Raw genomic sequence first — 115,343 nt, forward strand, 5'->3', positions numbered from 1 at the left:
GCAGTTCACAACGCACGGAACACGGGATGGCCTACGTGCCGAGAGGCATATGGTCACAGAGCAACCGTAGTAGTCCGCAACAGGGAAAGCCTGATACATGGCGAAGGGTTAAGGTGGCCTAGATTGTCAAGACAGAAAATTGAGCATTCTTAAGGTAGGTTTTCTCCTTTTAGATTCTTTAACAATGAGTGGTGGCAACCGGGTCGACAGTGGGCGTGGATGCAGCCAGGTACAATGCCGCCGGTGTCCGGTAGCCTAGCGACTGGTGTAGTCGCTCATGATTGTAGAAGTGAAAGTAGGCGGTTAGCCCTTCACGGGCCTGTCTTGGGTTCTGATAATCCTGTAGATACACCTCCTCGTACTTGACCGAACGCCACAGCCGTTCGGTGAAAATATTGTCCAGCGCGCGACCACGACCATCCATGCTGATGCACGCCCCCGCATCCAGCAACCGCTGGAGGAAAGACGCATGAGTGAACTGACTGCCCTGGTCGCTGTTACAGATGACGGGGGTCGCTTGCGCCAACGCCTCGTCCATGGCGCGCAGGACGAAGGGCAAAGCCAGACTGTCATCCAACTGCCAGCTAATGACATAACGAGAGTACCAATCCATGATGGCTACCAGGTAGAGCCAGCTACCGGCCAGACGAATGTAGGTGATGTCAATGGTATGATCATAAATGACAAGTTCTGTTTGAGTCGCTCTGCTCAACTCCAATTGAGTTGGTCACGAATCGGACTGTATGAACGTCGCCAGCAGAACAAGGCAAAAACAGCGTATCCTTCCGATGATTCTATTCATTCAGGAGGAAACTGTGAAACGCCAATGGCAGATTCGACGCCAAACCAGTCCGAAAATGGATGGGCAACAGCGCTGGGATCGCGCTTATCAACTGCTGCTCCACTGGAGCCAAGCCGACCCGCTGCTGACCAATCCCGTCTCCAATCCAACTCAGGAGGTGCTTTATGACCATCAAGGTGGCTGTCTACGTCAGAGTCTCGACTGTGAACCAGGCTCAAACTCAAACCATTGACCAACAACTCCAGCGATTATGCACCCATATTGAGGCGCAGGGCTGGCCGTTGCCGGATGACCGCATCTTTCGGGATGACGGCCGCAGCGGGGCCAGCCTCAACCGCCCCGGCCTGGACAAATTGCGCGACGCTATCCGCTGGGGCGAGGTCGAACAGGTATTCATCACCGACCCAGATCGCCTGGCCCGCAAGTACGTCCATCAAATGATCCTCCTGGAGGAATTCGCCCGCTTTGGCTGCCAGGTTGAATTCCTCGACCGGCCGATGAGCCAGGACCCGCACGACCAGTTGTTGCTCCAAATCCGAGGGGCCGTCGCCGAATACGAACGCACCTTGATTACTGACCGAATGCGACGCGGTCGGCTGGCCAAGTACCAGGCTGGCACTCTGCTGCCCTGGACCCGTCCACCTTACGGTTACCGGCTCAACCCAGATTGCCCGCGTGACCCAGCTGGCGTGTGGGTTGAGGAGGGCGAAGCAGCCATCGTGCGCGAAATCTTTGCCCTTTATACCCAGGAGAACTACAGTTTGCAAGGCGTCGCTTCCTATCTACAAAAACAGGGCGTGCCAACGCCAAGCGGCAAGAAAATATGGAGCTTATGCACCTTACGTGCCATCCTTCGCCAACCAGCTTACTTGGGCCAGGTCTATGCCCGCCGCTACCGCTACCGGCCAGCCCGTGTACGCCGCTCTGCCACGCATCCCATCGGCCGGCCGCACCAGAGCCTGGCGGAATTGCCGCCGGAGGAGTGGGTCCTGGTGGGCAGCATCCCGGCCCTGGTTAGTCAGGAACAGTTTGACCTGGCTGAAGCGAAATTGGCGCAAAACCAGAGCTTCGCCAAGCGCAACAATAAATCCCATGCCTACTTGCTGCGCGCCCTGGTCAGTTGTGGGCAATGCCAATCCTCTTGCTTGGCCCGCAAACTGAAGGGCGGCCAGACCTACTACGTTTGTACGGCTAAAAGCAATCCCATTCACAGCCGGAAGGCGGAAAAGTGTCCATCCCGCTTCAGCCCGGCGCAACAACTTGATGACCTCGTCTGGCAAGACCTCTGCGAGGTAATAACCCACCCGGAGAGCATCGTCCATGCCCTGGAACGCGCTCACGGTGGACATTGGCTGCCTCAAGAACTACAAGCCCGCCGAGAAAATCTGCGTCGGGGTCGTGTTCAAGTTGAGCAGCAGCTAGAACGCCTGACGGAGGCCTACTTGAACGGTATTATTCCCCTGGCTGAATACCAGCGCCGGCGCGGCGACCTGCAACAGCGAGTGGACGCCTTTGACCGCCAGGAAAACCAGTTGAGTGCCCAGGTGAATCGCCAGCTTGAGGTGGGTGGTCTCGTCAACCATGTCGAAGATTTCTGCCAGCGCATCCAGACCAGTTTGGCGCAAGCCACCTTTGAACAAAGGCGCCAGTTGGTTGAGTTGTTAGTTGACCGGATCATAGTCAACGACGGTGACGTTGAAATCCATTACGTGATTCCAACTACAACGGAGAGCGAACACGTTCGTTTTTGTCATTTGCGTTCAGACTATTTCAATGCCCCAGATGTGGTTGGGGTAGCTGGCCGTGACGTTCCTTAACAGATAGGGATAGACCTTGTGCGCGGGACCCGGCTGGCTGAGCCTGGGTTTCGGGTAAATGGCCGCTAACCCCATCTCGCGCATGTATTGGCGCACCGTTTCCCGACACGTCTCATGTCCTTCCTGCCGCAGTTGCGCCGCTATCTTGCGCGCACCGTAAAAGGGACAGGCGGTATAGATTTCGTCAATCCGGTGTTTGAGCGCCACTTCTCGGACCGACGGCGGCGCGGGCTGGTAGTATAATCCACTGCGATGCAGACTCAACAAGCGTGCCTGTGCCACCAGGCTCAACGAGTTGTCTTCTCGTTCTACCAGCCCTCGCCGCTCGCTCATGCTCAACCCTTCGGCCACTTTTTTTCAGCCAGTTCAACTCCGTTGTCAACCGTCCAGCTTCGGCGTACAGGTCTTCAATGAGTTCGTCTCGCTGTTTCAACTCTGATTCGCCGACCTGCCGTTCACGACTGAACAGCAGGGGCAGTTCATCCAACACACGTTGTCGCCATTGGCGCAATTGATTGACGTGGATGCTTTGCTCGCCGGCCAATTGCGCCACGCTCTTTTCTTCTTTCAACAAGGCCAAAACCATCTGGGCTTTGAAGGTGGGTGGGTATTGTTTTCTCATGTCTCGTAGTCTACCTTAAAACCACCGTTTTTTCTGTCCTAATTTCTTAGGCCATTATAGTCCCCAATGCCAACACCAGACGGGGCAGCAATGGCTGGAAATGCAACAAGCCCTGCTCTTGCCTGTGCCCACTTTCTTGCTCACCTTCACCCTGCCCGCCGCACTGCGCCCGCTGGCCCGCGGTAACCAACGTTTGCTCTATGACCTTCTCTTTCGCAGTGCGGCGGCAGCCACCCAAATATTGGCGCAAGACCCGCGCTTTGTCGGCGGCAAAATCGGCATGGTTGGGGTTCTCCATACTTGGGGACGCAACTTAAGCTACCATCCCCACGTTCATTTTCTCGTTCCTTCTGGCGGCTGGGACAGTGCCAACCAGAGTTGGTTGCCGGGCAAGCACAACTTCTTTGTCCCCGTCAAGGCACTGTCCCCTATCTTTCGCGCCAGGTTCCGTGATGCGCTACGGGGAAGTGACTTATTTGGCGCTGTTCCCACTGAGACGTGGACAGACGATTGGGTTGTACACTGCAAACCGGTCGGCGATGGTCGCGCCGCCTTGCGCTATCTGGCCCCTTACATCTTTCGCGTTGCTATCAGCAACCGCCGCATCATCAAGTTGGTTGAGGGTCAGGTCACTTTTCGCTACCGGGAAACGGACACCGGTCGTTGGCAAACGTGCCAACTGTCAGCAGAGCAGTTCATCCACCGCTTTCTACAGCACGTTTTGCCCAAAGGCTTTGTCAAAGTACGCTATTATGGCCTGTTTGCGTCCTGCAACCGTCATTACTTGACGGCGATCAGACAACAGATGGATGAGGCCACAACGGACCCGCACCGGGCCACAGCCGCACCGGATACCGTCACATCAGAGCCGCCATACTGCCCTACTTGTGGACAGCAAATGCAGTTGCTCAAAAGAGTGCCCCCTCGTCCCTGGCAACCGCCCTAATCGGGTCATACTGGCTTCTGTTGACCTTGTTCTTAGATGTGCTAGCGAACAGCATCCGTTGCCCCCTGCCCATTCTGTGACAGGTAGCTGTCCAAAAGAGGATGATAATCTCCGAAACAGGACCACACATGTCTAATACACCCCCACTGCGTCGCTTTTTTGCCCCTGTCTCCCTTCCCCATTATACTTGTCGCAGTTCTTCAGGGTGAACCGGGTCGTTTCCTCACGGTTACCGTTTAAATCAAACGCCAAATAGACCACCGACTTGCTCTCCCCACCGGCTTAGTTCAACTGAGGCATTCGGAGAATGCCCATCATACGGCGGCTTACTGGCTGATTCTTGAAGGCTCCTTTTGGACGCGCCGTATGAATCCTTATTCGTTAGGGTAAATCGAGCCGTTTCATCGTTGCCACTGGCTAGCTCAAACGCCAAATAGATAATCGACTCGCTCCTCCAACCGGCTTAGTTCAACAGGATTCATATGGCGGCTTACTGGCTGGTTCTTACAGACTTCTTCTGGACGCGCCGTATGAATCCTTATTCGTTAGACGGCCTGATGCCACAGCGTAAGGCCACAATCAAAACATCATGGAGGAGTTCACAGTGAGCAAAATAGTAAAAAGGAATCATCGAGGTTACAGAGCCAGTGGGAAAATGTGCCAGAATCGGAGGACAAAAAAACACCTGTCAACTGAACAAGTATCGAACCGAATCCTGGCAGTCATTGGTATTCTTACACTCTTACTCGCTTTCGTTTCTGTGCGCTCAACGATGGGTGAAAACTCATCGAGTGCAGCAAACACAGAAGCATACCCTGCTCCACAAGCTGAAACAATCGCATACGCAAATGAAAGCATTGCTTCAGATGTTAATTCTCAGGCAAATATTAGCTACACCAGCAGCGCAGCAAATACCACCTCCTCTGGTGGTCAAATCACAGATCGGGGGTTCGGCGGACACCGGCATGATGCTGAGTTGGGGTTGATTTATATGAACGGCCGTTACTACGTGCCATCGGCAGGCCGCTTTGTCAGCCCTGACCCGGTTGTACCCAATCCTGCCAACCCGCAAGCCTGGAATCGTTACAGTTATGTCTATAACAATCCCGTCACACTGTCCGACCCAACAGGCCATATTCCCTGTTACATGTACTGTCCACAAGAAACCTATGACCCGGTACAGGGGCAGTTCATGGCCAATTACGCTGGGCCGTGGGATGTTGATCAGCAACGTGCCAATGCCGCCAGAGCGGAAGCATTTTTCCGAGGGACGGCAGAAACGGCCGCAGGTATGCTCTGGGAACCAGCCGACTGGGCAATTGCCGCAAGCGATGGCCTCCAATGGTATGACGGTTTGGGGATGCTGCCCTTAATTCCTGCTTCGTGGGGCGATAACTTGGGGCGCTTTGCCGCCAGATATGGCGATGAGTTCTTACAGTCCGTGCGACTGGTAGATAATCCCACCTTCCGCAACCTGACCTATGGCAATTTCCGAGAAAACCTATCTCGTTTCACGGGTTTCATGCCCACCAATGATTTTGAAGCGCATCATATCTTGCCCAACAAGTTCGCCAATAGATTTGAAAGAGCCGGGTTTATTGGTGAGAACAGTATTCATAACCCCATATTTGGCACGTGGGTGCAAAAAGGCGATCACCAAAGTTGGGCCCGTGCCTACCAAGATAGATGGGAAAAATTCTTTGTAGACCACACCAACCCGACGATGGAACAAGTGCTAAATTTTGCCAAAGACCTGTCTGAGGAATACGGATTTGATATCTACCTCCCTTAGTTTTGCCAGCAAATAAACCAGACGGTGTAATGATGAAACAAAATGATTCTAAAATAAGACACCTGTCCGTGGCGACTAACAAATTCTATGTGGCTACTGCTTTGTTTGAAAAGACAGTCGCTATTTGGGATATGCATACCGGACAACAGATTAAGATTTTTAACACGGTACTAGATTTTGGTGGACAGCGGCTTGCTCTTAGTAGAGAAGGGCATTTGTGTATAGTAGGAGCCTACCACCGTTATGGAGTACAAGCCTATAACACATATACAGGGCAAGTTACGTGGAAAAGAAAGGATCTTACAAAAGTCCAAAGAATACATGCTTCCCCCAATCATGATTATATCTATTGCTGTTTTGGAGATAAACCCTGTCATGTTGTAGACCTTCAGGATGGTCGGACGCTACAAAAATATCGAGGTGTAAGGAAAGCATTTGAAAGTTCTTACGGGCCGAAAGTCTTTCTTTACAAGCACCAATCTGAGATTCGTGATTTAGAGAATGAGGTCAGTATTGAACTTCAAAGTCTGGAATTGGGTGTTATTTGCGCTGCTTTCTCACCAGAACAACTCGTTGTTTCTGGAAAATATACGGATTGTTTCGACCTGCAAACAGGTAAGCGCCTATGGCGTTATGAGCCTCCTCCCGGAAGTCACGCGTTAGAAGCTGAATATCACCATGCAGATAGAGCTTTCTTTATTGTTCAATGGTCTTATGAAAAGGGTGGTTCTAAAATATTAGTTCGCCTCAACGAAAAAGATGGTAAGCCTGAAACAATTCTTGATTTGGGTGAACCAGCGGAAACTCTTTTCTGTATGCAGGGACAATGGTTAGTGTTATCGGATGGGAGAGTAGTCGAAGTAATCTCAGGGCAAGAAAAAAAGAGGCAAGATTTCGTATTAACTTTGATAGAACAACACATGACAGAACAAGCAGAAAACAATCAAACACAATAGGAGAACAGCAAACGGCCGTCTAGTTATGGTCGGCGGGGCAGTCACCTGCCCCACCGCCACTTCCGAACCCATCGTGCGCCTTTCAACGCAATAGGCTCTTCGACTATCAGGGCTGTTGTCATCAGCACTTCTTGCTGTGCATCTGGTCGTGACAATGACCATGTAGGAGTGCCAGGTTAGCATACCGGTTGTTGTTTCGGTTGCCATCTTGGTGATGCACTTCCATGATGTCATCATCCTTGAAGCGAAGACCGCAACAATCACATTTGCCCCGTTGACGTTTCAATAGTCTGGTGACTCGTTTGGGCTTCGTGGGGTCACGCCCCAACCGAGTACCCCAGTATAGCCAATCTCCATCGAACGGCGATTGGTCACCGCGTACCTTGACATGACGACGAATAGGGGTATCTCGATAAAACGCTAACGCGCCCGTTTCGTCGCCAAACACCACTCTGTCATTAACTCTGTGCCAGTATCGAAGGTAGCGCCATTGGGCGGGCTTGTCGTGATGCCGATGAGTTGCCCACCTGCGGAGCATGAAATAGACTTGAAAATCCATCCGGTCAAAGACCTTCTTGGCGGCACAAGGGCGGTAGTAATTCGTCCAACCCCGGATGATGGGATTGAGCTTGGCGATGAGTGCCACTTGTGGCGCGCCGCGATGTTGACGGATAATGTCCCGAACCTTATCCAGGTGCCGTTTCTGAGCCGATTGACTGGGTTTGATGAGTGTCCGAAAGCCGGACTTTCCCCGATAAGAGCGCGTGCGATACTTGCCAATCGGGTGTTGCCGGACGTGGAATCCCAAAAAGTCGAAGCCAATCTTCCCCTCATGTTGGTGCAATGTGTGGGTGACGCTGGTTTTGCCTGGTTTGAGATGCAGTCCCATCGGAGCTAACCACGCTTCCGCCCGTTCTCGCAACCTATTGAGAGTGTCCAAATCTTCATGCAAAATGACGAAATCATCCGCATAGCGAATGACGCCCGGTTTCTGCCTTTTGGGAAGGACATCAACCAGTTCGTTTTCCAGGCCATGCAGAGCGATGTTTGCCAGCAGCGGGGAGATAACCCCGCCTTGGGGTGTTCCGGCTTTGGGCAGCAAGAAGACATCTCCTTCCATAATGCCTGCTTTCAGCCATTGTCTTACCAATCGCGTGACTGGCGTTGACGCATTCAACTTCTGTAATAAAGCTGGATGGGAGATTTGGTCGAAGCATTTGGCAATATCGGCGTCGAGGACATACTTCTGACCAAGGGATTGTTTGCCAATCTTCAGTATACTTTGTATCTGTCATAAGACCTGACCTCTACTAAGTACCTCTATCTTCCCTGATACCGGGCTCACGTCAGCTTATCCTGCGCGTTACCGCAAGCATTTGCTACTTGAGCCATCCTGCCCACCTCGGTTTCTGGCTGGTAGCCTGCTCTCGATGAGGAGAGAACTGTCGGTGGGTTGCCCCGTTCCCCGTATCCATTTTGCGTGGCCGTAGGATGATGCTTTACGCCGGGTCTCGTGAGAATGGATGTCATAACCCAATGTACGGTCATGACCAGAGACCAATCCCTTTTGGGCTTGCCTGTCAGTCAGTTTGGCAAGTTCTCGCTGACGACGCTTCAACCACATCTTCACTTTCGTTATCCATAGCCGCCTGCTGATTCTGAGCCGCCTCTGACTGGCAGCGTGAACCGTTTCTTCCCGCTTTCCACGATTGATGACCAGTCGCACGCAGAGGGAAGGGCTGTCTATCCATCCATTGGGACGGGGGGAGTTGATATTCCCTACCCGCTAGGGTAATATCGCACCCACTTGGATACGGAGTTGTCAAAGTTCAGTAACTTTGCCGCTCATCCCCCGTGTCCGCAGGCACGGTTTCGAGCGAACGGGTCGCACACAGGGCTTGCAGCCGACGCGAAGCGCGGCTGAAGCGGGCGTTGAACCAAAACGTTGGTCGGACGCTGACGCCGCCGACCGAATGCCGCGCTCCCTCTGGCGCAGGCGGGCGGCTACCGCCGCCGAACAACGCCTGCACCCGACCCCGACCTATCGGAACGGGGCAAGATGAGCACGGCGTTAGGCAAACTTAACTAGAGACAAACAATCCCTGCAAATGAGGAAAGATGATGATATGAAAGTATCTATTAAGGTTTTATTGTTCTTCCTGGTATTTTGGCTAACCGTGATGCTTGTAAACATATTCGTTCACGAGTTAGGCCACGCTGTTTTTATGGCGGCGTTTGGAGGATGGAAGCACAATCTCAGCTACTTCGGGGGTACTATCGCAACTGATTCAGCATTGATGGTTGATACTTACCAATGGATTGATTCGCAGGGATTTTCCCCAAATGAATTTGGAACAGAACAGGCGTTACAGGTCATCGAATATTGGGGTGAAACGTTTCCTGCAATGCGCTGGGGGGTCATTGGTGGATGGCTGGGGCAATTGATCTTATCCGGGATTTTGCTATTTCTTACTCAGACAAATGCCTTCAAAGAGGGGGCGTCTGCATTTGGCAAGCTGTTCAGTTTAGGTTTCATTGTCATTAATTTAGGTTGGATGGGCGGCAATTGGTTGCTCCTGGGTATGGGAGAACCTGTATCCAGTGACCCTGTTCTCTTAATCAATGTACTTTTAGGTCGTGACCCTTTAAAAATTGGCCTTTTGTGGATATTTGCTGTCTTGATTGTGGCATTGAGTGCATGGCTAGGACAAACATTTGGGGCGGAAATGTTCGCTGGATTTGGTCTTTCCCCATCCCATAGCAAGCGTCTAGCCGCTATCTGGGCGTTAACGTCTGGGCTGGCAGGTCTCAGTTTGCGAATCCCTATTCTTGTTATCGCCGTAGGATTCATTCTTATATTGGTAATAGTTGTTCCGTCAGTTTATATCCATCGACTTCAAAGTAACGCTGATGATATTACTTTCACTATTCCCGGCATCGTCTGGCAAAACACCCTTGTATTACTGGTTCTTCTGTTTGCCATTATCTTTTCTAATTCTGGTTTTTTTATAAGTGGGAATTCGCAAGACCAAATTCAAGACAATGCAGTGTTTCAACATTACTGTATTGAAACCGATTGCATCCCCGATGAGTTGGAAAAGTGGTTTCAGGACGAATGACATTATCTTCTATATACCTTTTCTATTAGAGGTATTGCCTAACACGCGCTAGAGTCCGACGCTGCCGCGGGGACGCGCGGCACTCCGATTCGGTTGGCGCAGGCGGCTCGCCAGAAACTGTCCCAATCCAGCGGCAGCGCGGCTCAGCTATTCGTTCGGTCGGACGCTGACGCCGCCGACCGAACGCCGCGCTCCCTCCGGCACAGGCGGGCGGCTACCGCCGCCGAACAACGCCTGCACCCGACCCCGCCTTTTCGGGACGGGGCAAGGTGAGCGCGGCGTTATACGAAAGCAACCGCACGCCCCCTATTCCCGAACCGCCCCAGGGCCATTGCCTGCGCTGCGGCACGGACATCCCCCACAATCCCCAGGCTTCTTACTGCGCCTCCTGCTCCCGCGTCTGGAAGCGATACGAAAACCACGCCTTCGCCGAAAAATTCTGTCATAGCTGTGGCACATCCCACCAGACCAGCATGGTCCGCCCCCTCTGCCGCGCCTGTTATTTCGTAGAGAAAAACGGCCAGGACCCCGCCCAATTCTGAATAGTTTCCGGGGAGGTTTGGTGGATTACGATTACCTTCCCGGAAGCTGTTTTGATGTCCGGTTTGAATGATGTAAGCTTCCGGGGAGGTTTGGTGGATTACGCTACCTTCCCGGAAGCTGTTTTGATGTCCGGCTTGAATGCGCGAGCTTCCCGGAAGGTCTGTGAACAAAGGATAACAGATGACCCTTGTAATGAAATTCGGCGGCACTTCCGTGGGAAGCGCCGCGGCCTTGAAACAGACAGCGGAACTGGTGCGCATGGGAACGGCGGCGTGGGCGCGGGTCGTTGTCGTCGCCTCCGCCATGGGCACAAAGCCGGTGAAAGTGACCGACCTGCTCCTGAATGGCGCGCGCAGCGCCCTGGCCGGTGATAATCAGACCTACCTGCAAGTGGCGGAGGAATTGCGCCGCGTCCATTACGAAGTAATTGATGCGCTGTTGGAGCCGGAAGGGGAGCGGCAGGCCGTGCTTGTCGACAATGCCCGGTTTATTGACCGTTTTGCGGCGCTGTGCCAGTCGGTGCTGGTGTTGGGAGAGCTGACGCCGCGCGCGCTGGACGCCATCAGCGGCATGGGGGAGCAAATGAGCGTGCGTATCCTGGCTGCCTATTTGCGCCAGCTTGGTTTTGCGGCGGTGGCCGTGGATGCCACGGAACTGATCCGCACGGACAGTGTGTTTCAGTCGGCCACACCGAACATGGCGGAGACTACGCGCCTGACCCAGGCGCGCCTGGGCGCGATCCTGGCGCAAGGTGGATTGCCCGTGGTGACGGGTTTCATTGGGGCCAATGCCACTGGCGTGATGACCACGCTGGGGCGCGGAGGGTCTGATTTCAGCGCCGCTGTGTTGGGGCAGGCGTTGCCCGCCGGCGAAGTGTGGATTTGGACGGATGTGGACGGTGTGATGTCGGCGGACCCGCGCCTGGTGCCGGAGGCGCGTACCATCCCGGAGCTGACGAATCGGGAGGTGTCGGAACTGGCGTATTATGGCGCGAAGGTGCTGCATCCGAAGACGATTCGCCCGGTTGTGGAGAATGGCATCCCGCTGCGCATCAAGAATACGTTCAACCCGGACCACCCGGGTACGTTGATTGTGGCCGACCGGACCAATGGGCGCGGTCGGATCAAGGCGGTGACGGCCATCCCGGACCTTGCGCTGGTGACGTTGGAGGGGAAGGGGATGTTGGGCGTGCCCGGCATTGCCGCGCGCACGTTTGGGGCGGTGGCGCGCAGCCAGGCGAATGTGCTGCTGATCACGCAGGCATCGTCAGAGCAGTCTATTTGCTTTTCCGTGCCGCGAGCGGCCGCGGAAAGTGTGATTGCCAGCCTGGAGGCGGAGTTTGGGCGCGAATTGCAGCGGCGAGATATTGATCATATCTGGGCGCTGCAGCCGGTGGGGATTGTGACGGTAGTGGGGGCGGGGATGCGGGGGACGCCGGGAATTGCCGGCAGAATCTTCAGCGTCCTCGGCGATCATCACATCAACGTCATCGCCATCGCGCAGGGTTCTTCCGAATGCAGCATCAGCCTCGTCGTGGACGCGGCGGACGTCCCCCAGGCGGTGCGGCAATTGCACACCCTCACCCTGCCGTAACGCACGAGGAGCCGAGCCGTTCCCGAAACGGCTCGGCTCCCAAGATTGGTTCATTCTTGGAGAATGAACCAATCTTAAAACAAAGCGGACGCCAACTGCTGCCGATACGCCTGCACGGTGGCATCCTGCTCCCCCATGAGCGTAAACAGCGCCAACATAACGAATTTTGGCTCGCCCTGGCGATACTGCTTATCCTGACGCACGATAGCCAGCAGATTGTAGAGACCGGCGGCATAATCGCGGCGGCTGATCTGCCCCGCTGCCTGCCGGTAGAGAGTGGTCAACTCATCGCTGCCGTTTAGCTGGTTGCGTTCGGCGGCGCACAAGTAGTGAGCCAGAGGTAGTAGCCGCTCCGCCTCGCCAAATTCCGGGCCGTGGGGGAAATCGCGCAACTGTGTTTCCGCCGCGCATCCTTTTCCCTGGCGCAGCAAGGCTTGCGCCAGACCGAGGCGCGTCGACGCGTCGTCGTCATCTTTCAGCGCATCGCGGAAGGCGGCTTCCGCTTCCGCCCATTTTCCTTGCGCCAAAAGCTGTTGTCCGCTCCGGCGCACGCCATTGCTGGCGCTGGGCGCTACCTGTCGCAAAAAGGCGCGTACCTGGGTTTCCGGTTGCGCGCCGACGAAGCCGCCGACCATCTCGCCCCCGCGAAACGCCTTCACGGCGGGGATGCTGCGCACCATAAACTGCTGCGCCACGCGCGGATTGTGGTCCACGTTGATCTTCGCCAGCACAAATCCGCTGTCCGGTTCGTTTGCCAATCTTTCCAGCACTGGCCCCAGCATTCGGCAAGGTCCGCACCAAGGCGCCCAAAAATCGACGACCACCGTCGTCTCATGGGATCGTGCGATCACGTCCTGCTGAAATGTGGCGTCAGTGGCGTCTATCACGTTCTTGGTTTTTAGCATGGTAACTCCTTCGAAAATAGTGGTCAGTGGATAGTGGATAGTGGATAGTGGTCAGTGGTCGGAAAGCTGACTGGCACCTTTGTTTTTCGTTGACTGTTGACTGTTATTAAGGCATTTCCAGGCCGTGGGATTCGAGGAGGTTTTTATCGGCCATGAGCGTGGCGGTGGGGCCGTCGGCGACGATCTGGCCTTCGTCCATGATGATCATGCGCGGGAAAAGCTCGCGCACCATGAGCATGTCGTGCGTGGAGACGAGCATGGTGATGGGCAGATCGCGCAGGAGGTTGATGAGGGCGCGGCGGGCGCGAGGATCGAGGCCGGCGGAGGGTTCGTCGAGGACGAGGATTTCCGGGTCCATGGAGAGGACGGTGGCCATGGAGATGCGCTTCTTTTGCCCGATGCTCAGGTGATGGGAGAGTCGCTCGCCGAAGCCGTCCATGCCGACCTGGCTCAGCGCCCGTGCGACGCGGGCGCGCACGTCCGGTTCAGGGAGGCCCATGTGCAGCGGTCCAAAGGCCACGTCTTCGTACACGGTGGGGGAAAAGAGTTGATCGTCGGGGTTTTGGAACACGAGACCAACGCGGGCGCGGATGGTGGGGAGATTGGCTTTGTTGAGGGGGAGGCCGCCGACGGTGATGTGGCCGTTTTCGGGTTGACCGCGACCGTGGTCGCGCTGGCCGAGGATGCCGTTGAGGTGGAGCATGAGGGTGCTTTTGCCGGCACCGTTCGGACCCACCAACGCGACTTTTTCCCCGGCGCGAATGTCCAGGGAGACGGCGCGCAGGGCGACGTGACCATCGCCATAGGCAAATGAGAGGTCATGGATGGAGATGACGGTTTGCGTGCCGGTTGTGGGGATGGTGGGTGCTGCCGGCATTTCTGCTACATTCTCGCGTTGATGGAAAACAGGCATAATCTCTTCCCGTAGTGTTGATCAGGTGAGGAGGTGGCCTAGCAGTTGAATGCCGGCAATCAAAAACACAGCCAACACGCCCGCCGCCCAATCCTGCCGCCGCATTTCGTGCGGATTTAGCGTGAGCAGGCGGCCATCGTAGCCGCGTGCCAGCATGGCATTGTAGACGCGGTCGCTCCGTTCCAGGCTGCGCATGAAGAGTTGGCCGACCATGTGGCCGGCGACGCGGGCGCGCCAGGCGATGGTTCCGCCCGCTTTGCCGGCTCCGCCGCGGGCGCTGCGGGATTCGCGGGCGCGCAGGAGGCGCAACGCTTCGTCGGCAAGGACGAAGAGGTAGCGGTACATGAAGGCGATGATGGCGATGAGGACGCGCGGCAGGCGCAGGTGTTCCAGGGCGTGCAGCAGGTCGGGCAAGGCGGTGGTGGCGGTGAGGAGGATGGCGCACTGGATAGAAAGCCAGCTACGAATGACGATGCTGGCGAAACGGAGAATGCCGGCATCCGTCACCACCAAATCCCAGGTTCCCACATGCCACGACGCCAGCGTCCGCCCCGGCAGCGTGAACATCACCGTCACCGCCGCCAGCGTGAACGGCAGCACAATAAAGGCGCGTTTGACGGCGTAAGTGAGGGGCAGATCGGCAAGGCGGGTCAGCCAGAGCAGGAACAGCCAGCCCGCCAGGAATGCCCACCATGCGCCATCCGGTAGGAGGACGTTGGCGATGATAAAGAGCAGCGTGACCACGACCTTTACGCGGGGGTCCAGGTCGTGGATGAGGCTGTAGCGGTGTTCAAAGCGGTCGAACGTGTTGATGTGCATCGGTGTTTTAGTTGGCCTGGTGGGGGCGGCGTAGCAGGCGGAAGAGGAGGAACATAATGCCGGCAACCACCACCGCCCCAATCATGCCCGCCAGAATAGTCGAAACGTGCGTTTCTCCCAGAAACGGCAGCGTGTAATCGGGCAGCACCTGGAAAGGCGCGTTTTGCGCCGTGTCCAAAAAGCCGATTTGCCCTGCTACCCACTCCAGCCCATCCGGGGCGGCGGAAGCGAGCGGCGAGAGCAGCACGACGATCAACGTGGCGACCGCGCCGGCCAAAATCCACCGTTTTTGTCCCGTTTCTGCGCCGCTTTGCAGCAGGCCGGGTCGCGTTTGCATCACGTAGCTGAGGGCGGCCACCGTGATCAGGGCTTCGCCGATGCCGATGAGGGCGTGGATGCCCAGCATGGCGGGCACGGCCAGGCTGAGGCTGGTGGTGCCGCTGGCGCCCAGCAGCAGGGCGACCACGAAGGCGGCGATCATGATGGAGACCCAGGAGCCAATGCCGGCAGCGACCAACTGCGTGCCGCGCGCGCGACCCCGTCCCAACTGGTAGATACCATAACCGATGACGCCGGGGATGATGCCCATGCAGAGGATGTTGGCGCCCATGACGACGAGGCCGCCGTCCTGGAAGAAGAAGCCCTGCGCGGCGATGACGGCGGTCATGGCTAACATGCCCAGCCACGGTCCGAGGACGATGTAGGCCAGGGTGGCGCCGATGAGGTGGCCGGATGTGCCGAAGGTGACGGGGAAGTTGATCATTTGCGCGGCGAAGATGAAGGCGGCCATGATGCCGGCAAGTGGCGCCAGTCGTTCGTCGAAGGAATGGGTGGTGCGGCGCAAGGCCACGCCCAAGACGGTGAGGGTGATGAGCCAGCAGATGATGGAAATGAACAGGCTGAGGAATCCATCGGGGATGTGCATCAGGGTATTGACGGCGAAGATGGGCATGGCGTCGCCAGGAAAGAGAGAGGGCATCATGATTTTCTCCGGGTGAAGGTATGGGCGGTAATCAGGGGGGGGGGAGGGAGAGGCAATGCCGGCATTTTCCCGCCAACGCCATGTGCTGCAACGCAACGCGAAAACCGTGCTGCTCCCATAATTGCGCCGCCAGTTCATCGAAAAGCGTATCGGGCACAAACGCCACCTGACCGCACTCCGTGCAAACAATGTGATGATGTGGCTCTTCTCCCATCATCTCATACACCGTCCGACCCGCCAACTCCGTCTTTGCCACCAGATTCAGCGCACAAAAAAAATCTAGCGCCCGATACACCGTGGCCCGATTCACCGATGGCGCGGTCAGCCGCACCTGCTCATAAACCTCGCGCGCCGTCGCATGGCCGCCGCGCTCGCAAATCGTATCCAGCACAAGCTGCCGCTGCGGCGTCACGCGATGCCCCAGTTCACGGATGCGGTCGAGATAATTCAGACGATAGTGTGACATAATCGTTGGAGCAGCCCTCATCACATTCTGCGAAAATTCGTTATTGCAACTTGTCGCAACAACGAATCAAACGGAGTATAGCAGGTCAAACACACCAAAGCGAACGGTTGCGGCCATTCTCACACCGTCTTCAGATATTCACGGATCAGCAGCGCCGCCGTCGCGCCTTCACCCGCGGCACTGGCAACCTGCTTCGTACTCCCCGCGCGCACATCTCCCGCCGCGAACACACCCGGTGCACTTGTTTCCAAAAAGACGGGTTCACGCTGCGCCTGGCCCACAGGCCCCATCCCCGCGTGCCGCAAATCGTGCCCTGTTACCACAAATCCCCAACGATCCAGGTGTACATCACTGTCCGCCAGAAATTGCGTGTTCGGGTCCAGGCCGATAAAAATGAACGCCCCGTCTACGACCATCTCCTCCCGCGCCCCGCTCTCGTTGTTGCGCAGCTTCAACCGCCGCAATTTGGCATTGGCTCCCACGAACGCCTCCACTTCCGTGTGAAAACGCACGTCAATTTTGGGATCGCCCAGCACGGACTCCTGGATAATGGGGCTGGCCTTGAAGGCTGCGCCGCGCACCAGGATCGTCACCTGATCCGCATATTTCGTCAGCAGCAGGCTTTCCTCGGCGGCGCTGTTGCCGCCGCCCACCACAACCACGCGCTTGCCCCGATAAAACGGACCATCGCAAGTGGCGCAAAAATGGACGCCCGCGCCAATGTAATCCGCTTCGCCGGGCACACCCAGGCGGCGATACCGGCTGCCCGTGCTGATGAGCAGGGCGCTGGCGCTGTATTCGCTGCCATCCCCCGTGGTCACACAGTGATAATTGTCATGGTGGTGGATGTGCGTCACTTCCTGGGCTTGCAGAATCTCCACGCCGAACTGCTCTGCCTGTCGTCGCAGCCGCTGCGCGAAATCCATGCCGCCGATGCCATCGGGGAAGCCGGGCATGTTTTCCAGCTTTTCCGTGGCCGCCGCCTGGCCGCCAATGGCCGCCCGTTCAATCACCAACGTATCAATCGCCTCGCGCGCAGCGTAGAGCGCCGTGGTCAAGCCCGCCGGTCCGCCGCCGAGGACAATCAGATCATAATGGGTGCGACTGGCTACCGTTTTCAATCCTAACCTGGCCGCCAACGCCGCGTTGCTTGGCTCAACGAGGATGGAGCCATCCTCGAAGACAATGGTGGGAATAATGCGGCGGCCTTGATTGGCCGTGATCACGAACTGCTCCGCCGCCGGGTCTTGCTCAATGTCAATCCAGTGATATGGTATCTGGTGTTCGCCGAGGAACTGCTTGCTACGACGGCAATCCGGGCACCAATAAGCGCCATAGACGGTGATATTTGGTTCTGACATGAGGTTTCTCCTTCAAAGACACCTTTGTAGGACGAGTTTCTAACCCGTCCACGCTTTCCAAAATGGACGCGGATGAACACGGAAACACGCGGATGATGACCGCCGACTGTTTTCAGACGACGCGAGGGGGGGATCCCTTTCGTCTTCGCTGCGGTTTGTCGGGCGGGAGGCGGGTCTGGGAAGCCTATGGCTTTGCCGTAGTTCCCAATTTGGCGATTCGGATAGTCCAAAGGTAAGCTTGTTACCCGCCGCGGAGAATGGCGCCGCCTGGTTGCCTGATGGGTATGGCATGAGCCTGTTGCCTGGGTTTGTCGAAGGCCACAGGCGCGGCAACCGGCTCAGCCCACGAGAGGTTTGGTTGTTGCGTTATAGCCTCATTCTGGAGATAAGATGCTGTTTGAACGTTTTGCCCGAGGTCGTGCCGGCATTTTGCCCCTGCTCGCACTCATTTCCGGTATTTTCATGATGGCGCTGCTGGTTGGATGCCGGCATTCCCCCGCCACCTGGACGCGCATTCAAGAACAAGGCGTGCTGCGCATCGGCCTCGATCCCACCTACCCCCCCTTCGAAACCGCCGACGCCAACAGCGTATGGGGCTACGACGTAGACCTGATGCGCGCCATTGCCGACCACTACGGGCTGCAGGCGCAGTTCACCTATTTCGGCTACGATGGCCTCTACGACGCCCTGTCCACGGCGCAGGTAGACGTCCTCGCCTCCGCCCTGGTGACGCAGCCCGAACGGACACGCGACTTCGCCTACAGCCAACCCTATTTTGATGCCGGTCAGGTCCTCATCGTGCCCACCGCCTCCCCCATCACCGGCGTGGACGACCTGAACAACCGCGTGCTGGCGGTGGAATTGGGCGCGCAAGGACACGTCCTGGCCACCACCTGGGAGCGCCGCCTGCCTGGAATGACGATTGTCCCCTACAACAGCGTGGATGAGGCGCTGGCCGTCGTCACTGCCGGGACCGCGGACGCGGCGCTGGTGGACAGCATCGGCGGGCGCCTCTATTTGCGCCAGGCAGCCGGCCTGATGCGGCTCTCGCCGCCCGCGGAAAGCGAGCCATACGCGCTGGTGGTGCGCGCGGATGACGAAGTGCTGCTGCAAAAGCTGAACGAGGCGCTGGCGACTCTGGAGAGCCGCGGCGTGCTGGCGGAACTGGAGCGGCGCTGGTTGGATACCCCGGATAACTAAAATAATGCCGGCATCGATCCGGATGCTCGCTCCTGCTATGAAAACCGTCCCAAGGTGTGCTATACTGTCCCCATCTGGTTGTTTCGCGCTGCTGTAGCCGCGACGATCAGCCACGCGCAACGATATGGAGCGGGAATTAAATAAGACAACAAAGTTGTTTCCTTCCCGCTCCTTCAAACTGGCGCTGCGATTCGAGCTTTATTTCAGCGCCGGTCGATATCACACTGACCACAAGGAGCAATCCACATGAAAGATTCCCCTGTTCCCGATCTATTTGGGAAAATTAGTGACGAATCGACGGCTTTGGGCAAACTTGCCGGCAAAATCCCCGGATTCGACGGTTACATTGAGCGCAGCCGTCGTCGTGAGGCGGACCAATTGCTGCGCCAGACCATTGCCAGCCGTATTGAGGCGATCAGGGTGCAGTTGGGTGGCGTCCACCAGGAATTGAGCCGCGATATTCTGCTGGCGATGGAATATGCGGAGCCACTAGGCGAAGTAGATACGCGGCTGATGGGGCTGGCGGGCAAGGTCAAGGATGCGCCGCAAGGGTACGCCGGTTTCTTTGATGCGGTAAAGATCAAGGAGGAGGACCTGGCGCGCGTTTATGCGTTTGATGCCGGCATGATGGATTTCGTAGACCAACTCGCCGCCGAAGCCGACGCCCTCAACGCCGCCGTCATCGATGGCGGCGACATCGGCGCGGCCATTCGCACCATGAGCGGCACTGCCCGCGAAGCCAACGCCAACTTCAACACCCGCACCGAAGTCCTCATGGGCATTGGCTGACGGTAACGGCAAAAATCTGAAGGCAAAAGATTGGCAACCTTCCCAGAACTGGAGAGGAGAAAATAACTATGGCTCGAGTATTTGATCGCGTCGCCATCGAATCCTGGCTACGAGACGAAATCGTACAAAAGTTCCCGCGCGGCGGCCTGGGCGACATTCGCCTCGGCTCCCCCTGCATTGTCAACCCCGGCGAAACCGCCATTTTCGTGCGCAGCGGCGAATCGCTGGGCACACTCGACCCCGGAACCCACGTTCTCACCACCGCCAACGTCCCCTGGCTCACCGATTTGCTGGAAAAGGGGCTGTTTGGGGGCAAAAACGTCTTTACCGCTGACGTCTATTATGTCAAAACAACCGACATGACGCTCAAATGGGGCACGGCCAACCCCATCATCGTCGAACATCTCAACCGACCGCCGGGGGCCAGCGCCATGGTCGGTAACGGAACCTACGTCGTCAAGGTAAAAGACCCCTGGCGCTTCCTCAACGCCATGGACGCCTTCCGCGAAAGCGTGCGCCTGGCGCAGATCAAAGAGCGCCTCGATCCCATGTTGGGCGTCTTCATGCAGGACAAAATGTCCGAACTGGCGACCGCCAAGAGCCTGGGACCGGCGCAACTGCAATCCTTCTCTCAGGAACTGAACAACCTCCTCGCCGGACTCCTGCAAACGGAATTCGACGCCGTCGGCCTCACGCTGGTCGATTTCAACATCCGTCTCGGCCTCCATCCCGACTCTCTCAGCGTCGTCACCAAGATGGGGTATGGCACGGACTACACTCAGATGCAGATCGCGGACGCCGCCCGCGCCGCCGCCGAAAATCCGTCTGGCGGCAATCTGGGCGAATTGGGCCTGGGGATGATGGGGATTGGCGCGATGCAGCAGCAGCAAATGATGCAGCAGCAGATGCGCCAGCAGCAGCCTGTGTCGCCCCCCGCCGCTGAACCCGCCGCGGCTGTCGGCAACGACATGCCCGACGTGATGACGCCGGCTCAGGCCGCGACCTACCTGCAAGTCACGGAGGCGGACGTACTCGCCGCCATCGAAGCCGGCGACCTGAAGGCGCGCAAAATCGGCGCGGCCTATCGCATTTCCAAGAGCAGCCTGGAAGAATTTCTTGCCGGCTAGTTACCAGATTGGTCCAAACTTTCCGTTTGGACCAATCTTCTGATCATCCGTATGAAGATATTGATCCTGGGTGGAACGGTCTTTTTAGGGCGGCATTTGGTGATGGCGGCTCAGGCGCGCGGTCATGAGGTGACGCTATTTAATCGCGGCCAACACAATGCCGGCATCTTCCCAGACGTGGAGAAACTGCGCGGCGACCGCCAGGGAGACCTGACGGTGCTGCGCGGTCGCTCCTGGGATGCCGTCATCGACACCTGCGGCTACGTGCCCCGCGTGGTGCGGGCCAGCGCGGAACTGCTGGCGGATGCCGTGAACCACTACACGTTTATCTCTAGCATTTCCGTGTACGCCGACTTTCGTCAGGCGAATATGGACGAATCGTATCCGGTGGGCAAACTGGCGGACGAGAGCGTGGAAGAAGTCACCGGGGAAACCTACGGGCCGCTGAAGGCGCTGTGCGAGCAGGCGGTGGAGGCGGCGCTGCCGGGACGGACCCTGAACATTCGTCCGGGCCTCATCGTCGGGCCGCACGATCCGTCCGACCGCTTTACGTATTGGCCGCATCGCATTGCCGCCGGCGGCCCGGTGCTGGCTCCCGCCCCCGCCACGGAACCGGTGCAGATCATTGATGCGCGTGACCTGGCGGCGTGGAACATTCGCCTGGTGGAAGCGGGAAAAACGGGAGTCTACAACGCCACGGGACCGGCTTATCCGCTGACCATGGAAGACGTGCTGCAAACATGCGTGCGCGTGAGTGGCAGTGATGCCACGCTGCGGTGGGCCGATGCGGCGTTTCTGCTGGCGGAGGGAGTGACGCCGTGGACGGAGATGCCGCTGTGGGTCCCTAACGTGGATGGGTCGTATGATGGCTTTTCCACGACGGATGTGGGCAAGGCCATTAGGGATGGCCTCACGTTTTGCCCGCTGGCGCAGACGGTGCGGGATACGTTGGCGTGGTTGGGAGAGCGGGGAGAGGGGACGTGGCGTGCCGGCATTTCCCGTGAACGAGAAGCCGAACTGCTACGCAAACTCCCCGCCTGACACGCCGCCAACTAATCAGCTTTTGGCGGCTTAATGTCCAGCCCGCCAAACGCCACAAACCCCGTAATCCGCAAATCGGAAGGTTCCCCTTCCAGCATCTTCCGCTGTCGCCGCTTATCCGACACACCGCCGAAAATCGCCAACACATCCCGCTCAACCAGCCAGTCCGGCGAAACCTCCACCCCAACGCCGCCAAACATGGAAAACACATTCAGCACCGCCGGTTTTGCGGTCACATTGGCCTTATCCAGACGTAGCGTCGCCCCGCCAAACACCGCCGTCACCTCGCCCCCCTCAAACGCCTGCGACGTGACCACCCGCTCATCCCCACCAAACATCGTAAACACGTTCACCCGCGCCGCGCTGTCCATCACCGCGCCCTTGCGCATTCCACTCCAGGTCCCCGACCGCCCAAGCATGATCGACACGCCAATGATGATCAGCAACAGCGGCCAGAGCGACAGGATGGATTCCACTTCCACCACCTCCAGCGCGGCCAGTTGAAACGCCAACCCGCCCACAATCAAGATCAGGGGGCCTGTCCAGAAACGGAACCCATTGCTCAACAACTGCCACAAGCCCAACAGAATGAACAACGAAGGTATCCACTTGAATAGACTGGAGACATCCCCTGCCCCCAGATTTTGCAACAGCAGCGCCACTCCCACCAGAATAATCAGCACACCTAGAAATAACTGTGTAGAAATACGTCTTGTCGCCATCTTTCCTTCCATTCCTTTTTAGTGAGCATCCCAAATTTAAGATTAGTTCATTTTTGGAGAATGAACCAATCTGAAGCAAGCAACATTTAATCGCTTCCCGACCCCATGTTTCCCTATACGCAAGGATGAGTGAAAGGGTGCAACAAACACGATTTCGTCTTGTCATGTTTGGGCCAAGTTCTTATACTGTATCCAACTAAGGAACGGAAACTAAATAAGACAACGAAGTTGTTTTCTTGCCGTTCCTTCAAACTGACGATGCAATTCCGTACTTAATTTCATCGTCAGTCCTAAGGGTTCGCGCTTGGTGGATAGTCCAAAGTTGATTTGCACGAACCCTGACTGCTCGATATTGTGGGGCTGTATCTGTGTCTCACCCCACCCGCGGGACGGATTTTGATCAAGCAAGAGGAGTCTCACTATGAACATCGTTGAAGTCAATCATCTCACCAAGTATTATGGCAAATCCCGTGGCATCGAGGATGTGTCGTTTACCGTGGAGGAAGGCGAAATTTTCGGGTTCATTGGTCCGAACGGAGCGGGCAAATCTACCACGATCCGCCTGTTTTTGGCGCTGATTTTCCCGACCAGCGGCGAAGCAAGAATCTTCGGCAAGGATTGTATTACCGCCGGCCCGGAGATCCGCCAGGAGATTGGCTACTTGCCCTCGGAGGTGTTCTATTACGAGGGGATGAAAGTAATTGACTTGCTCAACTACTCGGCCAGTTTCTACAACAAAGATTGCACGCAGCGATTACATGAGCTGGCCGATTTGATGGAATTGGACCTGAAACGCCGCATTGACGACCTTTCCTATGGCAACAAGAAGAAAGTAGGGATCGTGCAGGGGTTGCTGCACCAGCCCAAACTGATAGTGCTGGACGAACCTACCAGTGGACTGGACCCGCTCATGCAGCAGAAATTCTTCAATCTGATCCGTGAGGAACATGCCCGCGGCGCTACAGTTTTCTTTTCATCGCATATCTTAGGGGAAGTGCAAAAGATGTGCAATCGGGTAGCAATTATCAAAGAGGGCAGCATCATCAACATCCAGGACATCAGAACCCTGCAACAGGATAACTACAAGAAAATCAGGGTGATGGCCGAAGGGTTGGAAGGCAAACGCTTTGAAATTCCGGGTGTCAGCAATCTGACGCGCGAAAATGGCGCAGTGAGTTTCTTCTTCAAGGGTGATATTAACGCCATGCTGCACATCATCAGCCAGAAAGAAATCCGTGATGTGACCATCGAGGAACCAACCCTGGAAGAGATCTTTATGCACTACTATGAATAAGGATCGGCAATGAACATTTACAAACAGGAAATCAAAATGAGTCTCCGGTCAGTCATTATCTGGTCGGTTTCGTTGGCGATCCTCATTTTTGTATTCATGGCTATCTTTTCGAGCATGGCCGGGGATGCGGCTTTGTTGAGTCAGGCTATGTCGAAATTCCCGAGGGAATTATTGATCGCCTTCGGCATGGAAAATATGGATATGTCCACCATCCTGGGATTTTTCGGGCTTGCCTTCCTCTTCTGCCAGATTTGTCTGGCTATCCAGGCAGCCAATTACGGGTTTTCACTGGTCTCGGTGGAGGAAAGAGAGTTTACGGCTGATTTCCTGCTGGCTAAACCCGTGAAGCGGTCGCGTATCATGAACAGCAAATTGCTGGCTGCCTTGACGGGCCTGACCATCACGAATTTGGTTGTCTGGGTCAGCAGTTTTGTCTTTATCAGCCTGTATGCCAACGGAAAAGAGTACGACACCAAAGCGCTGCTGGTCTTGCTGCTTAGTATCGTTATCTTCCAGTTGTACTTCCTCTCAGTTGGGATGGTGATCTCGCTGCTGACAAAACGGATTCGCAGTGTCACCTCCTTTTCGATGGCTCTGGTGTTTGGTTTGTATTTGGTGAATGCCTTCAGCGGGATGCTCGGCACTACCAGCGTAGAGATTATCTCTCCTTTCAAACAGTTCGAGCCGAACTACATCATCAAGAATGCCGCCCTCGATCTGCCCCTGGTGCTGTTGTGCGTGGGTGTGATCGTGGTATCTATTGTCGGGAGCTATTGGCTGTATGGTCGAAGAAACATTCCTTCGGCAGTGTAGGAGAAGAAAATGAACATCTTTCTTCGAGAATTGAGAGCGAATTTGAAATCTTTGATCATCTGGTGCGTGATCGTCGTCTTGTTTGTGCTGGTAGGGTTTTCCAAATTTACGGCGTATTACAATAATCCAGAACTGCTGGCAATCCTGGACAGTATGCCCCAGGCTGCGCTCGCCGCGTTCAACCTGAGCGCGTTCAACCTGACGACGTTGACGGGCTTTTTCGGCGTGATGTATACCTACTTCGCCCTGCTTTTATCGGTTGCCGCGGCGATGTGGGGCAGCGATATCATCTCAAAAGAGGAGCGGGACAAAACGGTGGAGTTTTCGCTCACGCTGCCGGTCACGCGCAGCCGGTTGATCACGGCGAAAACGGCCGCGGTCGTCTTGAACTGTGCGATTTTGTTGCTCGTGACCTGGGGCGCTACCGTCGTCGGCGCGCGGGATTTCCAACCGGACGGTAAATTCTATGGCTTCCTTTCGCTGGGGATGCCGGCAATTTTCATCATGCAGTTGATCTTTGTTGCCGTCGGAATTTTCCTGGGATGCACCATGAAACGACACAAACGCGCCGGGTCTCTGGCCGTCTCCGTCTTGCTCGTCACCTACATCCTTTCGATCATAGCCACACTGAGCAAGAATCTTGAATTTCTCAAATACTTCACACCTTTCAAGTATTTTGATCCGGCCACGCTGTTGCACGATGCCCGCATTGCGCCCCTCTATTTGCTCCTCTCCGCGGCTATTGTGGTGGTCGCCCTGGCAGGCGCCTACCTGGGCTACGGCAGGAGAGATTTGTACATCTAGTGTCATGTCAAGGGCGTTTGATGGGAAACCGTAGGTCAATTCGCTGAATTGACCGGACAAGACAGCGTCTTGTCCTACGGCGCGTATCCATCGTTTTCTGCGTGACGGCACACGAGTGTCCTGTCGAGGATGTTTGATGGGAAACCGTAGGTCAATTCGCTGAATTGACCGACAAGACAGCGTCTTGTCCTACGGCGGTATCCATCGTTTTCTGCGTGACGGCACACGAGTGTCCTGTCAAGGCGTTTGATGGGAAACCGTAGGTCAATTCGCTGATTGACCGGACAAGACAGCGTCTTGTCCTACGGCGCGTATCCATCGTTTTCGCGTGACGGCACGAGTGTTCTGTCGAGGATGTTTGATGGGAAACCGTAGGTCAATTCGCTGAATTGACCGGACAAGACAGCGTCTTGTCCTACGGCGCGTTTCCATCGTTTTATGCTTGACGGCACGAGTGTCCTGTCGAGGATGTTTGATGGAAACCGTAGGTCAATTCGCTGATTGACCGGACAAGACAGCGTCTTGTCCTACGGCGTGTATCCATCGTTTTATGTGACGGCACACGAGTGTCCTGTCGAGGATGTTTGATGGGAAACCGTAGGTCAATTCGCTGAATTGACCGGACAAGACAGCGTCTTGTCCTACGGCGTGTATCCATCGTTTTATGCGTGACGGCACACGAGTGTCCTGTCGAGGGCGTTTGATGGGAAACCGTAGGTCAATTCGCTGAATTGACCGGACAAGACAGCGTCTTGTCCTACGGCGCGTATCCATCGTTTTCTGCGTGACAGGACACTAGCGTCTTGTCAACCACAATGTGATGGATTGCCCGGAAGCTGTTTACGAGACAGCGCCGGCCTGCGCGTGAGCTTCCGGGAAGGTTCGTTGTAACTATTCACGTCTCCGAGAGATTGGACCAATTTTGTAGACATTAACAGGATTTAACCAGAGCATATTGGTCCAATCTGGGCAGATGACCTGTATAGTCGCGGTTCGTTTTTGTATGCAATCACGACGATTGACACATTCCGGAAGGAACCGGTTCTCCCGCGGATGAAGGTGACCGACGAAAGGAGATCACTAATGGGTAAAGAAGTAAGGTTGTTCAAAAGCGAAGAACGGATGAATCGTCCCGATGTGAGCGCGTTCTTGCATCAACTGGCTGACAAGCTGGCGGAAGGCCAGGTTGTGCTACGCCAGGGTAATGAAGAGATCACGCTGCAGCTTCCACACAGCCTAATTCTGGAAATTCAGGTGGAAGACGAAGATAAGAAGTCGAAAGGAATGCAGCACAGCCTTGAAGTGGAGATCAAGTGGTTTGACGACGATGGTCAGGGCGAGCCTTTGCAACTAGGATAGGCCTGGGACTTTCTATCAAACCTTCCCGGAAGCTCGACAACTTCCGGGAAGGTGACCAGGACCTGGCTCAGACCACTTCAATGATGGTCCAGAGGAATTGCCCGAAGGGGTTGCCCTGGGGATCGAGCAGCCGCCAGTCACTGCGATAGATACCGGGCGTTGTGGGGGCGATGAGTTCAAGCGAAAGCTCGACGAGTGCGCCGGGGGAGACAAGGGGGAGTGGGCGCTGGAGGATGGGGGTCAGGGGAATGCCGGCAGCAAAGCTAATCGCAAATCCCGGTTCCCACGTCGTATTACCGTTGTTGCGCACTGCCCACGTCTTCGTAAACGTCTCTCCCGGCTGCATCCGCTTCCCATCGGGAATCGTCACGTCGTTCATGAAAGTAATGTCATGCACGGCGGGCACAACCTGAATCAACACGAAAAAGAAGTCGCCAAACGGCTGTCCGGTGGGATCTGCCAGCATCCAATCGCCGCGGTAGATGCCCGGAATGCCCGGCGCGCGAAATGTAACGGACAAATCACCCTCGGCTCCTGGCGAAATTGCCGGCACGGGATGACCAATCCCATCCAGCAATTCATTAGCGTGATGCACCAGCGTACAACCCGCCTTCCACGTACGCTCCCCAATGTTGCGCGCGCGCCAGGTCTTCACGAATTGGGACCCGGCCACTATCACGCTGTTGTCGGGAATCGTCACGTCGTTCACGTAAATGCTGTCGAAGCTGCCCATCTCCTCCGGTTCCGGCACGGTGATCGCCACGGTGAATTTGTCGCCAAACGGCTCGCCATTCGGATCGTGTAATTGCCAGCGGGCGCTGTATGTGCCGGCATTCTGCGGCGCCCGCAGCAGCACGGTAATCTCGGATTCCTGGCCGGGCGACACATCAGGAACCGGCTGCGTCCGATCCTTCGTCATCGGTCGGCCATTGAGCAGCCGCACCGTGCAGTTCTGATCCCAGGTCAGATCGCCGCTGTTTTGCACCCGCCACGTCTTGCGGAAAAGCTGATTGCCTTCCACTTCCTCCCCTTCCGCCACAAGCCCGTGCGCCACAAATCGCGCCCCATACGTGCGCGGTGGACGTGGCTGCCGCTTTTGCACGCCGCGCGTCCCTTCGTTCGCCTCCTCGCCCGGCAGCACCACCAGGGCTGACTCATCCACCACCGTAAACGGGTGCGCCAGCGTAAAATCCCTCACCGGTTGGATCAGCTTTTGCGCCCGTTGGGCAATATCGCCATATCCACCACCCAGATACCAGATCGCCGCCCCCAGCACCTCGGGAAACTGCGCGTACATCTCCGCCACTTCCCGAATGTGCTGCATCGCCGGCGGCACATCGGGCACATTGTTATACTCCCAGCCCCATTCCGTAATCAACACGCGCGGGCGCGGGATACCGTGCTTATCCGCGGCGCGGAACAACCACTTGAATCCCCCCACCAGAAAACCAGGCTCACGCCAGATGTCGTTGATGCTGTAGCTGTATTCATGCAGCGCCACGCCGAACTGCCGGGGATGCTCCGCGCACAGTTCCAGATATTGCAGCATCCCATCCGTCTCCCACGCGCCCTGCGTCACGTCAGGCGTCCCCGCGGAAAAGCCAAAAGCGGCGAACTTATACCCATCCGCCAGCGCGCGCTGTGCCGTATGCCAGGCAAACTTGCCCAACCAGTCACACCAATTCACCTCCTTGCGCACCTCGTTGATGGTCTCCACCCAGGTAATGGCCGGGTCGAGGTTCGCAGGGAAGCGCGGCTTGTGCAACTGCCAATGCGCCGCCGCCGCCGCCTCCGGCTCCAGATCATACCGGGGAATATCAAAATGATTGTCGCCGTCCAACTGCCCGGAACGACGAAAGACGGATACATGGGGCACGTCAATGCCCTGCGCCTGATTCTGGCGCACGATGTCCTGCGCTTCATCCAGACCACGCATCGAATCCGCGGTTTTGATGAAAAATGGGATGCGCTGCTCATTCAACCGCTGCATCCAATCGCCAATACCGGTGGGGTCTCCCCCTTCCGCCAGGTGAAAGCCTATCTTGTTACGCGCGGTAGCCATGGGGTTCCTCCAAAAAGTGTTGTACGCTGACCAGCAAACGGGAAACGAGCGTCAGCGAGTTTTCTTTTGGTTATAAGGGGGTAGCTGCTAAGCCAGATCAGACCAATTCTCTCTGGTGAAAATGATCATTGAGCGCGTGAAATTGGTCCAATTTCCAGAGAGCGTTTACATAAGGGGAATGGGGGTTGACAGGACGGGTGGTTTTAGGCGCGCCCATCGGAGTCGGGATCGTCTGGATCGTAGAGGTCAAAATCGAAGGCGTCGAAATTGATATCCGTGAGGCGGATCATGTCTTCGGGGTATTCCAGGTCGCCGTAATCAATGACCAGATGGTCATCGTCGGCTGATTCCTCATTAAGAGCAGGCGCGCGTCGGTCAGCAAGTGAGCGAGCAATGAGCGCGCCCCCAATGAAGCCAAAGAGGTGCATTTGCCAGGAAACACCCATTATCAGGGGAAACACGCCCCAAATAAAGCTGCCATAAAGAAGGATGACAACCAGGGCGCTGCTCATGGCAACAAGACTGCGTTCATAGACGGCCCGCAGCAGCAGGAAGCCAAAATAACCGAAGACCACGCCACTGGCGCCAATGTGGATGGAGTTGGGCGCACCGAAAATCCAGGCGCCCAGGCCGCTGCTGACCATGACGACCAGCGTGACAATGAGGTAGTCACTCCAGCCACGCACCAGGATCAACCAGCCAAGAAAAGCAAACGGAACGCTGTTCGTTGCCAGGTGAGCGAAGTTGGCGTGCAAGAAGGGAGCAAAGAGGATGCCGCGTAATCCTAACAGATGGTGCGGCCAGACGCCAAATTGATCCAGCCCGCCACGGAAAAGGAAGGTGTCCGCTGCCTCGGTGAGCCACATGAACAGCAGAACACTGCCGATGAGGGCGACTTGTAATGTGAAGCTGCGGGCAATGCGGCGTTGCCAGGGTAGAGCGTCCATAAGTGTATTGTATGACTTGCGCCTGATCAGGCAACTACAAAATGGGCGGAAGGGTGCGCGGGGCTTTTGTGGGCACCGTCATTTTTGTGGGGCGAATACTATTCCGCGCCAGGGCGCTTCGCCCCCCGCCCTGGACTCGGGCGGAAACAACTTGTGTTGCCCGTATTTCTGTGAGCGGCAATGGGCTTATGGGTTATCAACAAAAGTTCCGCGCACCCGGACGGAAAGATTCGCGCCGGGGTGCTGCATTGCCCCCGCCTATTCCCTCTGGTAAGATTCGTGCAAGGGTTGAACCATCGTAATCATTCTCAACCGCCTGCCCGGAAGCTGTCTTGATGCCAAATGATTTGAATGATGAGGCGTTTTGGGCTTGAAATGGCGCTTCCGGGAAGAACATTGGGATCATAGAATCGTTACAAACCCGGTTTTTTGCAAAGCCCAGAGGCTGTTTTTTTCGGTGTTCTCAGCGACCCACCACCCTCTCACCCTCTTTTCAACGGAGACGCCAGATGAATCATTTGCAATCGTTTGCCAACCGCGTCATTGATAACGTCGAAAACGTGATTATCGGCAAGCGTGGCGCCATTGAAATGTTGATGGTGTCCATTCTGTGTGAAGGGCACGTCCTGTTGGAAGATGTGCCGGGCGTGGGCAAGACAATGCTGGCGCGAGCGTTGGCGGTTTCACTGGGGGTTCAGTTTAAGCGGTTGCAATGCACGCCGGATTTGCTGCCGAATGATGTCACGGGCGTGTCGATTTTCGATCAACAGACGCGCGCGTTTAATTTCATTCCGGGCCCGGCGTTTACGAATATCTTGCTGGCGGATGAGATCAATCGAGCGACGCCGCGCACGCAGTCGGCGCTGTTGGAAAGCATGGGCGAGCGGCAAATTACGGTAGACGGGGTGACACGCCCGCTGGAACGACCGTTTTTTGTGCTGGCAACGCAGAATCCGATTGAGTATGAGGGGACGTTTCCGCTGCCGGAAGCGCAGTTGGACCGCTTCTTTATGCGCCTGAGCCTGGGGTATCTGGATGAAGAGACGGAAGGCCAGATGCTGTTGAACCTGGGGCGTGAGCATCCGATTGAGCGGTTGCAGGCGGTGGTGGATGGGCGGGAATTGCCTGATCTGGCGCGCCAGGTCTGGGATGTGCATGTGGATGATACGGTCCGCCGCTACATTGTGCGCCTGACTGCCGGCACGCGGAAACACCGGGACCTGATTGTGGGGGCCAGCCCGCGCGGTTCTCATGCTTTGTATCGGGGAAGTCAGGCATATGCCGGCATTCACGGCCGCGATTACGTGCTCCCCGACGATGTTAAAAAACTTGTCCCCCTCATCCTCGCCCACCGCTGCCTCGTCCACCCCGAAAGCGCCCTCCGCGGCGTCCTCATCAACGACATTCTCAAACGCCTCATTAAAGAGACCCCCCTCGACCTCACCATCGACTGAAAACCATCAACGGAAAACCGTCAACGAGAAACCACCAACTTCCCTCCCATGCTCTACCTGATCTTCCTCTTCCTGGCAATCGCCATCCTCCTGCGGATCGACTTCGTTTATTACATCGTCTACGTCTGCCTCGGCGTCTATGCCTGGAGCCGCTGGTATCCCGGACATGCGCTGCGCCATCTGCGCGTCGCCCGCCAATACAACGACCACGCCTTTCTGGGGGAGGAAATTAACGTACGCCTGGAGATAGAAAACAGCAGCCGCCTGCCGCTCCCCTGGCTGCAACTGACCGACGCCATCCCCCTCGGCCTGCGCAAAGGCTCGCAAATTCACACGGCGATCGCCCTGCGTGGACGGGAAACCCGGCAACTAACCTACACCGCCCAGGCATACCGGCGCGGCTACTACCGGCTAGGCCCCACCTATATGCAGTTGGGCGATCTGTTTGGCTTCGCCCAACGAGAAGCGCATCTCAGAGCATCTTACCTGACCATCTACCCCAGAATCACGCCGCTGGCGCAGTTGGGCCTCCCTTCCCGCCTCCCATTTGGCACGCTGCCCAGCCGCCAGCGCCTCTTTGAAGACCCTGCCCGGCCCATGGGCGTGCGCCCCTTTCGCTCCGGCGATTCGCTGCGCCAGGTCAACTGGAAAGTGAGCGCCAGCAAGGAAGCGCTTCTGGTAAAGACGCTCGAGCCGGCTATCTCCCTGGAAGCGGCGCTGCTGCTCAACCTGAACGCGAACGATTATCATGACCGATATTATGGGCCAGAATGGACCGTGGAAATCGCCGCGTCGCTGGCCGCGCACCTGGTGGAGAAGCGGCAGGCGGTGGGCTTGATTAGCAATGGCGCGGACCCGCTGCGCGTAGAAGGCGGTGAACAGGATGACCCTGGCTTTGATCAGGAAAGCGGGCGGCTGCTGCTGCGCACGGAGACGCCCACGGAAACCGATTGGCACCTGGGGCATCCGCTGGGCCGCGCCGCGGGCCTGATGCCCACGCCCATCCACCCGCACGCGGGCCGCGCCCACCTGATGAAGTTATTGGAACTGCTGGCGCGGCTGGAGGCGGACGATACCGTCTATTTTCCGCTCTGGATTCCCCGTGCCTGTCTGGGCCTCAGTTGGGGCGTGACCATTCTCGTGCTCACGCCACGCGGCGACCTGGAAACGTGCCAGGCGCTGCACCGTCTCACCCGTAGCGGGTATAATCCTGTGTTAATCCTCGTAGAGCGGCAGCCCTCCTTCGGTCAGGTACAGGAGCGCGCCCGTCGCCTCGGCTTCACCGCCTACGAAGTCGCCAATCAGGAAGACTTTCACCGTTGGTGAGTGGCCGGTGTGCGAGTGGTGGGTGTGCGAACGGCGGGTTTGCAGGGATGCGGGTTTGCGGGCAGGCAAGCGGGTACATGCACTCGCCCCTCGTCCTTCTTAAGGGCGCATCCGTATTTTAGATTGGAAATAATGGATGCGCTGGAAGGGTTCTTGCTTATTGGATAGGCCAAAGTTAATTTTGCACGAACCCTAAGGGATCATAACGATGAAATGTCCTAAGATAGCACTGGTACTCGGTGGCGGAGGCAGCCGTGGGCTGGCTCATGTGGGCGTGTTGCAGGTATTGCAGCGCGAGCAGATTCCGATTGATATGATTGTGGGCACAAGTATGGGGGGGATAGTGGGCGCGGCGTACGCGCTGGGGATGTCGCCGGGAGAGATTGCGCGGGGATTGCAGGCGGCGATGTCTCTGAGTTATCCGAAAGTGCCGGCATTACGTGATCTCAAACTCTTCTCCGCGCGCGCCCGGCAGGACCGATTCGGGATGCAGTTGAAACTGGCTTTGGGGGACAAAAACTTCAGCGACCTGCGCATCCCCATCATTCTCATGGCCGTGGATATGCTCAGCGGCAAGGAAATACAGTTGAAAGAGGGGGCGTTAGTGCCGGCATTACTCGCAACCTCCGCCGTCCCTGGCCTCTTTCCCCCCGTCGTCATGGGGCGCCATCAACTCGCCGACGGCGGCGTCATCGACAGCCTCGCCACCCACGTCGCCCACGCCCACGGCGCACGCAAAATCATCGCCGTAGACGTACACCCTCCCCTGGCCTCCGAAGACCCATGGCACGACCCCGTCAGCGCCATCGTCGGTTTCCAACTACCTATCCCTTCCCTCACCAGCGGAGACGAATTCCTGCGCGGCCCCACGCTGATGCAAGCCATGTGGCGCTCCGTGCGCGTCATGACCTGGCATCTACACGAGGAACGGCTGATTAATCATCCCCCCACCATCCTCATGCGCCCAGACATCACGGGCGTCGGTTCGCTGGACTTCAAGGACCTGGATAACCCCATTGCCGCCGGCGTGGCCGAGGCGGAAAAACATCTGCCCGCGCTGCGCCAACTCCTGGCCGACGTGCCACAAAACGTTCCTTGACACCGCCCGCGCGGGGATCTCACCCCAACTGGTCTACATATTTCTGCAATTCCCGCTGCCGAATTTTCTCGTATTGGTCGGGAATAATCTCCGCCATTTCCGCATCCGTCAGGCGCACGCGCAGAATATCCAGAGCATCTTCGGGGTTCTGCCCATAGGCCAGTTTCCTCTTTCCATTCTTCATCAGGAAGAGATACATATAGTGTGGATTACTAAAACTGCTCACGTTGTCTCCACCATCCTGGAACTTTGCCGCTTTCAGGATGGTCCACGGCAGGACATTACGCCTTTGCCAGGGCGCTCATCAAGTCGCTGCTCAGGTTTTGCTCCTGCCACGCCAGTAAGCCTTGATTGACTTCGTCGTCGAAATTGCCGGCAAGTAACTCACGATAAAACTGATAATTTACCCCTTTCACCTTCTCATCATCCGGGAAACGGTGGTAATTCTCCTTTGACATCAGGCTCTTACCTTCGGCGATGAGCTGGTAGCCCAACGCCGACCCCGGATAAGGGGCGTAAAACGAAATAGAGGGATAGACGCGCCGCATTGACTTCAACATGCGCATCGTCTTGTACGCATCTTCGGGATGCTCCCCCGGAATGCCCAACATAATGTTTGCCCAAAACCACGGCGCTTTGCGCCCCGCCGCTTCCATCTCATCCCCAATGCGGTTCACCAGTTCAATGGCAAAATAGTTGTCCTCTTCCGTGCATTCCTTGTTCAACAAACGCAGGATACGGTCACTGCCCGATTCAAAACCGATGGAAATCGTGTCCCAATTCGTCTCCCACAGCAGCGCCTCAAACAGATCGGGCCACTGGCGCACCGTGTCGGAACGCCCCGCTGCCCAATAGGGCCACACCTTGTTCGCGCGGCGCGGATATTTCTCGATCCATTCTTTCAGCCAACCCGGATTCTGGAAAAACATGGAGTCGTGAATGACAATTGAGCCGATAGGACCATACGTTTCGTCCAGATAGTTCAACTCGTCAATCACCATATCCACGGGACGCCGCCCCATGTTGGGGATGTAGGAAGCCTCGTTGCAAAAAACGCACTGCCACGGGCACACGCGACTGGTGAGAATCGTGGCGACGGGCGCGGGACCCCAACCGCATTCTGGCTCCAGCGGCCAGTGGAATCCCTTGCGCAACTTGCGACTGGCCGGACGCGGCCATAACGTGCGATCAATCATCGGCCATTCGGCCATGGAGCGCGTGCCTTGCCCCAAAACCAGGCGCGGGAAGCGATCCGGATCGCGCACCAGGTCCAGGATAATGCCCTCCCCCGGACCCTGGCACACCTTATCAAACGCATCCACCGCCAGCATCTCATCGGGAGCAACGGTGGCGTGCATGCCGCCCGCGAAAATCCTGGCGTGGGGATTGAGTTCCTTAAAAATCCGCGCGGCTTTGCGCGCCACGGGGTACGTATAGCTGCGCACGTTCATGAGCATCATGTCGTACCCTTTGATTTGCCGCGCCAGTTGCTCCCAACTGGTGACGGCGCGGGTAGAGGCCAGGTCGGTCATGATGCCGTTCTGGTGCATGATGGTACGCAGAAGGCCGAGGCCGTGGTCTTGCCACTGCTCATGCGGGCCGGCGGGGTTGACGAGGTCGCCCAGATCCCCCAGGTCTAGCCAGAGGATGCCGGGTTTCTCGCCGGTGTCTTTGCGCCAGAGTCGTTGTAACACTTTTTTTCTCACTCGGGGGGAGGAATCGGCGGGGTTCAGCGGGGGATGCGCCGCCGTCCGCCAAATCCAGTGTGCAGGTCGTGGTAATAGGCTATCTCTTCCTCGCCAAAGCGCCAGCACAGGTACACTTCGCGCCCATCCATTTCCGCGAGGAAGTCAAGCAGACCCACGTTGAGGTCTTTTACTTCGCAGCCGTATTCGTGGATTTGGGCCAGCAGGCGGTCAATGGCCATGAAATCCTGAACCAGGGCGGAGGTGGCGGGGCTGCCGACGTTACTGGTTGTGTCTTGGAGAATGCCGGCAACTTCATGACGCATCTCAATGATTTTTGCCCGCCACGCCAGCAATTCCGCCATCAACGGCTTAATCTTGGGCAGCAGCCCATTCGCCTCTTCCAGCGTGAAAAAATGGGGCATTCTCCGCACCTCCTGGCCATGCGCCGCGCCCTCTTCCGCGGAAGAAGAGCGGCACGACCTTCCGCCTGCAAACAAGCAGAACGGGACCCCTGGCAACAACCAGACGCCCCGTTTTATCTCGTCAGCGTGTTGTCGTTTAGCTGCAGCCGCAGCCACTGCCACAGCCGCCCGCGGACGCCGCCGCGCCGGCGCTGTCTTTCGTCTTGAAAGAACTGCCACAACCACAGGCTGAAACAGCATTCGGATTGTCAATGCGGAAGCCGCCGCCCATCAGGCTGTCTTCGTAGTCCACCGTGGAACCAGCCAGATACATCATACTGGTGGGGTCCACAAAGACCTTCACGCCACTGCTCTCAAACACATGGTCATAGGGACGCGCTTCCGCTTCCAAAGCCATGCCATACTGCATACCGGAGCAACCGCCACCGGCCACAAACACGCGCAAACCATAATCAGGCACGTTTTTCTGCACCAGAAGGTTACGCACCATGTCGCGCGCCGTGTCGGTCAAAGTGATGGTTTCGGTCAATTCAACAGTATCAATACTCATGCTGCCACATCCTTTTCAAGAGAATAAATCACAATGAATAGAAACCTTCCCGGAAGCTCGCTTCCGCACCTACAGCGTCGCATCATTCAGGCCATTAAGCCTCAAAATAGCTTCCGGGAAGATGGTGGTGGATAATTGCTTTCATGGGTAACTACTAACGCTCTTTGGAGATTGGCCCAATTTCACGCGCTCAATGGCCATTTTCACCGGAGAAAATTGGTCCAATCTGGCCTAGCAGTTACATTCATTGTAACAAGGAAAAAACAGGGTGTCAATTTTTATGACTTTTTTCTTCTAAAGTCAGCACGCCGCGCCAGCCACGCCCGGCAATTATGCCACATTTTTGCCGAAAAGTACCATGTCTCCTTTCCTACGACTCACCAACGGGAAACCAGACAAGGTCAACGCATTCCGACATATGCGCGCACTTGAACACCCAGAGCAAAAACGGTAAAAGGGGGTTCAACCTTGCCACGTTTTATGATACAATGCCGCTCTCTTTGTGAAATATCGCGCAACGCAGGCAGGAGACGGGGGCAAATCTGATTACGGCTCCCGTCCGGGAAAAACGAAGTCAAAGGATAAAGAAGATGCTCAAAACGCATACTTGTGGCGAACTTCGCGTCGATCACATCGGACAAACAGTCACACTCGCCGGATGGGTCAACCGCCGTCGCGACATGGGCGGCATTATCTTCGTTGATCTGCGCGACCGTTGGGGCAAAACCCAGGTCGCCGTGGACAGCGGCGCATCGCAAGAGGCGTTCGACATCGCCAACCAGGTGCGTCCAGAATTTGTGCTGCAAATTACCGGGCAGGTCCAACCCCGCCCCGCCGGTCAGGAAAACCCCAACATGCCCACGGGCGACATTGAGATTTTGGCCCAACAGGTGACCATCCTCAATCCGGCCAAAGTCCCCCCCTTCCTCATTGATCGTGACGGGAATGTGGATGAGGCCCTGCGCCTTAAGTATCGTTATCTTGACCTGCGCCGCGAACGGTTGCAGCGCAACCTGGCGGTGCGCCACCGGGCCATCAAGTTTATCCGCGACTTCCTCGATGAGCGGGGCTTCCTGGAAATCGAAACCCCCATCCTCTTCAAAAGCACGCCGGAAGGCGCGCGCGACTATCTGGTTCCCAGCCGCGTGCATCCCGGCAAGTTTTACGCCCTGCCCCAAAGCCCGCAGCAACTCAAGCAGCTTCTCATGGTCGCCGGCTATGAGCGCTACTTCCAGATTGCCCGCTGCTTCCGCGACGAAGACCAGCGCGCCGACCGTCAGCCGGAATTTACGCAACTAGATATTGAGTTGAGCTTTGTGGAACGGGACGACATTCTGGACTTGATCGAAACCCTCATGGTGGGCATGGTCCAGACGGCCAGCCTCGTGCCGCTGCATAGCGAAACGTTCACGCGCATCAGCTACCGCGACGCCATGGAACGGTTCGGGACCGACCGCCCCGACCTGCGCTATGGCATGGAGCTGACGGACATCGCCGACCTGGTGGCGCACAGCGCCTTCCGCGTCTTTGCCGAAAACGTGGCCGAAGGCAAGCCGGTGAAGGCCATTTGCGTGCCGGGCTGCGGCAGCTACAGCCGCCGCGAGATGGGCGAATTGGAAGAAGTTGCGCGGGAGGCCGGCGCGAGAGGGCTGGCGTGGCTGGCGATTCACCCGGAAACGGAGGAGATTCGCGGCCCCATCGCCAAGTTCTTCACCGTAGACGAGTTGCTGCGCATCACGGAACGGATGGGGGCCAAACCGGGCGACCTGATCCTCATCTCCAGCGACGAGCGACTGAAGGTGTACGCCATTCTGCACGCCTTGCGCGAGGAAATGGGCTGGCGGCTGGGCTACAAGAGCCAGAAGATGCTGCACTTCTGTTGGGTGATTGACTTTCCGCTCTTTGAAGAGACGATGGAAGATGGGCACTATGCTCCCAGCCACCACATGTTCACCGCACCCAAGCGGGCGCACATCCCGCTGTTGGATACCGACCCACACGCCGTCCTCAGCGAACAGTACGACCTGGTATGCAATGGCTTCGAGGTTGCCGGGGGCAGCATCCGTATCCATGAGCGCCCCTTGCAGCGCAAAATCATGGCGTTGATCGGCTTCTCCATGGAGCAGGCGCAAGAGCAGTTTGGCCATATGCTGGAGGCGTTTGAGTACGGCGCGCCGCCGCACGGGGGCATTGCGCCGGGCATTGACCGCCTGGTGGCCCTGATGACGGGCGAGCCGAACATCCGCGAGGTGATGGCCTTCCCCAAGACGCAACAGGCGATGGACTTGATGGCGGACGCGCCTTCGGAAGTGGCGCAAAAGCAGCTAGACGAGTTGCATATCGCTCTGGCCGTGGAAGATAAAAAGACAGCGTAGCGCCGGCTCCCGCGCGCTCCGGCGCGCTCCCGGACGTTTGTGGTTCACTGTCACGCATTGGCTTTGTCCTGGTGGCGCAGCCAGAGGCTGGTTATCAGGGCCAGGGCGGCAATGCCGGCACTCACCACAAAAGTCTCCGCCAATACCTGCACCGTCGTGTTGGTCAACCCTTCCGCCAATGCCTGGGCAAAGGTGGGATCCGTCATGGGGGGCAGTGCCACCTGGACGCGCAGCACGTTGAAGCGGTGCAGGCCCCAACTGGTGAGCGCGGCCAGCCCCACGCTCATGCCCAGCAGGCGCAGGACGATGACGAGACTGGCGGCAATGCCCCGGCGGTCTTCGGGAGCGGCGTTGATGACGGCGGCTCCCACGGGGGCGGTGACGAAGCCGAAGCCGGCGCCGAGGAGGGCAAGCTGCCACGTCATCTGGCTGTAGGGGGTGGTGGCTTGCCAGTTTCGTCCCATGAGGAAGAAGGCGAGGATGCAGAGGGAAATGCCGGCACTCGCCACCCCCCGATACCCCCACCGCTCCGTCCCCAATCCACCCAGATACGCCGTCACCGCCATCGCCAGCGTCATGCTGCTCAACAAACGCCCACTGTCCAACGCCGCCTGCGCCAGGTCAACCTGCACCACATTCACGAACAGCGGCACGTTCACCATGGCGATAATCAGCACGCTCCCGACGAGGAAGTTGACGGAAATTGCCGGCACAAAATTCGGCAACCGAAACAGCGACCAATCCACCAACGACTCCCGCCGCCGCCGCTCCACCCAGCCGAACAGCAGCAGCGCCACCACCGCCGCCACCCACCACGGCGCGCTGCGCATCCCTGGCTCCGCCGCCAACTGCGTCAGGCTGCTTACGCTCTGAATACCGCTACGATTGAGCAAGGCCACGTTGAGGGCTACCAGCCCCGCCGTTAACAGGGCCACGCCGCGCCAATCGAGGCGACCGCGCGCCGCCGTAGGAGGCAGATCGCGCAGCGCCCACCATGCCGCCGCCATGCCCAACAGACTGAGCGGCACGTTCAGGTAGAACTGCCAGCGCCAGTGGAGATAACGCACCAGCAGCGCCCCGTACAGCGGTCCCCACACCCAACCCGCCGTGTCAATTGCCCCCAGCACGCCCAACGCCGTCGCCCGTCGTCGCGGCGCATAAATGTCCCCGATGATGGCCATGCCCACGGGAACCATGGCCCCGCCGCCCAGGGCCGTAAGGACACGCCCGACGAGGAAAAGGGGCAAGTTGGGAGCCAGCGGAACCCAGATGGAGCCGAGAAGGAACAGCCCCAGCGCGCCCACGTACACCTTGCGCCGCCCGATCAGGTCGCTTACGCGCCCCATGAAGGGCATGACGACGACGTAGGCGATCAGATAGGCGTTGACAATCCAGGCGGCCTGGTTCAGGCCGTCGGGCAGGGGAATGCGTAGATCGAAGATGATCTGCCGCAGCATGGTGGAAACGACGGTGAGGTCGTCGGCGGCGACAAAGACGCCGAAGGACACGACGGCCAGGATGAGACGCGGGGACGGAGAGCGGCGCATGGGCAAGGGAGGGGTCACGGCGCGGGCGCGGTGATGGTCACGTCCGCGTCGAACTGGCTAAAGGAGAGCTTCCACTGGCTTGGTTCGCCCGTGGGGCTGGTGCTGCTAAACTGAAGCTGCACGACGTGGTAGGTGGCGGGATCGATCCAGAGGGTGGCGTTGATGGCCGGGTCGCGGGCCAGGCCGCCGGTGAGGACGCGCACGCGGTCCCCCGTGACCGTGGCTTGCACCTGGTAGCGGGCTACGCCGCCAAATTCGCTCACGCCAACCAGACGCGCGTCGGACACGTCTTCACGCAGCAGCGGCTCCCAGCCCTGTTCCGCGTCAAACAAGATGGCGGGGTTGAAGCCCCATCCCGGCGGCAATTTTTCCCAGACCAGTGTGAGCGGATTGGTCACCCACTGGTTGTTGCCGATGGCGATGGTCTGGATTTCGAGCGTTATGCCTGGTCCCAATGCGGTGATGGTGGCGCGAATGGCGTCGGGAGCGGCGTAGTCGCCGTCGGCCTGGCTCAAGTCGAGGGTGTGGGCGTCGTCGAGGTAGGCGGGGCCGCCGGTGCGCTCAATTTCCCAGTGGGCGCTTTGCAGGGATTGCATGGCCGTGCCGGCATTTCGCAAAATAGCGACGGGATCGGGCGTGGCGGTGGGGGCAAGGGTGAGCGTTGGGGTTGCGGGGGGAGAGGGGACGCGACATGCCGGCATGAACCCCAACACCCCGCCACACAATAGCAAGACCCTCATCAATCGGGTAATCCTTTTCATCCCGCTGCCCTCCGTAAATTTCCGCTACAAGAAAAAATCCTTCAATATAGCGGAAACATCCGCCGCGATGAAGTACCATTCCACCCCCGGCTCGCGCGTGATGGTCAATTCCTGCCCGTCAATATACAGTTGCGCGATACCCGCGACCAGGGCCAATGCCTGCGCCACGGGTGAGCCTTCTTCCATGGCAGCCAGGGAGTCGTAAGACTCCGGTTCTCCCTCGTCCAGGCGCAAGTTGGTGTAAAAAAACATCACGTCAGGGTCATCGGTTGGTTTGGTGGTGATTTCGATATATTCGGACATAGTTTTTTTTCGGGTTCACGTCAGATTGGCGCTGAATGCCGGCATCAGCACTTGCTGCCGACAGCAACATACGGCCCCATTTATACCTCCCAAACGTAACGGACGCACAAAAACGGGCGCGTTGCTTCAGGATTGGCGAGGCGCGCCGGGAAATGTATACTTCGGATAGATTTCAGATGCCAGGAGGCACACCCATGAACAAGTTTTGGAGTTTTGCGGCGGGCGCGCTCTGCGGCGCGCTCGTGGGAAGCGCGACCGTTGTTTTGCTCACACCCGCGTCCGGCAAAGATCTGATCGCTGCGGCGCGGCAGCGTTGGGAAGACGCCATCAGCGAAGGATTAAAAGCGATGGACGCGCGGCAAAAGGAACTGGAAGCGGAATTCGAGCGCATGAAGCGGTAGCTATTCCACCTCCCAAAAACCTTCCCGGAAGGTCACTGCTAAGCCAGGTTGGTCCAATCTCCAGAGAGCGTTAGTCGTTACCCTCAAACCAGCTGCCGGGAAGATGGTGGTGAATAGTTGCCTGTCGTCTTCAATTATCCGTTACTTCCAGCCAGTAGGAAGCGGGCTGGTTGATGAAGGGAGTTTGGGGCATGATAACGAGGACGCCGCCGCGCCGGCCCAGGTCAAATGTGGCCTGACCCTGGTTGAAGGCGTTTAAGGGGAGGGAATAAACCTGGGTAGGATTGCCGTTGTCGATCAGTTGCACGGACCAGGTCTGCGGAAGCTGCACGCCGGTGCGGACAAAACCCGCCGCCTGCCATCCCCCATCATCCGTTTCCGCGTCGGCAACGTAGTTGAGTTCGGGAATAGCGATCTCATCCAGAGCGAAAGCGCCATTCGTGAGGGCGGAGTCGGTCAACAGCTCAAAACGCAGCCAGATTTCTCGACCGACGTAGGCGTCGAGGGAAATGGATTCCGTTATCCAGCCGTCCGTGCTATCCCGTTCGTCGCGGCTGCGCCCGCCAAAAGCGGGTCCATACTGTCCGGTTGTCGCATGGTCAGGGCGGAGCAGTTGCCAGGTGTCGCCTTCGTCGGTGGAGATGGTCACATAGGCGAAATCCCAGTCCGGTTCCAGGTTGTACCAGGCGGCGAACGTGAGCGTTGCCGTAGAAAGGCCGGTGAGGTCGAAGGCGCGCGTGAGTTGGGCGGAAAGGTTGTCTAGCGGCGGCGCCACCCACATGCGGTTGCCGGCAAAAGCGGCGGAATCCACCAAAGATACCCATGTATCCCCTACAAACGTTACTGTGACCGGCCCGGACACATTTAACTCAACATAATCCACCCCATATTGCGGCAATTCGCCGACCGTGTCTAGCGGCAACCGCTTCACCCTTGTCGCCGCCCGTGGCTGCCCCAAGTCCAGCGCATTGTAGCCGTACAGTGGCGAATCCGACTCGCCATCAAGCCAATTCGCCGCCGCCCAATCCGCCAGAAACTGCTCCAGGCTCAGGTCTGGTCGGTAAGCGTGCAGAACATTGCTCACCGCCTGCAAGCCGTTGGCTGGATCGCGAGACAGATCAACCACGGCATCACTCCCCAACTGCTCCCAGATGTACAAAGAGAGCAAATAGGCCGCGCCATAATGGGCGTAAACGTCATCGCTATCGTCATAACTCCAACTGTTCAGTTGAATGTCTGGCTGCGAAAGCCAATCGAGATACGTATCCACGGAGTCAAGCCCATTGATGGTTTCCGCCAGCTGCGCCAGCCCTTCATCCAACCAGGTCGTCTCGTTGCCGTCCATATGCCATTGAATGAGATGTTCTAGCTCGTGTACGAGCGTGCCCATGTACGCCTCGTCGCCCACGTCCAGGAAAGCCATATTCATGTAGATGATTTCCTGCTCATTGGAGGCGCTGTTGATGCTCAACGGGTATTCGTCACCGCTGTCGAAGAAGCCAATTTCGTCGTCGGTGGAGAACTCGGACAAATGCAGCACACTGAGATGGGGATCATTGTCCATCCCCGGCTGCCAGTAATCGCCGAACGTGGCTTGTAGGCGGGGCAGGTAATCATTTTCCAACTGCCGCGCGACTTTTGTCAGCGCCTGCTCATCCAATTCCAACCCGGACTCCACCCACATATACACATGGTTGGTGACGACCACGAGCGTGGCATTGATCCGGCCCGTATCGGCGATAAAACGGCGGCTGTCGCCGGGCGCGTATTTGGTGAAGGGAACGGTGCGTGCGCCAACGTCCGTGGAGCCAAGCCGCCGCGCCGTCTCGTAATAATCGTTGACCGGGTAGTTGCTCTGGCGGAGTGCATTCAGGTCAGCAAAGACAAGGGGAGGCAGCTCATCCTGCCGGATTTGCGCGGGAACGTTCAAGGCAAAGGGGGCAGGGGTGGGGGGAGATGGAGAGGGAGAAGGGGAGGGGGCAGTGGGGGAAAGCGTAAGCGGCGGGTTGGGCGTGTGTGTTGGGGGGGCGGGCAACCTGGGGGTGGGCGTGATGGCGCTGATGGCCTGGGCCGTTTCCGTGGCGTGGACGATGGTTAGTGCGCGCTGCCCGATGAGCAGGGTTGCGCCGAGGAGTCCCGCGCCGCAAACGAGGCAAGCCATCATGATCAGGCAGCCTCCCAGAATGATAAAGGGGGCACGCGAACGAGAAGGGGGTGTTGGTATCGGGTTAGCGGAGTTCATAGGCGTATGAAGACGGCATCGTGGTTACGGGTGTACTACCGGAGACGACGAGGACGGCGTGATGGAATTGGGCATCCAGCGGCAGTGTCCAGGTTCCCTGCTGCCGGTCGTCCAGAGCGAGCGGCTGTACGCGCACTGCATCATCGCTGAGCAAAATGAGTTGCAGCAAGAATGATTGTGGCAGCACGTCGCTGTGACGCGCAAAACCGGCCGCCTGCCACCCGCCAGCATCGCTTTCGGCGTCATCGAAAAAGCCCAATTCGGAGATGCTGATGTCGTCCAGGGCCAGGCCGGCCAGATGCACGGCCTGGTCCGTCACGTATTCAAAACGGAGGAGGATGGACTGCCCGACGTAGGGGGTGAGGTCGGCGGATTGCTCCACCCAGGTGGGGGTGCTGCCTGTGCCGCTGATGCCGGTGAGCGCGGGGCCATAGCTGTTGCCTTGTGGGTTGGCCTCGGTGGTGTAGATGGTGGAGAGGGGCTGCCACGTTTGCCCGTCGTCGCGGGAGACGACCACGTAAGCATAGTCCCACCCTGATTCGATGTCGTACCAGCTCCAGAAGTTGAGGGTGGCCTGGGAAAGGCCGCTGAGGTCAAAGGCTTGGGTGAGGGTCATGTCTCCGTTGTCGGCGGGGTAGCTGGTCCAGTAGGCGCTGCCGCTGTGTGCGGGGACGTTGAGCAGGCGGACTTGCTGCGTGCCGGTAAAGACGAGGGTGACGGGTTGGTCGTTGGTGATGGCGATGTAGTCGGCGGCGTATTGGTGGACTGTGCCTTCGACATGGGTGGGGAAGTGTTGGTGGTTGCCGGCAAAATCCAGTCTGGGAACAGTTAGATTGTGGTAGGCGTAGCTGCCCGTGCCCCGGTTGATGCTTTGCAGGTAGGTGGCGATGGTCCAGTCGGCGAAGAGGGTGTTGAAGTCGGGGATGTGGGCGGCGGAGAGGATGGGGGAAATGCCGGCAATCCCATTCTCCTCATGCCCAATCCACGCCCGCAGCGCCTCATCCCCCAGACGGTCCAAAACATACGCCGCGAACAAAAACGAAGCCCCATAATGCGCCGCGCTCATGTCGTCAAACTGACTAAAATCATTCAACTGCACATCCGTTTGTTCCGCATACGCCTGGTCATACCGCGTCTCATTGTGTCCGTTCAAATACGCCGCCAACACCGCCAGCCCCTCCTCCACCCAGGCTGCTTCATTTTGGTCTTGATGCCAGTGAATCATGTGCGCCATCTCATGCGCCACCACATCGTAGTACGCCGCGCTGCCAATGGGCGCGTTACGCAAATTGATATACAGCATCTCCATTTCATTGGAATACGGATTGACCGCGCGCACAAACTCATCGGCGGCGGAAAAATACCCCACCACACCGCTGCCCAGGTCAGTGCTGTGCAAGATATTCACCCGATTGTCGCCGTCAATCCCTGGCTGCCATTCCATCCCCAAAATCGCCCGGTCCGTGGGCAAAATCTCGGTCTCCAACGTCCGCACCGCCTCCTCCAGCGCCCGTTGGCGCACATCCTGCCCCACTTGCAGCCACATATTTAGTGCATCTGAACGGTAAATCAAGCGTGCCTCAATCTCTTCGCTTACCTCGTCATCATGGTTTTTGATCCAGAAAGTGAGCGTATCTCCCACCGCATAGGCCGGTGCGGTGGTGCGGGCCACGACGGGCAAATCACCCACCCCATGAAAGCGGCGCGTTAGATCCGACAGGTCGCGTGCCGGCACTTCCACACCGGTCAGAGCTGCCAAATTGGCATAGGCCGCGGCGGCGGGCGGCGTAGTGACGATCTCCGGCGTCACCGAAGGCGCGGCAGGAGCCTGGCGGAGCAGACCACACCCAACCAGGGCAACAGAAATGGCGGACAAAAGGGAGAGGAAGAACTTTCGCATGGATGGATTCGACGTTGGCGCGGACAAGAGAAGGACGGACGATGACATAAAGTACGGAATTGCATCGTCCGTTTGCAGGAACGGTAAGGAAACAACTTCGTTGTCTTACTTAATTTCCGTTCCTAAGTCACTACGGTCTGTCAACCGGATTATACGGGCGCAAAATGGCAGCGCAACAGAACCCGCGGCGCGGGGTTATGATAATCAGTAATTGTTTAGAAACCGCCACGCCGCCGCGAAACCGACACGGTTTGCGGTTGCTCGCGGTAGGCGGTCCGCCGTGCAGGCCAACAAACAATCCCCTCATTCTCGCAGATCTTCCGGGAATCGACGTTGGCGGTTTGAGTGCGATCTGCCCCATTCCCCCTTCTCCCATGGAGAAACAGGGATCATTCCAGAGAGAGGCAGGGAAGCAATCACCCGATCATTCTCTCAAAGTGCAAACGCACGCAGAAACAGCATTTTCGTCATGCGGCGCAGATGGAAAACTGCATCGCGTCTGTTCATACAGCCTGGTGGTGAGAAATGAGATACGCGCACATAGTCGGCTGGGGCAGTTACTGGCCGGAAAACATCCTCACGAACACGGAAATCGCCCGCAAAGTGGACACCTCAGACGAGTGGATTTTCACACGCACGGGCATCAAAGAGCGGCGCATCGCCAACGCACGCGAGACGACGCCACACATGGCTTTCCGCGCCGCGGTACGCGCGCTGGAATCCGCCAATATCTCCCCATTGCAAGTTGATCTGGTCATTGTCGCCACCTCCACGCCCGAATATGTGTTTCCGGCTACGGCTTGCCAGGTGCAGGACATGCTGGGGGCGTCGCGGGCGGGCGCTTTCGACATCAGCGTCGCCTGTTCCGGCTTTGTTTATGGCCTGAGCATGGCGTCCAGCGCCATTGCCTGCGGTTCGATCAACACAGCAGTGGTGATTGGCGCGGAGGCGTTGTCGCGCATTGTGGATTGGACAGACCGGGGGACGTGCATTTTGTTTGGCGATGGCGCGGGCGCGGTGGTGCTGAAGGGGTCAAATGTACCGGGCGGCATCCTCTCCACAACCTTGCGCTCAGATGGATCAGGCGGGCAATCCTTGTATATGACGTCCGTGGGCGCGCGCCCCATGCCCATGTTGGGTGTCGGTTTCTCGCCAAACGGCCACCAAATGGACTTTATCAGGATGAATGGGCGGGAGGTGTTCCGTTTTGCCACCCGCGTTATGGCGGAATCAGTGGAGGAGGTCCTGGAAAAAGCGAATCTGACACTGGCGGATGTCTCTCTGATTGTGCCGCACCAGGCGAACGTGCGCATCATCGAGGCGGCGGCGAAACGTTTGAAGGTGTCGCCCGATCTCTTTTTCTTGAATGTGGACCGGGCGGGCAATACGTCGGCAGCCTCTATCCCGCTGGCGTTGTGCGATGCGATAGAAGCCGGACGGTTGAAACCGGATGACAATGTTGTTTTTGTGGGATTTGGCGGGGGATTGAGCTGGGGCGCGGCGTTGATCAAGTGGGACGTGACGCCGCCAGAACCACGGGAGGAACGTTGGTGGCGACGGTCGCCGTGGTATTTGTGGGCGCGCGGGCGCTCGATGCTGCGCCGGCTGGCGCGCAAATGGCTGGCAAAAGTGGCCGGATCGCCCACGCCGGAAGCGCGTTTGAAGGATGCGGACAAGGGGAAATGAGGGGTTTCAGTTCAGATGGGTTCAGATTCACTGAAAAAACCGGGTTTTTTGATTGTCTGTTCATGGTAAAAACCCGGTTTTGGCCTTTTTTCAAGTGGTTTTTAGGGGGTGATTGGCGGTTTGAGGGCGAGGGCGAGGTGGCGCAGGAACTGGGCTTCGTCCAACACGCCTTCGATATGCACTTTGTCGTTGATGATGGTGTGCGGCAGGTAGTGGACGTTGAAGCGTTGTAGGGCCACGGGGAAGCTGTCGGACATGATGGCGAAGGCGCGAATGAGCGGGCTGCACACGGCGAGGGCAAAGCACATGGTGGCCATTTGCGGACCGGCTTCGTCTTCGTTGTCGGTGATAATCTCGATTTCTGCTGCTGCCGGCATACGGCTGATCTGAATGCGCGTTTTCGGCTCTACTTGCTGCCCGCGAAAGGTGACAGCCTGGATTGCGCCCAACAGTGTCGTCATCTGATAGCCTGCCGGCAATCCAATAATCCGCACGCCATAATCTATCTCCTCTTCCCCTTCGACGCCCATCACGCCCAGGACCGGATAAAAGGCGTAATTCTCGCGGCGGGGGCGCAGGTCAAACGACACGTTGGCGAAACGTTCGCTCAACGCTTGTCCCAGGCGGATCGCTTCTCGCTCCTGCCAGCGGCCTTCCTCATACGCCCACACGACCAGGCGCACGGGGCGGGGGATGTTTTCCAGAAACGGGGCCACGTCGGCCCATTCATCGGTGGGGGTCGGTTCTTCGGTCATAGGTCTGGGAGTATGGGTCAATTCCCGTCCAGGTCAATCGCATACAGGTTCCACAATTCGGACTGCTGCGTGGTGTCCAGGACCAGATTTTGCACGGTGGGGCGGGCGATGGTGACTTTGACGCGGGTGAGGATGGGAATTGCCGGCACATTCCCGGCAAAAATCCGCAGCGCCTCCTGATGTTGAGCGACATATTCCGGCGTCCCCGGCCACGCGGCGGCGGCCGCCGCGCACGCCGCGTCAAACGCGGTATCGCTCCAACCGGTCACGTTCAGGCCGGCCCAGCCGGCGGCAAACGTCGCCGGCGGTCCGGGAACCGCCCCGCTCAGATAAAGGTTGCAGGGGGGGCGCACCGGCGTGAGCCAGCTAAACAGGGCCAGGTCAAATTGCCGCCCAAACACGGGACCAACGGGGCCATCGGCGAAGAATTCGCCCGCCGGAACCGTCTTCAATAACACGTCGATGCCACAAGCGCGCATCTGTTCCTGGAACAACCCCCCGATTTGCGGTCGCAGTTCGCCGCCGGCGGTGGTCAGCAACGTTATCTGGAAAGGCTCGCCGGTTTGCGGGTCTTCGCGCACGCCGTCCCCGTCGCCGTCCAGGTAGCCAACTTCGTCCAGCAGGGCGTTGCCGGCATTTACGTCAAACGGCCAGACAGCCAAGTCAGCCGGATAAAGGGGATGCCGCGCGGACACATAAGCGTTCATCACCTCCCCTTTGCCGTACTGCGTTTCGTCAATAATCTGCTGACGGTTGGTACATTGCGTCATGGCCTGACGCACGCGGACATCGCTGAACCAATCGGGGCGTTTGTTGGCGTAGGTTGACGCGGACACCACGCCAAAATCAATATGCTCAAAAACCGGTCCCTCGGCAAAATAGGCCCGCAGCAAACCCTGCGCCTCGCTCTGCAAAAACAACGGCGTGTCCGCGAAATTCAGGCTCTCCTGCGTCGCCACGTCACACGTCCCCGCCAACACCCGCGCCAGCGCGTCCTCCGCGTTGGGCGTAAAGAGGAACGTCAGGCCATCCAGGCGGGGCAACCCTTCGTCGGCGCGGTAGTAATTCGGATTCCGGACCAGCGTCATGTGGTCGCCGGGCAGCCATTCCGTGAGCATAAAGGGGCCATTCGCCAGCGGCAGGCGGGCCGCGGCCTCACTCTCCGCCACCTGCGCGAAGGGGATGTCCCCCAACTGGTGGCGCGGCAGCGGCGGAACCAGGCGCGCCAGGAAATCGGCGTCCGCGCCGCCGGGGAGGGAGGTGTAGCGGATGGTGTGCGCGTCCAACGCTTCGTAGGCGGCAATGCGTGCCTCCGCCGCGTTCAGGTCCACGTTGGGGCCATACTTGAGTTCAAAGCTGAAGCGGACGTCATCGGCGGTGACGGGCACGCCATCCGACCAGATGAGGGGGCGCAGGGTGAAGTCTACGACGAGTTGGGACATGGTGAGGGGCGTGCCGGCATAGGTGACCACACCGCCATCCCCATCATTCACCGTCACCCCCGCCCCCAGCCGCACGACAAAACCGTGGACATCCACCACCATATCCCCCGCGTCCACGGCCACCGCCTGCAGACGTGCATCCCCATCTTCCAGGCTGGGCAGCTTCGCCAACCCCACCGCCTGATAGCCGAAGTCCAGGTTGGTGTAGAGGTTCTCATAAATTGCCTGCCAGACGTGGGTCGCGCTCAGGGAAAAACCGGCGTGCGGGTAAAGCGAAACCGGTTCCTGCCCCAGGCAAATTGTCAGCGTCCGGGGACCGGTTGGTTGGGCCGCGGCGGCATCTGTGGATGGGGCGACGGGTGTGGTTGTGGCGATGGTCGTGACTTCCAATGGCGGGCCAGGTGTGGCCGTGACGGGAACGTTCTCTACGACCAGGCGGGTGATTTCGATGGGTGTGGGAGGGGGATTATGCCGGCATCCAACCAACACCCCCGCCAACACCACCAACACCCAAATCAAAAATCTGGAATACCACTGCATAAATCGCTCGCTTACTTCATTCAGGATGGGCGGGAGTAACTGGCCAGCCTTGGGGGATATAGTCCCAAATATCTTCCCGGAAGCTCGATTTCAAGCCGAAAATGCCGCATTATTCAGCTCGCTTCGCATCAAAACAGCTTCCGGGAAGGTGGTCGTGAATAGGTACGGGCGGGAATTATAAAGCAATCGCCCATCGCGGCCAAAACGCACCCGAATAAGGAGTGACAGGCCCTCCCCGAATCCCAAAGAGCCAAAAATCGGCCTCACTCAGTCTACCCATGGGGGTGCGCGGAACTTTTGTTGATAACCCATAAGCCCATTGCCTCTCACAGAAATATGGGGAACACAAGTTGTTTCCGCCCGAGTCGAGGGCGTCGCCGCGGCGCTGCGCGCCTGGCGACGCCAGGGAAAGTGGGGTTTTTCAGTTTTTGGGGTCAAAAAGACCCCGAAAACTGAAAAACCCCGAAAATTTCCCCGTGCGGGGCGCGAAGCGCCCTGGCGCGGAACAGTATGCGCCCGACAAAATGACGGTGTCAACAAGAACCCCGCGCACTCGACCAACGGAAGTTACTCGCTTGTCATCGCCATTTGTTGTATAATTTTGATGTCTGGGGATGACAGGCTTCGACGGGGAAGGCTGGTCCTGGACTGCAAGCCGAGCACGCTTTACACCTCGTAAAACTGGAAGCACACAAGAAGTGCCAACCGCACTCCTAACTACAGCGCTCTTCCGTTGGCTGCGTAAGCTAACCTAAAGCGCCGGTCGCCAAGAAGGTGACCACGTCCACCTCAACTGCTCGTTGGCCGGAAGAGATGTGGGCGTCATAATAGCCAACGTGCGCCTCCGCGACACCGATAGCGGCGGCTAAGCGACTCTTTCGGGAGTCATCGGTTAGCTGAGGTCCGACCCTGTTCGCCGGGGCCGCTTCAGTGAAAATCAAGTAGGCGGACTAAGCTTGTAGACGTGCAGCAGATCGAATTTTTCGGACGTGGGTTCGATTCCCACCATCTCCACTCAAGGCGCGCCCCGCGGCGCGCCTTTTTTTGTCTGACTGATGCCGGCAAAACAACAGGCAGGATATGTTGCGATTGGATGAGAACATGAACGGGTACCTTCTTCTGGCAGGCGGCGCGGAGTTTGGCGGCGATATGGCCGTCGCCGACCGGCGAGCGATCACGCTGGCGGGCGGACCAGACGCCCCCATCGCCATCATCCCCACGGCAGCGGCCCCGGACAACAACCACGCGCGGGCGGGCGAGAACGGGAGACGCTGGTTTGCGGGCCTGGGCGTGCGGGCGGTCAGCGTGGTTCCGCTGCTGGACGCCACTTCCGCCAATGCCACCGATGTGGTGGACGCCGTGCGCCGCGCTCGCCTGATCTACTTGCTGGGGGGTTTTCCTCATTACCTGGAGCGGACGCTGGCGGGCAGCCAGGCGTGGCAGGCGATGGTGATGGTATACCGGGCGGGGGGCGTGATTGCCGGCAGCAGCGCGGGCGCGATGGTCCTCTGCGAACATTACTACGACCCGGGGCGCGGCCAGGTCGAAACCGGCCTGGGGCTGGTCCCCGCCGCCTGCGTCCTGCCGCACCACAACACCTTTGGTCGGCGTTGGGCCGCCGACCTGGCGCGGCAACTGCCCGGCGTCACGCTCATGGGCATCGACGAGCGCGTGGGCATGATCAACGATGGGCCGGCAGGCTCCTGGCAGGTGTATGGTCCCGGCGCGGTCACGCGCTACCACCACGGGCAGCCCGTTTCGTTCCGCGGCGGGCAGACATTCCAACTGGCCGGGACGTAAACCAGGTCGGTCTGTGAGCTATCAATTGGGTTGCGGGGCCAGTTCCGTGCCGGCAGGCGTATCCATCACCTGCCACCCCAAAGCCAGAATCTCATCGCGCAGTTCGTCGGCCCGCCGCCAATGGCGCTGTTTGCGGGCTGTGTTGCGCTCCGCCAGCAGCGCCAGCACACGCGGCGGAGGTTGCGGCGTTTGCTGCGCGGCGGCCTCTATCTCCGCCTGCGCCGCCAGTGCCTGCGCCCACACGGACGCGGGCACGCCGGCGCCCGCTTGCGGCTCACGCACGTCCCCCAGCAGGTGCAGCGGGAATTCCGCCCCGGAGCGGAACACGGCGGCGGATTCGTCGGCTTCGTCGCTGCGCAAAATGATCGCCCGCCCCGCGCCCATCACCAGCCCCTTGCCGGCCTTCAAGTCCATGATCAGCGACGTGTGTTCGTCCAGGCCGAGGATGGTAAGCCCCGGCGGGAGCATGTCGCGCAGTTGCTGGAAACGTGCCCGCCCCATGTAGCAGCGGCTTGTGTCCAGTTCTTCGCCGCCGTCGCTGTTGTCCCAATGGGGGATGATGATCAGGGGCCAACCAAACTGGCGGAAGTAATCCAGTCCTGGCTTCCAGTGTAAATCCTCGCCGACTTTGTAGATTTCGTAGACGGGCATGGTGAGGGTGCTGAAGGCCAGGGTGGCGGAACTGGAGAGCATCAGGGTAGCGCCCAGGTGGTGGCGGGCCTGGATCATGTGCAGCGCGAGGGTGTCGCGGAGTTGGCGGGCGGCGTAGGAGGGGCTGCCCGGTCCCAGGAGGAGCCAATTGGCGTGCAGGATGGGGGCGACGATGTTTGGCGTGTCGGGGCTGAAGGGTGTGCCGCGCTTGCGGGCGGGCAGCACCTGGATGTCGGGGCGGTAGTTTTGCAGTCGTCGCGCCAGGAATTCCGCGATTTTGCCGGCAACGCGGTCTGAATTCGGCTCAAATCCCGCGGGGGTCTCCAAAATGGCAATGCGCGGCGACGCCGGTAACTGTCGGGCGGTGTATTCATGTGTTTTGCCGCTGGATGGCAGCGTCTCGCCAGAGCCAAACAAGACAATTTGGCCGGGATGATGGGGGGAAGCGATGCTCATGATGGTTTATCCAATCAAGATAGTGTCCTGTCACGCATGAAATGATGGATTTTGTTATCCCACAAACCTTCCGGGAAGCTCGCTCTCAGGCCAAAGTTGTTGCAAAAACGTAACTACTGACGCTCTCTGGTGAAATTGGTCTAATCTGGCTTAGCAGTTACTCATAAACAGCTTTCAGGAGGATGTGGAAATCCATCACATGGTGGTTGACAAGACAATAGGCGGCGAAAGGGGAAATGCCGGCAACAACAAAACAAGCAAGCCCAGACGCATCCAACCCGTTGCCAGATCCGCGCGAAACGCTAACTACGCATTCTAGCAGGCGCGCAAACGAAAACAAAGTTGCCGGCAATTCCCAATATGAATGGCTTCTGGGGCCAATTCCTTAGGGTTCGCCCAAAATCGACTTTGGACTATCCATCTTCGTCACCTTTATGCGTCCGAACAGGAATTGCCACCAACTGAATGGCCGCGCTCTCTTTCGTGTAGGCGGGGGGTGTTGTCGAAAAATGCCGGCACATTCCCCCCCATCATCATACACAAAGGCAATCACCTGATCATCATCGCCCTCCAGCCGCTCTCCCGTTATAATCACTCCCCGTTATGACCCATCGTCCCCCTCTGACACAGATCATACAACAACTAACCGGCATATCCCTCTTTGCCGAACTGGATCAGCCGACCTTGCGGGAACTGGCGCAAGCCTCGCGCTGGCGCGAGTATGAAGCAGGCGAGGTGGTCGTATTCGAAGGGGACACCCATTCCGGCCTTTACTATCTGCAATATGGCTGGCTCAAAGTTGTGAAAACGTCCGCCAGCGGGCGTGAACAAATCCTGCGTTTCCTGGAGCCGGGGGAGACATTCAACGAGATTGGCGTATTTGCCAATCAGATGAATCCGGCGACGGCGATTGCCCTGGAACCGGCGGGTATCTGGCTCATACAACGGGCGGTTTTGACCCGTTTGTTCGCGGAAAGACCGGAATTCGCGCAGCACGTGATCACGAAGATGGCCGAGAGAATGCTCTATCTCGTGTCGCTGATTACGGACCTTTCCTTGCGCCCGGTCGTTGGTCGTCTGGCGCGGCTGCTGCTGGAAGACGCCGTGGGCGACGTGCTGGACCGCCCCCGCTGGTATACGCAGGCGGAACTGGCGGCCCGGCTGGGCACCGTGCCGGATGTGGTGCAGCGGGCGCTGCGGACGCTGGAAAGTGATGGCCTCATTGCCGCGGATCGTCATCAGATTCGCGTGCTGGATCGAGCCTCTTTGGCGGACATCGCCAGTTGAGGGCGCATCCAAATGTGAATTGCGGGTAACCGCCAGGCCCGATTGGACCAATTTTCTCTCGCGTGAAATGGGTCCAATCTGGCTTAGTAACCGGCGGAAATAACGTCACACTTTTTGCGGACGGTTACTGACAAGCTATTCATGAAAGCCACTATCTATGATAGCCACTATCCATGATAGCCACTGTCCGGGACAGCCATTTAGGACTGGCGATGAAATAAGTTACGAAACTACATTGCCCGTTTGAAGGCGCGGTAAGGAAACAACTTCGTTGTCTTGTTTAATTTCCCCTCCTTAGCCGTTACATTTCAACACAGAATCCGACAAAAGTCGGCGATTATCCGCAGCCGACCTGCTATGCTCTCTCCGTCAGACGAGTGGTCTGCTCCCTGCCGTGCTGGTGGGCGTACCCAAAGCAATCGCATAATAATGACATAGAGGAGTGTCGGTAATGAATTTGTATTTCTTGATGACGGCTTTGTTTGTGGCGCTGGCGGCCCTGATGGCGGCGGATGCCGCATTCGCCAGTTATACGCTTTTGCCCTGGTTCAATGGACTGCGCTGGCTGCGAGTCCACTTGATTACGCTGGGAGCTATTACGGAGACGGTGTATGGTTTGCTGCCGGCATTGGTAGCGATGCGTGCCGGACTACCGCGCCCGAAGTTCCGCTGGGATGTGTGGCTTTTCCTGAATACGGGGTTGTTGACGCTGCTGGTGGCGATTCCCATCATCAATCAGGGATTGATTTTGGTCGGGGGAACGCTTGTATTTATTGCTACGGTGCTGATGATCGTTCATCTGCGAGCGCTACGTTCGTTGAAAACTGATGAGATGCCGGCAAATGCCGGCAACCCTTCCCCCATCGCGCGCAAATTCTATATCGCCGGGCTGAGCTACTTCCTCGTCGGCATCATCGTCGGCACCGGTTTGTGGCTGGGCTGGAGCGATTGGCTAAAAATCAAGACGCCGGTCGAGGTACATATTCACGCCAACAACTGGGGCTTCCTCACACTGGTGTTTGCCGGACTGTTGATAGACATGTACACGACATGGTTTAAGCGCCCGTTGGCATGGCCTCGTTCCGTCACGCCCATCTTCTGGCTGTTGACCGTTGGCGCCTTGGGACTGATCATTGGCCCCTGGGTCAAGTCCAATCTGTTTTCCGCGCCGGGCATCATCATGTTCCTGACGGGGACGATCTGGCTGCTGCTGAACGTGATCAAGCCCCTTTGGGGGGACAGAGCGGTTTGGTCTCGGCCGGGGGTCTGGCATCTGGTCGTGGCCTATGTCTGGATTTTGGTTCCCGTCCTGACGGCTCCCCTGATTATCCTGGGCGTGCCCGGTTTCCCCGGCGCGGGCATTGAGCAGAATGCGCCGCAGGCCCTCATCTACGGCTGGGTGTTGCAATTTGGTTATGCTTTCATGCCTTACTTTTTCTCGCGCATGTTTTTGCCGCAACAGCCGGCCAAACTGGGCGGCAGTTGGTTCAGCCTGATCATGACAAACCTGGGTGGCTTGTTCCTATGGGCCAGCATTTTTCTCAGCGATTACCAGGGTGTGCTGCACGGGACGGCTTACGTGCTGTGGACGGCCTCTCTTGTGCCTGTTGTGTTGGCGTTGTGGCGGATTGTGCGTGAGGGGTTGGCGGGGGCGGAAAATGCCGGCATTCTCCGCGAAATCCCCTCACCCACCGACTAATACCCGTCCCAGGCATCCATGCCGAGAACGGAAGTGCGTCGCGCCTGCGTGGGCGCGACGCACTTTTTCTTTTCAGTTGCCCGTAAACGACTTTAGCTCGTTGTAGATGGGTCTGGGCACGAACGCCGGCGTAACCAGGGTGAAGTAGTCGGGGTAGCTTTTGGTAGGAGCCGGGTAGCGGAAAGCCCAGAGCGCCAGCAGCCGTACATAGGGCCAGTTGGCTTCAGCGTAACGGATGGCGTCCAGCGTATAAGCAATGCGCTGACCGGGACGGACCGCCAGCGTCCAGCGGGGATGGTCGTTCCAGCCGCTTTCGGTGATGTAGATGCCCGTTTCGTCGTCGCCATACTGCTCCATGATGGCGCGAACCAGTTCCACGCGGCGGAAGTTGAGGATGTCCGGCGCCGGTTCCGCTTCCGCGGGAAAAGTGAGGCCATAGCTGTGGACGGCCAGGCCGTCGAAATAGGCGGCGGCACCCGCTTCGTAGATGGCGGCCAGATACACCAGGTCGTTTGTGCCCCAGGGGGAGCCGGCTGGCTCTAGCGTGGGGGCCAGCGCGCCCGCCAGGATGGTCATGTCTGGGTTGGCCGCCTTGACCGCCGGATAAACGACGCGCAAAAGATCGACATAATCTTGGGGCGTGGTTGGGCGATACCCCCACTCGTAATTCAAGTTCGGTTCGTTGCCCACGATGAGGTAATCCACCTGGCCGCGATAGCGGGCGGCAAAAGCGGCGGCGAAGGCGGCGAAGTCGTCGTAGGCGTCTGGCTCCAGGTATGTCAGGGGCGTGTCCGGCGGCCTGGCCCAATCGGGGACCAGCCCCAGGCGGGCGACGATGGTCAGCCCCTGGGCGACGGCGTGATTAACGACGAGATCGGGATGCTCCCAGGCGATTCGGCCATCCTGCCCCTGGTAATAGGCCCAGGGAAAGAATTCGACGATCCAACCCGCGCCCATCTGGCGCGCCATTTGCAGACTGCGCTGGATTTTCCACGGTTCCACTTCGTCGGTGAGGCGGGTGTGGACGCCGAGGATGGGGTGGGTGGTGTGGACGGTTTGGGGCGGGCCGGGGGTGACGAGGAGGGGGGGGGGCGTGAGCCAGGTGAGGAGTAGGCTGAGCAGGAGCCAGCGCGCGGCCAGTGCGTAGTGAGCGGCGGCGAGGGTGCGTCGCCAGCTTTGCGTCCAGGCGGTCATGCGGCGGGTTCGTGGCGCATGAGGTCGGTGTAGAAGTTGGCCCAGAAGTTGAGGTGTTGGAAAATGCCGGCAATTCGCCGGGCAGCCGACTCCGTGCGTGGGGGTAAAGGAGGTGGGGGCGTGATCTGGCGCACCATCTTCATGCGCAGCAGCAGTTCGTGGCGGAGTTGCACGTTCAGTAACTTATTTTGGAAGTCGTGGATCACCCGCGACAATTCGTCGTCCGTGGCGGAGAGGTAGCTCTGCGGCAGCTCGACGGTCTCCAACAGGGAGGGCAGGCGTGCCGCGTCCTGCCACAAGCGCCGCCGCGTGATGGAGAGACCCGCCAGCAGATCTCGCCCCCAGATGTGGCGGTAGCTGCGCAGCGTGTAATGTACGGGGTATTGATGGCTGACGACCAGGCGCAACTGGGCGGGGGTGGCAAGCTGCAAGCCGGCGCATTGGCCGGCGATGGTGTCGGCGACGGCGTGCCAGTTGATGCTTTCCCAGCGTGATGCCGGCATTTCCGGCAGCACAAAAATCAGGCGGTCCGCCTTTTCGTAGATCGCTTGCAGTTCGGGCAGCAGGGAGGGCGCATCCGGCAGCAGGGGGCGCGACGTGGTCTCCGGCTTAAGCGGCAGCAGGGGGGAGAGGGTGGTTTGGATGGCGGCGAAGAGTTGTGCCGGCATTGCCCCATCCGGCGAATGGCCAAGAAAACGAGCGACCCCGCGCAGCCGACGGACCGCTTCCTGCGCTTCCGTGGACGACAAAACCGCCGCCGTCAGCGCCTCGGATGCTTGCATGGCCACATCCGCGGCAAAAGCCGCCTGGGAACGCGCGGAAGCGGATCCGTTCCGGTATGGTTCCGCCGTACCCCATAGCAAGCGACCGTATTGGGCCAGACGATGGCCCAGCAGCGGGTCGAGTTCCAGGTGCCGCTGCCATGACGCCGGCGTCGCCGCCGCTAATGGCTGCTGTAGACGATGCCCTACCTGCTGCCACAACGGCAGGAAAGCCGCGCGCAGCGGCGTGATGCTGCTGCTGTCCCGCACCAACGCCAACAATTCCAGGTTGGCAAGGCCGGGTACAACATTATCGCGCTCACCATCGCCAAAACGGTAGAGGGCGTGCATATGCGTGGCGGCGCTGTTGACCAGCCCGGCCCGCACGACTTCGCTGGGCGGGGGGTCCGTTTCTGGTTCCATATAGTCACTCTTGTTCGACGCTTTGCTGTCCCTGACAATAGGCAGATGCGCGCACCCGTACGCAGTCTTTGGGTCAATGACGACAACTGTCGCCAACTGCATTATAAACGTAAATTGGCGGCAGGCGAGGGGGAAATATGTGTGAGCCGGACGAGTGCGGGTATGGATTGCCTCCGTGGAAATGGCTGTTTGGGGCATTTGGCAACTGTCAAGTCGGGGCAGCGCAGGTATAATGTGGCAACGAAACAGGAGGGTTTATGCGAGTTTTTGTGACGGGTGGTACGGGTTTTGCGGGATCCCATCTGGTAGATGCGCTGTTGGCGGCGGATCATGAGGTCTATGCGCTGATGCACGCGGCTTCGAGTTTGCACGAATTGCCGGCACATCCCCGGTTGACGGTGATAACGGGGGATTTGATGGAATTGCCGGCATTGCAAGAACAGATGGCCGCCATCAAACCAGACATCATCTACCATCTGGCGGGTCAGGCCTCGCCGGCGCTGAGCTGGCGCGACCCCGCGCGCACTCTGGCGATCAACGCCGGCGGCACGGCCAACATTTTGGAAGCGGCGCTGGCCGGCGGACGTCCGCGCGTGTTGGTTGTCAGCAGCGCCGACGTATACGGCCCGGTGGCGGCGGCGGATTTGCCCTTGACCGAGTTGACGCCCATCGCGCCGCGCCATCCCTACGGCGTGAGCAAGTGGGCCGCGGGGCAGTTGACACGGCTTTATTGGGAACGGTATCAACTGCCGGCTATCGAGGCGCGCCCCTTCAACCATATTGGGCCGCGGCAGGCGCCGGGCTTTGTCGCCCCGGATTTTGCCAGCCAGTTGGCGGCGATTAAGTTGGGCCGGCAGCCGGCGACGTTGGCTGTGGGCAATCTGGCGGCGGAGCGGGACTTTACGGATGTGCGGGATGTGGTGGGGGCGTATGAGGCGTTGATGGCGCGGGGGCGACCCGGAGAATGTTATCTGATTTGCTCTGGGCGGGCGGTGTCGATTGATTGGCTGCTGCGGACATTGGTGGAAATTGCCGGCATTCCCGTCACCATCACCCACGATCCCGCCCGAATGCGCCCCTCCGACACCCCCCGACTCTACGGCGACTACACCAAAATACGGCAAGACACCGGCTGGCAACCACAAATTCCCCTGCGCCAATCCCTGGCCGACACCTTCGCCGACTGGTTGCAGCGGCTGCGAGAATAAGAGGCAAACGCGAGGGGCGTATCCGTTAATGGACGGAAGGTGTCCGCACAATTCCGTCGATTGATCCGCGGACAGCCACTGAACTGTAGCAAACAAAAGAACCGTTGGTTTTTCGTGCGAGGGCAAGGTAATGGCTGCTAAGAAAATAGCATTTGGTTGGTACGGCGGTAAATACAGCCATCTCGATTGGCTGCTCCCTTTGTTGCCGGAGACGACGCATTATTGTGAGCCATTTGGGGGATCAGCGGCAGTCTTGATTAACAGAAAACCCGCGCCTGTTGAAACCTACAACGATATTGATGGGGAGGTCGTAAACTTTTTCCGCGTCCTGCGTGAACAAAAGGAGGAATTACTAGAGGCGATTGGTTTAACCCCGTTTTCCCGCGAAGAGTTAAGATTTGCCATCAAAGGGGACGTGGCAAATATCACGGATTTGGAGCGGGCGAGGCGGTTTTTCGTGCGCGCCCGGCAGGTCAGAACCGGTCTGGCGCAAACAGCAAGCGAAGGACGCTGGGCTCACTGCAAATTAACAACTCGTGCCGGCATGGCTGGCGCCGTGTCTCGATGGTTGGGTAGTGTTGATGGCCTGGCGGAAATAGCGCAACGTCTGCTCAGAGTCCAAATAGAAAATGCGCCGGCCATTGAAGTGATACGCAGATTTGATAGTCCTGAGACCCTGTTTTATTGCGACCCGCCCTATGTTCATGAATCACGCTCAGATAAAAATGCATATGCCTATGAAATGACCGACGGCGAGCATCGTGAGTTGTCAGAAGTATTGCATGACGTTGCAGGGAAAGTCGCCTTATCAGGCTATCATAGTCGTTTAATGAACGAACTATATGGTGATTGGAAGTATGTCGAAGCACCCACGAAAAAAGCACATTCGACGAATACAGGCGCAAATGCCAATAAACAAAGCAGAACAGAAGTACTCTGGGTGAACTATGAAATTAATACCGAAATGAAATACCAGGAAAAAGACCAATGGCAACACCAGACAAGATACTTGAGAACGCTCTTCACCGAGCTAGAGCATCCATCAACCAGCCGCTTGTCCTGAACTCGGAAATCCGTGACAGAATCTCGTATGTGGTGCGTTGTCTGAGTAATCGGGCGGGAGTGCGGATGTTGATGACGTGTGCGTTGGCGAAAATTCATCGGCCAGAAGTCGATATTCGCAAACCCTATACGGAGGTTGGTGATACGGACGCTTTTTCGGGTCGGGCTGAGTATGATGAGAAATATGTCGGGCCTTTTGCCGCAGCGCATGCCTTGCCAGTGAATTCGACGACGGCTTTCCTTACTCCGGGCTTTCGCACAATCAATGTCGCACTCGCGCCGCCGTTGGTCATTAAATGTACGAAGATACAATTCAACTCCTTGATGATGTTTGTCAGGGAAGGGTAACTGAGGCCGATTTGCTGGCGGAGACAATTCGTCAGCTGCTGTTGCTGAAGGAAGAACAAGATGGGGGGATCGAGTTTGTCATTTTGGATTGCCTGGGATTTTTACGTCACTTTCTGCATTTGTTTCATAGACGCCGCCTGATATTTCTGGAATCGTATCAAAAACTCGTTTTGTCTGAACCAGATAGTGCCGTCAGTCAACCGCTAAAAGAGTTGTTTCTGGCTTTAAGACGAGCCGCGGAGTTTGATAGTGAGGCTTGAAACGGGCACGTCGGCCACGTTTCCTGGTGGTTGATAGGCCACAGGCCGTGGCATTTTGGTTTTGAGAACAATCATGTCCAAGGGCAAGGAACGACTGGATAAGCTGCTGGTGCGGCGAGGGCTGGCGGAGACGCGCAGCAAGGCGCAGGCCATCATTATGGCGGGCGAAGTGCGCGTCAATGGGGAACCGGCGGATAAGCCGGGCATGGCCGTGCGCGAAGATGCGGTGATCGAGGTGGCGGCGGCGCTGCCTTACGTCAGCCGCGGCGGATATAAGTTGGCGGAGGCGCTGCCGGCATTTGGCCTGACGGTGACGGGGCGGGTGTGTGCGGATGTGGGGGCGTGTACGGGGGGTTTTACGGATGTGCTGCTGCAGGCGGGGGCGGCGCGGGTGTATGCGCTGGACGTGGGGTATGGGCAGTTGGATTGGAAGCTGCGCCAGGACGAGCGGGTGGTGGTGATGGAACGCACGAATGCCCGGTATGTGCCGGCATTGCCGGAGCCGGTCAGCCTGGTGGTGATTGATGTGTCGTTTATTTCGCTGCGGTTGATTTTGCCGGCAGTGCGGCAGTGGTTAACGCCGCAAGCCGATGTCGTGGCCTTGATCAAGCCGCAGTTCGAGGCGGGGCGGGAGCAGGTGGGCAAAGGGGGAATTGTGCGGGACGTGGCGGTGCATCGGCAGGTGCTGCGGGACATGCTGGCCTGGGCGGAGGAACATGGCTGGTCGCCCGCCGGCCTGGTACGTTCACCGGTGACGGGCGCGGATGGGAATGTGGAGTTTTTGTTGTGGCTGCGTTGGGGGGGGGCGGAAGGGGAGCCGTTGGATGCGGCGACGGCGATAGCGGGCGTGATGGATTATTGATGATCAAACGTGCCGGCATTTTGGAAGAAAATGCCGGCACGCCATTCACATAATCAGTCAATCAACCCGCAGCTATTGCCCGTCGAGGAAACGCGCAAACCACTGCTGATAAGTCGCCACTTCCGCCTGATCCGGTAGCAGCGCCGCCACCAACGAGGCATCCAGCGGCTGCTGGTTGGCGCGGTAGATAGTGATCGCAAACGCCGCCACCGCTTCGCCCGGCGTAAAGTTGCAATGCTCATACCGGTTAATGGGCATATTGAACCGCTGGTCACGATTGCCGGCCACGCCCAATTTGCGCCCGTAGAGCGGTTCATGCCAGTACGGCACCTGCTGGTCTTGCAGCGTGTGCAGCGTCGTCAACGGAATCTGCAAATCCCCCGTCGTTTGATAATTCTCCAACTCTATCAAGGCCGCCTCGTCTGCCGCCACCCGCTGTACGGACAGATTCATCAACAGGTCATTATCTGATCCGCGATAAAGGCGCGTGGTGTTATCAAACGGGTTGCCGCCCAACTTCTCGTTCGCATCGTTGGTAGCGAAAACGTTGTACCACAGCCCATCATGCACGGACGTGTGCAGCGAACCCAGGTAATCATTGGGATCGTTTGGCATGTTGGTCACATTCACCCATTGATCCAGCTTGTCCGCATTCTCTGGCGCAAAAATAACCGGTTCCATTTGCGCCCAAATGTTATCCCAGTCCGCGATCACTTCTGGCGGAATGTTCGTAGGATCATCGCCCAACATCGCTCCCAGGTCCGGGAAGAAGTAGTTGAAAATGACGCGCACATCGCCGAAGAAATTGATCTGCCGCCCAAAGTCACCAATAGGGCCGCACATTGCCAGACCCGCGTTGAAAATATCCGGGTGTTGTTCGGAAAGCAATGTCGTGATAATTCCCCCTTCGGACGCGCCAATGAGGAAAACACGCTCAGGTGCGCCATACTGGTCCGTATAAATGTTGACCAGGTCTAGAATGTCCGCCATGCCTTGCAGCACAGCCAGGCCATTGACGCTGTAGCTGGTGGTGGCAAAGCCATAGCCCAGCAGATTCGCCACGGTGGGGATGCACAGCCCGTCAATGCACAACTGGTCTTCGGGGATTTCCACGGGATTGGTAAAGTCCACATAACCGTGCGCCCAGACGACGAGCTGACCATTGTAGTGCCATGCGGGTGGCATACAAATACGGTAGATGGCGCCACTGTTTTGCGTGCCGTCAGGATCACATTGGCTGATTCCCCCGCCGCCCAAGGCGACAGGTTTTGCCAGTTTGACGTTGGCGGCAACGCCATGGAAAGCGCCGCCCGCCGCCGCCGCCGGACGCGCGACCATGCCGCCCGCCAGAACTAAGAGGAAAGCCAGAACCAGGAAAGAGAAACGTTTCATCTGCATTCACCTCGCTGAAATGTTATGAAGTTGTCGCCAACTCAATCGGGAAACAAACTGAAAGAACAGCCACGAACAGGTTAATTATCCGCAGCCTGTTCGTGGCGTCAATTGAATCAAGCGATCTGGCCGGACTAACGCAGGTGGAGTTGATACTGCTCGGCCAACCGATGCCAATCAGCCTGAGCCGCCTGATTGGGCAACAACGTCATCAACTCCGCCATCGTTGGTGCGTCTCCATTTGCCATGATGATCATTTTAGCGAAGGCCAGCAACGCTTCCTCCGGCGTAAAATTGCAATGTTCGTACCGGTCCACGGCAATGTGGAAGTAGTGATCGTTGCTGCCGGCGGCGTCAATTTTCGCCTGATACAATGTCTCATGCCAGTAAGGAACCTGTTGATCGAGCGTGGTATGGAGTGTTACCAGGGGGATTTGCAGCTCGCCGGAGGTCTGGTAGTACGCCTCGATTTCCGCCACTGCCTCCGGGTCCGCGGCCACGCGGGCGATCTCCGCATTGAGTGTGGCGTCGTCCAGTGAACCGGAATAGACGCGGTCCATGTTGTCAAATGGCTGGGCGGGGTTGGCAAAGCTGCCCAGCGTGTACGCGGCGTCGTTAGCTGCGTAGACATTGTAGCGGAACAAGTCGTGGATGGATTGTTCGATGGAGGTGTCAAAGTCCATCGGATCATAGGGGATCTGGGCTGTCTGAATCAACTCCCACATTTTGGAGGGGCCGCCTTCCATGATGGACGGCCACCATTTGGCCTCGTAGTATTCGTCGAAGTGGTTCATGCCATAGACGTAAAGGGGGAAGGGGACGACAGGCATCACCGGGAAGTTGCCGGGATAGAAGTAGGTGTAGAGGGCGCGGAAATCGCCGAAATAGTTGACTTGCTGGAAGAAGTCCCCGATAGGGCCGCACATGGACAGCCCGCCTGCCAGGATGTCCGGGTAGTTTTCCGTCATCAACGCCGTAATGATGCCGCCTTCGGACGCGCCTATGAGGAAGATGCGGTCAGGTGTGCCTTCTTGCGCGGCGTAAAGATCAATCAGTTCCAGGATGTCTTGGATGCCTTCTTTAATTGCCAGGCCGTTTTTGCGGTAGCTGGTGGTGGCGAAGCCGAAGCCGAGGACGTTGGCGATGTCGTTGATGCAAGGGCCGTCTTCAAAGGGACAAAGCTGGTCTTCGGGAATGTGCAGCGGTTCGTCAGGATTGACGTAGCCGTGCGCCCAAATGATGAGCTGCCCATTGTAGCGATTGGGCAGGGGCATACAGATGCGGTAGATGGCGCCGCTGGGCTGGATGCCGTTTTGGGGGTCGCACGGGAGGGCCGTGGGATTGGCGGGGGTGGGGGCGGCGGCGGTGGTGGGGGGAGTGGAAATGCCGGCAATCAGCAATCCACCCAGCAGCGCGATCAGCGAAATGGTCAAACGTTTCATCCTGAACCTCCTCGGACGAATATGAAATTGTGCGGCTTTTTTATGTATACCAGACAACACGAGAGTAGGGTAATTATCCGCGACCATTGGCGTAAGTCAAACGAGCCAGTCAGGGACGAACGACCACGCGCGCTATCCATTTTACCTGACGCAGCGCGTCGTCGGTCTCGCCGGGGACGATGAGGCGCACCAGGCCGTTTTGCCGCGACATGGGCGCGCCGTCAATGGTGTCGCTGAGGAGGATGGGACGGTGGATGCCAGGGGCGATCACTTCTGCCGCCAGGATGCGTGTGCCGAAGCTGTCGCCGCTGATGATGTCTACTTGTGACCAGGTTTTGCCAGGGGGGAGGTAGTGGGTGAGGAGGTTGTATAGGGTTGTGCCGGCAAAAACGAAAGGTCCAGACGTACCATGACCGGTGCTGACGATGTAGCAATCCGGCAATGTTGTGCGCGGTAGGGTCTGGAGGTCGGCGGGCGTCAGGCGAATTGGCGGAGCATCCGGCAGCACGAACCAGAATGCGGCATCCGCGCCGGGTGGGTGGGGATTGGGGTCGTGGCTGTGTGGTTGCAGCGGATCGTGCGTGAGCATGGGCAGATTTGCGGTATGAGGGTTGAGGTTTGAGGTGCACGGTTTGTGAGCCTTCTGTTTGCGTGGACCGGGGGGAATGTTACCAGAGTAACGGGTGGTTGGCGAATGGGGCGCGGGAGTGGCGGCGGGCGCATTTGTTCATATATCCCTTATCTCATGCAACTTCACTTGTAACTGCCAGGCAGATTGGACCAATCTTCTCTGGCGAAAATGGCCATTGAGCGCGTGAAATGGGTCCAATCTCCGAAGAGCATCCGTAGTTACCTTCACTTTTGTTTCTGGCGGGACTATACTAGGGCATGACTGTGATTGACGTTGACATTCCCGTTTCACACAGGCCAGGTCACTTGTCATTCGGTCCATGCGGAGCGACCCAGACGGGACGGGTATTGATTGGTGGACCACCCTTTATCGGAGGGATAACATGGGCCATACCATGCACCGTTATCGTTATCTGTTCTTGTTGCCAGGCTTGCTGCTTTTGGCGGCAATGGCCTGCAATTTGCAGTCCCCATCCGCCGCGCCGGCGACGGCTGTGGTTGTCACCGTGGTGGCGCAGGAGGTGGGTTCGCCCGGACCTACGCAAACGCCTTATGTCATCGTTGCCACGCCAACGCCGCTTTCGGAGCAGGATTTGCAGGCGCTGGATGTGGAGGAACAGTTGATCACGAATCTGTATCAGCGCGTGAGTCCCTCGGTGGTGCATATTACCAGCCAGGTCGTGCAAATGTCCTTCTTTTTCGGCCCGATGCCCAGTGAAGGCACGGGGTCGGGGTTTGTCATGGACAAGGAAGGGCACATTGTGACCAACAATCATGTGGTGGAGGGGGCCAGTTCCATCGAAGTCACGCTGTCTGATCAGACGAAAGTGCCGGCACAAGTCGTGGGAACCGATCCCGCGAATGACCTGGCCGTTATCAAAATTGACGTGTCCCCGGATGAGTTGATCCCCCTGGAATTGGGCGAGGCGGCTGATTTGCGCGTGGGGCAACGGGCGATTGCTATTGGCAACCCGTTTGGCCTGGACCGCACCCTCACCGTGGGCATCATCAGCGCTCTCGGTCGCCCCCTTCAGTCGGACAATACCACCCTGTTCAATGTGATTCAGACGGACGCGGCGATCAATCCGGGCAATTCCGGCGGGCCGCTGCTGGATTCGCGTGGTCGCCTTATTGGCGTGAACACGGCGGTGCAGCAAAATGCCGAGGGGATTGGTTTTGCCGTGCCCGTGAGTACGGTAAAGCGGGTGATTCCTGTTCTGCTGGAGAAGGGGTATTATCCGCATCCGTGGCTGGGGTTGTTGGGGTATTCGATTGACGCGGAACTGGCGCAGGCGTTGAATTTGCCGGTGTCGCGCGGGGTTTTGGTGGCGCAGTTGTATGAGCAGGGGCCGGCGAGAGATGCCGGCATCCACGGCGCCCAACAACAAGTCATCATCGGCAACCGGCGCGTCCTCGTCGGTGGCGACATCATCACCGCCATCGACAACCAGCCCGTCACCGACTGGGACGCCCTTGCCCAATACCTGGAAGAACAAACCCAGGTCGGCCAGACCGTCACCCTCACCCTCTACCGCGACCAGGCCGAAATACAGCTCGATCTCATCCTCGGCGAACAACCTACCCAATAACCACGCGCCACATCGCCCCAAAAAACCCAGGTTGTCACTATCCTCCTCCCAGAGCCACTCGCCACTCGCCACTCGCCACTTACAAACCCCCTCTGGTATAATCACACCCATGGACCAATCAAGAATTCGCAATTTCTGTATCGTTGCTCACATCGATCATGGCAAGTCAACCCTGGCGGACCGCCTGCTCCAGCTAACCGGAACCGTATCCGACCGCGAAATGCAGGCGCAAATGCTGGATACCATGGACATCGAACGGGAAAAGGGCGTCACCATCAAAGCGTCCGCCGTGCGCATGGTCTACGACGCCCACGATGGCAAACAATACGTCATGAACCTGATCGACACCCCCGGCCACGTAGATTTCGGCTACGAGGTCAGCCGCGCTCTTCAGGCGTGCGAGGGGGCTATTCTGGTCGTCGATGCCACTCAGGGTATCGAGGCGCAAACGCTGGCGAATCTGTACCTGGCGGTGGAAGCTGACCTGGAGTTGGTTCCCGTCGTCAATAAAATTGATTTGCCGGCAGCCCTCCCCGACGACGTCGCCGAAGAAGTCGAAAACCTCACCGGCATTCCCGCCGAAGACGTGATCCCCGTCAGCGCCAAAACGGGCACAAACGTGGAGCGTGTGCTGGAGGCCATCGTGCGGCGCGTTCCCCCGCCCAAAGGCAGCCCCAACACCCCCTTCCGCGCCCTCATTTTTGACTCCCACTACGATTCCTACAAAGGCGTCATCGCCTACATCCGCGTCGTCGAAGGCGTCATCTGCGACCGCGACTGGATATTGATGATGGCCAACGGCGTCACCGCCGAACCGTTGGAAATCGGCATCTTTGGCCCCGACATGCGCCCCGTGACCGAGCTAACCGCGGGCGAAGTGGGCTACATCGCCACCGGCCTCAAGTCGGTGCGTGAATGCCGCGTTGGCGACACCATCACCTTGCGCGACAACCCCGCCGCCGCCCCACTCCCCGGCTACCGCATGGTCAAGCCCATGGTTTTCGCCGGCTTCTACCCCGCCGACAACGAAGATTATCAGGACTTGAAGGAAGCCCTGGAAAAGTTACAGCTCAACGATGCCTCCCTCGTCTACGAGTTGGAAACCTCCAACGCCCTCAATTTCGGCTTCCGCTGCGGTTTCCTCGGCCTCTTCCATATGGAAATCATTCAGGAGCGGCTGGAGCGGGAATACGACCTGGACATCGTGGCCACCGCTCCCAGCGTACGCTACGAGGTGGTTATGGCCGGCACGGGCGACGTGAAAGTAGTAGAAAGCCCCGCCGATCTTCCCGAGGAAGGTTTGTTTGAGGAAATCCGCGAGCCGTGGGTAGATTTGCAAATTTTCATCCCCGACGAATACTACGGCGTCGTCACGGAACTGGTGATGAAGCGGCGCGGCGAGTTTGTGGGGCAGGAGCATCCCGCTCCGAACCGCGTTATTCTCAAATTCCGCGCCCCCCTGGCGGAAATCATCGTGGACTTCTACGACAAACTGAAGAGCAGCACGCGCGGCTACGCCTCCATGGACTATGAGTTTACCGGCTACCGCGCCGCCGATCTGGTCAAGCTGGACGTCCTCGTTAACCAGCAGCCCGTGGACGCGCTGGCGATGATCGTCCACCGCGACAGCGCCTATCACCGGGGGCAGCGCCTGGTCTCCAAGCTGAAGGAACTCATTCCGCGCCAGTTGTTTGAAGTGCCCATCCAGGCGGCTACCGGCAAGCGCGTCATCAGCCGCGCCAACGTGAAGGCGCTGCGTAAGGACGTGCTGGCAAAATGCTACGGCGGTGACATCACCCGCAAGCGCAAACTGCTGGAGAAGCAAAAGAAAGGCAAGAAGCGCATGAAGATGATCGGCAACGTAGAAGTGCCACAAGAGGCGTTCATGGCCGTGCTGCAATTGGGTGATGATTGAGGTCGCTAAGAACTGGCGATGAAATAAGATGCGAATGGCATCGCCAGTTTGAAGGAGTGGTTTGGATGCGCGCGAGGAAGGACTTTGTCCCAGACAAGGTTGATGCATGAATCCCCGTTTCACAATTACTGATGGAATGATCCAGGGATTGGCTCACGTCGAACGCGCGCGCGGTTTTCTTGAAGCGGCCCAGTTATCCCCGAAGTGGGTGCGCCAAATGAGTAAGCGGGCGCTGCTGCTGGAAGCGCATCATACAACGCACATTGAAGGCACTCGTTTGACCCTGTCGCAAGCCGAACAACTGCTGGCCGGGTACCCGGTTCTCCAGGCGGACCCCGAGGATGCGCGGGAGTTGCTGAACTATCGGGATGCGTTCAATCTGGTTTCGGACTACCTGGACTCAGGCGCGCCCATTACTGAAAGTCTCATCCGCGAGATTCATAAACGCCTGGTTGCTGGCGTGCGCGGTGAACGCGCGCAACCAGGGAAATATCGCCTGGTGCAGAACTATGTGGTGAATTCGCTTACCGGGACCGTTATTTACACGCCGCCCCCGCCGGGTGATGTGCCGGCATTGATGCGCGATCTGGTTGCGTGGTTAAACAATCCTGGTCAAATGCACCCGGTCCTGGCTAGTGGCATTGCCCAATTCCAATTAGTGCATATCCATCCTTTTATAGATGGTAATGGACGTACCTCTCGATTGCTTTCCACGCTCTATCTCTACCGTGCTGGCTACGATTTCAAGCGTCTGTTTACTATCAGCGAATACTACGACCGTGACCGCGACGCATTTTATGCTGCCCTGCAGAGTGTACGTGAAGCCAATTTGGACTTGACGCAATGGCTAGAGTATTTCGTCGCCGGGCTAGTCACTCAATTAACCGAAGTGAAGGAAAGAGGCAGGCAAGCCATTAAACTAGACCTGATAGCCCGTGAGCGCCAACTCAACAGGCGACAAGTGGAGGCGCTGCGCTACTTGTTAGCCAGAGAGACAATGAATGTGCAAGAGTTTGAACAAATCTGCCCCACCGTTACGCGACGCACCTTGCAGCGGGACCTGAAAGACTTGCTTGCACAGCAACTGATTGTAGAAGTCGGTGGGGCGTCAACGGATCCAAACCGTCGTTACCGGCTTGGGGTTCTCTTGTAATGAGCTGTGACATGCTGTGACATGAGCTGTGACATGCTGTGACATGAAACGGCCGTTTTGTGATGAAAGAACAAGCAAGCGCAAGCTGCTAGAGAAGTAAAAGAAGGGTAAGAAGCGCATGAAGATGAGCGGCAACGTGGAAGTGCCACAAGAGGCGTTCATGGCCGTGCTGCAATTGGGTGATGATTGAGGTCGCCACGGTCCCATCCGCTGGTATGTAGTGAATTCGCTTACCGGAGCCGTTATTGACACGCCGCCCCCGCCGGGTGATGTGCCGGCATTGATGCGCGATCTGGTTGCGTGGTTAAACAAGAGTTTGAACAAATCTGCTCCACCGTCAGGCGACGCACCGGGCAGCGGGACCTGAGAGATTTGCCTGCACGGCAAGCGAGCTTCCGGGAAGGTCTCTTGGTACACATACCCCTGAAGTTGAATAGCACAATATGATGGAAGTGGAGCGATTGCAAGGGTATTTGCGACATAGCGCGGCGCGGCAGTATGAGGCTGTGGCGCTGCCGGCATTCACATTCTTCTACCACGCGCCGGATTCCCTTCCCCATTTCAACTACGCCATTCCTGATAGAAACGTGACCGAAGATGCGGCAGGGGCGCTGGCGGCGCTGCGGGCAACCTGCGCGGCGCGGGGGCGCGTGCCTCGTTTGGAGTATGTGGAGGCGTTTGCGCCCCGACTGGGGGCGCGGCTTGCCGCCGCCGGTTATGCGCAGGAGGGGCGTTATCCATTGATGGTGTGTACTCCGGAGACATTGCGGGCTGCGCCACCAGTGGCGGACCTGGCGATAGTGCCAATTGGACCGGACGCGCCGCTGCCGTTGGTGCGCGGCGTGGTGACGGTGCAGCGGCGTGGCTTTGGCGCGGGAGATGAGGCGGTGAGCGATGAGGATGCGGAGCGATTTCGCCCACTGTTGACGCACAACGCGACGTTTTTGGGGCGATGGGCGGAGGAGGCGGTGTGCGTGGCTTCTTATTCGGAGCCATATGATGGGTTGGTGGAAATTGCCGGCATTGCCACCATCCCCCCCTATCGCCGCCGTGGCCTGGCCTCTGCCCTCACCGGCGCCGTCGTCACGGCGGCTTTTGCCCGCGGCGTCGTCGCCGCCTTCCTCAGCGCCGCCGACGAGCGCGCCGGGCGCATCTATCAACGGCTGGGCTTTCAGCCCTTCGCGCACTTGTTGGCCTATCGGTTGCCTGATTTACCCCCCGATGCCACGTAGATAGAGCAGGTACATGCCGGCAAGATAACACACAATAATCACCAACGCATCCACCTCGACTATCAGCAGCTTGCGCTCCAGGCGCGCCAGATTGCCGACCACCGCCAGACAAGTGAGCAGCACCCCCAACAGCGCCACCATCACAAAACTGGGGTCAATGGCCCCCAATAACCGTCCGGGCGTGTAAAAGAAATCCGCCACCCCCATCCCCAGCATATTGAAGACGGAAGAACCGAACAGATTGCCCACGGCCAACTCTGGCGCGCCGAGGCGCACCGCCGCCCAGGCCGCCAGCAGTTCCGGCAGCGACGTGACCAGGCTGAGCAGCGCCGTGCCCACAAAGGTGGCTCCCACGCCCGTTTCCGTGGCGATGGTCGTGCTGGCCTGCACCAGTTGCGGCACGACCAGCACCAACACCCCCGCCGCCGCCGTGAATCCTAGCAAGCCCCGGCGCAGCGAAGGAAAGCTGGGGGAGATGATGATCTCCGGTGGCTCACCAGCCGCGATGATCAACTGCCCTTCCTTTTGCACCAGCCAGACGCCGCCGAAATAGACGGCCACGATAATCAAACTGTCTACGCCCACCCAGCCGATGGTTAATGGCAGGTTGCCCATCATGAAAATGGCCACCAGCGTCATCAGCAGGATACCCATGACGGCGGTGAGGGTTTGGGTGAGGGCAACGGAGCGCAACAGGGGAACCTGGTGGTTGAGCAGGTCAACGAGGGCCAGGAGAACGATGTTGACCATGTTGCTGCCCAGGAAATTGCCGGCAGCCAGGTCGGGGACGCCCTGCTGAAACGCGCTGATGGAGGCGATGAACTCGGGCAAGGAGGTGGCCCCGGCGAGCAGGATTGTGCCCACGAGCAGGCCGCCAAAGCGGGTGCGCACGGCGATGATGTCCGCGTATTGGGCCAGTTTGTACGCGGCGGCGACGATGATGGCGGATGTAAGGAGGAAGGTTAGAATGGGAGCAAGCATAGCAGGGTTCAAGAGGGAAGGGGGGGGTGTTAGTGGCTGTCGGCAATTTCGTCGGGCATTCCCCAGACGCGGGAGATGGGTAGGGCGAACATTAGCCCGGTGTGCGGCTTATTCAGGCTGCCGAGGACGTTTTCCGTGGCGGCTACGGCGGCTTCCGCCAGTTCGAGTGAGTTAATGACGGCAAACAGGGTATGATGTCCGGTCTGGGGCGCGCCGAGGAATTGGCTGAACCTGGCCATCATGGGTTGGGCCTGGGTGCGCATGAGGATGCGGTTGACGCCGGTGCTTTCCAGGATGGTGATGCCTAGAATGCCGGCATTCCGCCACGCCGCCAACACCTCATTCAACTTCCCGCTGTCATCCAAAACCATCATTAGTAAATACATCATCAACCTCGCTCAAATCCATCCGTCGGCTCTTGATCGAGAAACGGACTTGCCTTTGCCTGTTGGTAACTTTGGTGCGCTACCTGCGCCTGAACCAGCCACGCGCGTAACGCGGCCTCGTCGCCGCGCCGCAGCAGGTCTTCCAATTGGACGAGCCTGGCCTGGAACCCGCGCAGTTGTTGCAGCACGGCGGCGCGGTTGGTAAGCAGAATATCGAGCATCACGTCGGGATTTGTGCCGGCAATTCTCGTTGTATCCCGCAGCCCCGACGCACTCACCGGCCACACCCGCCGCTCCACCATCGCCGCCGCCGCCGCCTGTCGCATCAACGCCGCCGCCGCCAGATACGGAAGATGGCTGGTGACGGCCACAACGCCATCATGCGCAGCCGCCGCCATGGGCAGCGCCCGTGCCCCAATCCAAGTCACCACCTGCGCCGCGGTTTCCGCCATTGCCCCCGTCGTCCGCGCCGTCTCGCAAAGCACAAACGTCTGCCCCCGGAACAGGTCCGGCGTGGCCGCGGCAAAGCCCGCCGTCTCCTTGCCGCACATCGGATGCCCACCTATCGCCGCGAACGCGGGGGGCAATTCATCCATCGCCGCGCAAATGGTCCCCTTCGTGCTACCCAGGTCTAGCGCCTGGCAGCCCTCAGGTCGCGCCCGCGGCAGATCCGCCAGCAGGTGCAGAATCGCCCGCACCGGCGTCGCCAAAACCACCAGGTCCGCCGACTGCACCCCGGCCGCAAAATCCGTCGTCCCCGCGTCAATCACCCCCGCCGCCAGCGCCGCCGCCACCGTCTCCTCATCCCGGTCCACCCCCACCAACGCGGACACATGCGGCCGCAGCGCCCACGCCAGCGAACCGCCCATCAGTCCCAACCCGACAATACAAATGCGTGACACAATCCGTGTTCCTTCTGTTAGCTCGTGCGGCACGTTATTCGTGGTTGGGCAGAAACTGAGCCAAGGGCACTGAATTGACCACCTGAGTCAGATATGCCCCAACTTCAGCGCGTGGCATTTTGACTAATGGATGCTCAAACCCCATCCTTTCGTTAAGAATTCTGGCCACCTCTTGCGGCCAGTACGCCATGCTCATCTGCACAATATCCCCGTCAGCCCGACGCGCCAGGGTTTGTATTTTGCTGCCGCGAGCTATCCTATCAACGATGATGATCGTAGCCATGTACCACGTTGATCTGCCAAGCTCAATTTCTCTGGCAAAACGTGTCACCTTGTCCAGTGAGATTTCTGGATTTCCTCTGCCAATAAAGCCAATATCAAAACGCGCCCCTTTTCCCGCTTCCCATAGCGCTGTCGCATCGCTTTCTCGGCGTTCTCCTTGTGAAGATAGCCAGAACTCTCGTTGGAAACTGATGGCGCCGTCTGTTCCTGTATAGGTAAAACCCAAAATATGTAGCAAAGAGCCAAGAACCAGACGCTCAAACAATTTGCCATAAACTGACTTTTCAGATCCGCGTATCGTCAACGTTTGCGCGCCAACCATTCCCAGAAGATAGAGGATAAACTTCCAATTCAAGTCAGCAACCGCCCTCTGATTCAGGACTATTTTGCCGTCAAGGATACCGTGTTGGGAGATTATCTCGCTAATGACATCATCATAGACCAATTCGTACTGCTTGCGATACTGAGCGAGCTGATTAGTATCGTCACGCAATACGTTCTGTGAAGCTTTGTCGGTCAGACCCAAGACCCACTGAGCCAGCCATCGCTCCCCTTTTGACAACTTTCCTTACGCCAGGATTCTTGCCGCGATTTCCGGAAGCCTTTCAATGAAGTCGGCTTGAATGGAAATCCCTTTAACCATCATGCGCACCGTGGCCGCATTCAATAAAGCCAGTCGGCGGCGGGTGAGCATTTCAGTGGAATCTCTCAGGTTATGACCAGACAGCACATCAAGAACAACAGAGCGCGCAACCTCGATACCTATTTTCTTGATTAGCTCCGAGCCACTTGTGACCAGCAGGGTTTGTGTTTCCTCATCCAGGAGTTCAACGAAACTAGTGACATAATTGTTGTCAGTCATATGGCTTTCTTCTACACCAAAATATCATCAACGGATATGGGGGAGCAATTAACGCAAAGGACATCCGCGGCATCTTCCCCCAGCCATTTTTTGGCACGTTCCCGCATGATGTTAATGTACTCAGGCTCTTTTTCTACCAGAACGAATCGCCTTTTCAATTTGGTAGCAGCCAACCCCACGGTCCCGGAACCGGCGAATGGGTCCAGAACGACGTCATCTATGAATGAATAGTAGGTGATCACTCTTGCCGCCAACGCTTCTGGGAATACGGCGGGATGTTCCGTGTCATAGGTCGGGGTTATTTCCCATATGTTTGTTTTCTCGTAATCATCGGAGATTTTGGATGCCTTTACAGTCTCCTGATCAGGGTGGGAACGGATATTCCAGTCAATCAACCGTCGTGTATGCTTGCGATAGACGAGGACATATTCCGTTACCGGTACGGGTTTATATTGCAAAGGGTTCCTATCGGCGGCAAACCGCCGACCCCGTCCTGTTGCCCACCCCGCTCCTTCTGGCTTTACCCAGATGATGTCGTCTATGAAGTCAAAACCTTCTTCTATAAACAGCCTGTGCATATCAAATGGCACGGCAAGCCTTTTTGAGGATTCGCTTCGATTGGCACGTCGGACAAGAACGGGGGATATATTGATGACAAAAAACCGTCCTTCATTTAGTACTCTGTGGCACGCCTGGATAACTTGTTTCATTTTTAGCAGATATTCTTCGTAGGAAATGTAATCCTCGTATTCCGGGCGGGCATTGAAGTAAGGGGGGGAAGTAAAGATGAGGTCAACGGATTCCGCGGGGAAATCCTGCAAAATCTGTTCGGCGGCGCCACAGGCAATGGTATTACGCAGATTGGATGGGCGGTACGTTTTTTTCTTAGGCGATTGTTTCTTCTTTTTTGTCTTACGCTTGAGCAATCGCGTCTCCAGAACATCTGGAGAGGTGGATTTTTCTCTTAGTAGCAACGAGGTATAAGCGTCAATGACAACCTCCCCGACTCTTTCGTGCGTGTCCTGACTTAAGAGTGGCACTCGCCAGAAGTGGTAGCGGTCATCAATTTCGGGCAAGCCTAAACTGATTGCCTGGCTCAGGTCTATGCTTTCGAGCCAGGTTCTGGTGACTTTTCGGGCATCCTGCACATTGAGGACGTTATATTTGCGTTTTTCGGCAACGCTATCTTTCAAATCCAATGCTTCTATGTTGGACGATTTGTCGTTCATGGTTCAATGATGCCTGATTTCGCAACTGTTTGCGAAAGGTTTGAATGGAGGGTGTGTTTATGACAGTAAATCATACGACACCAGCGGTTTTTGGCGGGGCGTGAATTGCGCGGCGGCGTGGGCCAGGCGCAGCAGCAGCCGTTCTTGCCAGGGATGCCCCATGGCCTGGCAGCCAATGGGCATGCCATGCCGGTCGTATCCGGCGGGGAAGGTGATGGCGGGCAGCCCGGTGAGGTTGCCGATGAAGGCGTAGCGCATCAGTTCCGTGAGCAGATTCAGGTCGGATTCCCCATCGGGGAGGGCGTCGGCGGGGATGGGCGGCGCGGGCATGGCCGTGGTGGGCGTGATGATGGCGTCTACCTGCGCCAGGGCGGCGCGCATATGGCCGATGGCACGGGTGCGCATTTGTTGCGCTTGCACGTAATCCCGGTTGGTGAAGAGGCGGGTGAGGGCCAGATTGATACGAACGTCCAGGCCAAAATCGCGGCGGTGTTGGTCGTAGTAGGGCTGCATGCCGGTGAGCATTTCGGAAGCGATGGTGATGACGTGGGCGATGCGGGCCAGGTTGAGTTCGGGGATGGTGATTTCGCGTATGGTCGCGCCCTGGGTACGGAAGCCGTCTAGCGTTTGCCGGCATGTGGCGACCGTCTCCGGCGTAGCATGTTCAAACCAGGGCGGAAAAATGCCCAGCGTGACAGCGTGCAGGTCGGTGTTGTCCCAACCGGCGATGTCTGGCTGCGGTTGGGCCAGAGAGTGCGGATCGCGGCTGTCGGCTCCGGCAATGAGGGCGTAGCAGAGGGCGGCGTCTTCGGCGGTGGCCGCCAGCGGTCCCAAATGGGCTACCGTCCAATCCAGCGGCGCCGCCCCATACTCGCTGACGCGGCCAAACGTGGACTTGAGACCGACGAGGCCGCAAAGGGCCGCGGGAATGCGAATGGAACCACCGCCATCCGCGCCGATGGCCACGGGGCAGAGTCCGGCGGCCACGGCGGCGGCGGAGCCGCTGGAGCTCCCGCCGGTATAATGCGCCGGGTTGTATGGGTTGCGGGCGAAGCCGTGATGCGGGTTGAGGCCGGTGGGCACGATGCCGATTTCGTGCATGTTGGCTTTGCCGATGAGGAGTGCGCCGGCGGCGCGCAGGCGGGCGACAACGGTGCTGTCTTCTGTGGCCGGGCGCTGGCCGAGGAAGCGCGTGCCCACGGTGGTAGGGTAGGGAACCATGTCCACTTCGTCCTTGACGGCCACGGGCACGCCATCAAAGAGGCTGAGAGGTTGCCCTTGCGCCCAGCGGCGGGTGGCGGCTTCCGCCTGCGCCATGAGGTCCGCTTCGTTGGTGGCGATGAAGATGTGCAGCGGGGGGTGCTGCTGCTCGCTGGCGGCGATGGCCTGCCAGAGGCGGGCGGCGACGGCGGTGGGGGTTGTCTCGCCTGCGCGGTACGCCTTCGCGTAGTCACGAACTGAAGAGAAGGGGGAAGCGGTGGGGACGTGGGCAAGGTGGGGGGCGAGGGGCGGCGGCGGGGCGTCGGGTGGCGCAGAGGGGGCGGCGAAGGGATGGTGGGGGTAGTAGGTGGGGGGTTCGTTGATGGGGGTGGCGCGGAAGTGGGTGATGCCGGCATCCCGCAACAACCGTCCTCCCAACACCCAGCGCGTGCGCGGATTCTCCAGCATTTCCGCCAGCAGGCGCAAAGCCCTACCCGTCATGCGGGGAAGATTAACGGATTCCAGATCATACACAGCATTCTGCGACATGAGAAACTCCTGCAAAAATAGGATGCGGATAAACGCGGATTAAAAAAATCTGCGTCATCTGCGCAATCTGTGATGATGTTTTCACTGATAAACGGTGACTCTACTGAAAAAAGGCCAAAAACCGGGTTTTTACACATGAACCACTCTGGTAATTTCGGCCGGACACTCGAAAAACCCGGTTTTTTCAGTGACAAGCAAGTGAGTTGTTCGTTGATGTCGGTCGTCGTTTATGGATTTGTGTCAAGATTGTTGCCCGCGCGCGTTTTTCGATTCGCCGCCGACACATTATAATCCCGCCGTCATGGAAAGTACCACCCGTTCGCAGTCCATTCGCGCCTGGATTGGCATTCTCATCAGTCTGCTGTGCCTGGCGGCGATATTTCTATTCATCAACCCCGCGCAAATCTGGCAGGCGCTGCTGACGGCGGATTATGGCTACTTGCTGCTCAGCGGCGTGGCCTTCATCGTTTTTATGCTGTTGCGGGCGGTGCGCTGGCGTTTTATGCTGGCGCGACAGGTAAGCTATGGACAGGTTTTTCACATCCAGAATATTGGCTACATGCTGACCAATTTGCTGCCGCTGCGCATCGGTGACGTGGCGCGCGCGGTGTTGATTGGCGGTGTGCCGCCGGTGACGATCCCCCAGGGGGTGAGTACGATGGTGGTGGAGCGGGTGCTGGACCTGCTGTTTATGGTGACGCTGCTCCCGTTGACGCTGTCCCAGGTGGGGACGGTTTCCGCGGAGGTACGGGCGATTGGGTTGAGTGCCGGCATTCTGGCCATCACCGCTACCTTCATCCTCATCCTCGCCGCCAACCAACGCCGGCGCGTCACCCGCCTCACGGACGCCATCTTGTTGCGCATTCCCTTCCTCCGCGCCGACACCTGGAATCGCCGCATCGACGACCTGCTCATCGGTCTCAACAGCCTCAGCCGCTGGCGCGACGCCCTCATCCTCCTCAGCCTCAGCATCCTCGTCTGGCTGCCCGTCATCTTCGCCTACTACTGCGGGCTGCTTGCCGTCCACTTGCAACCAACCTGGGCCATGGCCGGTTTTGTCGTCTGCGCCGCCGCCCTCAGCATAGCTGCCCCCTCCTCGCCAGGGCAAGTCGGCGTCTACCACGCCGGCGTCATCGCCGCCCTGACGCAAGTGCTGGTGCAGCCGGAAGCACAATCCGCCAGTTTTGCTTTTCTCTACCACGCCATGACGTTCGTCCTCAACGTCCTTCTGGGCATCATCGGCCTGCGCTTTGTCGGCGCAACACTGGATAACGTGGTACACATGACGCGCCGACTGCGAAACAAGCGTGTATAAAACGTAGATGGATGAACACTGCGCCAACATAGGCGCATCGACCCACCGCAAATGGTCGCTTTCGCGGCGGGAACTGCCTGGCAAATCTGCATGAAGATTCTACAAGTATTGACTTACTATCGCCCGCACATGAGCGGGCTGACGATTTATGTTGAACGCCTCAGCCGCGCTTTGGTGCGGCAGGGGCATGATGTGACCGTGCTGACCTCCCAGTATGATCCCGCGCTGCCGCGCCGCGAAATCGTCGATGGCGTCAAAATTCATCGCGTCCCGGTGCTGTTTCGCATCAGCAAGGGTGTGATTATGCCCACCTTTGGTCACTGGGCGACGCTGGAAACGTGGAAAGCGGATGTGGTGCATCTGCATCTGCCCCAATTCGATGCCCCCGGCCTGGCGCTGCGTGGTCGCCTTTTCCGCAAACCGGTTGTTCTCACGTATCATTGCGACTTGCAACTGCCGCAGGGAGCTTTCAATCGTTTTGTGGATGGCGTGGTGGGGGGGATGAATAGAATTGCCGGCACACTCGCCAACGCCGTCGTCACCTATACCCGCGATTACGGCGAAAACTCCCCCTTCCTGTCCCCCTACCTCAACCGCAAGCTCGTCGTCATCCCTCCCCCCGTGGAACTGGCCGCCTGCCCGCTTGATCAGGCCGCCGCCTTTCGCGCCGCCCACCACCTGGACGGCTCCCTGGTGATCGGCATTGCTGCTCGCCTGGCCGCGGAAAAGGGCGTCGAGATACTGCTGCAGGCGCTGCCCAAAGTGCTGGCCGCTTACCCCAACGTGCGCGTGCTGCACGCCGGTCCGTACCAAAACGTACTGGGCGAGGAAGCCTACTACGCCCACCTCGCGCCCCTTTTTGACCGTTACAAAGGGGTCTATTCCCTCCTGGGGCCGCTGCATGGCGCGGAATTCACCGCCTTCTACCAGAATCTCGACTGCCTGGTGATTCCCAGTCTGAACAGCACGGAGAGCTTCGGGCTGGTGCAAATTGAGGCGATGATGAACGGCGCGCCCGTGATCGCCAGCAATCTGCCGGGCGTGCGCCAGCCTGTCACCATGACGGGCATGGGCGAAGTGACCCCCATTGGCGACGCGGACGCCCTGGCGGATGCCTTGATTCGTGTGCTGGGGCAAAAAGCGGCCTATGTACGGCAGCCGCGGCTGATTGGCGACAGCTTCAGCCCAGACCAGACGGCGCAGGAGTACATGCGCCTGTATGAACGATTGCGCCGGGGCGAAAGACCCACGCACACCGCCGAGCCGCCCGCCTATGACCGGCTGCGCCAGATGAAGGCGGCAAGCAGTGATAAGCATTAAGGGCGCTCAAGAGCAAATTAATAGGCTGTTGCTTTGTTGCATTGGGCAACCATCCAGGATAGTATCTCCGCAAACGGAGGTGATATCCATGCCAGCTTTACACGTTCGTTGCGTCTCCGAATCCATTTATGACCGCATACAACAGCGCGCCCAAATGCATAATCGATCCCTCAGTGCTGAAGTCATTGCATTGCTGGATGACGCCCTGGTCAGCGTGAACGGATTGTTGAGTTGATTACGATCTGAGGCATGGGCGTAACGACGAGATAGTCAAGAAGCGGGTCAGTTCATTTTTCACCTGCTGATCCTGCTCGGATAACCGGGCGGACGGAATGAGTACGCCTCGTTTTTTACTTGACGCACATGTATGGGGTGGCCTGATCAAGGTAGGCGAAGAAGTCGGCGCTGACACTGTTTTGGTGCAAACGCAATTGCCGGCAGGAACAGACGATGAGGTGGTTTTGGCAATAGCAGCAAAGCAAAATCGTATTTTGCTGACAAGCAACGCGCAGGATTTTGCGCCAGTGGTGGTTGAATGGTTCCTGAGTGGTCGTGAACATGGGGGGTATCATCGTGCCAGGTCAAACACATAGGAGCCTATTGAGCCATGCTTTGGTCAATATCGTCAGCAACTACACGGCTGAATCTTTGAAGAACACCTATCGTTTTGCCAGGACTTTGCCTAACCTTGGTGCTGGGGTGCATTTGCGGTCACTTCCTAACCTTATGCTTACCGGCGATCTGGTGGCATCTTGCTGACGAAACGATTCATTATCAAAAGGTTGCAACCTGGATCAGGTCATGATATTTGAGCAAAATTTGATGGGACGAGATGTGCCGGCAGCGGAGGAGGATTTGCTGTGGCGGCATTTGAAGAGCGTGCCGGCATTTCGTGCCCTCCTCCGCGCCATTGAAGCCAGATTCTACCAACAATACACCCTCGAAGGCCCCGTCCTCGACATGGGCTGCGGCGATGGACACTTCGCCCAGATGACCTTCTCCCACCCCCTGGACGTGGGAATCGACCCCTGGTGGGGACCCTTGCAAAAAGCGCGCCGCGGCCAGATGTACAACGACGTGCTGCAAGGATTCGGCGACCAGATGCCCTTCCCCGACCACACCTTCAGCACCGTCATCAGTAACTCCGTCCTGGAGCACATCCCCGACGTGCAAAGCGTCCTCAACGACATCAGCCGCGTCACCCAACCCGGCGGACGCCTGCTGATCACCATGCCCAGCCACCTGTTCACCGAATACCTGGGCGGGGCCGCCATGTTGGAAAGGATGCGACTGGATGGGCTGGCGGACAACTATCGCACCTTCTTCAACCGCATTTCCCGCCACGCCCATACCGATTCCGCCGAGGTCTGGGCGGAACGGCTGGCGCGCGCCGGCTTTGTCGTCGAACGATGGCAGTATTACTTCTCGCGGGAGGCGCTGCAGGCGCTGGAATGGGGACACGTACAGGGAATGCCGGCAGCCATCAGCCACGCCCTCACCGGGCACTGGATTTTGGGACCGTGGGAGAGCAATCTGCGCCGCACGGAGCGATGGGTACGTCCATTTTACGAGGAGGAGGCCCCGGCGGAAGGGGCCTACATCTTCATGGTAGCCCGCAAACGCGCCGATGGTCCCATTGCCGTACAGCTTCCCCCCGCGCAACCATTCACGCCGGCGGAACTTGCCGGCGGGCAACCGTTGCCGGATGCTTTTGTGCCGTCCGCGCCGCCGCCAATGATCGAACCACTGGCTCCGTCGCAGGTTCCGGCCACGTTGCCCGCTGTGTCCCCTCCCCCGCGCCCCCGGCGACGGCGGGGCGACTTGCTCACGCCCGCGTTGGTGCTGTTGAGTTTGTTGCTGGCCCTGTTAGGGCAATCGGCGGTCAGCAGCCAGCCGGACGCGCCGGGCGGCGGTTTGCGCCTGTTTGGGTTTGCGTTGGTGGCGCTGGCGCTGGCGTTGTGGCAGGGGTGGGCGGCGCGGCGCGGTGAGGGAGGGCTGCCCACGCTGGCGGATTTGCGCCGGATACCGCGCCAACGATGGCTGATTTTGCCGGCACTCCTTCTCGTTTTATTAGCGCCCCGTCCGGTAGCGGATCGCCCCCCGGACATGCAGCAACCGTTGCTGGCGCTTTTGCTGTGGATTGCCGGCATGGGCCTGGGATTCTACGCGCTGCATCACACGGGGGAGGGGCTGCATCTGTGGCCGCGACTGAAACGGACACCCCGCTGGGAACTGGGCCTCATGTTTGTCCTGTTCTATTCTGCCTTCACCGTTCGCGGCTTCCAGTTGACGCAGCACCCGTTCATCATGAACGGCACGGAGGCCAACATCGGCCTGGAGGCGTGGCGCATCGCCAGTGGGCAGGCGCGCAATCCGTTTGCCACGGGTTGGCTCACCAATCCCACGCTGTCGCTGGCGCTGCTGGCGCTGCCGATCAAGCTCTTTGGGCGTTCAGTGCTGGCGGTGCGCATGTGGTCGCCCATCGTGGGCGCGCTGACGGTGCTGGCGACGTATCTGGTGGGGCGGCGGCTGTGGGGGCGCGAGGTGGGGCTGGTGTCCGCCATTTTGCTGGCGGGCGCGCACGCCCACATCCACTACGCCCGCCTGGGCATGACGAACATCTGGGATCCGCTGTGGGTCCTGGTGGCGGTGGGGATGTTGATCGTGGCGCGGGAGCGGGGGAATCGTTTTGGCTGGCTACTGGCGGGTTTGTGCGTGGGGCTGACGCCGTACTGGTTTACGAGCGCGCATCTGTTCCCGTTGTTGATGCCGGCAGGCGCGCTCATCTGGGCGGTGGCGGATGGGGACAATCTGTGGGCGCAACGGCGGCATATTTTCGCCGGGGCGGCGTTGGCGCTGCTGGTGGCGCTGCCGCAGCTTCTTTTCTACCGCCAAAACCTGCCCATTTTCCTGGATCGGGTCAATGCGTTAGGGATTTTGCAGAACGGGTGGTTGCAGCAGGAAGCGGCGAATCAGGGGGTGTCGCTGTGGGCGATTTTGGGTCAGCAGTGGCGGCAGGCGGCGCTGGCGTTTAATGGGAGCGTGGATACGAGTTTGTCGTATAATGCCGGCATTCCCCTCCTCTCCACCTACCCTGCCCTCTTCTTCGTCCTCGGCCTGGGGCTGGCCCTCTGGCAGATTCGCCGCCCGCGTCACTTTTGGCTCCTCATCTGGCTGCTCATCACCATCATCGGTGGCGGCATGTTACTGCTCACCCCCCCCGCCAGCCATCGCCTGCTCATTGCCCTGCCCGCGGCCTGTTTGCTGGCCGGCTCCGCCCTCGTCTGGATCGGAGAGCGGTTGGGCGAGAGCTTCAAACTGAGCCGCCGCGGTTGGACCATCGCCGTGGCCGGGCTGGCCCTGATCTTTGCCGTCAGCGACGTGACGTTTTATTTCGGGCAATATCGCGCCGAACACCGTTTTGGCGACCGCAACAGCGAAATCGCCGCGCGCATGTCCGACTATTTGAACACCATAGAGGGAGATGACTGGACCGCCTACTTCTACGGCGCGCCGGCCATGTACGTGGACTTCCCCACTATCCCTTTCCTCTCTACAGAGTTCCAGCCGGACGTGAACCTGTTTGATGTCGACGAGCCAGGGGTGCCGGATACATCCCTCACGGCGCAGAACCTGGTATTTATCTTCGTCCCTGAACGGTCGTTGGAAGTGCAGGAGGTGGAGGCCGCATTTCCCAACGGCGAATTGACCACGTTCGAAGGCGTCTACGCCAATCCGCTCTTTTACGCTTACAAAGTTCATCGCTGACCGTTGGGTGCAACCGCACACCTGCAGACAACCAACTGCGGCAACAAGGAGGGAGGAGAGCCACCAGACAGCGCACTGTTGTCCTCGTAGCTTTGCCTGGTTCTCCAACAAAGACAGAGTCAAGCACCGTCTGCTGACGCTCCGCCGCCTAATTCCAGCGTCCACAGCTGGTTCACGAGGTGATTAACTCCCTTGCGCAGGTGGTGGCGGTAGGTGCTGAACGGCAGATCCAGCAGTTCTGCCGCTCTTTCCTGCGTCGGCGTGGGCTGGAAGTAAGTGTGGTAGAGGGCGCGATAGCTCTTTGCCTCGCGCGGCGACGCCTGCAAAGCCGCCGCCGTTTTTCGCAGTAAATCCTGCAGCGCCCTCGCGCGCGCCGCTGGGCTTTCCTCGTCGGGCTTGCCCTCGATGATCAGGCGGCAGCGCAGCAGGGGATTCTCCTGCAAGGCCGGACTGGTGAAATCGCGCAGCGCATGGCGTACCGCTACCGCGAAATCCTCCTGGCTCAGTACCAGCAACGCCCGCTCCCCGGCAGGCGTGGCAGCGGGAGCGGGAGCGCTGCCGGCAGGGACGCCAGGACTGAGTTCCCGTTCGGCCATCATGGAGAGCCACATCAGTGGCGGGGTAGCACGCCAATCATGCCCATAAACGCCAAACGTGTGGTCGTCCACGGTGAAATTTGCCCTGGTGACGGGATGAATGTCCACGTAGTGGAAAATCTCCGCCCAGAATGCGGGCTGCGCACAGGGGATCATGGTGTAGGCCAGTCCAGGCACGGTGAGATAATGCTGCACCATATTTAGGAAAATGCGACTTTGCACGGGGGATACATTTTGATATTCGTCACGGGCCATCCAGAAACGAAAGAGGGTGGCTGTCTCTCCGTGGCGCAGCGGCGCGTGCTGTTGCAGATAGGTCCAGGCAGCGGCAGTTCCGGGATCGACGGCGCGGTCTTCGGCGTCCGTTTTCTCCAGGGCGACCATGAATAACACGCCTCCTACCGAGCCATCTGCTCGCCGCATGACAATGACGCCCTGGGGTTGACGCCCTATCCAGTGGGCGGCAATGGCCGCGGCCTGCGGGCCTTCATGCGCCCGGATGATTCGCAGCACCGCAACCTGATCCGTTTCTTGGAACTGATCGGTGAATACCGTGCCTGTAGACTGCCACTCAAAAAAGGGGCGGATGACGGGATTGTCTCGATGGAGGAAAATGTAATCAGAGAGGACCTGTCGCTGTTCTCGCTGGTTGCTCTCGCGGAAGCGGGCCATGTAGTGGCCGCGGGCGCGGGCATGCAGTTCCGCCTGCCAATCCGGGTTGCGCCAGCGTAGATCGACAGCCAGCGCCTCGCGCGCCAGGTCGTGCGGAAAGAGGCCGCGCCGCTCAACATCCATGAAAGAGAGCCCGCGCAGCCAATCGAAGACGGGATGAGGGTCAGCCAGTTGCAGCATGGCTCCCAGGAGGGGCTCGTTCATCAGACGCACCTGGGAACACGCTTCCAGGGCAGCGCGGTGGTTGGCGGTAGGGGCTTCCTGCAAAAACTGTTCCAGCAGCACCTTGATAATGTTGGGCACATCTTCGGGCAAAAACCGCGCCTCAGGTTGCTGCAGCAGCACATCGGCGACAAGTGAGAGGGCCAGGGGATGCCCGTGGGTGAATTGGAGAATGCTGAGGTGCTCTCGTGCCGGCACTTGCCGCCGCATGAGCAAGGCGCGGCTCTCCTCCTGTGACAGGTTTTGGAGGGGGATGATACGCATTAACTGCTGCCAGCCGGGATCCGTGCGCCAATGCAGCGACGGGGGATGGCGCCCGGCCATGATCACGACCACATTGGCGGGAAGCAGCGGCAGAAAATTGTCCTGCAGCCAGCCATCTAATGGCGTGAGCAGTTCTGCCGTATCTATTGACAGGAGGACGCGCGTGTCCTTTGCCGCCAGCGCCGTGAAGACGTCCTCGCCAGAGGAGACGGTTAGCAACTGCTGCAAAGTGCCAAGAAAAGAAGCGGGGGAGGGCTCCAGGTTGCGTCCGTCGAGAGATAGGATGGTGGCTCCTGTTCGCCCGGCCAGGTGAGTGGCTTCACGCAACAGGCTCGTCTTACCCACGCCACCCGGACCGCAAATGTACAGGACTGCATAGGGGCAGTTGGCAGAGGTGAGCGCCTCCCGAATCAGTTCGCGTTCGTGGGTGCGGCCCACAAACTGCTGCCGCCGTGCCTGCTCTAGTCGTTCCGCCAGTGAGAGAGCCATCACAATCTCCCAGCCAATAGTAATTGATTTTGGCTCCACCCTGCGCATGTCCAATATGGGCGCAGAAAAGTGGTCAGAAAATGAGCAGTTATTAGTCTGTCAGCCGGTCAGAGGCATGATCTATACTACCACCATCCAATTAAGTGGCAAGAAGTATCTAACATGGAGAAAGTAGAAAATGAATGAAGTAAATAATGTACAGGTGGTCCAGGATTTGTATGCGGCTTTTGGGCGGGGCGATATTGCCGGCATCTTTAGTACGCTGGATGAACATGTGGACTGGCACTTCAACGGGCGCCCCGAAGACATTCCCTACGCTGGCTATTGGCAGGGGCACGCGGGCATGGGGGAGTTTTTCACGATTGTAGGCCAGACGTGTGCCGTGCAGGAGTTTGGCCCGCACGAGATCATTTCTATGGGGGAGCATGTCCTTTCCCTCGGACACGAACGGGTTCTTGTCAAGGCCACTGGTCGTGAGTTTGAGAGCGACTGGGCGCACGTCTTTACGATCCGCAACGGCAAGATCATCCGCCTGCGTGAATATTATGATACAGCGGCACTGGCTGAGGCTTTTGCCGGCAGTTGAATGCCGCGTTAACGTTTTATGGAACTGCGCGCTTTGCTAGCCGCCGAGATTGAGCGTTTGCAGCGTAGTCTTGTATGGGGCTAGCGGGCTGGAGAGCCAGGACGCGGAAAGACACGAATTCAGGTTGTCTTGGCCATGTGAATCTGCGGAATCTGCGTTCCACTTTCTTAATTCGACAAGCTCCTAGCGGACGATTGCCGGCAAATAGTCCCAATGGTCCGGCGTAAACATAGGGGTGGGTGTCATCGTGGGCGTGACCGTAGGCGCAAGTGTGGGCGTGGGCGTCATTTCGGGAATAACAGGACACCACTGATTGCGAGTGGCAAAGGTAGCGATCACGGGATACGCCTCGTCTGATACAGGTGTGTCGGTTACCAGACTAAAGGAGGCTGTGTCTATTCCTTCATCATTGGTCACAATACTGATACCGTCCTCAACTTCAACAATCTCAGCGCAATCGCTAACGTCCCCCGTGGCAGATGCTTTTGTGACCAACCAGCCATAGAGATCCCAGTCCACGTTGATAGATGGACCCGCCATAATAATCCCGCCATCATCCGTTGGCTGCAGATCCCCAATACCACCGGGAAAATCAAAAAACTTCTGCCACATGATATTCCCATTGGTGTCTACTGCAAAAGTCCAGCTTTCAGCCGTATCGGTCCGTGTACTTATGACATAGCTGTCAGTGGCGGCCATGTAACCAATAACCGGCTCACCAGCGCCCGGGCTTATTCGGTACGTCTTTTGCCAGGTGATGGCCCCGTCTGTATCAAGTTTTATGAGCCAGACATGCCCGTAATCCGGGTAAATGACGTATGATGCTGTCACTCCAGCTAACAGGTACCCGCCTTCACTAGCCGGCAGGATGTGGTAACCTTTTTCAAATCGCTCGCCACCGAACTTTTTCTGCCAGATGATTTCCCCATCGCGGTCCAATTTGAGGAGCCAGGCGTCTCCCCAAAGGTTGCTGCTGAAAGACACGCTACTCCCCGTGATCAGGTACTCTCCAGTTGCCGTTTCCAGGAGATCACTCGGGTATTCAACATCACCCCCCCCGTAGATGCGTTCCCATAGAATCTGCCCATCCCCATCTAATTTGGCCAGCCAGAAATCAGCCCAGGCTACGCCGACAACAATTCTTTCGGCCAATACGGCAATACTTCCGTCGTTGGTGACAATCATGCTTGCTGGCGAAAAATACAACGAGTTGTCACCAATTCGCTTTTGCCAGAGCATCTCTCCGTCGCTCGAAATCCGTCCCAACCAGAGATTCAGGCGCCAGGTTGGGCCATCAGGAAACTGCGAGCTACCCAGAAGAGCGAAGTCGCCATCAGGCAATTCACGAACGACAAATCCCTCATCATATAGTTGTGATAAACCACGGCCGATTTGTCGCTGCCAGATGATTTCTCCCGCGCTGTCCAATTTGACCACCCAGATGTAAACAATTTGCTCCTCGCCGTTTGGGCTAATGTAGCCCACCCCAATGTAACCCCCATCGCTGGTCTGCTGTATGCTACTCAGGCTCACATAATGATTGGCAAAGCTGTAGGCGCTGGCCCACGTCATATCCACATTATTCGCGGATGAATGGGCCATCATGCGTTGCACGGCGCCAAAGGAGATGATAAAGAAGACCAATTGCAGTGCCGCCATGATTTTGAAGTTAAGGACAGTTTTCTTCATGCCCGACCTCGCGTGTCGTGAATAGTGCGAATTCCAGGCTCCCTGAATTGGGGATTATAGCCATTCGCTTCCGCAAGGTCTACAATAAAGGGAGGCGAGGACCAAACGAGGTTGAGTCTGAAGAGTGCCCTCGCCTCCCTTCCTTTCCACGGAATTCCAGCCGGATGTCAACTTGTTTGACGTGACGGAAGCGGGTTCGCCGGACGCGACCACTGCCACCGCCAACATGGTTTTTGTTTTTGTACCGGAGCGTTCATTGGAAATCCAGGAAGTGGAAGCCCGTTTTCCGGGGGGAACGCTCCGCACCTTTGAGGGCGTCTACGCCAATCCCCTGTTTTACGCCTACGAAGCGCACCCCTGAGTTTGAGCGGTGCGGTTTATGCCGAAAACGATGCGGCCAGGGCACGGATGAACAGTGTGCCCTGGCCGCTGTGTTTTGCCTGCGCACCGCAAGCGCCGGGTGGCGCTTATTCGTAGGCCAGCGCGCGCACGATGTCCAACTTCGCCGCCTGTCGCGCCGGGATTATGGCGCCGATGATGCCAAAGCCGATGCCCACAGCAATCGCCAGCAGCAGCCCCGCGTAGGAGAAGGCAAAGGGGAAGACCAGCCCGACGAAGTTCATGGCCCCGACGAGAATGTAGCTGAGCCATAGTCCGGCCAGAAGGCCAAACAGCGTCCCCGTGGCCGCCAGCAGCAGGCTCTCCGCGGTGATCATGCGGCGCACCTGGCGGCGGGTGGCCCCCACGGCGCGCAGCGTGCCGATCTCGCGCGTCCGCTCCAGGACGTTAATCGCCAGGGTGTTGATCAGGGCGATCAACGAGGGAATAGCCAGCACGATCAGCAGCACGTACATGGCGTTGAAGACTTCGAGCATCGTGCCGATTTCCGTCTTCCACTCGGTCAGCGAATAGAAGCCGAAAGCGGGATAGTCGCGGGCGAGGGTTCGCAGCGCCCCGTCTACCTGGGCTGTGTTGGCGTTGTCTTGCTGGTTGACCATGAGGAGCAGGTCGGTGGTGGCGTGGAAGTCGCGCGCCATGTTTTCCTGGGAGACGTAGCCGGTGGCAATTTTGTAGTTCATGAAGTCGCCGCCAATGCCGGCAACGTGATATTCCAACACGCCTTCCGGTGATTGCAGCGGCAGTGTGTCGCCCAACTTCACGCCCGCTTGCGCCGCGAATATTCCATTGACCACAATCTCTCGCCCCGATGCCAGCCGGTCGTAGATGGTGGCCTCATCCCCGGCGCTGAAAATTAGGCCGGACACCTGGGGATAGGTAACGGGATCGATGCCCACGATCTGCAGGTCCGTGCCATCAATGCGGGCCGTTGTCTGCCGCAGCGTCGTCACCTCGGAGACGCCGGGAATCGTCTTGATCTCTTCCACCAACCGCGGCCCCGCGCCGATGTTGCCGCCGCCCAGCACCAACGACTGCGGCATGTACAGGTAGTCGCTGCCCAGTGTCTTGTCAATCCAGCCGTTCAGGCCGCCCATGAGGGAGGTGATCAGGCCACCCATGGCCACCAGGAGCGAAAGCCCGATGGTGATGGCGGAAGCGGTGATGGCCGCGCGTCCGGGCTGCCGCGTCAGGTTCCCCTGCGCAATCTGGCCTTCGCGCGCAAAGATGAGGCGGAGCAGGCTGCCGAAGGTGCGGGCAATGGGGTAGATCAGGGCGGGGCCAATCAGGACCAGGCCGATCATGAACAGGAGGATGCCCAACGAGGCCAGGCCGACGTTGCCGCCAATGAGGGTGAGAAAGGCGATGATGACGACAACAATGCCGGCAATCGCGCTGCGACCGGCGCTGCGGCGCTCTACTTCCGCCAACGAGGGGCGCAAGGCATCCAGCGGCGATACGCGAGTGGCGGCCAGTGCCGGCACCAATCCCGCCAGCACGGTCAGTCCCAGTCCTAAAACGACGGCGACGACGTATACCCAGGGGGCGAAGGCGGGTGTGCCCAGGCGGGCGTGCATCATGTTTTCCATGATGGGTTGCATCCCAACCAGCAGTCCGTAGGCCATGAAGAAGCCAAGCAGAATTCCGAGAACTGTTCCGATACTGCCCAGCAGCAGGCATTCCGCCAGGATCATGCCCAGGATGGTGCGACGGGATGCGCCGATGATGCGCAACATGCCGATGTCGCGCCGACGTTCCACGACGACTGTGCGGAAGGTAATGAAGATGATAAAACCGCCCATGGCCGCGGCAATGACGCCGAACAGGTTCATGACGTATTTGGCGGAGTTGAGGGCGGCGGCGAATTCGGAGCCGGTTTCGTTGCCGCCAACTTTGTAGCCGCTGCCCAGGCGGGCGAGGATATCCTGGCGCACGGTTTCGGGGTTGATGCCGGCATCGAACCTGGCCTCAATCGTGTTAGCCAGTCCGGGAAGATTGAATACCGTTTGCGCCGCTGCCAGGGGCACAATCAACTCCTCGCTGCCCATGGGCGGACGCCCCATCGTGATGCCCACGATCTCAAAAGTCATTAAGCCCGTAGCCGAGGGCAGCTTGAGCGTGTCGCCTACGCGCAGGCCCGTTTCCTGAGCCAGGTTATTGGAGATGAGGACGCTGTTCTCGTCTGCCGCGATCAGCGGACGACCGGCGGCCAGGGAGACGGGGTTGAGGTCGGTCAACTGCTCTGGCAGCACGCCGCGTAAGATAAACGAAGTGATGGCCGTGCCATCCGCGGCGGTGATGGCCTCCGCCGTGGGGACCAGCAGCGGTCGCGCCAGGGAAGGAGCGGCCAGAGCCACGCCGGGGGTCTGGCGTACCTGCTCCGTAACGTTGGCGTCAAAAGCGCCGCGCGCCTGACTGGTGATGGTCAGGTCTACCTGGTCCACGGCGGCGGATAGATTGGTTTGTAGGGCTTGCTGCATTGCCGGCAAAATCCCGTTGAAACCAAACACAATCGTGACGCCAAAAGTGATAGCGATTAGCGTTAAAGTCGTGCGCAGCTTGCGCCCGCGCAGATAGCGCAGGGCCAATTTCAGTTGAAACGTCATCTCGCCACCTCCAGTTTTTGCCGCAAGGCCACCTCTCCCTGGCGATCGTTGCCAGAAAGCCGCGTTTCATCCACCATGGTGCCATCCTTGAGGAAAATGATGCGGTTGGCATGAGCGGCAATACGCGGGTCGTGCGTCACCATCAGCACCGTACGCTGCCATTCTTCGCTGATCTGGCGCAGCAGCACGGCGATTTCGTCCGCGGAACGCGAATCCAGGTTGCCCGTTGGTTCATCCGCCAGGATGAGCATCGGTTCGGCCACCAGCGCGCGCGCAATCGCCACCCGCTGCTGCTCGCCGCCGGAAAGCTGGTCTGGTCGATGGGCGAGGCGGTCACCCAGCCCCATCCGCTTCAGCCACGTTTCCGCCTTCTGTCGCGCCTCACCCTCCTTGGCCCCATCCAGGATCAGGGGCAGCGCCGCGTTTTCCACCGCTTCCAAAACGGGGATCAGGTTGAAGAACTGGAAGATAAAGCCAATATGCCGGCGGCGGAGTTGCGTCATTTGGTCGTCGTTGAAGCGGGAAATGTCTTGACCATTGAGCATGACGCGCCCGGATGAAGGTTTGTCCAGGCCGCCCACCAGGTGCAGGAGCGTGGATTTGCCGCAGCCGCTGGGACCCATTACGGCCACGAATTCGCCCGGCTGAATATCGACGTTAAGCCGGTTCAAGGCGGTGACGGCGGTCGCGCCCGTGCCATAGACCCTTGTTAGCTGCTCGGTTTTTACAATGCTCATACCCTTTCTCCAGGTTGATTGGGCAGCGGCGGGCTGCCCTACGGTGCGGCTTGCTACGATTCGTCGCTTCTGGGAGGCCGTCCGCGTGGCCGCTCCACAGGCTCAGGAATGGGTTGGCGGCTGATTTCGTCGAGCCGCGCTTCCACCATTTCTAGCCAGCGCAGGTCTGCTTCCAGGTGCATCACGGCCTGGTCTAACAACAAGACGTAGGCCAGCTCCGACCTGGGATCGACGCGGCTGCGCTGCGCCGTGATCGCGTGCAGTTCTTTGTACAGGCTGGCCCGCTGCACGTAGATCAGGCGTCGCGGATCGCCTTCGGTGATGGCCACGCTGAGCATCAGCTTCAGAAAAAACTCATCTCGCCGCCGGTCGCTGGTTACCGGTTCGGAAAACCAGGCGCGGAGTTCGGCCATGCCGGCATCCGTGACGGTGTAGATGTGCTTTTCTGGCCCGCCGGCTTGCTCAACGCTGTCTTCCACGACCAGCCCCTTCTTTTCCAGGCGGGCGAGCGTGGTGTAGACCTGCGCGGGCTTGAGGTCCCAATTTTCCACGCCGCCGACCATGGCCTCGAATGCGTCATGCAATTCGTAGCCGTGGCGGGGGCGATGGGCCAGTAATCCAAGAATGGCGTTCCGTACAGACATAATTTCAAATTAGTAAACGAGTTACTAGTTTCCAGACGTGGAAATTATTAACCAGGTTTCTAGTTTTGTCAAGAGGTTTTCGGGGCAATGTTGGGCAGTTGTGGAACGCGGCCCAAGATTGATTCACTCTTCAGGAATGAACCAATCTGAAAAACGGAAACCTATACACCTGTCAACCAAACAGGCAGGCGCTCACGGTGGGAAAAGCAGAGTGGCCGGCGCGCCAAAGCGAACCAGGTAGCCCTTTCCCGGCTGCAAGAGGGAAACAGGGGACCAACCGCCATTGACCAGTTGAAGGAACGAGGATTGGCGTGCCCCAGGTGGATTGGTCGTCAGCGCCATGATTGATACGGGCGTGTCAAAGGCGCCGACGAAGTTCCACCCGGCGGTAACGGCAATCACTTGCGGCGTAACGGGGGCGCCACAGAGGGCGTACTGGTAAGGGCGGTCGAATATGACCACATACCCTTGTCCCGTGTGCAATGTCTCTGTGACGGGACCTCCTGGCATCAAGAGTGCAAGGGCATCGGGGAAGAGGGTGGCGAGGCGCATGTCGTTGGTTTCAAAGGGGATGGAGATGAGGTTACTGCCGGCATTCACGCGCACGGCCACGCATTGATAATCGCCTACCTGCGGAACAGGGGACCGATACTGTGCGCGCTGATGCTGTTGTGCCGGCAGATTGTGCCACAACAAGGAATCGTCGGCTGGCGCGGGGGCATGGGCGCGGATGGTGTATTGCGTTCCGGAGACCTGCCCTTCAACCCGCAACTGGTAATCGCCGGCGCGTGTGGGGGAGATGACGAGGGTTTGCGTTATGCCGGCATTCACGTTTACCCGACGCGCTGCCCAAAAGTTGTGTGGTTCCCACACGAACAGGCTCGCTTCACCGACCAGAACACTTAAAGTGAGTGTGATCGCCTGGCCGCCATCAGCGTGATAACGGTATGTGTCATCGTTTGTGTCCAGCACATGGCTATCGGGCGCGTAATTCAGGTGCAGCACGGATGGTTCGGGCGTGGGGCGACCATTGCTTCTGCTCCACACGTGCAGCGTAAGCAAACCCGCCCGGATGGTGTCTGGCAGCGTGAATGTGTAGTCGTCGCCGTTGAAGATAGGGGCATCGTCATGATGATCGTCAAGCAGAACAGGCGCCTGCGTCTGTGCGTCAGTGCCTGGCGCATACTGGTACACCTGGATGTCCAACGCATGAATAGGGAGGGTGCTGCTCATCGTCAGCGTTACGTCTCGATGTGTGAGCCATTGCCCGCCCTCCGGCATGGTGACCGTTACTATCAGTATCTCGTTCTCAAAAACCTCGTCATGGAGGACGGCGATGTTGTCCAGTTCGTTCGTTTCCCAAAAGCGGTTGTCAGGGTCAACGGTCGCTGACAGCGTCAAGCTGCCGGCTACAGTAGGCGTGAACGGATAGGATGCTTCAATCCCGTGCGTGCCCGTGAGGAGGTAGCCTGCCGCGATGCTGTTGGTGTAAACCCGTGATCCATCAATGCTTATTTCAAAGGTAACAACGGGGTTGATGACGGCGCGATCCGTGTTGATTTCTACCGTGGGCAGGATGGGCACGCCGACGGTGATGGTTCCGGAAATAGGAGAGGTGATGCTTTCGGCGGATAGTTCGGCTTCTTGTTGCGATGCCGGCAATCTCGTCAAGCAGGGTTGTGTGATGAGCGTCACGCCATCCTGCGCCTGCCTGACTTCCCAATATCGCTGCAAAACGTCGCTTCAGGTGATGCCGGCAGCACCGTCCCGCACGAACGCATAAGGGTAATCGTTGGCGACTTCCCAGGTGAAACTGAGGGCGTTAGTCACCGTGATCACGGAGGCGTCGGTGTAAAGGGGAACCCAGGGAAGGGTCACGGTATCGCCGGAGTTATCTGGTTGACCTTGCACGTCGGCGTAGAGCGCCAGACCGATCCGCTCCGTATTGGTCAGGGTCCAGGTTGGGGCCACGGGAGGGGCAAACCAGGGGGTGCCACTGTGGGCGCTGCGCGTAATGACCGCGCTGCTTACCAGATTGTACGCCGCCGTCGCATGTGTGCCGATGTCCGTTGATGCGCCGAATGTGCCGGCAACGGACTGCAAAAATGCACCCACATCCACCAGGGCATCGGGTGTGGCTAACGTCCAGTCGGGGGCGCAAAACGTGGTATCGTAGTAGCTGCCCGCGCCGAGGTAGGCGGCCAGCAGGGCATCTTTCGTACCCGCGGGATCGTTGTCAAACGCGGACAGCATCGCCAATGACATGCCATCCATTTCGTCCTTAAAGGCCGCCAACTGGCTGCTGTCTACGGCCACGATCAGACGCGGATGTTCCACATCATCGTCCCCATCAGACAAATCAGCCTGGTTCAATACGGCATCATAGGCAGCGATGATCACGTTGGCTATCGTGGCGGCATCGGCGTCCGGATCAAGATTCATCAGCGACTGCGCGGCCATATCGGGAGATGAGTAGGTGTAATTGGGAGAGCCAATGATGATGTCTGCGTAGGGGGATGCGCCGCCGGCATTGGCCGTTTCGTAAAATTCCTCTACCGAGGCGGCAAAACAATGCGTCAAGTCCAGAATGTCAATCGGGTTAGTTCCATCTTGCGTCCCCATGCTCAAGGCTTCCCCAACTGTGTGGGGGGTGATGAATCCCACGGGATGCACGTCGGTAAAGCCGGGGTCTACCTCAATGGTATAAGGTCTGCGGGGTGCAAAATAGTCGGGGAACAGGTGGATAATGTCGTCATTGTCCACATTGGGGACCAAAAACGAACCGTGGCCGATGAAGGAGAACAGGGTTTTGTGGGCGGGGTAATTGTTTTGCGCCCAAAGCAGAAACGCGCCCAGGTCGGCGCCGCTGGCCATGTTGTATTCATCTCGATCCAGGTTGAGGATGCCGGCATCATCAGGCAGCCCATCAATCGGTGTGTCAAGGCCATCCTGAATGACGTGAATGACCGTATCTCCTTGCCCGTCCAGGTCCGCCAGGAAAATGACCACCAGGCCCGGCTTGCCCGCCGTTGCGCTGATGAAGTTGTCCATCATGGGTTGGAAGTAGTCGGCAAGATTCGTGAGGTTAGACGGATCATTGTCGCCCGCCAGGGCATAGATGGTAGTGAGGGACCAGACGCGACAGAGGGAAATGCCGGCAGCCTCTGTCGCCTGCACCACTGCGGTGGCCAGGGACACGTTGGCGGAAGGAGTCTGCGCGACGCCATTCGTGTTCACAGCCGCTACCGCCGTATCGTAAACAACCGCGTTGCTTTCTACGCCGATAGCGCAAGCGGCAATGACGCCCTGACCGTCCAGTTTGAGCAGCCAGTAGTCACTGCCGCCCGCCCCGAGGGAGCGGGTGTCACCTGCCGCGAGAATTCCTCCATCGTCCGTCAGCGCCAGCGCCTGTCCCCTTTCCTCTGCTCCCTGCCCATACGCCTTTTGCCAGACGCTGCCGCCGCTGCCATCAAAGTCCAGCAGCCAGAGATCGTTCCCGCCCCCGCCAAAGGAAGCGGTCCAGCCGCCGATCAGATAGTGGCCGCTTGCCGTCTCTTGCACGGCCTGAAAGCCGTCACTGCTGCCGCCGCCGACGCCTTTTTGCCAGACCACGGCGCCACTGTTGTCGAGTTTAACGATCCAACCTTCAGAATCCTCCGTTTCCAGCGAAGGGAAAATAGCTCCAACCAGCACGTAGCCGCCGTCGCCGGTTGCCTGGATGTCATTGGCGAATTCAAAACCCGCGTCGCCGTAACTTTTCTGCCAGATGACGATGCCATTACTGTCCAACTTCAGCACCCAGGCATCCGCCTCCCCGCTGCCAAAGGAGTACGTGTAGCCTGCCGCGAGGTAGCCGCCATCGCTCGTCTGGCGCACGGCGTTGGCGTAATCATCCGCTGCGCCGCCCACGGTGCTTTCCCAGGCGACTGTGCCATCACTGTTGAGTTTAAGCAGCCACAAATCGGCATCTCCCGCGCCAAAGGAAGAGGTCCAGCCGGCAACGATAGCGCCGCCGTCGCTCGTTTCCTGAATCGCGGTGGGATTGTCCACGCCAGAACCGCTGAAGCGATACTGCCAGGCTATGTTGCCGTCGTCGTTGAGTTTCACCGCCCAGGCGTCCCAATCAATGATCTGGTTGCTGTAGGCATAGCCGGCTACCAGATAGCTGCCATCACTTGTGGCGACGATAGTCGTCGCTACTGTGTGGTCGTTGAGGCTGAGGGTTTCCTGCCAGAGGGCAGTACCCCAGGCATCTCGCTTGATGATCCAGGCGTCCGTGTTGCCCGGCGTGAAGGAATCGCTGCTGCCGGCAACGACGGACCCGCCATCTATTGTCTTATCCAGGGCGTACAACTGCTCATTCCCGGCGCCTCCGAAAGCCAGCGTCCATTCGCCACTGCTGCCGTTCAGGAGTGGGTTCGTTTGTGGGGGTGTGGGGGGAATGCCGGCATTCACCGGCCACGAGACCATCCAAACGGTCTCTAGCAACAAACTGATCACGACGAACCAGGTAAGAAATCCTTTATCCTTCATTGTCTGTTCTCTCAAGAATCAGTTCACAATTGCTTGCCGCCAACAAAAGGGGCATAGGGAAGACGCCCAGCGTCTTCCCTAGGTGTTCGTGACCAGCCGCGGTGGGTGGCGAGGAGGCGAGTGCCTTATCACCTCCCCGGCAGGTTTCCTTGATGGTCAGTTACTTATCCGCTGGTAACTGTAGCAGCTCTGGAGATACCGTCTGGATGCGCGGCACTCCCCCATTAGCGGCCGCTGCGCCTGTGTTCACCAACGCATAATCAGCGCAGATAATCCCATCTTGCGGCGTCACCAGTTCCGTGAAGACAGCGACATTGCCAAAGTTGGGGAACGGGAAGGAGATAGTGTTCTGATAAGGCGTGTCCGCGGGCAGTGATGACGCCCACAAGCGGAACCAGTTTCCCATCACGTTGACGGAGTTTACCCATGTTACAACTTCTGGCCCCGTATAAAGACCATAGGTCAGCGACATCTGCCCACCATTGTAATTAGCCACCAGGCCCAGCGCGCACCCCCCCGCGGAGCACGTTGTCTCGCTGATGATGGTCGTATTGAGGGCTATGTCATTGGTAGGCAAAGGCGTGTCTGAGAGAGATTGGGGAGATGCGCTCGTGTTTGTAATCTGCGCATTAGAGGGCAAAACAGAGGCATTGCCAGACCCCATGGCCGCACAGCCATCAATCTGACCCAGATTGTTGAGCTTCAGTACCCAGGCGTCGTGATTGCCAGCGCCATAGGAAAGAGTTCGCGCGGCCACGACGAATCCGCCATCGCTTGTTTCTTCGATGTGGATTGCTTCTTCTTCGTTTACGCCGCCAAAAGTATGCTCCCACGTAACTGCACCGCTGACTGTCAGCTTAAGTACCCAGGCATCCCAGTCCCCTGCGCCAAAAGACCCATTGTTTCCCGCCACAACAAATCCGCCATCGCTGGTTTCCTGGATCGATAGGGCCGTATCTGTACCAGTTCCGCCATAAGTCTTCTCCCACATGACATTGCCATTGGCATCCAGTTTGAGTACCCAGGCATCCCAGGAACCGGCGCCAAAAGATGCGGTGTGCCCGGTGACAATGTATCCGCCATCACTCGTTTGCCGTACGGCCTCTGCCTGATCTTCGCCAGGTCCACCATAAGCTTTCTGCCAGACCACTGCGCCGCTACTGGTGAGTTTTAATACCCAGAAATCGCTGCTTCCCGCGCCAAAAGAATGCGTATGGCCGGCGACAATGAATCCGCCATCAGCCGTTTGTTGAATGGCGGCGTTCGTGCCCGTATATTCGTTATTGTTGCCTCCATAGGTATTCTGCCAGATAATCGACCCGTCATTGCCAAGCCGTAACACCCAAAAGTCACTGCTTCTTTCGCCGGCAACAATAAAGCCATTACCCGTTCTCTGGATGGATCGAAGTTCACCGCCTCCATAGCTTTTTTGCCAAACGATATTTCCCACGGCGTTTAGCTGAACGATCCAGGCACCACCGGCAACATCTGATCGGCCAACAAAAACAAATCCAGTGCCGTTTTCGACTGCCGAGAAAATCCGGCTGGTGACGGCAAATCTTCTCTCCCACACGACCATACCGTCTGAAGCTATTTTGAAGATCCAGGCTGATTCGCCGCCGGCACCAAAGGAATGTGTTTTACCGATAGCGACGTATCCTCCGTCGCTGGTTTGTTGCACATAGTCAATGGCGTCAGTTTCAGATCCCCCGTAGGTAGTGGCCCATTGCGCAGCCTGTTCCGTCATGCCGCCATTCCCGATCTTCTTGATAGCTCCCGACTCAATAGCTCCATATCTGTTGTGCTGCCAGGTTTCTTGCCCCGACGCAAAATCTGTTTGCATCAGACTCGTAAACAAAATCATTGTAATAACAAATAAACCGATGGTTCGATGGCCTTTCATGTTCAGTCCTCCTGGATTTGATTTGTTCTGTACAAGCGGTTTTCTCTGTTATACTCTACTAACCCTCTCTGGAGATTGGACCAATTTCACGCGCTCAATGGCCATTTTCACCAGAGAAAATTGGTCCAATCTGGCTTAGCAGTTACACTTCTCCTTATTCATCCTCCTTTTGAACCAACACGCGATTTTTGAGTCCACAGTGGCTCAGAATTCAAGCTTCATCGCCTAAATCACGACCAGGTGTTGTTCTCATCAGCAGAACTTTTTGCCAACTATACCGCGTGCGAGAATCTGCTATCCCTCTATAGTATAGGGGGGCCTGACCTATCTAAATAATGGGAAGCATCTATTAAGTTTTCAGGCGAGACTTGTGCGATTTGATCCACAAATGGCGCGATTACAGGAAACGTGACCAATGGATGACGCGAATTGGCTGGTTATGGGCGATAGAGAGTATGAGGAACTTATCCGACGGCTCTTCTTAAATTATCGATCTTGTTCGCGGCTGATGCGTTCCCCGTTGATTACCAGCGCGCTTGTGGCGACATGTTTGCTAGAGGGAGATGAGACATATCCTGATGCCAGGTGTTACGCCATGCGCGCCGTCCTGCAATGGACGTTGGAGAGGTTGCGGGCCAGAGGAACGGCGTGGTCGCACCAAAGCGCTGACCTTCTCGTTCAACGATATGTGAAGGGGATGTCGGCGAAGAAATATGCTGATGAAATGTTGGTGAGTGATGCTACGGCCCAGTCACGGCGGCGGGCGGCGATCAGGCGGGTTGCCGGCATTCTCCGTCAACAACTTCAAACACCCACGGAAATCGTACAACTTAGGGAGTGGATGATTGGATTACGTTACGGTGGTCGTCCCCAGGAGCAGCAAAAAACTTTACGTTTCTTGGCAGTTTTTCGCGCTCCGATACCGCTAAGCGTTCGTTCTCCCTTTGCCGTGGAAATCTTCCATGCGTGTATCACACAACTCTGCCGCGTTAACTTGTTGCAAAGCAACCAGACAGCCACGCAAGTGACCGTTCACCCTGAAATCCGCCCCTATCTCTTGACCTTGTTGCCTCCTGACGAGCGGAGCGAATGGGAGCAACAGGCGGCGACCCATTATGAGCAGCATGGTGATTTGCTGGAAGCGGTGTACCATTGGCAAATGGCGGACCATGCGCAGAAAGCTGCGCTGCTGCTGATCGCACGACCACGAGAACGGAGCAAACTGCCTAATGCATTATTGCGAGAGCGATTAACTGCGTTTAAACCGGGCGACTTGCCTTTAGACCTATGGGCAAAGCTGCAAATCTTACGTGGTGAAGTCGAAGAACAGATAAGCGAGTTAAAGAACGCTCAGCAGGCATATCAAGAGGCATTGGGCGCGACCGACAAAGGTGTTAAAGCTGAAGCCTATTATCGGTTAGGCCGTATCCATCGCCAGATCGACCCTGATGCTGCGCTTATCCATTTTGGTCATTGTGAGCGTTTGCTCACAGACACCACTCGCCCGGACCATTCCGAACTGTTGGCCAAAGTTTGCATTAGCGAGGCATGGGTGTTTATCGACCATCGTCCAGATGCCGGGCAAATAGAACAGAACCTGGCGCGGGCGGAAAAGGCAATCCCACGTGCCACAACAGAAAGGCAAGTTACCCTGCTTTCCGATTTAAACAACGCCCGCGCGGCTGCTCTCTATGTGCTGCGCGACCAGCAGCCTACACAATACCAGGAGGAATACATCGAGTGTCGCTGGCAGGCGTGGCATTACGCGCAAGAAGCGCGGGATGCCGTGCGTATCATGAATACAGGACACAATCTGGGCATGGCGTATATGCGGCAGGGACAATATCAGGCAGCTTTCCCCTTATTCCAGGAGAGCCATGAGTTGGCACAGCAGTTGGGCAATCGGCGTATGGTGGCTGTCAACAATAAGGCTTTGGGCAACTGGTACGTGTTAAACGGGGCCGATTATGAGCAGGCAATTCCTTATTTGATGCGGGCGTATGACTACCTGCGTGAGATGGACAACCAATTCCATCTGGCTACTGTTTGTTACGATCTGGCCGAGGCTTACGCACTGTCAGGTCAGGGGACGGCAGGGAAATTTTACTATAATCAGGGCATGAGCATTGCCAGTGCGTTGGGCAATGAGCCGCTGCACGCCGCGCTGACCAAGCTGGCGCAGAAGTATCCCGAATTGACCTTGCCCCTAAACGCCAGGCAGCAACAGGGTATTGGCTTTATGCGGGTTCATGGCGCGGTCACCAATCAGGAATACCGCGATTTAACGGACGTTAGCCCGCGGACAGCCGCCCGCGATCTAAACGATCTGGTGGACATAGGGATTTGTAAGAAAGTGGGGCGGGGGCGAGCAACGCGCTACCAGATTGCGTTGACCGTCGCTGTAGGATAAGACGCCGTCTTGTCCGGTCAATTCGGCGAATTAACCTACCGTGTTTTCCCGCACGATACACTTGACGGCAGACTAACCAGGATAGCGACTTGTGCTGCAGGTTTCCCTGATGCAGGGTTACTCACCTACCGGCAACCGCAGCAACTCAGGAGTCACCGTTTCGATTCGCGGCATTTCCCGATTCGCGCAGCCATCCTGTGTTCACTAACTCTAGGTCTGGCGCAAATAATGCCATCCTCGGCGTTACCAGTTCCGTGAAGACGGACAACGAGATTGGGGAATGGAAAGAGACGTTGTTTTGATAGGGCGTGTTTGCGGGAATGGCCGTTTGCCAGAGCGAAACCAGTTCCATGACGTTAACGGAGTTCTTCCACGTTACGGCTTCGGCCCTGCATGTAAATCGAAGTCCAATACCAATTCAGCGCATACATTATGGCTCGCTTGATAAGTTAGAACGCATCCCTCGTGGATCCAAATACCTCGATCTCGTTCGCCCAACCATGAATGCCATTAAAAAGCGTGTAATCGTTGACCGTAACGCACTGAGACGCTTGCAGCCACTGGGAAAGACAGCCCGATGACTACAAGTAGAGACGCTTCATTCAACCGCCAATTCCTCGGCGGTTGTGTACGGCACTAAGGTTCATTGCCGGCAAGACTTCAACCTCCACCCATCGCGGCTTCTGACCTTCCACTCCAGGAACATTGCCCGAATTGTGTGTCCACCAATCCAGACGTGCAACCGTCTTTCGCTTCCAGGTCAATGTGGCTTTCCACCCCGGACCGCAACCGCCATAATAATCAGTGCCGCCGCACTTCGGCCAAAACCGTAGTCCCAATCCTGGGTCTTGAATAATTCCTTACCACCTTTCCGTGCGGATCAGAACAACAGCCTCCAGCCCGGATTTGCCCAATTGGCTTCTCTAAGTGCGGTTTTCCAATCTCTGTAGGTGATTGGGCCTAACTGGTGTGGGTTAGGACCATTGACGCCATCCGGATCGCTGGTTGTGACGCGAATCAGTAATCCACCCCAGGCGTCAGACTATGCAGACAGCAAAGTTTAGGCTGACCCCGTGGCGTATGGGCCGCATTTCTGTGTCCACGGCCCTATTTTCGTTCGTGGCTATCTCCACCGGCTAACTGACTGTTTGTGTTCGCATCATCGTCGCTGATCGGCACTTCTACCAGGATGTGGGTATCCTGGACGGTAGCCGTGGCTGAGTAAACTGTCGTGGCGTCAACTACTGTGGCCAGGTGTGGATGTCCCAAACCAGCGGATTGAGCGCCGTGACACCGTCATCATCGTAAAACGTGATCTGAGCGTAATAATCGGTGTCGGCGTCAGATCACGGAACAAATAGCGTGACAAAGGCTATTACTGCCGAATTCTGACGCACGCCTCTGTCCACGGCCCATCGGGAGGTACTATGGGCGTAATGGGTTACTGTTGCCATTTGCGTCTCGCCAAAAGGCGCATGGACGCTGAACCAGGTGCTGCTGAGGACGTGATTTGTGGGGATACAGGGATGACGTTGTTTTCGGTCGCCGGTACAAAACATAACTCATCAAAATAGTACGTGGCATTAGGTCGCCACGAAAGGGCCAAACGTCACCAGATCGAATTTTGAAACCCGTAATCACCTGTAAACGCAAGCACCTCGTTACCGTCAAGTAAATGGTCCTCTGTTTCGCCTATCCTGATTTCAAAATGATAGCCAGCCCAAAGTTCGCGGGATATTGCTACCTGGTCTCCTATTGCATCTGGACCAATGCGAGAAACATCGGAATCAATCTTCCACGCCAACGCTAAATAAGAATCCAGTTCGCCAAAGGAATGTGGAGTTCCATAAGTCAGATGCGGAGTAAAGCGTCTGTTGGCCTGGAGCAGTATCGTAAACCAGACAGAAACCGTTCCTTTCACAATCTGGCCTAACCCGTGTGTTAGTGAGAGTGACCTATTGCCGCCTTATCGAACTGAATTTGACTGATTGGGTCCCATCGTGGCTTTGTTCTGTGCTTAAGGTAACGGATCCAAACTGCGCTTCAAGCTCCCAGAAGGGATCGAAATCGGCGGCTTCAAAACTGTCGCAAAACGTCTGTGGTAGCGCAAGCCCAAAACCCCAGTTGGTTCCATTACTGTAGAGACTCGTTGCCGGAGTTAGGGAGGAGTCAGAGGGATCAATCACAATCGGATAACCTACTCCGCTTGCGGTTTCCGATTCTGTTCCCATTATGGCGTTGTCCTGCATATAGCCCGTGGGCAATCCGACGAACAATAGCAGGCCAAGCACCATGAAAACTAACAGGCCAATTGAAAGATGCGACGACTTCATGTTAAAGTTCTCCTTGTAAAATATGTAACTCGAGTCTGGCGAAATCCACATATGGTGATCGGAGTCGAGGCTTTAGCCGGGTCAACCCCCATACGTGGACCGGCTGAAGCCTCCACTCCAGAAACGCCAGAGTCCAGTATGTAATAAGGGGTGGCTAACGCCAGAGGCACGACGCACCTCTGTTATGATCACATTATGCTTTTTTGGACTTAGATTTCTCCCTGGTTGCCAATGGTAACTGGCAGGTGTGGCGCACTTGCTCAGGACGTTGCGCATATTAGCCGCTCTTGCAACTTTATGTATAGCTGCCAGAGTTAGGAACTGTTTTTTAGTGATGGCGGGGCGCTATGGTTAGTGAGGTTGTCGTTTGTGACGGTTGCGGGCGGCTTCTTCCCCGTGCGTATCTTGCCGCAGGTCGCGCCAGCGGAAACGCTTTCCAAAAGGGTGCGCCTTTCTTTCCACTACGTCAGCCGTGAGACCGCCCAGCAATGGCGCGAATTTGAAGGCGTGCCCGCTGCCGCCGGCGGAGACGGTGATGCCGGCATAACCCGGATGCCGGTCAATCCAAAAATGCTCATCCAGCGTGTCGCAGTAAAGACAGAGTCGTGTGTACACGATGGGCGCTTCCGCCAGGATAGGCAGCGACTCCGTGAGGAAAGAGCGCAGAAACTGGACATCTTCGTCGCTCACCTGGCGCGGATCCCGGGCGGGATCGACGCGGCGGCCAACGCCGTGGTTGGCGATCTTCACGATTTGGGCTTGTGGGTGGTAGGGGAAGCCATACCAGCCTGTCTGGCTGATGTCGGCGGCGAAAACGGTAAAGTGGGGCGGCTGGAAAAGGTCGGGGTCGGAAACCTGCAAATGGAAAACGGGCTGACCAACGGCGAACATAATGGGGGCCAGGTCGGGCACGAGGAGCGGGGTCCACGCGCCCAGGGCAACGACGACGTGATCGGCGGCGAATGTTTCTCCCTGGCCGGTGCGCACGCCGGTGACGCGGCTGCCCGTCATCAATAGCTTCTGGACGGAGACGTGCGGGTGCAGGGTCACGCCGTTTGTAATGGCGGTGTGCAGCAGCGATTCCACGACGGCCCCGCTTTCGACGTAGCCGGCTTGTCGGTTGAGGTAGCCATCGACGAAGACGCCTTCGCGCCAGGCGGGGTATTGGGCGGCGATGTCGCTCGCGTTCAGCCGTTCAGGGTGATGCCCCCGCTTTTGCAACATCTGGTAGCTTTCGTATTCGTAGCTGTGGGGCGACATGGGCGTGCTGTTCAGAAACAACATGCCCACTTCATGGTAGAGGGGGCGGGAGAAGAGGGTTTTGTTCCAAGTCAGCCAGCCCTGGCGGGCGGCTTCTCCCATGCGCATATACGCTTCGTCTGCGCCGTAGTCCATGCGCACGGCTTTGCTGATGTCGGTGGAGGCGGCGAGGGGATGCGGGAGGGGACCAGGGTCGAACAACGCCACGCGATGGCCGCGTCGGCGCAGTTCGATGGCTGTGGTGACGCCGAAAATGCCGGCGCCAACCACAATCACATCGTACCCTGTTGCCGTCATGCTTCTCCTCTGAAAATGATCTTCCCGGAAGCTTCATCACAGAGGATGGTTCTGGGTAACAGCTTCCGGGAAGATGATCTCATTGATGGTGGTGCGCCGCAGCACATGAAGTCTCCTTCGAGAATAGTTGACAGTCGGTAGAAGACTATCAACAGGGCACTATTATGACGCACGGTTAAGAAAAGACAAACGTTTATGCCGCGCCGGGATTGGACATGGGTGGTCGGCGGGCGGCGACGATTTCGGCCATGATGGAGAGGGCGATTTCTTCGGGTGTTTGGGCGTTGATGTCCAGGCCAATGGGGCCGTGGATGCGCTGGATGAGGTGGGGGGGAATGCCGGCATTCTCCAACCTCCTCCGCCTCTTTTCCTGTGTCCCCCGGCTGCCCAACGCCCCCACGTAAAAAGCCGCGCTCGGCAGCACAATCTTCAACGCCGGATCGTCAATCTTCGGATCATGCGTCAGCATCGCCACCGCCGTCCCCTGGTTCAACTTCACCTGCGGGAAAGCCTTATCCGGCCACGCCTGAATCACCTGGTCCGCATGGGGGAAACGCGCCGTGTTGCCAAAAGCGCGGCGCGGGTCAATCACAACCGTGCGATAACCCAACGTCCTCGCCATGTGCGTCAGGGCCACGGCAATATGCACCCCGCCCACCATGATCAGGTTGGGTAGCGGCAAGATGGCCTCCACGAAGAGGGTGCACGGCTGTGGCTCGTTTACGGTTACGGACTGGGAACGTCCGTGGGTCAGTGCTTCTTTTGCCGCCGCCAACGCTTTGGTTTGGAGAGATGCCGGCATCTCCGCAAAAACCACGCCACCAGGTCCCACCACCGCCTTCGTCCCCAACCAATTGTCCGGCCCGGCAATCACCGTCGTCACCGCCAGCCCCTCATCCGCCAACACCCCTTCGCGCAAAACGGCATACACAGCCGCGGGCAGCGGCTCCACAAACACCTTGATGCTGCCGCCGCACGCCAACCCCACATCCCAGGCAGTCTCGTCGGCCACGCCAAAAGTGAGCAACTGCGGCCGACCGCTTTCCAGCGTCTCCACGCCGGCGGCGAACACGGCCCCCTCCACGCAGCCGCCACTGACGGAGCCGGCCATCCCCCCCGCCGGCGTCAGCGCCAGTTTCGCCCCCACCTTGCGCGGCGCGGACCCCCACGTCTCAATAACCGTCGCCAACGCCACGGGGTGTCCATCTGCTTGCCAACGATCAATATCCGCGATTACCTCTTGCATGGTTAAACTCCTCAAAAACCGGGTTTTTTGGAAAACTCCTCAAAAACCGGGTTTTTTGGAAAAACCCGGTTTTTGCCATGAACGAAGGCCGCGCCGCTGGTTTTGATGGGCTGGCGGCGGGAACTGCGTTTCTCATCAAGTTGCGCCAGGTGCAGCGCCAGGTCTTCCAGGCTGACAAGATTGTGTACGGGCAGGAAGTCGTCGATATAGGGCAGGGCGGCGCGGATGCCGCGCGTCAATGGTTCGTAGCGGGGCGACCCCAGCAGTGGATTGAGCCAGACGAGCCGATGACTGGTGCGCTGCAAGCGGGCCATCTCCCGGCGCAGCAACTCCGGGTCGCCACGATCCCAGCCATCGCTGATCAGCAGCACCAGCGCGCCGCCGCGCAGCACGCGCCGCCCCCACGCAAAATTGAACGCCTTCAGGGCGTCGCCGATGCGTGTGCCGCCTGACCAATCGGGCACGGTCTGGGCCACCTCCTGTAGCGCCCGATCCACGTCCCGGCTGCGCAGTTGGCGCGTGATGCGCGTCAGGCGGGTGCTGAAGACGAACACCTCCACCCGCTGATCCAACCCTTCCGCCAGACTGTAGAGGAAGTGCAGTAGCAGGCGCGTGTACCGTTCCATGGAACCGCTGATGTCGGCGATGATCACCAGCGGGCGCGGCTTGATACGTGGCGTCAGGCGCAGCCATTGCAGTTGCTCGCCGCCGTAGCGAAAATTGCGGCGCAAACTGCGGCGCAAATCGAGCCGCCAGCCGCGTCCCGGCTGCTGGCGACGGGTGCGCCGCTCCCCCAGACGCCATATCAGCCGGGCCATCATGCGCCGGATAGCCGCCAGTTCCTCCCCGCTCAGGTCGCCAAAATCCTTTTGCCGCAGCACCTCGCGCGTGCTAAAGGTGCGCGTCACTTCGATGATTTCCTGCGTCTCCTCGTCCCCTTCCTGTTGCTTGGGGGACGCGGGCGCGGCGGATTCTTCTTCCAGCGGCGGCGGCATCACCAGCGTCGGCGGCTGGTCGCGCTTTTGCAGCAGGTCGCCCAGGTTTAGTTCGATGCTGCCATCGGTTGGCCTGCGCCAAAACAGGTTAAACGCCTGGTCAAACACAGCCAGGTCGTCGCGGCGGTTGACGAGCAGCGTCCGCAGCGTGTGGTAGAAATCGTCGCGGCGGCCAATTTCTACGTATTGCAGCGCATGAACCACGTCAATCATGCGGCCGGGGTTGACATCCATGCCCAGGTCGCGCAGCAGACGGCCAAAGAGAATCAGGTTGTTGAGGAGTTGTCCGTTTACATCGGTCATGACAGCATCGTGTTTGACGGTAATACCGTCCAACGGTATTATTGATTTATGATCAGGTCCTTCAAGTCAAAAGAGGCGGAACGAGTGTTTCAACGCTCGTTTTCACGCAAACGTCCACACGACATTCAGACGGCCGCGTATCGGAAATTGGCTTTATTGCACTCAGCCCGTGCGTTGAAGGACCTGCTGCTTCCACCATCCAACAAATTGGAAAAATTGCAAGGGGAGCGACAAGGACCATATAGCATTCGCATTAACGACCAATGGCGAATCTGCTTCATATGGCAGGATGGTGATGCCTATGACGTGGAGATTGTAGATTACCATTAGCGGAAGGCAAATGATGAGCGAAGAACGAATTCCACCCGTGCATCCGGGCGAGGTGCTGTTAGAGGATTTCCTGAAGCCGCTGGGCATCAGTCAATACCGGTTGGCGAAGGAAATGCATGTTTATCCGCGTAAGATCAATGAGATTGTGCATGGTAAACGGGCTATTACAGCCGATACAGCCTTGCGTTTGAGCCGCTTTTTGGGTACGTCGGCGGAATTGTGGATGAATTTGCAGGCCTTGTACGACCTGGAAGTGGCGCGAGACGAGATAGAAGATCAGTTGTTAAGGGACGTGACGCCACTTGCGCGGGAAGACCTGCCCATGATGTCTTGAAATGGGGAGCAGGTGGCTCAGGCGCGGGTGAGGGCGCGGGTGAGCAGTTGGCGCAGGGTTTCGCCGCGCAGGAGTTCCACGTCGTCCTGGTATTTGAGGATGACGCCGAGCGTGTCTTCGACGACGCTTTCGCTGAGGGCGCGTTGATCCAGGGCGACGAGCGCGGCGGTCCAGTCGAGCGTTTCGGCGACGCCGGGGACTTTGTAGAGGTCTACCTGGCGTAGTTCCTGGATGAAGGCTGTGATCTGGCGGGCCAGGTCGGCGGATGCCTGGGGCATCTTCGTGCGCACAATCTCCAGTTCCTTGTCGTAGCTGGGGTAATCAATCCAGTAGTAGAGGCAGCGCCGCTTGAGGGCGTCGTGGACTTCGCGGGTGCGGTTGGACGTGAGGATGACGACGGGGGGCGTGGCGGCTTTGAGCGTGCCGATTTCGGGGATAGTGATCTGGAAGTCGGACAGCACTTCCAACAAGAACGCCTCAAATTCCTCGTCGCTGCGGTCGATTTCGTCAATAAGAAGGACGGGGGCGCGTCGGCGGCTTTGCTCAATGGCTTGCAGCAGGGGGCGCTGGAGCAAGAACTCTTTGCCGAACAGTTCCGCTTCCTGGGGGCGTTCGCCGCGCGCTTCCAGCAGGCGAATGTGCAGCATCTGGCGCGTGTAGTTCCACTCGTAGACGGCGTGGTTGACGTCCAGCCCTTCGTAGCATTGCAGCCGGATGAGGTCGGTGTCCAGCATGTTGGCGATGACTTTGGCGATTTCTGTTTTGCCGACGCCGGCTTCGCCTTCGAGGAAGAGGGGGCGCTGTAGTTTGAGGGCGAGGAAGATGGCGGTGACGAGGCCGCGATTGGCGATGTAGAGCTGGTCGCGGAGGGCGTCCTGGAGGTCGTCAATAGATTGAAAGGGCATGGGTTCTCCGGTTACTGGGCGGTGAGGCCGCCGTCGATGGTGAGGGCGGCGCCGGTGACAAAGGAGGCGGCGTCGGAGCAGAGCCAGAGGACGGCGGCGGCGACTTCGACGGGTTCGCCGAGGCGGCGACTGGGGTTGGCGGCGATCATGCCTTCGGCGAGCTGGGGCATGACGTCGAGGGCGCGTTCGACCATGGCGGTGCGGATGACGGCGGGGCAGACGGCGTTGACGCGGATATTTTTGCGGGCGTATTCGACGGCGGCGGTTTTGGTGAGGCCGATGACGCCGTGTTTGCTGGCGGCGTATGCCGGCATACTATGCGCCCCCACCAATCCCGCAACCGAAGCCGTGTTCACGATCACGCCGCCTCCTTGCGCCAACATCTGCTGAATCTCGTACTTCATGCACAGCCACACCCCTTTCAGATTGACGGCGATGATCTGGTCGAAGTCGGCTTCCGGTGTGTCGGCGGTGCGCGTGGGGGGGCCTTCGATGCCGGCATTATTAAAAGCACAATCCAGTCGCCCAAAGTGAGCCACCGTCGCCTGCACCATGTGCGCCACCTCCGCTGCCTGACGCACATCGGCGCGCACGAAAATTGCCTCGCTGCCCATCTCTTGCGCCAGCCGCGCCGTTTCCTGACCCGCCCCTTCGTCAATGTCCACCAACGCCAGCCGCGCGCCCGCCTGGGCAAAAGCCAGCGCCGCGGCTCGTCCAATACCCGCGCCCGCGCCGGTGATGAGGGTTACTTTGTTGGTGAGTGATGTCATGGGATGGTTTCCAGTTGGTAGTTGGCGGTTGGTGGTGGTTGTCAGGGGGTGAGGCGGGCGCGGGGGGCGGGGCGTTCCGGCACGTCCTCCAGCAGGCCGCCATGGCCAAAGGCGACGATGTCCGCCGCCGTGAGCCGGTCGCCGACGAGGAGGCGGGGCAGCACCAGGTCCACGATGTTGTCTTTGGGGCTGCGGGCGCAGCCGGGCGCGCCCAGGATGGGGACCGCCCCGTGGTAGGCGAGCATGAGCAGGTTGCCGGGATCGACGGGCGCGCCAAAGCAGATGACGGTTCCGCCCGCCTGCTCCACGGCGCGCGGGGCGATGTCGTGGCGGTCCATGATGGCCGTTTCGCCGGCGAGGATGATCAGGTCGTGCGCGGCGCGCAGGTGGGCGCGTATGGTTTGCGCCAGCCGCCGCTCGTCGTCTTCGTCGTCCAGGGGGACAAAGTCAATGGCGACCAGGTCCGCATTGAGGGCGGCGAGGCGGGCGCGTAGGGCGGTCTGGAAGCTGTGGATGATGCGGTCCTGGACGGCGGGGGAGCCGGAGAGGATGAGGCCGGCGCGTTTGGGCGTGAGGGGATCGAGGCGCAGCAGGGGCGCGGGCTGGTTGCCGATGGCTTCGGCCTGGCGCACCGCGGCGGCGGGGATGGCGTAGGGTAGGATTTTGAGGGTGGCGACCATTTTGCCGGCATTGACGGCTGTCTGTGCCGGCAATGTCGCCAACGTCACCCCCGCGCATTCATTGAGTTGTGCCAGGCGGGGTACGTCCACCCGCAGCACGCCCAGCGCCGCCGCGTGCAGGTTGACGCGCCCGGTAGCCGGGCCGGACAGGCGCACGTGCGCACCGGCGGCGGCGGCAGCGATGCGCCCGGCGGCGGTGTTTTCTTCCACGTCGTCCGCCTCGATTTCGGCGACGTAGACGGCACGGCGACCCAGGCGACGCAGCAGGTCGAGGTCAGCGGCGGTGAGGGGTTTTCCTTTACGCAGGACGCGACGGCCGTCAATGCCGGCAACATTATGCCCCAAAATCTTCCCTTCCGCTTCAGCGATAGGAACCGGTCCAAATTTCATGGTCTTTCAGCCCAGAAACCGGGTTTTTGAAAAAAACCCGGTTTCTTCCGTTTCTTCAATTCTATTACGTTTTGAGACGCGGACAAAAATCATTGCCCCGCTACACGGCTCCGTGCTACACTCCCATACCAACGATCAACCGGCAATCGTCACTTTTTCAAGGAGTTCATCGTGCCCGAAAACAACGAGAAGGAAAACGGCAAGCCCAATGGCGCGGCGGAAACCCCGCCGCTCCCCAAGGAAGAACTCGTCACGACGCAGCACACCGTCACCATTGACGGCCAGGAAATTGCCTACACGGTCACGGTGGGCACGATTTTGTTGCAAGATTATGATGAGCAGAAGCCGAAAGCGTCCATTTTCTTCGTCGCCTACACCCGCGACGACGTGGACGACGCGGCGCGGCGCCCCATCACGTTTTCCTTCAACGGGGGGCCTGGCTCCTCGTCCGTCTGGCTGCACCTCGGTGTGCTGGGGCCGCGGCGGGTGCTGATGGACCCGGATGGCAATCCGCTGCCGCCGCCCTATCGCCTGGTGAACAACGAATATGCCATTCTGGACAAAAGCGACCTCGTCTTCATTGATCCGGTGAGTACGGGCTACAGCCGCGCCGTGCCCGGCGAGAACGCGGACCAGTTCCACAACTTCGAAAAGGACATCGAATCAGTCGGCGAGTTTATCCGCGTGTACACGACGCGGTATCATCGCTGGGGGTCGCCTAAGTTCTTGATTGGCGAGAGCTACGGGACGACGCGGGCGGCGGGGCTGGCGGGTTTTTTGCAGGAACGGCACGGCATGTATCTCAATGGGGTGATGCTGATTTCTTGCATTTTACAGTTCCAGACGGCGCGTTTTACCCCGGCCAATGATTTGCCCTTTATCCTGTTTCTGCCCACGTATGCGAGTACGGCGTGGTATCATGGCCAATTGCCGCCGCAGTGGCAGGCGGACTTGGGGGAGACGCTGGCGGCGGTGGAGGCGTTTGCGTTGGGGGATTATGCGCGGGCGCTGCTGTTGGGGGCGGAAATGCCGGCATCCGATCGCCAAACCATCGCGCAACAACTGGCCGACTTCACCGGGCTGTCCCCCGCCTACATCGAACAGACCGACCTGCGCATCAACATTCACCGCTTCGTCAAAGAACTCCTGCGCGACCAAAAACGCACCGTCGGACGATTGGACAGCCGCTACCTGGGCATCGACCGCGACGCCGTGGGCGAACATATGGAATTCGACCCCAGCTACGCCGCTATTCAAGGCCCCTACACCGCCACGCTCAACGACTACGTGCGCCGCGAACTAAAATTCGAGAGCGACCTGCCCTACGAAATCCTCACGGGCAAGGTGCATCCGTGGAAATTCGAGAAACACCAGAACGAATTCCTGAACGTGGGCGAAACGCTGCGCCGGGCCATGACGCAAAATCCATCGCTGCAGGTGTTCGTCGCCAACGGCTACTATGACCTGGCGACGCCCTACCTGGCGACCCGCTACACCTTCAATCACCTTGGCCTCGACCCCAGCTTGCAGCAAAACATCCAGATGACGTACTACGGAGCGGGTCACATGATGTACCTGCACCTGCCGTCGCTGGCGCAGTTGAAGGCGGACCTGGCCCGGTTCATGGACCGCGCCGCGTTTGGGAACACGGGTGCGTGAGCCGTTATGGCCTGACAGGGATGCGGATGCTGTTTGTGGAAAACCAGATGCTCACCGAACATACTTTTGCGGCAAATGGGCTGACGATCAACTATGCCGTCGGCCCGGCCAATGGCCGCCCCTTGCTGTTGCTGCACGGCCTGATGCGCCGCTGGCAGTACATGATGCCCTTGATTGATGCGCTGGCCGCGGATTGGCAGGTGTTTGCGCTGGATTTGCGCGGGCATGGCCTCTCGGACCGCGCGCCGGGGGGGTATCGTCATTATCAAAATTATGTGCCCGATGTGGCGGCTTTTTTGCAAACGCAGATTGCGGAGCCGGCGGTGCTGTTTGGTCATTCGTTGGGCGGTTTGATTGCGTTGGGAGCAGCGGCGCGCGCGCCGGAACAGTCCCAGGCCGTCATCGCCGCCGAATCCCCCCTCACCCCGGAGAGCATCCTCAGCACCATTAAACTGGGGGCCTGGGCCTGGGTTCCGCAGTTAGCGGGCCGCCCCGTGGACAAACTGTACGCCCTGCTGCGCATGCTCGACCGCCGCGCCGCCGATGCCTACTTGCGCGAAACGGCGCACGAGCTGCACCACGTTGATCCGGAAACGGTGCGCTATTGGGCGGAAGACCGCATGGCGGATTTGCTGGTCGATTATGACATTGACCTGACCTTGCAGCGGCTGGCGCGCCCGCTGCTGTTGGTGCAGGCCAACGTGGACAACGGCGGCGTGACCACCGACGCGGATGTGGCCCTGGCCTACAAGCTGCACGGCGATGTGACGCTGGCGTGCCTGCCCGCCGCCGATCACGAACTCGGATTGAATACCAATCAACCGCAGCCGCTGTTGTCGGTTGTCGCTCCCTTTTTGGCTCGTTTCCGCTAGTTGCCTTCTCGCTCCAACGCCAGCACCTTGTCCAGTCGTCGCTGAAAGCGTTCTTTCGGCTGGAATTGGGCCGCGAGGAAACCCGCCACCAGCTTGCGCGCCAGGGCCGGCCCCACAATCGCCCCGCCCAGGCAGAGGACGTTCATATTGTCGTGTTCCACGCCCTGGGTCGCCGAGTAAATGTCGTGACAGAGGCAGGCGCGCACTCCCTTAATCTTGTTGGCGGCGATGCTGGCTCCCACGCCGCTGCCGCAGAGCAAAATGCCTCGTTCGCCCTGCCCGGCGGCCACGGCGCGCCCGACTGCCGCGGCGAAGTCGGGATAATCGTCTGATTTTTCATAGCTGTATGCGCCCACGTCGATGATCTCGTGCCCCGCGGCGAGGAGTTCCGCGCGCAGCATTTCTTTGAGCGTGAAGCCCGCGTGGTCCGCGCCTACGATAATTCTCATGGTGTTGTCCTTATTGTGCCGGCATTTTCCCAAACGATCCCCCGCTGAATACCGTACCCGCCTCGTTCAGTTCATGCTCATGCTGCTGCCGAAAATGGCATTTTACGCTACACTACGCTCTAAAACGAATCCATCCGCCCGGCGGATTTATACCACACAGTTCGCGTCTTGCCGCCACTGCCAACTTTTATAGAGGCGTCAACACGCAACTGAAAACAGGCAACGAAAAACGGACAACGCGCTTCTGACCACTTCCCACTGGCCCCTTTTATCCGCGTGCATCCGGTCCTATGTTGAAGTCGGCGAGCCAAAAACTTGCCCTACACGGTA

96 protein-coding genes, 1 other RNA gene and 2 pseudogenes are annotated in these 115,343 nt (G+C 58.3%); 45 read left to right on the forward strand and 54 right to left on the reverse strand.

Annotation, left to right across the window (positions count from 1 at the left end; all coding sequences use genetic code 11):
* Positions 1–178: 178 nt before the first annotated feature.
* On the reverse strand, positions 179–712 hold the full coding sequence (locus H6650_04620) for an IS3 family transposase (GenBank protein ID MCB8951280.1): 534 nt from the start codon (positions 710–712) through the stop codon (positions 179–181).
* Between the two features lie 260 nt (positions 713–972).
* On the opposite strand from H6650_04620, the gene H6650_04625 reads away from it, so the two are divergent.
* Positions 973–2,619 (forward strand): recombinase family protein, encoded by a 1,647-nt coding sequence (locus tag H6650_04625; protein MCB8951281.1) that lies wholly within the window; start codon positions 973–975, stop codon positions 2,617–2,619.
* Here the strand turns inward: H6650_04625 and H6650_04630 are convergent.
* Both H6650_04630 and H6650_04635 read right to left on the reverse strand, forming a co-directional pair.
* Complete coding sequence (locus tag H6650_04630; protein MCB8951282.1) at positions 2,563–2,826, reverse strand: transposase; 264 nt, start codon at positions 2,824–2,826, stop codon at positions 2,563–2,565. The two genes, H6650_04625 and H6650_04630, sit on opposite strands and share 57 nt — an antisense overlap.
* Positions 2,804–3,241, reverse strand: a complete 438-nt coding sequence (locus H6650_04635) for a transposase (GenBank protein ID MCB8951283.1) — start codon at positions 3,239–3,241, stop codon at positions 2,804–2,806. Before H6650_04635 ends, H6650_04630 begins: the two co-directional genes overlap by 23 nt.
* Before the next feature lie 100 nt (positions 3,242–3,341).
* Here H6650_04635 and H6650_04640 point away from each other — a divergent pair, with 100 nt between their 5' ends.
* From H6650_04640 to H6650_04650, 3 genes are all read left to right on the forward strand, one after another.
* On the forward strand, positions 3,342–4,187 hold the full coding sequence (locus tag H6650_04640) for a transposase (protein MCB8951284.1): 846 nt from the start codon (positions 3,342–3,344) through the stop codon (positions 4,185–4,187).
* A gap of 604 nt (positions 4,188–4,791) precedes the next feature.
* Positions 4,792–5,979, forward strand: a complete 1,188-nt coding sequence (locus H6650_04645; protein MCB8951285.1) for an RHS repeat-associated core domain-containing protein — start codon at positions 4,792–4,794, stop codon at positions 5,977–5,979.
* Positions 5,980–6,008: 29 nt separating this feature from the next.
* Positions 6,009–6,935, forward strand: a complete 927-nt coding sequence (locus H6650_04650) for a hypothetical protein (protein MCB8951286.1) — start codon at positions 6,009–6,011, stop codon at positions 6,933–6,935.
* Between the two features lie 121 nt (positions 6,936–7,056).
* Here H6650_04650 and H6650_04655 read toward each other — a convergent pair whose 3' ends face one another.
* Positions 7,057–8,055: a hypothetical protein gene (locus tag H6650_04655; GenBank protein MCB8951287.1), complete on the reverse strand. Its 999-nt coding sequence runs from the start codon at positions 8,053–8,055 to the stop codon at positions 7,057–7,059.
* 1,006 nt (positions 8,056–9,061) lie between these two features.
* On the opposite strand from H6650_04655, the gene H6650_04660 reads away from it, so the two are divergent.
* The 3 genes from H6650_04660 to H6650_04670 all read left to right on the forward strand — a co-directional run bounded on the left by H6650_04660 (position 9,062) and on the right by H6650_04670 (position 12,190).
* The gene (locus H6650_04660) at positions 9,062–10,054 is read left to right on the forward strand and encodes a hypothetical protein (protein ID MCB8951288.1); all 993 of its coding nucleotides are present in this window, start codon (positions 9,062–9,064) and stop codon (positions 10,052–10,054) included.
* 269 nt (positions 10,055–10,323) lie between these two features.
* A complete protein-coding gene (locus H6650_04665) occupies positions 10,324–10,596 on the forward strand; it encodes a hypothetical protein (GenBank protein MCB8951289.1) in 273 nt (90 codons plus the stop codon).
* Between the two features lie 181 nt (positions 10,597–10,777).
* Entirely contained in the window at positions 10,778–12,190 is a 1,413-nt protein-coding gene (locus H6650_04670; GenBank protein ID MCB8951290.1) for an aspartate kinase, read from the forward strand.
* Positions 12,191–12,264: 74 nt separating this feature from the next.
* Here H6650_04670 and trxA read toward each other — a convergent pair whose 3' ends face one another.
* From trxA to H6650_04700, 6 genes are all read right to left on the reverse strand, one after another.
* On the reverse strand, positions 12,265–13,095 hold the full coding sequence (trxA, locus tag H6650_04675) for a thioredoxin (protein MCB8951291.1): 831 nt from the start codon (positions 13,093–13,095) through the stop codon (positions 12,265–12,267).
* 106 nt (positions 13,096–13,201) lie between these two features.
* Complete coding sequence (locus H6650_04680) at positions 13,202–13,972, reverse strand: ABC transporter ATP-binding protein (GenBank protein ID MCB8951292.1); 771 nt, start codon at positions 13,970–13,972, stop codon at positions 13,202–13,204.
* Positions 13,973–14,029: 57 nt separating this feature from the next.
* Complete coding sequence (cbiQ, locus tag H6650_04685) at positions 14,030–14,827, reverse strand: cobalt ECF transporter T component CbiQ (GenBank protein MCB8951293.1); 798 nt, start codon at positions 14,825–14,827, stop codon at positions 14,030–14,032.
* A 7-nt stretch (positions 14,828–14,834) separates the two neighbouring features.
* Positions 14,835–15,779, reverse strand: a complete 945-nt coding sequence (locus tag H6650_04690) for a PDGLE domain-containing protein (protein MCB8951294.1) — start codon at positions 15,777–15,779, stop codon at positions 14,835–14,837.
* A 61-nt stretch (positions 15,780–15,840) separates the two neighbouring features.
* Positions 15,841–16,296: a transcriptional repressor gene (locus tag H6650_04695; protein ID MCB8951295.1), complete on the reverse strand. Its 456-nt coding sequence runs from the start codon at positions 16,294–16,296 to the stop codon at positions 15,841–15,843.
* Positions 16,297–16,394: 98 nt separating this feature from the next.
* Complete coding sequence (locus tag H6650_04700; GenBank protein MCB8951296.1) at positions 16,395–17,636, reverse strand: FAD-dependent oxidoreductase; 1,242 nt, start codon at positions 17,634–17,636, stop codon at positions 16,395–16,397.
* A gap of 390 nt (positions 17,637–18,026) precedes the next feature.
* Here H6650_04700 and H6650_04705 point away from each other — a divergent pair, with 390 nt between their 5' ends.
* The 4 genes from H6650_04705 to H6650_04720 all read left to right on the forward strand — a co-directional run bounded on the left by H6650_04705 (position 18,027) and on the right by H6650_04720 (position 21,793).
* Complete coding sequence (locus H6650_04705; GenBank protein MCB8951297.1) at positions 18,027–18,836, forward strand: amino acid ABC transporter substrate-binding protein; 810 nt, start codon at positions 18,027–18,029, stop codon at positions 18,834–18,836.
* Between the two features lie 246 nt (positions 18,837–19,082).
* Positions 19,083–19,625 carry a hypothetical protein gene (locus tag H6650_04710; protein ID MCB8951298.1) on the forward strand — a complete coding sequence of 181 codons (543 nt, stop codon included), beginning with the start codon at positions 19,083–19,085 and terminating at the stop codon, positions 19,623–19,625.
* Positions 19,626–19,693: 68 nt separating this feature from the next.
* Positions 19,694–20,752 carry an SPFH domain-containing protein gene (locus H6650_04715; protein ID MCB8951299.1) on the forward strand — a complete coding sequence of 353 codons (1,059 nt, stop codon included), beginning with the start codon at positions 19,694–19,696 and terminating at the stop codon, positions 20,750–20,752.
* A gap of 51 nt (positions 20,753–20,803) precedes the next feature.
* Positions 20,804–21,793, forward strand: coding sequence for an NAD-dependent epimerase/dehydratase family protein (locus H6650_04720; protein MCB8951300.1), 990 nt, complete (start codon positions 20,804–20,806; stop codon positions 21,791–21,793).
* Positions 21,794–21,804: 11 nt separating this feature from the next.
* On the opposite strand, the gene H6650_04725 is transcribed toward H6650_04720, so the two are convergent.
* A complete protein-coding gene (locus tag H6650_04725; GenBank protein MCB8951301.1) occupies positions 21,805–22,515 on the reverse strand; it encodes a hypothetical protein in 711 nt (236 codons plus the stop codon).
* A 421-nt stretch (positions 22,516–22,936) separates the two neighbouring features.
* On the opposite strand from H6650_04725, the gene H6650_04730 reads away from it, so the two are divergent.
* The 4 genes from H6650_04730 to H6650_04745 all read left to right on the forward strand — a co-directional run bounded on the left by H6650_04730 (position 22,937) and on the right by H6650_04745 (position 26,785).
* A complete protein-coding gene (locus tag H6650_04730; GenBank protein MCB8951302.1) occupies positions 22,937–23,809 on the forward strand; it encodes an ABC transporter ATP-binding protein in 873 nt (290 codons plus the stop codon).
* Between the two features lie 9 nt (positions 23,810–23,818).
* Positions 23,819–24,622: an ABC transporter permease subunit gene (locus H6650_04735; GenBank protein MCB8951303.1), complete on the forward strand. Its 804-nt coding sequence runs from the start codon at positions 23,819–23,821 to the stop codon at positions 24,620–24,622.
* 9 nt (positions 24,623–24,631) lie between these two features.
* Positions 24,632–25,426 carry an ABC transporter permease subunit gene (locus H6650_04740; protein MCB8951304.1) on the forward strand — a complete coding sequence of 265 codons (795 nt, stop codon included), beginning with the start codon at positions 24,632–24,634 and terminating at the stop codon, positions 25,424–25,426.
* 1,083 nt (positions 25,427–26,509) lie between these two features.
* Positions 26,510–26,785, forward strand: a complete 276-nt coding sequence (locus H6650_04745) for an amphi-Trp domain-containing protein (protein MCB8951305.1) — start codon at positions 26,510–26,512, stop codon at positions 26,783–26,785.
* A 67-nt stretch (positions 26,786–26,852) separates the two neighbouring features.
* Here the strand turns inward: H6650_04745 and H6650_04750 are convergent, their stop codons facing one another.
* Entirely contained in the window at positions 26,853–28,847 is a 1,995-nt protein-coding gene (locus H6650_04750) for a hypothetical protein (GenBank protein MCB8951306.1), read from the reverse strand.
* Between the two features lie 203 nt (positions 28,848–29,050).
* On the reverse strand, positions 29,051–29,794 hold the full coding sequence (locus H6650_04755) for a rhomboid family intramembrane serine protease (GenBank protein MCB8951307.1): 744 nt from the start codon (positions 29,792–29,794) through the stop codon (positions 29,051–29,053).
* A gap of 509 nt (positions 29,795–30,303) precedes the next feature.
* Between H6650_04755 and H6650_04760 the strand changes: the two genes are divergently transcribed.
* The 3 genes from H6650_04760 to H6650_04770 all read left to right on the forward strand — a co-directional run bounded on the left by H6650_04760 (position 30,304) and on the right by H6650_04770 (position 33,673).
* On the forward strand, positions 30,304–31,248 hold the full coding sequence (locus tag H6650_04760; protein ID MCB8951308.1) for a MoxR family ATPase: 945 nt from the start codon (positions 30,304–30,306) through the stop codon (positions 31,246–31,248).
* A 48-nt stretch (positions 31,249–31,296) separates the two neighbouring features.
* On the forward strand, positions 31,297–32,574 hold the full coding sequence (locus tag H6650_04765; protein ID MCB8951309.1) for a DUF58 domain-containing protein: 1,278 nt from the start codon (positions 31,297–31,299) through the stop codon (positions 32,572–32,574).
* A gap of 208 nt (positions 32,575–32,782) precedes the next feature.
* Positions 32,783–33,673 carry a patatin-like phospholipase family protein gene (locus H6650_04770; protein MCB8951310.1) on the forward strand — a complete coding sequence of 297 codons (891 nt, stop codon included), beginning with the start codon at positions 32,783–32,785 and terminating at the stop codon, positions 33,671–33,673.
* 19 nt (positions 33,674–33,692) lie between these two features.
* Here the strand turns inward: H6650_04770 and H6650_04775 are convergent, their stop codons facing one another.
* The 4 genes from H6650_04775 to erpA form a co-directional block, all read right to left on the reverse strand.
* Entirely contained in the window at positions 33,693–33,872 is a 180-nt protein-coding gene (locus H6650_04775; GenBank protein ID MCB8951311.1) for a hypothetical protein, read from the reverse strand.
* A gap of 82 nt (positions 33,873–33,954) precedes the next feature.
* Complete coding sequence (locus H6650_04780; GenBank protein MCB8951312.1) at positions 33,955–35,379, reverse strand: B12-binding domain-containing radical SAM protein; 1,425 nt, start codon at positions 35,377–35,379, stop codon at positions 33,955–33,957.
* A 23-nt stretch (positions 35,380–35,402) separates the two neighbouring features.
* Positions 35,403–35,783 carry a DUF2203 domain-containing protein gene (locus tag H6650_04785; GenBank protein MCB8951313.1) on the reverse strand — a complete coding sequence of 127 codons (381 nt, stop codon included), beginning with the start codon at positions 35,781–35,783 and terminating at the stop codon, positions 35,403–35,405.
* A gap of 136 nt (positions 35,784–35,919) precedes the next feature.
* The gene (gene erpA / locus H6650_04790; protein ID MCB8951314.1) at positions 35,920–36,333 is read right to left on the reverse strand and encodes an iron-sulfur cluster insertion protein ErpA; all 414 of its coding nucleotides are present in this window, start codon (positions 36,331–36,333) and stop codon (positions 35,920–35,922) included.
* Between the two features lie 590 nt (positions 36,334–36,923).
* On the opposite strand from erpA, the gene aspS reads away from it, so the two are divergent.
* Positions 36,924–38,708: an aspartate--tRNA ligase gene (gene aspS, locus H6650_04795; GenBank protein ID MCB8951315.1), complete on the forward strand. Its 1,785-nt coding sequence runs from the start codon at positions 36,924–36,926 to the stop codon at positions 38,706–38,708.
* Between the two features lie 50 nt (positions 38,709–38,758).
* Here the strand turns inward: aspS and H6650_04800 are convergent, their stop codons facing one another.
* The 3 genes from H6650_04800 to H6650_04810 are packed head-to-tail and all read right to left on the reverse strand — an operon-like array spanning position 38,759 to position 41,319.
* Complete coding sequence (locus tag H6650_04800; protein ID MCB8951316.1) at positions 38,759–40,273, reverse strand: MFS transporter; 1,515 nt, start codon at positions 40,271–40,273, stop codon at positions 38,759–38,761.
* The gene (locus H6650_04805) at positions 40,270–41,016 is read right to left on the reverse strand and encodes an LppX_LprAFG lipoprotein (GenBank protein MCB8951317.1); all 747 of its coding nucleotides are present in this window, start codon (positions 41,014–41,016) and stop codon (positions 40,270–40,272) included. The genes H6650_04800 and H6650_04805 overlap by 4 nt, the downstream gene beginning before the upstream one ends.
* Before the next feature lie 24 nt (positions 41,017–41,040).
* Positions 41,041–41,319, reverse strand: coding sequence for a NifU N-terminal domain-containing protein (locus tag H6650_04810; GenBank protein ID MCB8951318.1), 279 nt, complete (start codon positions 41,317–41,319; stop codon positions 41,041–41,043).
* Between the two features lie 194 nt (positions 41,320–41,513).
* On the opposite strand from H6650_04810, the gene H6650_04815 reads away from it, so the two are divergent.
* Positions 41,514–41,720, forward strand: a complete 207-nt coding sequence (locus tag H6650_04815) for a hypothetical protein (GenBank protein MCB8951319.1) — start codon at positions 41,514–41,516, stop codon at positions 41,718–41,720.
* A 130-nt stretch (positions 41,721–41,850) separates the two neighbouring features.
* On the opposite strand, the gene H6650_04820 is transcribed toward H6650_04815, so the two are convergent.
* Together H6650_04820 and H6650_04825 are read right to left on the reverse strand one after the other, a co-directional pair.
* Positions 41,851–43,884: an immune inhibitor A gene (locus H6650_04820; GenBank protein ID MCB8951320.1), complete on the reverse strand. Its 2,034-nt coding sequence runs from the start codon at positions 43,882–43,884 to the stop codon at positions 41,851–41,853.
* A 64-nt stretch (positions 43,885–43,948) separates the two neighbouring features.
* Positions 43,949–45,862: an immune inhibitor A gene (locus tag H6650_04825; GenBank protein MCB8951321.1), complete on the reverse strand. Its 1,914-nt coding sequence runs from the start codon at positions 45,860–45,862 to the stop codon at positions 43,949–43,951.
* A gap of 525 nt (positions 45,863–46,387) precedes the next feature.
* On the opposite strand from H6650_04825, the gene H6650_04830 reads away from it, so the two are divergent.
* A complete protein-coding gene (locus tag H6650_04830; GenBank protein MCB8951322.1) occupies positions 46,388–47,548 on the forward strand; it encodes a ketoacyl-ACP synthase III in 1,161 nt (386 codons plus the stop codon).
* 101 nt (positions 47,549–47,649) lie between these two features.
* Here H6650_04830 and H6650_04835 read toward each other — a convergent pair whose 3' ends face one another.
* Positions 47,650–48,303, reverse strand: a complete 654-nt coding sequence (locus H6650_04835) for a hypothetical protein (protein ID MCB8951323.1) — start codon at positions 48,301–48,303, stop codon at positions 47,650–47,652.
* Positions 48,304–48,320: 17 nt separating this feature from the next.
* Positions 48,321–50,285, reverse strand: a complete 1,965-nt coding sequence (locus H6650_04840; GenBank protein MCB8951324.1) for a hypothetical protein — start codon at positions 50,283–50,285, stop codon at positions 48,321–48,323.
* A gap of 610 nt (positions 50,286–50,895) precedes the next feature.
* On the opposite strand from H6650_04840, the gene ssrA reads away from it, so the two are divergent.
* Both ssrA and H6650_04850 read left to right on the forward strand, forming a co-directional pair.
* Positions 50,896–51,302, forward strand: a transfer-messenger RNA (tmRNA) gene (ssrA, locus tag H6650_04845).
* Between the two features lie 84 nt (positions 51,303–51,386).
* Positions 51,387–52,085, forward strand: coding sequence for a Type 1 glutamine amidotransferase-like domain-containing protein (locus tag H6650_04850; protein ID MCB8951325.1), 699 nt, complete (start codon positions 51,387–51,389; stop codon positions 52,083–52,085).
* Positions 52,086–52,106: 21 nt separating this feature from the next.
* Here H6650_04850 and H6650_04855 read toward each other — a convergent pair whose 3' ends face one another.
* Positions 52,107–53,192, reverse strand: a complete 1,086-nt coding sequence (locus H6650_04855; protein ID MCB8951326.1) for a cysteinyl-tRNA synthetase — start codon at positions 53,190–53,192, stop codon at positions 52,107–52,109.
* Between the two features lie 603 nt (positions 53,193–53,795).
* On the opposite strand from H6650_04855, the gene H6650_04860 reads away from it, so the two are divergent.
* A complete protein-coding gene (locus H6650_04860; GenBank protein MCB8951327.1) occupies positions 53,796–54,479 on the forward strand; it encodes a Crp/Fnr family transcriptional regulator in 684 nt (227 codons plus the stop codon).
* A gap of 451 nt (positions 54,480–54,930) precedes the next feature.
* The gene (locus tag H6650_04865; protein ID MCB8951328.1) at positions 54,931–56,178 is read left to right on the forward strand and encodes a hypothetical protein; all 1,248 of its coding nucleotides are present in this window, start codon (positions 54,931–54,933) and stop codon (positions 56,176–56,178) included.
* Positions 56,179–56,250: 72 nt separating this feature from the next.
* Here H6650_04865 and H6650_04870 read toward each other — a convergent pair whose 3' ends face one another.
* A complete protein-coding gene (locus tag H6650_04870) occupies positions 56,251–57,372 on the reverse strand; it encodes a hypothetical protein (GenBank protein MCB8951329.1) in 1,122 nt (373 codons plus the stop codon).
* Positions 57,369–58,556 (reverse strand): hypothetical protein, encoded by a 1,188-nt coding sequence (locus H6650_04875; GenBank protein MCB8951330.1) that lies wholly within the window; start codon positions 58,554–58,556, stop codon positions 57,369–57,371. Before H6650_04875 ends, H6650_04870 begins: the two co-directional genes overlap by 4 nt.
* 257 nt (positions 58,557–58,813) lie before the next feature.
* Here H6650_04875 and H6650_04880 point away from each other — a divergent pair, with 257 nt between their 5' ends.
* The 4 genes and pseudogenes from H6650_04880 (at position 58,814) to H6650_04895 (ending at position 62,296) form a co-directional block, all read left to right on the forward strand.
* Positions 58,814–59,764: a GDP-mannose 4,6-dehydratase gene (locus H6650_04880; GenBank protein MCB8951331.1), complete on the forward strand. Its 951-nt coding sequence runs from the start codon at positions 58,814–58,816 to the stop codon at positions 59,762–59,764.
* 130 nt (positions 59,765–59,894) lie between these two features.
* Positions 59,895–60,827: a DNA adenine methylase gene (locus H6650_04885; GenBank protein ID MCB8951332.1), complete on the forward strand. Its 933-nt coding sequence runs from the start codon at positions 59,895–59,897 to the stop codon at positions 60,825–60,827.
* Positions 60,752–61,434: pseudogene (locus tag H6650_04890) on the forward strand (hypothetical protein). The gene H6650_04885 and the pseudogene H6650_04890 overlap by 76 nt, the downstream one beginning before the upstream one ends.
* Positions 61,435–61,507: 73 nt before the next feature.
* Positions 61,508–62,296: a TlyA family RNA methyltransferase gene (locus tag H6650_04895; GenBank protein MCB8951333.1), complete on the forward strand. Its 789-nt coding sequence runs from the start codon at positions 61,508–61,510 to the stop codon at positions 62,294–62,296.
* Between the two features lie 72 nt (positions 62,297–62,368).
* Here the strand turns inward: H6650_04895 and H6650_04900 are convergent, their stop codons facing one another.
* The 3 genes from H6650_04900 to H6650_04910 form a co-directional block, all read right to left on the reverse strand.
* Positions 62,369–63,688 (reverse strand): prolyl oligopeptidase family serine peptidase, encoded by a 1,320-nt coding sequence (locus H6650_04900; GenBank protein ID MCB8951334.1) that lies wholly within the window; start codon positions 63,686–63,688, stop codon positions 62,369–62,371.
* A gap of 134 nt (positions 63,689–63,822) precedes the next feature.
* Positions 63,823–65,130, reverse strand: a complete 1,308-nt coding sequence (locus H6650_04905) for a hypothetical protein (GenBank protein MCB8951335.1) — start codon at positions 65,128–65,130, stop codon at positions 63,823–63,825.
* Positions 65,131–65,239: 109 nt separating this feature from the next.
* A complete protein-coding gene (locus tag H6650_04910) occupies positions 65,240–65,719 on the reverse strand; it encodes a molybdopterin-dependent oxidoreductase (GenBank protein ID MCB8951336.1) in 480 nt (159 codons plus the stop codon).
* 424 nt (positions 65,720–66,143) lie between these two features.
* Between H6650_04910 and H6650_04915 the strand changes: the two genes are divergently transcribed.
* The 5 genes and pseudogenes from H6650_04915 to H6650_04935 all read left to right on the forward strand — a co-directional run bounded on the left by H6650_04915 (position 66,144) and on the right by H6650_04935 (position 71,649).
* A complete protein-coding gene (locus tag H6650_04915) occupies positions 66,144–67,349 on the forward strand; it encodes a trypsin-like peptidase domain-containing protein (protein ID MCB8951337.1) in 1,206 nt (401 codons plus the stop codon).
* A gap of 109 nt (positions 67,350–67,458) precedes the next feature.
* Entirely contained in the window at positions 67,459–69,264 is a 1,806-nt protein-coding gene (gene lepA / locus H6650_04920) for an elongation factor 4 (GenBank protein MCB8951338.1), read from the forward strand.
* Between the two features lie 106 nt (positions 69,265–69,370).
* Entirely contained in the window at positions 69,371–70,417 is a 1,047-nt protein-coding gene (locus tag H6650_04925) for a Fic family protein (protein ID MCB8951339.1), read from the forward strand.
* A gap of 43 nt (positions 70,418–70,460) precedes the next feature.
* Positions 70,461–70,607, forward strand: a pseudogene (locus H6650_04930) (hypothetical protein).
* A 253-nt stretch (positions 70,608–70,860) separates the two neighbouring features.
* Positions 70,861–71,649, forward strand: coding sequence for a GNAT family N-acetyltransferase (locus H6650_04935; protein ID MCB8951340.1), 789 nt, complete (start codon positions 70,861–70,863; stop codon positions 71,647–71,649).
* Here H6650_04935 and H6650_04940 read toward each other — a convergent pair.
* Genes H6650_04940 through H6650_04970 form a run of 7 tightly spaced genes read right to left on the reverse strand, consistent with a single transcriptional unit; the run spans position 71,629 to position 78,040 of the window.
* Positions 71,629–72,630: a hypothetical protein gene (locus tag H6650_04940; GenBank protein MCB8951341.1), complete on the reverse strand. Its 1,002-nt coding sequence runs from the start codon at positions 72,628–72,630 to the stop codon at positions 71,629–71,631. The two genes, H6650_04935 and H6650_04940, sit on opposite strands and share 21 nt — an antisense overlap.
* Before the next feature lie 29 nt (positions 72,631–72,659).
* Positions 72,660–73,019, reverse strand: a complete 360-nt coding sequence (locus H6650_04945) for a hypothetical protein (GenBank protein ID MCB8951342.1) — start codon at positions 73,017–73,019, stop codon at positions 72,660–72,662.
* Positions 73,019–73,918, reverse strand: a complete 900-nt coding sequence (locus H6650_04950; protein MCB8951343.1) for a prephenate dehydrogenase — start codon at positions 73,916–73,918, stop codon at positions 73,019–73,021. The genes H6650_04945 and H6650_04950 overlap by 1 nt, the downstream gene beginning before the upstream one ends.
* A 34-nt stretch (positions 73,919–73,952) precedes the next feature.
* Positions 73,953–74,762, reverse strand: coding sequence for a CfrBI family restriction endonuclease (locus H6650_04955; protein MCB8951344.1), 810 nt, complete (start codon positions 74,760–74,762; stop codon positions 73,953–73,955).
* A 6-nt stretch (positions 74,763–74,768) separates the two neighbouring features.
* Positions 74,769–75,062, reverse strand: coding sequence for a hypothetical protein (locus H6650_04960; GenBank protein MCB8951345.1), 294 nt, complete (start codon positions 75,060–75,062; stop codon positions 74,769–74,771).
* Between the two features lie 11 nt (positions 75,063–75,073).
* Entirely contained in the window at positions 75,074–76,291 is a 1,218-nt protein-coding gene (locus tag H6650_04965) for a site-specific DNA-methyltransferase (protein MCB8951346.1), read from the reverse strand.
* Between the two features lie 57 nt (positions 76,292–76,348).
* Positions 76,349–78,040 (reverse strand): amidase, encoded by a 1,692-nt coding sequence (locus H6650_04970; GenBank protein MCB8951347.1) that lies wholly within the window; start codon positions 78,038–78,040, stop codon positions 76,349–76,351.
* A 301-nt stretch (positions 78,041–78,341) separates the two neighbouring features.
* Here H6650_04970 and H6650_04975 point away from each other — a divergent pair, with 301 nt between their 5' ends.
* The 4 genes from H6650_04975 (at position 78,342) to H6650_04990 (ending at position 84,443) form a co-directional block, all read left to right on the forward strand.
* Positions 78,342–79,355 (forward strand): flippase-like domain-containing protein, encoded by a 1,014-nt coding sequence (locus tag H6650_04975; protein ID MCB8951348.1) that lies wholly within the window; start codon positions 78,342–78,344, stop codon positions 79,353–79,355.
* A 90-nt stretch (positions 79,356–79,445) separates the two neighbouring features.
* On the forward strand, positions 79,446–80,675 hold the full coding sequence (locus tag H6650_04980) for a glycosyltransferase family 4 protein (GenBank protein ID MCB8951349.1): 1,230 nt from the start codon (positions 79,446–79,448) through the stop codon (positions 80,673–80,675).
* Between the two features lie 332 nt (positions 80,676–81,007).
* Complete coding sequence (locus H6650_04985; protein MCB8951350.1) at positions 81,008–81,268, forward strand: DUF5615 family PIN-like protein; 261 nt, start codon at positions 81,008–81,010, stop codon at positions 81,266–81,268.
* Between the two features lie 208 nt (positions 81,269–81,476).
* Complete coding sequence (locus tag H6650_04990; GenBank protein MCB8951351.1) at positions 81,477–84,443, forward strand: glycosyltransferase family 39 protein; 2,967 nt, start codon at positions 81,477–81,479, stop codon at positions 84,441–84,443.
* Positions 84,444–84,562: 119 nt separating this feature from the next.
* Here H6650_04990 and H6650_04995 read toward each other — a convergent pair whose 3' ends face one another.
* Positions 84,563–86,686, reverse strand: coding sequence for an AAA family ATPase (locus H6650_04995; GenBank protein ID MCB8951352.1), 2,124 nt, complete (start codon positions 86,684–86,686; stop codon positions 84,563–84,565).
* 178 nt (positions 86,687–86,864) lie between these two features.
* Here H6650_04995 and H6650_05000 point away from each other — a divergent pair, with 178 nt between their 5' ends.
* Positions 86,865–87,272 carry a nuclear transport factor 2 family protein gene (locus H6650_05000; protein MCB8951353.1) on the forward strand — a complete coding sequence of 136 codons (408 nt, stop codon included), beginning with the start codon at positions 86,865–86,867 and terminating at the stop codon, positions 87,270–87,272.
* 183 nt (positions 87,273–87,455) lie between these two features.
* Here H6650_05000 and H6650_05005 read toward each other — a convergent pair whose 3' ends face one another.
* A complete protein-coding gene (locus H6650_05005; protein MCB8951354.1) occupies positions 87,456–88,961 on the reverse strand; it encodes a PQQ-like beta-propeller repeat protein in 1,506 nt (501 codons plus the stop codon).
* Between the two features lie 124 nt (positions 88,962–89,085).
* Here H6650_05005 and H6650_05010 point away from each other — a divergent pair, with 124 nt between their 5' ends.
* Positions 89,086–89,322 carry a hypothetical protein gene (locus tag H6650_05010; GenBank protein MCB8951355.1) on the forward strand — a complete coding sequence of 79 codons (237 nt, stop codon included), beginning with the start codon at positions 89,086–89,088 and terminating at the stop codon, positions 89,320–89,322.
* A 106-nt stretch (positions 89,323–89,428) separates the two neighbouring features.
* On the opposite strand, the gene H6650_05015 is transcribed toward H6650_05010, so the two are convergent.
* The 6 genes from H6650_05015 to H6650_05040 all read right to left on the reverse strand — a co-directional run bounded on the left by H6650_05015 (position 89,429) and on the right by H6650_05040 (position 99,780).
* Positions 89,429–91,963 carry an ABC transporter permease gene (locus H6650_05015; GenBank protein ID MCB8951356.1) on the reverse strand — a complete coding sequence of 845 codons (2,535 nt, stop codon included), beginning with the start codon at positions 91,961–91,963 and terminating at the stop codon, positions 89,429–89,431.
* The gene (locus H6650_05020; GenBank protein MCB8951357.1) at positions 91,960–92,700 is read right to left on the reverse strand and encodes an ABC transporter ATP-binding protein; all 741 of its coding nucleotides are present in this window, start codon (positions 92,698–92,700) and stop codon (positions 91,960–91,962) included. Before H6650_05020 ends, H6650_05015 begins: the two co-directional genes overlap by 4 nt.
* Positions 92,701–92,753: 53 nt before the next feature.
* Positions 92,754–93,344, reverse strand: coding sequence for a PadR family transcriptional regulator (locus H6650_05025; protein MCB8951358.1), 591 nt, complete (start codon positions 93,342–93,344; stop codon positions 92,754–92,756).
* A 192-nt stretch (positions 93,345–93,536) separates the two neighbouring features.
* Positions 93,537–95,078 carry a hypothetical protein gene (locus tag H6650_05030; protein MCB8951359.1) on the reverse strand — a complete coding sequence of 514 codons (1,542 nt, stop codon included), beginning with the start codon at positions 95,076–95,078 and terminating at the stop codon, positions 93,537–93,539.
* Between the two features lie 9 nt (positions 95,079–95,087).
* Positions 95,088–97,877: a hypothetical protein gene (locus H6650_05035; GenBank protein MCB8951360.1), complete on the reverse strand. Its 2,790-nt coding sequence runs from the start codon at positions 97,875–97,877 to the stop codon at positions 95,088–95,090.
* 160 nt (positions 97,878–98,037) lie between these two features.
* Positions 98,038–99,780 carry a hypothetical protein gene (locus tag H6650_05040; protein MCB8951361.1) on the reverse strand — a complete coding sequence of 581 codons (1,743 nt, stop codon included), beginning with the start codon at positions 99,778–99,780 and terminating at the stop codon, positions 98,038–98,040.
* A 595-nt stretch (positions 99,781–100,375) separates the two neighbouring features.
* Between H6650_05040 and H6650_05045 the strand changes: the two genes are divergently transcribed.
* The gene (locus H6650_05045; GenBank protein MCB8951362.1) at positions 100,376–102,190 is read left to right on the forward strand and encodes a tetratricopeptide repeat protein; all 1,815 of its coding nucleotides are present in this window, start codon (positions 100,376–100,378) and stop codon (positions 102,188–102,190) included.
* A 1,609-nt stretch (positions 102,191–103,799) separates the two neighbouring features.
* On the opposite strand, the gene H6650_05050 is transcribed toward H6650_05045, so the two are convergent.
* From H6650_05050 to H6650_05070, 5 genes are all read right to left on the reverse strand, one after another.
* A complete protein-coding gene (locus H6650_05050) occupies positions 103,800–104,111 on the reverse strand; it encodes a hypothetical protein (GenBank protein ID MCB8951363.1) in 312 nt (103 codons plus the stop codon).
* A gap of 34 nt (positions 104,112–104,145) precedes the next feature.
* Positions 104,146–104,523, reverse strand: coding sequence for a hypothetical protein (locus H6650_05055; protein ID MCB8951364.1), 378 nt, complete (start codon positions 104,521–104,523; stop codon positions 104,146–104,148).
* Positions 104,524–104,874: 351 nt separating this feature from the next.
* Entirely contained in the window at positions 104,875–106,080 is a 1,206-nt protein-coding gene (locus tag H6650_05060; GenBank protein MCB8951365.1) for an FAD-dependent oxidoreductase, read from the reverse strand.
* A 193-nt stretch (positions 106,081–106,273) separates the two neighbouring features.
* On the reverse strand, positions 106,274–107,326 hold the full coding sequence (locus tag H6650_05065) for an XdhC family protein (protein MCB8951366.1): 1,053 nt from the start codon (positions 107,324–107,326) through the stop codon (positions 106,274–106,276).
* An 11-nt stretch (positions 107,327–107,337) separates the two neighbouring features.
* Entirely contained in the window at positions 107,338–108,624 is a 1,287-nt protein-coding gene (locus H6650_05070; GenBank protein MCB8951367.1) for a VWA domain-containing protein, read from the reverse strand.
* Positions 108,625–108,672: 48 nt separating this feature from the next.
* On the opposite strand from H6650_05070, the gene H6650_05075 reads away from it, so the two are divergent.
* Positions 108,673–108,954, forward strand: coding sequence for a type II toxin-antitoxin system RelE/ParE family toxin (locus tag H6650_05075; protein MCB8951368.1), 282 nt, complete (start codon positions 108,673–108,675; stop codon positions 108,952–108,954).
* A gap of 13 nt (positions 108,955–108,967) precedes the next feature.
* Entirely contained in the window at positions 108,968–109,288 is a 321-nt protein-coding gene (locus H6650_05080; protein MCB8951369.1) for a HigA family addiction module antidote protein, read from the forward strand.
* A 17-nt stretch (positions 109,289–109,305) separates the two neighbouring features.
* Here H6650_05080 and H6650_05085 read toward each other — a convergent pair whose 3' ends face one another.
* Genes H6650_05085 through H6650_05095 form a run of 3 tightly spaced genes read right to left on the reverse strand, consistent with a single transcriptional unit; the run spans position 109,306 to position 112,033 of the window.
* Entirely contained in the window at positions 109,306–110,193 is an 888-nt protein-coding gene (locus H6650_05085) for a MoxR family ATPase (protein MCB8951370.1), read from the reverse strand.
* A gap of 11 nt (positions 110,194–110,204) precedes the next feature.
* Positions 110,205–110,963 (reverse strand): SDR family oxidoreductase, encoded by a 759-nt coding sequence (locus H6650_05090; GenBank protein MCB8951371.1) that lies wholly within the window; start codon positions 110,961–110,963, stop codon positions 110,205–110,207.
* Positions 110,964–111,004: 41 nt separating this feature from the next.
* Positions 111,005–112,033, reverse strand: coding sequence for a molybdopterin-binding protein (locus H6650_05095; protein ID MCB8951372.1), 1,029 nt, complete (start codon positions 112,031–112,033; stop codon positions 111,005–111,007).
* A 171-nt stretch (positions 112,034–112,204) separates the two neighbouring features.
* On the opposite strand from H6650_05095, the gene H6650_05100 reads away from it, so the two are divergent.
* Positions 112,205–113,692 carry a peptidase S10 gene (locus H6650_05100; protein MCB8951373.1) on the forward strand — a complete coding sequence of 496 codons (1,488 nt, stop codon included), beginning with the start codon at positions 112,205–112,207 and terminating at the stop codon, positions 113,690–113,692.
* The gene (locus H6650_05105; protein MCB8951374.1) at positions 113,689–114,564 is read left to right on the forward strand and encodes an alpha/beta hydrolase; all 876 of its coding nucleotides are present in this window, start codon (positions 113,689–113,691) and stop codon (positions 114,562–114,564) included. Before H6650_05100 ends, H6650_05105 begins: the two co-directional genes overlap by 4 nt.
* On the opposite strand, the gene rpiB is transcribed toward H6650_05105, so the two are convergent.
* A complete protein-coding gene (gene rpiB / locus H6650_05110; protein ID MCB8951375.1) occupies positions 114,561–115,013 on the reverse strand; it encodes a ribose 5-phosphate isomerase B in 453 nt (150 codons plus the stop codon). The genes H6650_05105 and rpiB overlap by 4 nt on opposite strands.
* Positions 115,014–115,343 lie beyond the last annotated feature (330 nt).

Source organism: Ardenticatenales bacterium, from assembly GCA_020634515.1.
Classification (GTDB): Bacteria; Chloroflexota; Anaerolineae; order Promineifilales; family Promineifilaceae; genus JAGVTM01.

Coding starts and splice junctions, on each gene's coding strand:
- H6650_04640 (MCB8951284.1), top strand. CDS start 3,342: ATGCAACAAGCCCTGCTCTTGCCTGTGCCCACTTTCTTGCTCACCTTC.
- H6650_05025 (MCB8951358.1), bottom strand. CDS start 93,344: ATGTCTGTACGGAACGCCATTCTTGGATTACTGGCCCATCGCCCCCGC.
- H6650_04730 (MCB8951302.1), top strand. CDS start 22,937: ATGAACATCGTTGAAGTCAATCATCTCACCAAGTATTATGGCAAATCC.
- H6650_04705 (MCB8951297.1), top strand. CDS start 18,027: ATGCTGTTTGAACGTTTTGCCCGAGGTCGTGCCGGCATTTTGCCCCTG.
- H6650_04900 (MCB8951334.1), bottom strand. CDS start 63,688: ATGAAACGTTTCTCTTTCCTGGTTCTGGCTTTCCTCTTAGTTCTGGCG.
- H6650_04860 (MCB8951327.1), top strand. CDS start 53,796: ATGACCCATCGTCCCCCTCTGACACAGATCATACAACAACTAACCGGC.
- H6650_04670 (MCB8951290.1), top strand. CDS start 10,778: ATGACCCTTGTAATGAAATTCGGCGGCACTTCCGTGGGAAGCGCCGCG.
- H6650_04805 (MCB8951317.1), bottom strand. CDS start 41,016: ATGAAAAGGATTACCCGATTGATGAGGGTCTTGCTATTGTGTGGCGGG.
- H6650_04690 (MCB8951294.1), bottom strand. CDS start 15,779: ATGCCCATCTTCGCCGTCAATACCCTGATGCACATCCCCGATGGATTC.
- H6650_05040 (MCB8951361.1), bottom strand. CDS start 99,780: ATGAAAGGCCATCGAACCATCGGTTTATTTGTTATTACAATGATTTTG.
- H6650_05055 (MCB8951364.1), bottom strand. CDS start 104,523: ATGAAGTCGTCGCATCTTTCAATTGGCCTGTTAGTTTTCATGGTGCTT.
- H6650_05090 (MCB8951371.1), bottom strand. CDS start 110,963: ATGACATCACTCACCAACAAAGTAACCCTCATCACCGGCGCGGGCGCG.
- lepA (MCB8951338.1), top strand. CDS start 67,459: ATGGACCAATCAAGAATTCGCAATTTCTGTATCGTTGCTCACATCGAT.
- H6650_05070 (MCB8951367.1), bottom strand. CDS start 108,624: ATGACCGATGTAAACGGACAACTCCTCAACAACCTGATTCTCTTTGGC.
- aspS (MCB8951315.1), top strand. CDS start 36,924: ATGCTCAAAACGCATACTTGTGGCGAACTTCGCGTCGATCACATCGGA.
- H6650_04840 (MCB8951324.1), bottom strand. CDS start 50,285: ATGCAGTGGTATTCCAGATTTTTGATTTGGGTGTTGGTGGTGTTGGCG.
- cbiQ (MCB8951293.1), bottom strand. CDS start 14,827: ATGCACATCAACACGTTCGACCGCTTTGAACACCGCTACAGCCTCATC.
- H6650_04765 (MCB8951309.1), top strand. CDS start 31,297: ATGCTCTACCTGATCTTCCTCTTCCTGGCAATCGCCATCCTCCTGCGG.
- H6650_04875 (MCB8951330.1), bottom strand. CDS start 58,556: ATGGAACCAGAAACGGACCCCCCGCCCAGCGAAGTCGTGCGGGCCGGG.
- H6650_04895 (MCB8951333.1), top strand. CDS start 61,508: ATGTCCAAGGGCAAGGAACGACTGGATAAGCTGCTGGTGCGGCGAGGG.
- H6650_04940 (MCB8951341.1), bottom strand. CDS start 72,630: ATGCTTGCTCCCATTCTAACCTTCCTCCTTACATCCGCCATCATCGTC.
- H6650_05085 (MCB8951370.1), bottom strand. CDS start 110,193: ATGCCCTTTCAATCTATTGACGACCTCCAGGACGCCCTCCGCGACCAG.
- H6650_05035 (MCB8951360.1), bottom strand. CDS start 97,877: ATGAAGGATAAAGGATTTCTTACCTGGTTCGTCGTGATCAGTTTGTTG.
- H6650_04975 (MCB8951348.1), top strand. CDS start 78,342: ATGGAAAGTACCACCCGTTCGCAGTCCATTCGCGCCTGGATTGGCATT.
- H6650_04680 (MCB8951292.1), bottom strand. CDS start 13,972: ATGCCGGCAGCACCCACCATCCCCACAACCGGCACGCAAACCGTCATC.
- H6650_05005 (MCB8951354.1), bottom strand. CDS start 88,961: ATGAAGAAAACTGTCCTTAACTTCAAAATCATGGCGGCACTGCAATTG.
- H6650_04830 (MCB8951322.1), top strand. CDS start 46,388: ATGAGATACGCGCACATAGTCGGCTGGGGCAGTTACTGGCCGGAAAAC.
- H6650_04985 (MCB8951350.1), top strand. CDS start 81,008: ATGAGTACGCCTCGTTTTTTACTTGACGCACATGTATGGGGTGGCCTG.
- H6650_04925 (MCB8951339.1), top strand. CDS start 69,371: ATGAATCCCCGTTTCACAATTACTGATGGAATGATCCAGGGATTGGCT.
- H6650_04725 (MCB8951301.1), bottom strand. CDS start 22,515: ATGGCGACAAGACGTATTTCTACACAGTTATTTCTAGGTGTGCTGATT.
- H6650_04980 (MCB8951349.1), top strand. CDS start 79,446: ATGAAGATTCTACAAGTATTGACTTACTATCGCCCGCACATGAGCGGG.
- H6650_04990 (MCB8951351.1), top strand. CDS start 81,477: ATGATATTTGAGCAAAATTTGATGGGACGAGATGTGCCGGCAGCGGAG.
- H6650_05060 (MCB8951365.1), bottom strand. CDS start 106,080: ATGACGGCAACAGGGTACGATGTGATTGTGGTTGGCGCCGGCATTTTC.
- H6650_04885 (MCB8951332.1), top strand. CDS start 59,895: ATGGCTGCTAAGAAAATAGCATTTGGTTGGTACGGCGGTAAATACAGC.
- H6650_04775 (MCB8951311.1), bottom strand. CDS start 33,872: ATGTATCTCTTCCTGATGAAGAATGGAAAGAGGAAACTGGCCTATGGG.
- H6650_04750 (MCB8951306.1), bottom strand. CDS start 28,847: ATGGCTACCGCGCGTAACAAGATAGGCTTTCACCTGGCGGAAGGGGGA.
- H6650_04965 (MCB8951346.1), bottom strand. CDS start 76,291: ATGAACGACAAATCGTCCAACATAGAAGCATTGGATTTGAAAGATAGC.
- H6650_04755 (MCB8951307.1), bottom strand. CDS start 29,794: ATGGACGCTCTACCCTGGCAACGCCGCATTGCCCGCAGCTTCACATTA.
- H6650_04945 (MCB8951342.1), bottom strand. CDS start 73,019: ATGATGTATTTACTAATGATGGTTTTGGATGACAGCGGGAAGTTGAAT.
- H6650_05095 (MCB8951372.1), bottom strand. CDS start 112,033: ATGAAATTTGGACCGGTTCCTATCGCTGAAGCGGAAGGGAAGATTTTG.
- H6650_04915 (MCB8951337.1), top strand. CDS start 66,144: ATGGGCCATACCATGCACCGTTATCGTTATCTGTTCTTGTTGCCAGGC.
- H6650_04635 (MCB8951283.1), bottom strand. CDS start 3,241: ATGAGAAAACAATACCCACCCACCTTCAAAGCCCAGATGGTTTTGGCC.
- H6650_04960 (MCB8951345.1), bottom strand. CDS start 75,062: ATGACTGACAACAATTATGTCACTAGTTTCGTTGAACTCCTGGATGAG.
- H6650_04740 (MCB8951304.1), top strand. CDS start 24,632: ATGAACATCTTTCTTCGAGAATTGAGAGCGAATTTGAAATCTTTGATC.
- H6650_04660 (MCB8951288.1), top strand. CDS start 9,062: ATGAAAGTATCTATTAAGGTTTTATTGTTCTTCCTGGTATTTTGGCTA.
- H6650_04970 (MCB8951347.1), bottom strand. CDS start 78,040: ATGTCGCAGAATGCTGTGTATGATCTGGAATCCGTTAATCTTCCCCGC.
- H6650_04810 (MCB8951318.1), bottom strand. CDS start 41,319: ATGTCCGAATATATCGAAATCACCACCAAACCAACCGATGACCCTGAC.
- rpiB (MCB8951375.1), bottom strand. CDS start 115,013: ATGAGAATTATCGTAGGCGCGGACCACGCGGGCTTCACGCTCAAAGAA.
- H6650_04850 (MCB8951325.1), top strand. CDS start 51,387: ATGAACGGGTACCTTCTTCTGGCAGGCGGCGCGGAGTTTGGCGGCGAT.
- H6650_04870 (MCB8951329.1), bottom strand. CDS start 57,372: ATGACCGCCTGGACGCAAAGCTGGCGACGCACCCTCGCCGCCGCTCAC.
- H6650_04935 (MCB8951340.1), top strand. CDS start 70,861: ATGATGGAAGTGGAGCGATTGCAAGGGTATTTGCGACATAGCGCGGCG.
- H6650_04655 (MCB8951287.1), bottom strand. CDS start 8,055: ATGGAAGGAGATGTCTTCTTGCTGCCCAAAGCCGGAACACCCCAAGGC.
- H6650_04720 (MCB8951300.1), top strand. CDS start 20,804: ATGAAGATATTGATCCTGGGTGGAACGGTCTTTTTAGGGCGGCATTTG.
- H6650_04825 (MCB8951321.1), bottom strand. CDS start 45,862: ATGCGAAAGTTCTTCCTCTCCCTTTTGTCCGCCATTTCTGTTGCCCTG.
- H6650_04715 (MCB8951299.1), top strand. CDS start 19,694: ATGGCTCGAGTATTTGATCGCGTCGCCATCGAATCCTGGCTACGAGAC.
- H6650_05015 (MCB8951356.1), bottom strand. CDS start 91,963: ATGACGTTTCAACTGAAATTGGCCCTGCGCTATCTGCGCGGGCGCAAG.
- H6650_04695 (MCB8951295.1), bottom strand. CDS start 16,296: ATGAGGGCTGCTCCAACGATTATGTCACACTATCGTCTGAATTATCTC.
- H6650_05065 (MCB8951366.1), bottom strand. CDS start 107,326: ATGCAAGAGGTAATCGCGGATATTGATCGTTGGCAAGCAGATGGACAC.
- erpA (MCB8951314.1), bottom strand. CDS start 36,333: ATGAGTATTGATACTGTTGAATTGACCGAAACCATCACTTTGACCGAC.
- H6650_04650 (MCB8951286.1), top strand. CDS start 6,009: ATGATGAAACAAAATGATTCTAAAATAAGACACCTGTCCGTGGCGACT.
- H6650_04745 (MCB8951305.1), top strand. CDS start 26,510: ATGGGTAAAGAAGTAAGGTTGTTCAAAAGCGAAGAACGGATGAATCGT.
- H6650_04760 (MCB8951308.1), top strand. CDS start 30,304: ATGAATCATTTGCAATCGTTTGCCAACCGCGTCATTGATAACGTCGAA.
- H6650_05075 (MCB8951368.1), top strand. CDS start 108,673: ATGATCAGGTCCTTCAAGTCAAAAGAGGCGGAACGAGTGTTTCAACGC.
- H6650_04785 (MCB8951313.1), bottom strand. CDS start 35,783: ATGCCCCATTTTTTCACGCTGGAAGAGGCGAATGGGCTGCTGCCCAAG.
- H6650_04820 (MCB8951320.1), bottom strand. CDS start 43,884: ATGATGGCTTGCCTCGTTTGCGGCGCGGGACTCCTCGGCGCAACCCTG.
- H6650_04700 (MCB8951296.1), bottom strand. CDS start 17,636: ATGTCAGAACCAAATATCACCGTCTATGGCGCTTATTGGTGCCCGGAT.
- H6650_04995 (MCB8951352.1), bottom strand. CDS start 86,686: ATGGCTCTCTCACTGGCGGAACGACTAGAGCAGGCACGGCGGCAGCAG.
- H6650_05020 (MCB8951357.1), bottom strand. CDS start 92,700: ATGAGCATTGTAAAAACCGAGCAGCTAACAAGGGTCTATGGCACGGGC.
- H6650_04835 (MCB8951323.1), bottom strand. CDS start 48,303: ATGACCGAAGAACCGACCCCCACCGATGAATGGGCCGACGTGGCCCCG.
- H6650_05045 (MCB8951362.1), top strand. CDS start 100,376: ATGCGCGCCGTCCTGCAATGGACGTTGGAGAGGTTGCGGGCCAGAGGA.
- H6650_04815 (MCB8951319.1), top strand. CDS start 41,514: ATGAACAAGTTTTGGAGTTTTGCGGCGGGCGCGCTCTGCGGCGCGCTC.
- H6650_04710 (MCB8951298.1), top strand. CDS start 19,083: ATGAAAGATTCCCCTGTTCCCGATCTATTTGGGAAAATTAGTGACGAA.
- H6650_04905 (MCB8951335.1), bottom strand. CDS start 65,130: ATGAAACGTTTGACCATTTCGCTGATCGCGCTGCTGGGTGGATTGCTG.
- H6650_05080 (MCB8951369.1), top strand. CDS start 108,968: ATGAGCGAAGAACGAATTCCACCCGTGCATCCGGGCGAGGTGCTGTTA.
- H6650_04770 (MCB8951310.1), top strand. CDS start 32,783: ATGAAATGTCCTAAGATAGCACTGGTACTCGGTGGCGGAGGCAGCCGT.
- H6650_04855 (MCB8951326.1), bottom strand. CDS start 53,192: ATGAGCATCGCTTCCCCCCATCATCCCGGCCAAATTGTCTTGTTTGGC.
- H6650_05000 (MCB8951353.1), top strand. CDS start 86,865: ATGAATGAAGTAAATAATGTACAGGTGGTCCAGGATTTGTATGCGGCT.
- H6650_04910 (MCB8951336.1), bottom strand. CDS start 65,719: ATGCTCACGCACGATCCGCTGCAACCACACAGCCACGACCCCAATCCC.
- H6650_04865 (MCB8951328.1), top strand. CDS start 54,931: ATGAATTTGTATTTCTTGATGACGGCTTTGTTTGTGGCGCTGGCGGCC.
- H6650_04880 (MCB8951331.1), top strand. CDS start 58,814: ATGCGAGTTTTTGTGACGGGTGGTACGGGTTTTGCGGGATCCCATCTG.
- trxA (MCB8951291.1), bottom strand. CDS start 13,095: ATGCTAAAAACCAAGAACGTGATAGACGCCACTGACGCCACATTTCAG.
- H6650_04735 (MCB8951303.1), top strand. CDS start 23,819: ATGAACATTTACAAACAGGAAATCAAAATGAGTCTCCGGTCAGTCATT.